The organism is Gordonia alkaliphila (assembly GCF_039542465.1).
Classification (GTDB): Bacteria; Actinomycetota; Actinomycetes; order Mycobacteriales; family Mycobacteriaceae; genus Gordonia; species Gordonia alkaliphila.
Window position 1 is genome coordinate 170213 of the sequence record NZ_BAABIE010000001.1, and the last position, 112064, is coordinate 282276.

The window sequence follows — 112064 nt, forward strand, 5'->3', positions numbered from 1 at the left end:
GAGCGCGATGCCCGGCAACGCGGTGTTCAGGGCCGCCATCGCAGCGACCACCAAGCTCACCGCCATGCAGGCGACCAGAATCAACCAGATGGTGCGGAAACTCCACCCGACACGCACACCGTTCATCACACGCAACCCCCATAACTCGTGTCACAGTGGTCACACGGAAATCTTCCGTCTCCCACTGAAAGTGATTCGTCATGGCATCTCACCACGTGGCACCCGCTCGAGTTTCGGTCACCGAACTGTCCCGCACCGGCGTCCACATCTGGCGCGTGCTGGCCCTGCTTGCAGTGCTGGCAGGCGTCCTGGCGCTGATTCTGATCATCCTGACCTCAGCCGCATGACGCCTGCCGCACCCGTCGCTCAGGCGGCGTAACGCTCGATGACGTCGCCGACCGGCACCAGTGCCTCGGCCACGTAGACCTTGGCCTTGCCGCGCAGGCTCGCGTAGGCCTTGGCCAACGGCTTCGGCGCGCTCTCGGCCTGGCGATCGGTCACCGCGAGCAGCGCTTCGGTTGCCGGGTCCTCGTTGGCGGCCAGGTGGGCGCCGAACGAGGTGCCTGCCGGACGCGAATCCCACAGCGGCGCAAGGCCGTCCAGGAAGTCCGGCAGCATCGACGAGGTGGCCTTGACCACGACTCCCGGCTTGAACTTGTTCGCCGCGGCGTAGGCCGCCTTCACCGCGGTCCCGGACAGCCCGGACTGCGCCTTCACCTGCTGCTCGATCACCTCCGCCAGATCGACGGCCAGCGCGTCGCGCTGAGTGAGCAGGGGAGCAAGGGAAGTCGCCATGGGGCAGCCTCTTTCTGAAAAGAACGCGGAACGGATCAGTGACTGCGGGTCAGGACCACGTTGCCCAGGGCGGGCGCGTCGTCGCGCTCGGCGACGACCGCGGTCACCAGCAGTCGGTCCTCATCTTCCCAGGCGCGGATCTTGAGCGTCTCGCCGGGGAAGACGACCCCCGCGAAGCTCGCGCCGTAGCCGGCCACCGCGGTGGTGTCCCCGCCCAGCACTTCGTCGACCAACGTGCGGCAGACGGTGCCGAAAGTGCACAGACCGTGCAGGATCGGCCGCGGGAAACCCGCGCCCGCGGCGAACGCCGGATCGGAGTGCAGTGGATTGCGGTCACCGCATAGGCGGTACAGCAGGGCCTGCTGCGGCAGCGTCGGTGCCAGCAGTTCGTGGTCGGGAGCGCGGTCGGGCAGCGCGAGGCGGGTCGACGATCCGCGCTCGCCGCCGAAGCCGCCCTCGCCCTTGGCGAAGATCGAACTGCGTGCGGTCCACAGCGGATTGCCGGCCTCGTCGACCGTCTCCGACTCCTGGATGATGACGGCGGCCGAACCCTTGTCCTGCACCTCGGCGATGCGGGTGCGGGTGGTGGCGGTGCCGGACGCCGGCAGCGGCCGGTGCACGGTCACCTCCTGGCTGCCGTGCACCACCTTCGCGAGGTCGATGTCGACGCCCGGGAACGACACCTTCGGGGCCTCGGTGGCCAGGAAGGTGGCCGCGACCGTGGCGAACGTCGGCAGCGTCTTGGGCGCGGCGTCGTCGATGTACTGCAGCCCGGTCGGATCCATCGGATCGTGGGCGGCGCCGACGGCGAGGTTGTACAGCGCCACCTCGCGCGGGGTCCAGGAGAAGGTCGTCGCGCCGAGGTCGGCGCCGACGGCGACAGTGGGATCGATCGGCATGGCTCAGACTCCTGCGGGCTGGTCGGTGGTCGACTTGGCCTTGGCGGCGGCGTCGAGGGCGGCGAGGTAACCGAAGACCATGGCCGGGCCGATGGTGGCGCCGGGGCCGGCGTAGGTGTGACCCATCACCGGGGCGCTGGTGTTGCCCGAGGCGTAGAGGCCGTCGATCACGCTGCCGTCGGCGCGCAGTGCGCGACCGGTGGCGTCGGTGGTGATGCCGCCCTTGGTGCCGAGGTCGCCGGGGACCATCTTGATGGCGTAGAACGGGGCCTTGTCGACCACGCCGAGGTTCGGGTTCGGCTTGTTGGTCGGGTCGCCGTAGTAGTTGTCGTAGCCGCTCTTGCCGCGGTGGAAGTCGGTGTCGTCACCGGTGCGGGCGAAGCCGTTGAAGCGCTCGGTGGTGGCCAGCAGCGCGTCGACCGGCAGTCCGGTCTGCTCGGCCAGCTCGGCGATGGTGTTCGCCTTGACCACGACGCCGGACTTGAGCCAGCTCTTCGGCAGCGGCTGGCGGGCCGGGATGCCGGCGAAGAGGTAGCGGTTGCGGCAGCGCTGATCCATGATCATCCACGCCGGGATGTTCTTGCCCGGGCCCTCGCCCTGACCGAAGTCGCCGCCGTACATCTGGTGCGCGGCCTCGACGTAGGGGAGCGACTCGTTCATGAAGCGCTCGCCGCGCTCGTTCACCATGAAGGTGCCCGGCACGTTGCGCTCGGACAGTGCGAACCACGGGCCCTTGGGCAGCGGGATGGTGGGACCCCACCAGGCGTCGTCCATCATCGCGACGCCGGCGCCGGCCTTCATACCGGCGACGATGCCGTCACCGGTGTTCGACGGCGCACCGGTGGTCCACTCGGTGCCGATCGGCGCGCGCTGGTACTCGGCGCGCATCTCGCCGTTGTGCTCGAAGCCGCCGCTGCCCAGGATCACGCCGTAGCGTGCGCGGATCTCGATCGGCTGGTCGTCGCGGGTGGCCTTGACGCCCACCACCTTGCCGTCTTCGATGATCAGGTCGGTCATCGGCGTGCTCAGGCGGATGTCGACGCCGGCCTGGCGGCAGCCGATCAGCAGTTCGGCGGCCAGCGCCGCGCCCATGGCGATCATCTTCTTGTTGCGCGACTTGGCCCAGGTGAAGCGGCCGGCGACCTTGGCCATCTTGGCGATGCCGCGCCAGTGGCGCATGCCGACGTTCATCCACTTGTAGTCGCTCTGCAGGACCACCATGTTCAGCGGCGCCTTGGTGTACTGCGGGTGCAGGGTGGCCAGGTCGTCGCCCAGGCGACGGGCGTCGAACGGCTTCGGCTCCACCGAACGGCCGCCGACGCGGCCGCCGGGGGCCTCCGGGTAGTAGTCCGAGTAGCCCTTGACCCATTCGAGCTCCAGCGGCGACTTGGACATCAGGTAGTCCAGCGCCTCGGGGCCGCGGTCGATGTAGGTGTCGATGTTCTCGGCGGGCGCGTGCGGACCGATGATCGAGTGCACGTACTTGCGTGCTTCCTCGACGGTGTCGGTCACGCCGTCGCGACGCAGCACCGAGTTGTTCGGGATCCACACACCGCCGCCGGAACGGGAGGTGGAGCCGCCCCAGTAGGGCGACTTCTCGATGAGGGCCGTCTCGAGGCCCTTGGTGGCCGCGGTGAGCGCGGCCGCGAGGCCGGCACCACCGGCGCCGACCACTACGACGTCGACGGTTTCGCTGGGAATAGCTGCTTGCGCCATCGGTTTCCCTCCTGGGAGCGGCGGAAGCGCCGCCACTGAAGAACTAGAACACGTTTCAGTAGAGAGAGTAAACGAGAACACGTTCCAGGGGTAGCCGGGGTGCGCCCGGACCGCCCGTCCCCCGCACTTCGCGACCCTGTTCACGGGTCGCCGCGCGGGCTCCGGGATCGACTCGGCGAGGGGGTCGCGACACGGGGGAGGGGCGGGTGGCGCGGGGTGGGGGTTACATGTCGGCGGGCGGGTGGCCGAGGCAGATCATCGCGCCGAGCGGGTCGGTGATGGTGGCGAGGGTGCCCCAGGGGGTGGTCTCCGGCTCCATCGCGCAGGCTCCGCCGAGTTCGACGGCCTTGGCGACGGTCGCGGCGACGTCGTCGACGGTGATGTACACCCGCCAGTGCGACGGGACGTCGGCGGGCAGCATGCCGGTCGCGTCCATCAGCGCCGCGTACGCGGTGTCGCCGTAGAAGAGCTGCGTGTAGTTGCCGGGCGCGCCGGGCACCAGTTCGGGCCGCGCGCCGAAGACCACCTCGTAGAACGCGGTGGCGGCGGGCTGATGCAGGCTCAGGCACTCGAACCAGTACGGCGCACCGTGCACGCCCCACTCGGCGAAGCCGGTGTGCGCGGCCGACTGCCAGTAGCCGATCATCGCGCCGGCCGGGTCGATCCCGTAGGCCATGGTGCCCAGGTCGCCGACGGGCATCGGCGGGAACACCTCGGTGCCGCCGTTCTCGACCAGCTTCGCCTGGGTGGCGAAGGCGTCGTCGGTCCGCAGGTAGATGGACCAGATGTCCGACGGCCCGCCGGCCTCGGCCATGTGCGGATGCATGCCCGCGACCCGTCGACCGCCGAGGGTGAAGTTCTGGTAGCCGGCGAATTCGGCGTTGGGCTCTTCGGCCTCCCAGCCGAAGAGGGCGCCGTAGAACTCCGCGGCGCGGGCGGGGTCGGAACTGACGAGGTCGAACCAGACGGGAGCGCCCAGCGGGGCGGAGTATTCGGTCATGCGTCGATTCTGCTCCGCGGTACCGACGAGCGGAACCGTTCGGGCCCGAAAACCCGGCCCCGAAAGCAACGACGACGCGCCCGGTTCGGGCGCGTCGTCGTTGTTGTCACTTCGCGGGGCTCACCAGTAGCCGTCCGGATCGACCTCGGGCGACTCGCGGGGCACCAGCCCCTCGGCGACGCCGTGTTCGATCGATGCCGACAGCCGCGGGCAGGTCGGCAGCAGTGCTGCGTTGCCGCCCTCGGCGCGGATCGCGGAGATCTCGTGGCAGGCCGCGAGCGCGTCGTCGTTCCACTGCACGCTCGTGTGGTGCGGACTGGTCTTCTTGACCAGCACGTTCGCGTGGCAGGTGCGGCATTCGATCGGCGACATGCCGCCGCGCAGGTAGTGCTTCCGATCCCGCGCGGTGGCTGCCGCGATCGCGGCCAGGCGCTCCGGATCATCGGTGTAATCCGGAGCCTTCGCCCAGCCCGTTCCGCTGACCGTCGACATCAGACCGACGTGTTCTCGGGCTGCTGCGCCGCCGCTGCTTCCTCGGCGGCCTTCTCTTCGGCCTGGATGCGCAGGTTCTCCTGCACCTCGATGTTCCAGTTCTCCAGCGCCTTGGCGGTGTCGATCTCGTACTCGAAGCGGTCGGTCATCTCGTCGGTGATGTCGTCGACGTCGACGTAGAACTGCTCGTACCAGCGACGCAGCTGGTAGACCGGGCCGTCCTCTTCCACCAGCAGCGGGTTGTCGATGCGGGTCTTGTGCTTCCAGATCTCGACGTCCTGCAGGAAGCCCACCTCGATGCCGCCGGAGATCTTCTTGGCCATCTTGTCGGCCTGCTCGGGGGTGAGGCCCTCGGGGATCTTGGCCATGACGCCGAACATGAGGACGAAGGAGTTCTCGTCGATCGGGTAGTGGCAGTTGGTGAGGATGGTCTCGACCGCGTAGCCGCCGTAGTACTGCACCATCGGGTTCAGCATGTACGAGGGGCCATAGTACGCGGCGATCGATTCCAGCCGGGTGTCACCGTAGGCCGACGAGATCGCGATGTCGGGGCGGCCGTGGCTGTTCATGTACTGCGCCGCGGTCTCGCCCTCGAAGACGTTCTTGAAGTAGTCCGGCAGGGCGTAGTGCACGTAGAAGAAGTGCGCCATGTCGACCACGTTGTCGATGATCTCGCGGCAATTGGAGCCCTCGATGACCAGCTTGTTCCAGGTCCACTCGGTCCACTGATCGGTGCCGAACTCCTCGAGCTCGGGGATGATCACCTGCTCCGGCGGCGGGTTGCCCTCCGGATCGTTGTAGATGAAGACCTGGCCGTTGCGCTGCATCGTGGGCCAGGTGCGGGTCTTGGCCAGCTTCGGGTTGCGCTTGGCGTACGGCACGCCGGCGCAGCGGCCCTTGCCGTTCCACTGCCACCCGTGGAACGGGCAGGCGATGTTGTCGCCGCGGACCTTGCCCTGGCCGAGGTCGGCGCCCATGTGGCGGCAGAAGGCGTCGAGTGCCTTCACCTCGCCCTTGGTGTCCGCCCAGACCACCAGCTTGGTGCCGAAGATCTCCAGGGAGTGGGGCTTGCCGTCGGTGTACTCGTCCACCAGGCCGATGCAGTGCCAACCGCGGGCAAAACGGCTCGGCGGAGTGCCGGTGTCAATTTCTCGTACTGCGGTATCGTTCGTCGTCATCGCAGGTCGCCTTCCTTTAACAGCTCTTGCTGACCCAATATTAGAACACGTTTCAAAACAGAATGAGAACGTGTTCTAATATTGGAGTCGAAGACCCAAGTAGCAACGAGATTGGAGCGGTCATGGCAGCACAGCGAAGCGAAGCCGGACAGCAAGTACTGGAGAATATCAACGCACTGCTGCCGGAGCTCGCGCAGCGCGCCCAGGCGACGGAGGATGCGCGACGCATCCCCGACGAAGTGGTCGAGATGCTGGTCGACGCCGGCTTCTTCAAGCTGATGCAGCCCGAGCAGTGGGGCGGCTACCAGGTCGACCCGGTGACCTTCTACGAGGCGGTCCGCCGCATCGGCACCGCCTGCGGTTCCACCGGCTGGGTGGCGGGCATCATCGGCATCCACAACTGGCACCTCGCGCTGTTCGATCAGCAGGCCCAGGAAGACGTCTGGGGCTCCGACCCCAACACCCGCATCTCGTCGTCGTACGCCCCGATGGGCGCCGGCGAGGTCGTCGAAGGCGGCTACAAGGTCAACGGTTCGTGGGCCTGGTCCTCCGGCTGCGACATCGCCGACTGGGCGGTCGTCGGTGGTCCGGTGTTCAAGGACGGCAAGCCGGTCGACTTCGTCAGCTTCCTGATCCCGCGCGAGGACTACACCATCCGCGACGTCTGGAACGTCGTCGGCCTGCGCGGCACCGGCTCGAACACCATCGACGTCAAGGACGTCTTCGTCCCGCGTCACCGCATGCTCAGCTTCCGCACGATGAGCACCGGCGAGGCGCCCGGCCTGGAGCGCAACACCGCTCCGGTCTACAAGATGCCGTGGGGCACCATCCATCCCAGCACCATCTCGACCCCGATCGTCGGCATGGCCTACGGCGCCTACGAGGCCCACGTCGAGCACCAGGGCAAGCGCGTGCGCGCGGCCTACGCCGGCGAGCAGTCCAAGGACGACCCGTTCGCCAAGGTTCGCATCGCCGAGGCCGCCAGCGACATCGACGCCGCATGGCGCCAGCTGTCGGGCAACCTGCAGGCCGAATACGACCTGATCTGCGCCGGCGAAGAGGTGCCGATGGACGTGCGTCTGGCCGCTCGCCGCGACCAGGTCCGCGCCACCGGCCGGGCCATCTCGGCCATCGATCGTCTCTTCGAGAACTCCGGCGCCCACGCGCTGGAGAACGGCACCCCGATCCAGCGCTTCTGGCGCGACGCGCACGCCGGCCGCGTGCACGCAGCCAACGATCCCGAGCGGGCCTACGTGGCCTTCGGCAACGGTGAGTTCGGGCTGCCCATCGGCGACACGATGGTCTAAGGAGAAGAATGAGCGAGCAGGATCTGGGTCCCATCCGTTCCCTCGGATACATGCGGATCGACGCCACCGACATGGACGCGTGGCGTGAATACGGTCTGAAGGTTCTCGGCATGGTGGAGGGCAAGGGGACCGTCCCCGGTGCGCTGTACCTGCGGATGGACGATTTCCCGGCACGTCTGGTGATCGTCCCCTCCGATCGCGATCACCTGGCCGTCTCCGGCTGGGAGTGCGCGAATGCGGCTGGGCTGCAAGAGGTTCGGGACCGGCTCACGGCCGGCGGCGTGGAGTTCCGCGAGGGCACTCCGGAGGAGAAGCGCGAGCGGGCCGTCGACGGTCTGATCGTCTTCGCCGACCCGGACGGAAACGCCCTGGAGGCCTTCCACGGCGTCGCACTGCAGCACCGTCGCGTCGTCAGCCCGTACGGTCACAAGTTCGTGACCGGCGAGCAGGGTCTGGGCCACGTGGTGCTCAGCAGCAACGACGACGCCGCGGCGCTCACCTTCTACCGGGATGTGCTCGGCTTCCGCCTGCGCGACTCCATGCGGCTGCCGCCGCAGGTGGTCGGCCGCGCCGAGGGCGACGAGCCGGCCTGGCTGCGGTTCTTCGGGTGCAACCCGCGGCACCACTCGCTGGCCTTCTCGCCGTTCTCCAACGGCACCGGCATCGTGCACCTCATGGTCGAGGTAGAGGAGACCGACGACGTCGGTCTGGCGCACGACCGTGCGCTGCGGAAGAAGGTGCCCATGTCGGCCACCCTCGGTCGCCACGTGAACGACCTCATGCTGAGCTTCTACATGAAGACCCCCGGCGGGTTCGACGTGGAATTCGGTTGCGAGGGAAGGCAAGTGGACGACGACGACTGGGTCGCCCGGGAGTCGACGGCCGTGAGCCTGTGGGGTCACGACTTCAGCGTCGGATTCAAGGGCTGAGTCGCCATGGCGCCGCTCTCGCCGTACGGCACGCAGGAGTTCGACACCCGGCAGTTCCGCACCGCCCTGGGGCAGTTCTGCTCCGGAATCACCATCATCACCTCGATGGGCGACGATGACCGGCCGGTGGGCTTCGCCTGCCAGTCGTTCACCGCGCTCTCGCTGGATCCGCCGCTGGTGATCTTCTGCCCGCAGAAGACGTCGCGGACCTGGCCTGCGATGGAGGCGCGGGGGTCGTTCTGCGTGAACGTCCTCGCCCACCGTCAGCAGGACGTGAGTGCGAAGTTCGGCGCTCCCGGCGACAACAAGTTCGCCGGGGTCGACTGGGACCCGTCTCCGCTCGGGCTGCCGGTGATCCGGCACAGCCTGACCTGGGTGGAGTGCACCGTGGAGAACGTGCTCGACGGCGGCGATCACTACATCGTCGTCGGACGGGCACAGACCCTCGGTGAGGTCCTGCAGGACAAGCCGCTGCTGTTCTACCGCGGCGGTTACCTGTCGACCGAACACCCGCGGGTCACCCCGGCCTCGAATCAGCTCGACGACCTGATCACGTGGTCCGGCGGCGACGAATGGCTCTAGACGATGTGACTGCTCCGCTGCGCGATGCCATCGCCGCAGCGGAGCGTCAGATCGCCGCGGCGGAGTTCATCGACTCCGACGCCGATCTGGCCGAAGGCTACGACTACCTGGCCGGCAGTATCGCGGCCGTCCTGCAACAGTCCCGCACGCACGACAAAGTGCATCCGGTGCTGCACACGTCCACCGGCCCGTACACCAAGATGGGCCTGGACAATCCGGACACCCTTTACTACCACGCGGATGTGGTGCCCGAAGGCACCTACCGGATCCGCGGCATCCGGGGAACCACCGTGGACCTGAGCTTTCAGGTGCTCCGCGGCGATTACACCCCCAGCGAAGTCCCCGGCGGGGACGACGCCTTCGACGACCGCCGGCTGACCATCGCCGACGACGGCTCGTACGAACTCACCTTCGGGCCGCCGATCGACGACGCGCCGTCGAACTACTTCGTGCTGGGCGACGGCGCCTCCATGCTCGCGATCCGCGAGGTCTACGGCGACTGGATCGCTGAGCACAAGGGCAGCGTCACCGTCGAACGCCTGGACACCCGTGACGAACCGGCTCGGCCGCTCGACAGTGCGCGCGCGGCACGCCAGTACGCGACCGCGGCCAAGCTGCTGACGTCGCGCATCCACACCTGGTTCAACTTCCCGAAGTGGTTCTACCTCGACGAGCCGGTCAACACGCTGACCGTGCCGCGGCCCACGCCCGGCGGCCTGAGCACCCAGTTCTCGTCGGTGGGGCACTACGACCTGGCGCCGGATCAGGCCATGCTCATCACGGTGCCGGTCTCGGACAGTCCGTACCAGGGCTTCCAGCTCGGCAGCCTCTGGTACATCTCGCTCGACTACGTGCACCACCAGACGAGCCTCAATACGGTGCAGGCGCAACATGATCCGGACGGGATGATCCGCATGGTGATCGCCCATCGGGATCCGGGCGTGACCAACTGGGTGGAGACCACCGGGCGACGGCGCGGCATCCTCCAGTTCCGTTGGCAGCGCAGCGATGCGCCGATCGACGGGAGCCTGGGGCCCACCTGCGAGGTGGTCGACCTCGCGCAGGTGCCCGGACTGCTGCCGTACTACGACCACAATCGGATCGACGCCGACGGTTGGGCCGAGCGGATCACCGCCCGGCGCCGCGGCTTTGCGGAGAGAATGCTCGGATGACGACCCAGACACCCCAGACTTCGATGCACGGCACGGGCCTGCTGGCCGATCGAGTGGTGGTGGTGTCCGGCGTCGGTCCCGGCCTGGGCCGGGCCATCTGCCTGCGCGCCGCCGCGGCCGGGGCGGACGTGGTGGTGGCCGCCCGCACCCGCGAACGACTCGAGTCGGTGGCCGCCGAGGTCACCGCGCTGGGCCGTCGCGCCCTGGTGGTGCCCACCGACATCACCGACCACGACGCCGTCGATGCCCTCGCCGAACGCGTGCTGGCCGAGTTCGGGCGGGTCGACGTGCTGGTGAACAACGCCTTCTCGGTGCCGTCGATGAAAGCCTTGGGGCGCACCGACTTCGGGCAGATCTCCGACAGCCTGGACCTGACGGTGCTGGGCACGCTGCGGGTGATCAAGGCCTTCACGCCCGCGCTCGCGGAGTCGGACGGGGCCATCGTCAACCTGAGTTCGATGGTGATCCGGCACAGCGAGCCGCGCTACGGCAGCTACAAGATCGCCAAATCGGCGTTGCTGGCGATGTCGCAGTCGCTCGCCACCGAACTGGGCGAGCAGGGCATCCGGATCAACAGCGTGGCGCCCGGGTACATCTGGGACGACCAGCTCAAGTGGTACTTCGGCGAGATCGCGAAGAAGTACGGCATCACCGTCGAGCAGGTCTACGAGCAGACCGCCTCGCGCAGCGACCTGAAGCGGCTGCCCGAACCCGACGAGATCGCCGACGTGATCGTCTTCCTCGCCTCGGACCTGGCCCGCTCGGTGACCGGGCAGACCCTCGACGTGAACTGCGGGGAATACCATGCCTGAGCCGCGCACCCTGGTCGGCACCGTCGAGGACCTGCACGCCTCGGCCGCGCGCACCGTGGGCCTCGACGACTTCGGCGACGACGGTTACCTCGAAGGCCTGACGGTGCTGCTGGAGTCGTACGCGAACGACGCCGCGCTCACCGAACGCGGCAGTAAGATGTTCCGCTACTTCCTCAAGGGCGCGCTCATCGCGCGGCTGCTCAGCGAGGCCGGATGGAAGGCGAACCCGGGCTACGCCCAGGTGCCGATCGAGCGGCCGATCTTCGTCACCGGCCTGCCGCGCACCGGCACCACCGCGCTGCACCGGCTACTCGCCGCCGACCCGGCCCACCAGGGGCTCCAGATGTGGCTGACCGAGTTCCCGCAGCCGCGCCCGCCGCGCGACACCTGGGCCACCAACCCCGTCTTCGCGCAGATCGACGCCGGACTGTCCCAGCATCACGTCGAGAATCCCGAGTTCATGGGCCTGCACTACATGAGTGCCGGCGAAGTGGAGGAGTGCTGGCAGTTGCTGCGGCAGTCACTGCAGTCGATCTCGTACGAGTCGCTCGCCGCTCTCCCGACGTACTCGGCGTGGCTGGCCGACCAGGACTGGACGCCCGCCTACGCGCGCCACAAGGCCAACCTGCAGCTGATCGGCCTCCACGATCAGGACAAGCGCTGGGTGCTCAAGAACCCGAGCCACCTGTTCGCGCTGGACGCACTGATGGCGGTGTATCCGGATGCGATCGTGGTGCAGACGCACCGTGAGCCGGAGACCATCATCGCGTCGATGTGCAGCCTCGCCGAGCACGCCACCGAGGGTTATTCAACGGTGTTCACCGGCGCGGCCATCGGGCAGGCGCAGCTCGAGCTGTGGTCGCGCGGCCTGCGCGAGTTCTCCGCGGCTCGTGCGCGCTATCCCGCGGCGCAATTCGTCGACGTCGCGTTCGACGACCTGCGGGCGGACCCGCGGGGCGTCGTCGATCAGGTCTACGCCGCCCTCGGCACCGCGCCGAGCGAGGCGGCCCGCGCGGCGATGACGGCGCTCGACGAGGAGTCCAAGTCCGGCGATCGCCGACCGCAGCACCGCTACTCGCTCGACGACTACGGGCTCACCGTGGACCAGGTGCGCGCCGCCTTCGCCTAGTTTCGACGCCGTCCGCAAAAAGTTCGGTTGACCGAAACTCTGTTTCGGGGTTAGCCTGGCTCGGTGCTGGAAACGACGAAGAAGCCGCGGGCGCCGCGGGCGATGCTGCTCGGGCCGGCCTTCGTGGCGGCGATCGCCTATGTGGATCCGGGCAATGTGGCGGCCAACCTCACCGCCGGCGCCAAGTACGGGTACCTGCTGGTGTGGGTGCTGGTGGTGGCCAACGTCATCGCCGTGCTGATCCAGTACCAGTCGGCCAAACTCGGCGTGGTGACCGGCCGGACGCTGCCGCAGACGGTGGCGACGTCGTTGCGCGGGCGTCGCGCGCGGCTGGCCTACTGGGGCCAGGCCGAGGTGGTGGCGGCCGCGACCGACCTCGCCGAAGTGGTCGGTGGCGCGATCGCCCTGAAGCTGCTGTTCGGTCTGCCGCTGTGGATCGGCGGCCTCATCGTCGGCGTGGTCTCCATGCTGGTGCTCACCCTGGCCGACCGGCAGCGGCAGCAGCGGTTCGAGACCGTGGTGATCGGCCTGCTGTGCATCATCGTGGTCGGCTTCCTCAGCGGACTGGCGGTGAATCCGCCGGACGTCGGTGGGCTGCTGAACGGCATGATCCCGCGCCTGGACGGCGGCGAGACCGTGCTGCTGGCCGCGTCCATGCTGGGCGCCACCGTGATGCCGCACGCCATCTATCTGCACTCGGGGCTGGTGATCGATCGCCACGGCCGCAGCGAGGATCCGGGCCGCATCGCCCGGCTCCTGCGGGTGACGCGGATCGACGTGGTGGTGGCCCTGGTCATCGCCGGCACTGTCAACATCGCACTGCTCGTGCTGGCCGCGACCAGCCTGATGGGCAAGGAGGGCACCGACACCATCGAGGGCGCGCACGCGGCGGTCGGGTCCGCGCTGGGCCCGGTGGTCGCGGCGCTGTTCGCGATCGGCCTGCTCGCCTCGGGCATCGCGTCGACGTCGGTGGGCTCCTACGCGGGCGGCATGATCATGGAGGGGTTGCTGAACATCCGCATCCCGATGGTGGTGCGGCGCTCGGCGACCCTGGTACCCGCCGTCGTGATCCTCGCGGTCGGCGTGGATCCGACATGGGCGCTCATCGTGTCCCAGGCGGTGCTGAGCTTCGGCATCCCGTTCGCCCTGATCCCGCTGCGCCGCTTCACCGCCGACCGTAGCCGGATGGGCGAGTTCGCCGACGGCCGCGCACTGCGACTGGCCTCGGCGGCGGCCGTCGCGCTGGTGGTGGCCTTGAACATCACCCTGCTGGTGCTGATGTTCGTCGGCGACACCTGATCAGTGCGCGCGAACGCCGCGCAGCCCGGGCTCGGCCGTCAGGGCCGCGAAGGCTTCGGCGAGGCAGGCGGTGAACTCGGCGGGGTCCTCCACCGCCGCGGGGTCGGAGTTGATGCCGACGAAGGCCGCGTCGTCGTAGGTGAGGAGGGCGACGTTGATCGCCGCCCCCGACTTCGGCGCGAACGGCACCAGGACGTCGACCTTGGCGCCGCACAGGTACACCGGCACCGGCGGGCCCGGCACATTGGTGGCGGCGACGTCCACGCCCTTCATCAGTCCGCCGGCCAGGCGCTCGGTGATCGGGTCGGGCAGTAGCGCGAGGGCCTTGTAGAGCATGTCGGACAGGCCCAGTGCGGGATCGGTCCGGGCCTCCTCGAGGAGGCGCTGCAGTCGGGTCAGTCGATCGGGCGCCGGGTGCTCGTCGCCGGCGGGCACCAGGAAGCGGGCCGGCGCCCAGTGGTTGCTCGTCGGCTCGTCGCCGGGACGACGCTGATTCACCGGCATGTTCACGCGGAGCTCGGGGAGGTCGTGGCCGTGCCTGCGATGGTAGGTGCCGACGGCGTCGGCGACGGCCGCCATGAAGACGACGTTGAGCGTCACCTCGGCCCGGTGTGCCGCCGCTTTCAGCTCGGCCAGCGGCACCTCGATCAGGGTGAACGTGCAGGTGAGCGACCGGTCGGCCATCCACCGCGATTTGGGTGCGCCCTGCGGGGCCAGCATGGCCGCCGCCGAGAGGGCGGTGCGGCCCGCGGCCACCGTGGTGTCCAGCGGGCTGGTCAGCAGGTCGCGTGCCGTGCGGAGCGCGAACTTGGCGCCGCCGACCACCACTTCCTCCACCGCGTCGAGCTCGAACCGGGTGGCGTGCACGAAACGCGCCAGCAGGTCGGAGGGCTCCTCCGGATCCGGCGCATCCGGCAGCGGGCCGAGGTCGCCGGGCTCGGCGGCGAGGTCGAACAGGGCGGCGCTCATCGCGAGACCGCCCATACCGTCGGCCACCGAATGATGGATCTTGAAGACCACCGCGGCCCGGCCGTCGACCAGACCCGTGACGATGGCGATCTCCCAGAGCGGCCGCGAATGATCGAAGTCGGACTCGCTGACGCGAGCCGCGTAGTCGAGTGCGTCCTGCATCGTGGCGTCGTCGTCGGGCAGTCGTCGCCACCGGACGTGATAGCTGGGATCGAAGTTCGGGTCTATCTCCCACCGCGGCGGGGCGGGGGAGATCGGGTTGCCCACCGCGCGCTCGCGCAGCCGCGGAAAGATTCGGGTGAGTCGCTCGACGCGGGCGGAGACCTGGGCGGGGTCAGGCGATCCGTCGAGCGCGATGAAGGCCACGATCCCCGTGCGCAACAGCGGGTCGCCCTCGATGCCGTACATGACGGCGTCGAAGGCGCCCATCCGCTGGTCTCTGGGCCGCTGGTCTCGGGGCGACGGTCCTCGGGAGGTCATTCCCCCGATTCTGGTGGAGCGGCACAGCGGTGTCCGCGGTATCGGTCCAGAGGTGATGAAGTCCCCCTCGGATCGACGCAGATTCGTACGATCGGAGGGGGACTTCGACGCGGGCGGCGACGGTCTACAGCGTGATGAGGCCCGCGGCGCGGTGCGGTGCACCGAAGAACTGGGCGTCGGCCTGCGCGCGCTTGAAGAACAGGCCGATGTCGTGCTCGGCGGTGATACCGATGCCGCCGTGCAGCTGGATGGCTTCGCCGGTCACCGCGACGTAGCCCTCCGAGCAGTAGACGTGGGCGGCGGCGGCCAGTTCGGCCGCGTTCTCCGCGCCCGACGCGACGGCGTCGACCGCGGCGGCCGACATCGACCGCATGGTCTCCACCAGCATGTACATGTCGGCCATGGCGTGCTTGAGGGCCTGGAAGCCGGCCAGCTCGCGACCGAACTGCTTCCGCGAGGTGGTGTGCTCCACGGTGAGTTCCAGCGCGCGGGCCGCGCCGCCGACCTGTTCGGCCGACAGCAGGGCCCACGCCAGGGTGCGCAGGCTGTCGACGAAGTCCTCGGGTGCGGGCACCATCTGCGACGGGGTCTGGTCGAAGCTCACCCGAGCGAGCGGGCGGGTCGGGTCCAGGACCGGCAGCGGGGTCACGGTGACGCCCGGCGCGGAGGCGGCGACCTCGTGCAGGGTTACCGTGTCCGGACCGGCCAGCACCAGGAAGGTGTCCGCGGTCTCGCCGTCGATCACATATTCGGCGGTGCCGGTGAGCAGTCCGGCCTCGGCGTGCACGCCGGGGGTGTCCCACCCGGCCGGACCGGCCCAGCACAGGGCGGCGGTCCTCTCACCGGCGGCGAGACCCGGGAGCAGGCGGGCGCTCGCGTCCTCGTCACCGGAGATCAGCAGGGCACCGGTGGCCAGGACCGCGGAGGAGAACATCGGCACCGGGGATAGGGTCTCGCCGAGGACGGTCAGCACCGCGGCGCTCTCGCGCACGGTGGCGTCGGCGCCGTCGTACCGCTCCGGAACGGCGAGGGCCGCCACGCCGATCTGGGTGGCCAGCGTCTCCCACAGCTCTGCGTCGTACCGGCCCTGCGCGGTGATCGCGGTGCGGACGGCGGCGGGGCCGCCGCCACGGCGGCAGACGTCGCGGACGGCGTCGATGAGGGCGTTCAGCTCGTCCATCAGCGGGCCTGCTCGGTGCGCAGGGAATCCAGCACGCGCTGCCGGTGCCAGGCCGGGGTGCCCCACGCGGAGCGGAGGGCGCGGGCCTTGGTCAGGTACAGCGAGAAGTCGTGCTCGGCGGTGTAGCCGATGGCGCCGAGTACCTGCAGTGCCCGACGGGCCGCGACGTCGGCGGCTTCCGCGGTGGCGACCTTGGCGGCCGAGACGTCCCGGGAGACGTCGGCGGTGTCCTGGCCGAAGCCGTCCAGACCCACGGCGGCGCCCCACACCAGCGGGCGAGCCATCTCGACGGCGATCGCGACGTCGGCGAGGTGGTGCTTCACCGCCTGGAACGAGCCGATCGCGCGGCCGAACTGGTTGCGCGACTTGGCGTAGTCGGCGGCCAGCTCCAGCATGGCCGCGGCTAGGCCGAGCGACAGCGCGGAGGTGGCCAGCGCACCCAGGTCGACGGCGGCCGTGGCGTCGAGGCCGGCGAGTCGATCACCGGCGCTCACCGCGGACACGGTCCGGGCCGGATCAACGGTGGCCTGTGCGCCGTCGGCGACGCCGCGGAACAGGCCGTCGTCGGTCACTAGGTAGACGGCGGCGCCCTCGGCGTCGGCGGCCCGCGGAGTGACCGGAGCGCACGCGACCGAGGCCAGGGCGTCACCGGCGAGCAGCGGCGCCAGGTCGTCGTTCGCGGCGGCGCCGCCCAGCAGGGCGGGCGCCACGGCGAGGGTCTCGGCGACGGGCCCGGGCAGTGCCACGCGGCCGAGCTGTTCGAGGGCCACCACCATTTCGACGGCGCCCGCGCCGCTGCCGCCGAGCGCATCGTCGACCAGCAGGCCGGTGATGCCGCTCTCGGCGAGCTGGCGGTACACGGTCAGGCCGGGCTCACGATCGCCCTCGGACCAGGCGCGCGCCACGGCGATGCCGCCCGCGCGGGCGGTCACGGCCTCGACGGTCGACGCGAGGTCGGTGTGCATTGAATCGAGAAGGAAGTCCACGGTTATCGGTCCCCACGGGGCAGGCCGAGCAGGCGCTCGGCGATCACGTTGCGTTGAATCTCGTTGGTACCGGCGTAGATCGGGCCGGAGAGCGAGAAGAGGTAGCCGTCCAGCCACGCCGAGTCGAGTTCGGCGTCGACGCCGAGCAGATCGAGTGCGGTCTCGTGGGCGGCGATGTCCCACTGCGACCAGAACACCTTGTTGATCGACGACTCCATGCCGAGTTGTCCGCCCGCGGCCAGGCGGCTGACCGTCTGGTAGGTCGACAGCTCGTAGGCGCGCGCCCCGATCCAGGCGTCGGCGACGCCGGTGTCGACGCCGGCGGTGGCCGGGACGTCGTCCCGGCGCTCGCGCCACAGGCGCAGCAGCCGGTCGGTGGCGGCGAGGAAGCGGCCGGGGGAGCGCAGCGACAGGCCGCGCTCGTTGGCGGCGGTGCTCATCGCCACCTTCCAGCCGTTGTTCACCTCGCCGATCACTCCGGAGGCACCGGGGTCGGCCGGGTCGTCGGGCACGAAGACGTCTTCGAGGAAGAGCTCGGCGAAACCGGCTTCGCCGTCGAGCTGGGCGATCGGCCGCACGGTCACGCCCGGTGCGCGCAGATCGAACATGAAGTAGGTGATGCCCTTGTGGCGGGCCTGGTCCGGGTCGGTGCGGAAGAGGCCGAAGCCCCAGTCGGCGAAGCTCGAGCGCGAGCTCCAGGTCTTCTGGCCGTTGAGCAGCCAGCCGCCCTCGGTGCGGGTGGCCGTCGAGCGCAGGGACGCCAGGTCGCTGCCGGCCTCCGGCTCGCTCCAGGCCTGGCCCCAGATTTCGTCGGCGCGCGCCATGCGCGGCATGATCCGTGCCAGCTGGGCGTCGTTGGCGTGCTCGAAGAGGGTCGGCGCCAGCAGGAAGATGCCGTTCTGACTCACGCGGCCGGGCGCGCCGGAGCGGTAGTACTCCTCTTCGAAGATGATCCAGTGCAGCAGCGGGGCGTCGCGGCCGCCGAACTCCACCGGCCAGCTGACCACCGACATGTTGTCGGCAGCCATCTCGGCCTCCCACTTGCGGTGTGCCTCAAAGCCTTCCGCGGTGTCCATGGACGGCAGCGGCTCGGCGGGCACGTGGGCCGCCAGCCATTCCCGGACCTCGGTGCGGAAGGCCTGGGCGGCGTCGTCGAACTGCAGATCCATCAGGCGTCACCCTTCTTTTGGGCGGCATCGCGCATGCTGCGCGCGTCCATGCCGCCGAGCGAGTCGCCGGAGTCGGCGTCGTTGGCCGCGTGCGCGAAGTGGTGCCATCCGAACACCGAGTCCATCGCGTTGCGCATTCCCATCTGGTCTTCGCAGATGTTGACGGCCTTCTTCGACAGGAACAGGCCCTGCATCGGCATCTCGACCATCTGCGCGCAGAGGTCGTCGACCTTGGCCTCGAGTTCCTCGCGCCCGGTCACGTGGTTCACCATGCCCCAGTCGAGGGCCTGCGCCGCGGTGAAGCGCTGGCCGGTGAACAGGATCTCCTTGGCCCGGCGGGCGCCCAGGACGTAGGCGTGGGCGAAGTACTCCACGCCCGGAATGCCCATGCGCGCAACGGGATCGGAGAAGAAGGCGTCGTCGGAGGCGACGATGAAGTCGGCCGACCACGCGAGCATCAGGCCGCCCGCGATGCAGGCGCCGTGCACCTGCGCGATGACCGGCTTGGGGATCTCCCGCCAGCGGCGGCACATCCCCATGTAGACCTCGATCTCCCGGGCCAGGCGCTGGTTGCTGTCCAGGGGTTGGCCGTCGCCGCGGGTGTGGTCCCAGTGCAGGGTCGCGGTGTTGGGGTAGAAGGTGTCGAAGTCGCGCTCGGGGGTGCCGATGTCGTGGCCGGCGGAGAAGTGCTTTCCGTTGGCGCGCAACACGATCACCTTGACGGCCGGGTCGTCGACGGCCTTGCCGAAGGCGGCGTCCAACGAGTAGGTCATCACCGAGTTCTGCGCGTTGCGGAACTCGGGTCGGTTCAGGGTCACGTAGGCGACCGCGTTGTCGGGACCGCCGGTTTCGTAGGCGATCGGACTGGACTCGGCGGTCAGATCGTCGCGGCCCAGGGGCGGCGGAATGACGGCTGCACTCATGCCTCCGACTCTAACCTAGCAAGTGCTTGGTTGGTAGCTCAGGGCGCGCGGAGTTCGGCGCGGTGCGCGGGTCGACGCACCCGCGCTACGCAGTGATCGCCGTCGACGAAGGCCTCCAGCGCGGCCAGCTGCCAGCCGGCGCCGCCGGTCGTGCCGGTGCGCGGCGCGTCGAGCACGCCCTGCATCAGGCCGCGGTGCACCGCGCAGGTGACCGCGGGGTGGGCGCGGGCAGCTTCGAGGAACGGGCAGCGGCGCAGCCGGATCCGGTCGCCGCCCGAAACAGCGGGGGAGAAGCCGGCCTCCATGAGCACGTCGAGGAGGTCGTCGAGCGGGTCGGCAGCGGGGTCCGCACGATCGGCACCGAGCACGGCACCGGCGGCGGTGGCCTTCCGTGGACCGTCCGGATCGTCGGCCAGCGCCGCGGCGAGGGCCTGCGCGAGCAGGTCGAAGTCGCGGGCGCCGGTGGGGTCCATCCGACCGTGCGCGGTGTAGGCCAGGCGGGGCCGCCCGGGCCCGGGACCCCCGACCGGCGCCGCGACGATCGCGTCGTCGCGCAGCAGGCGATCGAGGTGAAAGCGCACCGTGGTGGCCGGCCGCCCGGTGGCGGCCGCCAGTCGGTCCACGGTGAGCGGCTCCTCGGCGTCCTGCAGCACCGCGAGCAGGTCCTGGCGCAGCGTCATCAGCTTGTTCCGGCGGGCCGTGTCAGTCCGCGGACTGCGGCGGCAGCGAGGCCACGAGGGGCGCATCGCTACCCGTCGCACCGATCTTCGCGGCGCCGCCGGGCGAGCCGAGCGGCGCGTCCCGGCCGTCCAGCGTCGCAGTGAAGAAGTCGGCGTTGTCGGTGAGGTACGGCAGCCACTCGTCGGGCAGATCGTCCTCGTAGAAGATGGCGTCCACCGGACACACCGGCTCGCAGGCGCCGCAGTCGACGCACTCGTCGGGGTGGATGTACAGCGCGCGCCCGCCCTCGTAGATGCAGTCCACCGGGCATTCCTCGACGCAGGCGCGGTCGAGGACGTCGACGCACGGCTGCGCGATCACGTAGGTCACGGGATTCCTCCTAGCGCGGAGTGATGGCGAGCGTCGGCTCGCGATGGGTGTGGACGGTCAGATACGAGAGGCCGCCGTCGCCCGCGCGGAACGACCGGCGGGAATGCTTGGGCAGCCAGAGCAGGTCGCCGGCGGACACCGGCACCGGGCCGGTCTGGGTGCCGACGACGCCGGTGCCGTCGAGGACGTGGACGAGTACGTCCACCTCGCCGCCGACGTGCTCACCGATGCCGCCGCCGGGCGCGAGCGTGATGATGTTGGCGTCCAGCGGGCGGTCGTCGAGATCGAGCTTCCAGGCCACCCCGGCCTCGCCGCCGGCCACGGCGTCGGCGCTGTTGCCCAGGAGGCGCGGCGCCGGTGCGTCGAGCGTCTTGCTGATCCGGATGCGGAAGTCGCCGGGCTCGCGGACCAGGTAGTCCCACGCGAAGCCGCCGGGATGGCGTTCGGCGAACTGATTGTGCAGGGGGATCGGATCGTGGTCGTTCACCAGGATCACGGCGTCGCCCACCGCCAGGCCGTCGAAGGCCCCGAAGATCTGCGGATGCCGCTGCGGTTTGGGGATCTCGCGCACATCGATGATCACGTCGGACACTGCTGCCTCCCGAATTAAAATGATTAGTACTTATAAAAATACCGGGGGTCGGCGCGTCCGACAACCACCGCCACCTCCCGCGACCGAGGAGCGGGGCCCACTACCCTCATATCCGTATGCCGCGTGAGCGTCAGATGGGAGCGGGATGGACAAGCAGGGTTACGAGCTGTCGGACCTGGAGGAGTTGGAGGCCGAGTCGGTCCACATCTTCCGCGAGGTGGCGGCCACCTTCGAGCGACCCGGAATGCTGTTCTCCGGCGGCAAGGACTCGGTGGTGATGTTCCATTTGGCGCGCAAGGCGTTCTGGCCCGCGCCGATGCCGTTCCCGCTGATGCATGTCGACACCGGCCACAACTTCGACGAGGTGATCGAGTACCGCGACCGCGTCGTCGCCGAAACCGGCGTCAAACTGCTGGTCTCGCACGTGCAGGACGACATCGACGCCGGGCGCGTGGTGGAGCAGACCGGTGTCGGGAGCTCCCGCAACCGGCTGCAGACCGCGGCGCTGCTGCGCGGCATCACCGAGAACCGGTTCGACGCCGTGTTCGGCGGGGCCCGCCGCGACGAGGAGAAGGCGCGGGCCAAGGAGCGCGTGTTCAGCTTCCGCGACTCGTTCGGTACCTGGGATCCGCGCAACCAGCGACCCGAGCTGTGGAACCTGTACAACGGCCGCCACCACCGGGGCGAGCACATCCGCGTGTTCCCGCTGAGTAACTGGACCGAGCTCGACATCTGGCGCTACATCGAGGCCGAAGAGATCGACCTGCCGCCGATCTACTACGCGCATGAACGGGAGGTGGTCCCGCGCGACGGCATGCTCCTGGCCAAGACCCGCTTCCTGGAAGTGGCGCCCGGCGAGACCAGTCACCTGGCGCAGGTGCGGTTCCGCACCGTCGGCGACGCCACCTGCACCGGTTGCGTGGAAAGCGACGCCGCCACGCCCGCAGCGGTGATCGCCGAGGTCTCGTCGACCCGCATCACCGAGCGCGGCGCCACCCGCGCCGACGATCGGATCTCCGAAGCCGGCATGGAAGACCGCAAGAAGGAAGGGTACTTCTGATGGCCGGGGAACTGTTGCGCATCGCCACCGCGGGCAGCGTCGACGACGGCAAGTCCACGCTGATCGGACGCCTGCTCTACGACTCGAAGTCGATCTTCACCGATCAGCTGGAGGCCATCGAGCGCACCAGCGCGAGCCGCGGCGACGAGTTCGCCGACCTGTCGCTGCTGACCGACGGACTGCGCGCCGAACGCGAGCAGGGCATCACGATCGACGTCGCCTACCGCTACTTCTCCACCCCCGAGCGCAAGTTCATCATCGCGGACTCGCCGGGCCATGTGCAGTACACGCGCAACATGGTGACCGGAGCGTCGACGGCCGACCTGGCGATCATCCTGATCGACGCGCGCAAGGGCGTCCTGGAGCAGACGCGTCGGCACGCCTTCCTGTCGTCGCTGCTGGGGATCCCGCACCTGACCATCTGCGTCAACAAGATGGATCTGGTCGACTTCTCGCAGGAGCGCTTCGAAGAGATCCGCGACGAGTTCGTCGCCTTCTCGGCCAAGTTGGCGGTCGGCGACCTGACGTTCATTCCGATCTCGGCCCTGCAGGGCGACAACGTGGTCACCCGCAGCGCGGCGATGGACTGGTACGAGGGTCGCCCGCTGCTGGGGCACCTGGAGAACGTCTACATCTCGTCGGACCGTAACCTGATCGACGCGCGTTTCGGTGTGCAGTACGTGATCCGGCCGCAGCGCAGCGACGGGCTGGACCACCGCGGCTACGCGGGGACCATCGGCGGCGGCTCCTTCTCCGTGGGCGACAAGGTGGTGGTGCTGCCGAGCGGCTTCGGCACCACCATCAAGCGGCTGTGGGGTCCGGGCGGGCGCGAGCTCACCGAGGCCTTCGCGCCGATGGCCATGTCGATGGAACTGTCCGACGAGATCGACATCGTGCGCGGCGACATGATCGTGCGCCCCAACAACCGGCCGTACGTGGACCGGGACGTGGACGCGATGGTGTGCTGGTTCTCCGAGGCCGGCACGCTGACGCCGGGATCGTCGTACCTGATCCTGTGCGGCACCCGCCAGACGCGGGTCACCGTGTCCGGGCTCAACTATCGCCTCGACGTGAACACGCTGCACCGCGACGAGCAGGCGACGTCGTTGGCGCTCAACGAGATCGGCCGGCTCACGCTGCACGCGCAGCAGCCGCTGCTGTTCGACGAGTACCGCCGCAACCGGCAGACCGGCAGCTTCATCCTGATCGACGAGGCCACCAACGCCACCGTCGCCGCGGGCATGATCACCGGGCCCGTCGCGCGCGACACCAACGTCGTGTGGCAGGACACCAAGGTGACGCGCGAGCAGCGTGCCTACCGCGGCGCCACCATCTGGATGACCGGGCTGTCCGGCTCGGGCAAGTCGTCGCTCGCCATCGAACTCGAGCGCAGGTTGGTGGCCTCCGGGCAGCCGGCGTACCTGCTCGACGGCGACAACCTGCGCCACGGGCTCAACGCCGACCTCGGTTTCAGCGACGACGACCGCCGCGAGAACATCCGGCGCACCGCGGAAGTGGCGGCGCTGTTCGCCGATTCCGGTGCGGTGGTGCTCGTCTCGCTGATCAGTCCGTTCGAGCAGGAGCGCCAGCGCGCCCGGGAGATCCACGAGGCCAAGGGCCTGCCCTTCCACGAGGTCTTCCTGGACACCCCGCTGGCCGAGTGCGAGGCGCGCGACCCGAAGGGCCTGTACGCCAAGGCCCGCGCCGGCGAGATCACCCAGTTCACCGGCATCGACTCGCCGTACGAGCGCCCGGCGAACGCGGACATCGTGGTAACCCCGGCCGACGGCGCCCCCGCCGACACCGCCGCGGCGATCCTGCGCAACCTGGGCCTGTAGCCGCCGGTTCCCGGACCGGCCGGCGTGCCGCGACCCTGTTGCCGCGGCGCTCGCGGGGCTCCGCGAGCGACCCGTCGACAGGGTCGCGACACGGAGGTCAGGGGTGGGGTCAGGGGGCAGGGGGCAGCGGGCGCCGGTGGTCGACGCGGCGCAGGGCGGCGCGGAGGTCGGCGACGTCGACGGTCATCAGTTCGGCTTCGGTGAGGGCGGACAGGTCCGCGGACGTGGCGAGCCGATGCTCGCGCTCCTCCTCGGCCGCCTCCAGCAGGTTGCGGGCGTAGCGGCCGTTGCCCGCGGCGTCGGTGCCGCGGCGGGGGCCGACGGGGGTGTCGAGCACCGCGTCGTACAGCTCGGCGAAGGCCTCGCGCGCGGCGGCCGCGGCCGCCGGGGTCAGGCGCGCGTCGCGGCGGTCGGCCAGCACCTCGGTGATCCGGGTCAACTCGTCCGGGGTGTACGACGGGAATCGGATCCGCCGGGCGAAGCGGGAGGCCAGGCCCTCGTTGGCGGCCAACAGTCGGTCGATCTCGTCGTCGTAGCCGGCGATGATCACCACCAGCCGGTCGCGGTCGGACTCCATCCGGGCCAGCAGCATGTCGAGGGCTTCGCGGCCGAAGGCGTCGCCGCCGGACAAGCCCTCCTGAATCAGGGTGTACGCCTCGTCGAGGAACAGCACGCCGTCGAGCGCCGAGTCGATCACCCGCGCGGTCTTCGGTGCGGTGGATCCGAGATGTTCGCCCACCAGATCCCGGCGCGAGGCCTCCACGACGCGGTCGGTGGCGAGTAGACCCAGCGCGCAGTACAGCTTCGCGACGATCCGCGCGATGGTGGTCTTGCCGGTGCCGGGCGGACCGGTGAACGCCAGGTGCAGGCTGCGGTCGCCGGTGCGCAGCCCGCGGTCGGCCCGCAGCTTGGCCAGCGTCGCGGTGGACCGCAGCCGGGCCACCTCCTGCTTCACCGCGGCGAGCCCCACCTGCTCGTCGAGTTCGCGCTCGAGCTCGGCCAGGCGGACGTCCTCGGGCGGCGGTGCCGCGGAGTCGGGATCGACGGCCGGCTCGCTCGACGCCGCATCGGCGAGCACCAGCCGGTAGGCGGGGTCGGCGAGCGCGGTGGCGGCCTCGGTCAGTTCCGGGTCCAGAGCGTAGGCCTCCTGGAGCAGCGCGCGGGCGGCGGCTTCGTCGCCCTGGGCACGTCGCGCCATCGCGATGGTGAAGACCGCCTGCGCCCGGCAGTTGGTCAGCGGCCCGTGCTGGGCCTGCTCCAACCGCCGGACCCCTTCGTCGAACAGGCCCAGGTGCACGCAGGCCGTACCCGCCACGAGTTGCCCCGCGGCGGCCAGGCAGTCGTCGGTCCACGCGTCCAGGTGCGCGAGGGCGCCGAGTGCCTCGGCCCAGGCGCGGGAACGCAGATGTGTTGCGGCCCAAGAGAATTCGACGATCGGCAGCGACGCGTCCAGCGGCTCCAACACGCGGCGGGCACCGTCGGGATCGTCGCCGATCAGGAGGGACCCGGCGTAAGCCAGTGCGGCCTGGGTGGCGTCGGCGACCGGATAGTCGACGAACATGCCGGTCGGCGCCCGTCCGCACAGCAGGCCCACCGGCAGCCCGACGCGCCGCTGCTGCGCCCCGATGTGCTCGCGCGCCCGGTACAGCCCGAGCAGGGTCGCACCGCCGGTGTCGCCGGTCGCCAGGCGGCCGAGCCAGGCGTCGCCCATCGTCGGATCGGCTTCGGTGGCGCGGGTGAAGGCGAGTCGGGCCCCGGCCGGATCGGGCGGATGATCGTGGCCGTCGAGCCCGAGGCCGAGCCGGATCAGTCCGGCGTCGAAGAGTTGGCGCGCGATGCGTCGTCGATCAGTCATGGTCCCCCCGAACCTCGCTGGCGGCAGCCCCGAACTGCCCGATTTCGACTGTAGCGGCCGCCCGGGTTCCGCCGTGGGCGAAGCACTCTCGTCGCTGGCATAGACTGTCTGCTGTGAGCGCCCAGGTAGATACCGTTTCCCACGCCGCCGATACCCCGGACCTTCCGCAGCCCTTCGCTGAGCTCGGTATGAAGGACGACGAGTACGCGCGGGTGCGCGAGATCCTCGGTCGTCGACCCACCGACGCCGAACTGGCCATGTACTCGGTGATGTGGTCCGAGCACTGCAGCTACAAGTCGTCGAAGGTGCACCTGCGCTACTTCGGCGAGACCACCACCGACGAGATGCGGGCGGGCATGCTCGCCGGTATCGGTGAGAACGCGGGCGTGGTGGACGTCGGCGACGGCTGGGCGGTCACCTTCAAGGTGGAATCGCACAACAGCCCCAGCTACATCGAGCCCTACCAGGGTGCGGCCACCGGTGTCGGCGGCATCGTGCGCGACATCATGGCCATGGGCGCACGCCCGATCGCGGTGATGGACCAGCTGCGCTTCGGTGCGGTGGACCACCCGGACACCCGGCGCGTGCTCGACGGCGCGGTGCGCGGCATCGGCGGCTACGGCAACTCCCTCGGCCTGCCCAATGTCGGCGGCGAAACCGTCTTCGACCCCAGCTACCAGGGCAACCCGCTGGTCAACGCGCTGTGCGCGGGCCTGCTGCGCGCCGAGGACCTGCACCTGGCGTTCGCCTCCGGTGCGGGCAACAAGATCATCCTGTTCGGCGCGCGGACCGGCCTGGACGGCATCGGCGGCGTGTCGGTGCTGGCCTCGGAGACCTTCGAAGACGACGGTGGCCCGAGCCGCAAGAAGCTGCCGAGCGTCCAGGTGGGCGACCCGTTCACCGAGAAGGTCCTGATCGAGGCCTGCCTGGAGCTCTACCAGAACGAACTGGTGGTGGGCATTCAGGACCTCGGCGGCGCCGGACTGGCGTGCGCCACGTCCGAGTTGGCTGCGGCCGGTGACGGCGGCATGGCGATTCAGCTCGAGAAGGTGCCCACGCGCGCCGAGGGCATGTCCCCGGCCGAGGTGCTCTCCAGCGAATCGCAGGAGCGCATGTGCGCGGTGGTCAAGCCCGAAGACGTGGACGCCTTCATGGACGTCTGCCGCAAGTGGGATGTCCTGGCGACCGTGATCGGCGAGGTGACCGATGGCGAGCGCCTGGAGATCACCTGGCACGGCGAGACCGTCGTCGACGTGCCGCCGCGCACCGTGGCGCACGACGGCCCCGTGTACGAGCGCCCCGTGGTGCGTCCGGACACCCAGGATGCGGTGGTCGCCTCGACCACCGCGGGCCTGCAGCGCCCGGTGACCGGCGACGAACTCCGCGCCACCTTCCTCAAGCTGCTGGCCAGCCCGGCCCTGTGCAGCCGGAAGTTCATCACCGAGCAGTACGACCGCTACGTCCGCGGCAACACCGTGCTGGCCGAGCACGCCGACTCCGGTGTGATCCGGATCGACGAGGAGACCCGCCGCGGCATCGCCCTGGCCACCGACGCCTCCGGCCGCTACACCTTCCTGGACCCGTACCGCGGCGCGCAGCTGGCCTTGGCCGAGGCCTACCGCAACGTGTCGGCGTCCGGTTCGACGCCGCTGGCCGTGAGCAACTGCCTCAACTTCGGTTCGCCGGAGGACCCGGGCGTGATGTGGCAGTTCAGCCAGGCCGTCCGCGGCCTCGCCGACGGCTGCGCGCAGCTGGGCATCCCGGTGACCGGCGGCAACGTCAGCTTCTACAACCAGACCGGCAGCACCGCCATCCTGCCGACCCCGGTGGTCGCGGTGCTCGGTGTGATCGACGACGTGGACCGTCGTCTGCCGACCGGCTTCGGTACCGAACCCGGCGAGTCGCTGATCCTGATCGGCGACACCCGTGACGAGTTCGACGGCTCGATCTGGGCGCAGGTGGAGCACGATCACCTCGGCGGCGTGCCGCCGCAGGTGGACCTCGAGCGCGAGCGCATCCTCGGCGAGGTGCTGGTGGCCGGATCGCGCGACGGCATGATCTCGGCCGCGCACGACCTGTCCGAGGGCGGCCTCATCCAGGCCGTGACCGAGTCGGCACTGGCCGGTGAGACCGGTTGCCGACTGGTCCTGCCCGAGGGCGCCGACCCGTTCGTCACCCTGTTCTCCGAGTCCGCCGGCCGCGTGCTGGTGGCCGTACCGCGCACCGAGGAGTCGCGGTTCACCGCGATGCTCGGCGCCCGCGAGTTGCCGTGGGTGCGGATCGGCGTGGTGGATCAGGGCAGCGACAGCGTCGAGGTGCAGGGGCAGTTCTCGGTGACCCTCGACGACCTCCGTGAGGTGCACGAGGGCACGCTGCCCCGGTACTTCGGCTGAGCACGAGAGGGCGCATGGGATGACGAACCCGAACGACAACAACGGGAATGCCGGCGGGGACCAGCCGTACGAGCCGAACCCGTATGACGCGACCCAGTTGGGTCAGCCCCAATACGGTCAGACGCCCCAGTACGGGCAGGCACCCCAGTACGGGCAGGCACCCCAGTACGGGCAGGCACCCCAGTACGGTGAGACACCCCAGTTCGGGCAGCCCGATTACGGTCAGCAGCCGCAGTACGGTGCCCAGTTCGCGCAGCCCCAGTACGGGCAAGCGCAGTACGGGCAGCCGTCGCAGTTCGGTGGTGCGCCCGGGATGCCGCCGGACGACAACCTGGTCTGGGCCATCCTGAGCACCGTGCTGTGCTGCCTGCCGCTGGGCGTGGTGTCGATCATCAAGTCGACGTCGGTGAGCAAGCTGTGGGCGATGGGCGATCACGCCGGCGCTCAGCAGGCCGCCGAGGACGCGAAGAAGTTCGCGATCTGGTCGGCTGTCGCTGCGGTGGCGTCCTGGGTGATCTTCGGGCTCATCTACGTCGTGATCATCGTGGCCGCGGTGAACAACGCCTGACATGACCACCGCCGTGGGAACCGGGGATCGGGTGGTCGCTGCCGTCTACGCGGTGGCGCGGCACCGGATCGCCGGTCCCGCGGTGATCGTGGCCGGTGCGGTCGCGACGGGCGCGCTGGTGTGGTTCGCCGATCCGACGACGCCCGGCGGGATCATTCCGCCCTGCCCGACCAATGCGCTGCTGCACCTCAACTGCCCGGGGTGCGGCACCTCGCGGATGCTGTACAGCCTGATGCACGGTGACCTCGGTGCGGCGGTGAGTTATAACGCCTTCGGCCTGGTCGCGCTGGTGCTGCTGGCCGCGTCGTTCGTGACGTACACGCTCGGCCTGTGGAAGGGGCGGCGCGTGCGCGGATGGCAGCACCTGCGATACGCGCCGATGGCGCTGCTCGTCGCGACCCTGGCGTGGGCCGTGGTGCGGAACCTGCCGTTCCCGCCGTTCGATGCGTGGAAGGTGTGACGATGACCGGGCCCGCCGAACCGGAGGATCGGGGCGAGCAGTGGTCGGCGTACGAGCCGACACAGCACGCGACCCCGAATCCGTACGCCCCGAACCCGTACCAACAGGATCCGTACCAACAGGATCCGCACCAGCAGGACCCCTACTCGCAGGCCGCGCCGCCTCCGGTCCCGTATTCGATCGCCCCGTATCCGGGTGCGGCCTACCCGGCCCATCCCGCCTCGCCGCAATCGGTCTTCGCGGCGCAGGGACCGGCTCCGGCAACCGGGCAGTCGTCGTCGATCGGCGCGATGGTGGTCGGCGGTATCCTCCTGGTGACCTGCTTCGCCACGCCGGCCGGCCTGGCGCCGTTGGTGCTCGGCATCCTCGGTTTCACCAAGGCCAACTCGGTGAACCGACTGTGGATGGCCGGGCAACGGCAGGAAGCAGAGGCCGCCGCCGACTCGTCCAGGACGCTCGCTCTGTGGGCATGGATCAGCTGCGCGGTCGGAATCGCGGTGATGATCCTCGCGGTGGTGTTCTTCTTCGTGTGGGCCCTGAACGTGGACCCGAACACGTCGAACCAGCCCGGCACCTACGGCACCTGACCGGCGACGACCGGCGTCAGTCCGCGTCGGTCAGGAGCGCGAGCAGGCCCTCCGGATCGTCGACGGTGAGCTGATCGACACCCAGCTCCAGCAGCCCGGCCACGATCGGCACCATGCCGACGTTCGCCGCACCGCCGAGCGTGTACGCGTCCACCGCGCGTCCGCGCGCACCGAAGGCGCCGATCAGGTCGAAGCCGGCGTCCGCGGCACCGAGCACCAGCGGGATCTCCAGATAGATCGTCGTCGCGCGCGGCGACGCCAGGCAGGCACGGTCGACGAACCCCGCGAAGTCGCCGGAGGCCAGCGCGCGACCGGCCGCCCCGCGGTGGCAGGGGTCGAAGCCGACCGCGACGCCCGGGGCGGCGTCGGTGAGGATGCGGACGGCGTCGGCGTCGCCGCACGACAGGATCAGGTGCTCGTCGATCGGCGCCGTGGCCGCGGCGAAAGCCGCCACCGACCGCGCGTCCAGATCGCGCGCCTCCTGCTTGTAGTCCAGCTGCAGCAGTGCCGAGCGGGGGAGGGGCGCGTCGGCCAGCAGATCGGCGAGATCCTCGAGCAGCAGGACGCCGTGCCCACTGGGTTTCCCGGTGCCGTCGCGCAACGCCATGGTGCGCAGGCGGGCCGCCGGAGTGGCGGCCACCGCGCCGCGGCCGGTGGTCTCCCGGTCGAGACGGTGGTCGTGCAGCACGGCAAAACCGCGGTCGGCGTGGATCCGCAGGTCCACTTCCACACTGGCGCCGGCGCGCAGGCCTTCGACGATCCGCTGCGCCGTGAACGGCGGATCGGTGGCGGTCCGCCGGGCCCGGTGCCATTTGAGCAGGGTGGTGCCGCGCGCGTGCGTCACTGCCACCGGGGGAACCACCCCCGCGACGTTACCGGCGCCGCGAGATCGACGCGCTTGATGGTCACAGCACACCGACCGCAACAGTTTCGCGACGCCTCCGCGGTGGATGCCCGAGACACTGAAGGCCCGGAGCCACTACGGTCGAGAAATGACTGTGCGCGTAGTGGAGTGGTCCACCGGGACCGTCGGACGGCATGCGATCGCCGGGATCGACGCCCATTCGGAGCTGGAACTGGTCGGCGTGTGGGTGTCCGACCCGGCCAAGGTGGGCCGCGACGCCGGCGAGCTGGCCGGACTCGGCCGCGACCTGGGTGTGCTCGCCACCGGCGATGCCGACGCCCTGATCGCGCTGGCACCGGACGCCATCGTGCACACGGCGATGACCGACGACCGCGTGATGGAGTCGATCCAGGATCTCCAGCGCTTCCTGCGCGCGGGTATCAACGTGGTCTCCTCCGGCCCGGTGATCCTGCAGTTCCCCTACGGCGTGCTGCCCGACTCCATCATCGACCAGGTGGCCGCCGCGGCGCGCGAGGGCGGGGCCAGCCTGCACGTCAACGGGATCGACCCCGGCTTCGCCAACGACGTGCTGCCGTTGTCGATGACCAGCCTGTCGCAGTCCATCGACGAGGTGCGCTGCCTGGAGATCGCCGACTACTCCACCTACAACCAGCCGGTGGCGATGGGCCAGCTGTTCGGGTTCGGACAGCCGATGGACTTCCCGTCGGTGCTGGCGTCGCCGGGCGTGCTGTCGTTGGCGTGGGGGTCGGTGGTGCGACAGCTGGCGGCCGGGCTCGGCGTGACCCTCGACGAACCGCTGATCGAGCGGACCGAACGCGTGCCCGCCGACCGCGACTACTCCACCGTGTCCGTCGAGATCCCGACGGGCACGCTCGCGGCGTTGCGCTTCGAGATCGTCGGCCAGGTCGACGGCGTGGACCGGGTGGTCCTCGAACACGTCACCCGTACCCACCCCGACCAGTGCCCGCAGTGGCCGCGGCCCGATCGCGGCGACGGCTGCTATCGGATCATGGTGCACGGGGAGCCGGAGATGACCGTGGAGTTCGGTCATCACGGGCGCGACGGCGACCACAACGTCTCGGGCATGATCGTCACCGCCATGCGCCTGGTGAACTCGGTACCCGCCGTGGTCGCCGCCGCACCCGGGATCCTGACCGCGCTGGACATGCCGTTGGTGACCGGCCGCGGGCTCGTTGCCGGCTGACCGGAACGGATCAGGGGGTCGGCCAGGTGTGGACCGGCTCGCCCTCGTGCATGAGCACGGTGTAGTCGGTCAGCATGCCGTGCAGGGCCTGCGCGCGTGAATCGCCGGCGCGCTCGCGGGCGGCCACCGCCCGGCGCTGCCACACCGATCCGGTCTGCTGGGTCAGGCACCGGCCGCGGATCACCTCCAGGTACCGGCGACGGGTCTTCTCGGAGACGCCGAACGAGGTGAGACCGCGCTCGGCGATGGGGAGCAGTTTGCGCAGCGTCAGCTCGTCCGGCCGCACCCAGCCGATGTCGGGCCAGTACAGCTGCGCCCGCATGCCCCAGTGCGCGCCGGCCGCCAGGTTCTCCCGCGCGGCGTCGAACGACATCTGCGACCAGACCGGCTGCTCGGATTCGACGAGCCCGCGCACCACCCCGTAGTAGAAGGCGGCGTTGGCCATGATGTCGATCACGGTGGGCCCGGCGGGCAGCACCCGGTTCTCCACGCGCAGATGCGCCCGCCCGTCCACCACGTCGTACACCGGGCGGTTCCAGCGGTACACGGTCCCGTTGTGCAGCCGCAGCTCGTCGAGCTCGGGGATGCCGCCGGCGTCCAGGACGGCCAGCGGATCGACGTCGGTGGAGACCGGCAGCAGGGCGGGGAAGTAGCGGGTGTTCTCCTCGAACAGGTCGAAGATGGTGTTGATCCAGCGTTCGCCGAACCAGACGCGCGGCCGCACCCCCTGATTCTTCAACTCCAGCGGACGTGTGTCGGTGGCCTGCTCGAACACCGGGATCCGGGTCTCGTGCCAGAGCGCCTTCCCGGCCAGGAACGGAGAGTTCCCGGCGATCGCGACCTGCACGCCGGAGACCGCCTGCGCCGCATTCCAGTGCGCGGCGAAGTCTTCCGGCGCCACCCGCAGGTGCAGTTGCAGCGAGGTGCAGGCCGCTTCGGGGAGGATCGAATCGGTGGTGATTTGCAGGTGTTCGCGGTCGCGGTCGTCGGCCAGTTCGACGCCGGTGATGTCCAGTTCCAGATCCTCGCCGCGGGCGGCGAAGATCTGCTCGTTGAGCAGGTCGTAGCGTGGATTGGCCGAGATCCAGTGGTGGCGGAAGTGCTCGTCGCGCAGGGTCGGCAGCATGCCGATCATCACCAGGTGGTTCCCGGTGGTCGCGGCCGCCGCCTCGGCCCGATTGAGCGAACCCCGCAGCGCCTGCTCCAGACCGATGGTGTCGGCGCCGACGAACGGCCGCGGCGCCACGTTGATCTCGACGTTGAACTGGCCCAGTTCGGTCTGATAATCCGGATCGGCGATCACGTCCAGCACGGCGGCGTTGGCCATGGCCGGATTGCCCGCGGCGTCGATCAGGTTCAGCTCCACCTCCATGCCCAGCAGCGGTTCCGGCGGCCGACCGTGATCGGTGAACAGGCCCTCGACCAGCATGCGCGCGATGGCCTCGGTGCCGCGCGAGACCTGCGATCGGAAGCGCACGCGATCGGCGCCGGTGAACTGCTGACGGCTGACGTCTTCGCCCATGCACCCCATGGTGCCGGACTGGGACTCAGGCGAACGGCGTTTGGGCCCCGAGCTCGATGATCTGCTCGACGACCTCGTCGGCGGTCCGCTCCTGGCCGATCCGGATCGGCTTGTTGTCGCCGTGGTAGTCGCTGGAGCCGGTGGCCAGCAGACCGAGATCGGCGGCGACGCCGCGCAGCTCGGTGCGGGCGGCCTCGTCGTGGTCCGGGTGATCGACCTCCAGGCCGCGCAGCCCCAGCGGAACCAGGGTGGCCAGGACGTCGGGGGTCAGGACGGCCGCGGCCGCGCGCGCCCGGGGGTGGGCGAGGACCGGGACACCGCCGGCCGCGGTGACCAACTCGATCGCCTCGGTGAGCTCGAGGGCGCGCAACGCGGCATAGTACGGGCTGTGATCGTCCAGTAGATCGGCGAAGGCGTCGCTGACCGAGGCCACCACGCCGGCCTCCATCAGAGCGCGCGCGATGTGCGGACGGCTGATGGCGCTGTGCCCGGCGATCTCCCTTACCCGTTCGAGGGAGATGGGGAAGCCCGCGGCGATGAGGTTCTCCACGATCCGACCGCCCCGCCCGGCTCGTTCGGCGCGCATCCGGTCCCACTCGGCGACGATCGCCGCGTTCTCGCGGTCGAACAGGTAACCGAGCAGGTGCACCGACACCAGCGTGCCGTCGGGCGCGGGATGCTTGGTGGAGAACTCGGTGCCCGGCAGCACGCGCAGACCCGCCGGACGAAGATCGCGGGCCTGATCCCAGTGGTTCGCGGTGTCGTGATCGGTGATGCCGAGCGTGGTCAGACCGGCCGACTGCGCGGCGGCGAAGAGTTCGGCCACCGAATCGGTGCCGTCGGACCAGCTGGTGTGCACGTGCAGATCGGCGGAGTGGCTCACGGACTCAGGCTACGCTTGAGCGCCGTGCCTCCCGCCAAGAAGGTTGACCCCGCCGAACTGCGCGCCGCGATGCTCGCGGTGACCGACTGGCTCCGCGACGAGACCCTTCCGACGCCGCCGCGCGCGGCACTGGCCGCCGCCGTGCGGCTGTCGGCGCGGGCGCTGGCCCAGGACGCGCCGGGCAACGCGGTGGAGGTGCGCGTGCCGCCGTTCGTGGCGGTCCAGTGCCTGGAAGGCGTGCGGCACACGCGGGGCACCCCGCCGAATGTGGTCGAGACGTCGCCGCGGACCTGGCTGCTGCTGGCGACCGGCCTGGACCGGCTCGACGCGGCGATCGACGACCATCGGGTGAGTGCCTCCGGGCACCGCGCCGCCGACATCGCGGACCTGCTGCCCATCGTTCGCGTCACACCTTCCAACTGAAACTGTGCTCAGCGCGAGCGGCCACGTAAACTCTGCATTACGTACGCCCGTCCCAGCCCTTCCTGAAACACAGCCCTCCCCGAAATCGGAGCGTCCAGGTGTCTGATCCTGCTGTCCCCTCGTCCGACCTGAGCACGCCTGTGGTCCCCGACCTCGACGAACCGGAGAACGAACCGCGCGAAGAATGCGGTGTCTTCGGTGTGTGGGCGCCCGGCGAGGACGTCGCCAAACTGACCTATTACGGCCTGTACGCGCTGCAGCATCGCGGCCAGGAAGCCGCGGGCATCTCGGTGGGCGACGGCTCCCAGGTGCTCGTCTTCAAGGACCTCGGTCTGGTGAGCCAGGTGTTCGACGAGCAGACGCTCGCCTCGATGCACGGCCACATCGCGGTGGGCCATTGCCGGTACTCCACCACCGGCTCCACCAGCTGGGAGAACTCCCAGCCGATCTTCCGGCACACGGCCGCGGGCAACGGTGTCGCACTGGGGCACAACGGCAATCTGGTGAACACCGCCGAGCTCGCGCAGCGCGCCCGTGACCTGGGCATCTACGGTCGCAACGAGGGTGCGACGTCGGACTCGGACGTGGTGGGCGCACTGCTCGCGCACGGTGCCGCCGACAAGACGCTGGAGCAGGCGGCCCTCGAACTGCTGCCCACGCTGCGCGGCGCCTTCTGCCTCACCTTCCAGGACGAGAACACGCTGTACGCCGCGCGCGATCCGTACGGGATCCGGCCGCTGAGCCTGGGCCGGCTGGACCGCGGCTGGGTGGTCGCCTCGGAGACCGCGGCGCTGGACATCGTCGGCGCCTCGTTCGTGCGCGACATCGAACCCGGTGAACTGCTCGCCATCGACGCCGACGGCGTCCGCAGCAGCCGCTTCGCCGAGCCCACCCCGAAGGGCTGCATCTTCGAATACGTGTACCTGGCCCGCCCGGACAGCGTGATCCACGGCCGCTCGGTGCATTCGACGCGCGTGGACATCGGCCGCCGCCTAGCCCGCGAGGCGCCCGCCGAGGGCGACCTGGTGATCCCGGTGCCCGAATCGGGCACCCCGGCGGCGGTGGGCTACGCCCAGGAGTCGGGCATCCCCTACGGCCAGGGCCTGATGAAGAACGCCTACGTGGGCCGCACCTTCATCCAGCCCAGCCAGACCATCCGTCAGCTCGGTATCCGCCTCAAGCTCAATCCGCTCAAGGAAGTGATCCGCGGCAAGAAGCTGGTGGTGGTCGACGACTCCATCGTCCGCGGCAACACCCAGCGCGCCCTGATCCGGATGCTGCGGGAGGCGGGTGCGGCCGAGGTGCACGTGCGCATCGCCTCGGCGCCGGTCCGCTGGCCCTGCTTCTACGGCATCGACTTCGCCTCGCCCGCCGAACTCATCGCCAACGGCATGGAGTCGGAGGAGGCGATGGTCGACGGCGTGCGCCAGGCCATCGGCGCCGATTCGCTGGCCTACCTCGGCGTCGACGAGATGGTCGCGGCCACCCAGCAACCCGCTGAGGCACTGTGCGCGGCATGCTTCGACGGGCACTACCCGATCGAGCTCCCCAAGGAGACCTCGATGGGCAAGGCGGTCCTCGAGACGATGCGTAAGAACGCGTCGGGCGACGTGCTCGATCCGCTTGTCGCCGAGAACGACAATGTCAGCGCGGTCATGCGGCCGTGAGCGCCGCCGGGCCGCTCCGGTAGCCTGATCTCCGCATGAACTTCACCGACCCAGGAGTGCTTGGACCATGAACGACGGCCCCGCCAACCCCCTCGACAGCGGAGCCGCAGCGTCGTACGCGGCCGCCGGTGTGGACATCGATGCCGGTGAACGCGCCATCGAGTTGTTCGCTCCGCACGCCAAGCGCGCCACGCGGCCCGAGGTCGTCGGCGGGCTCGGCGGCTTCGCCGGGCTCTTCGCGCTCAAGGGCGACTACCGCGAGCCGATCCTGGCCGCCTCCAGCGACGGCGTGGGCACCAAGCTGGCCGTCGCCCAGGCGATGGACATCCACCACACGGTGGGTCGCGACCTGGTCGCGATGGTGGTGGACGACCTCGTGGTCTGCGGCGCCGAGCCGCTGTTCCTGCAGGACTACATCGCCATCGGCAAGGTGATCCCGGAGAAGGTCGCCGACATCGTCCGCGGCATCGCCGACGGCTGCTTCGACGCCGGCTGTGCACTGCTGGGCGGCGAGACTGCCGAGCACCCCGGCCTGATGGAGGACGGTCACTACGACATCTCCGCGACCGGCGTCGGCGTGGTCGAGGCGGAGAACATCCTGGGCCCGGACCGCGTGCGTCCCGGCGACGTGGTGATCGCGATGGGTTCGTCCGGTCTGCATTCGAACGGTTACTCGCTGGCCCGCAAGGTCCTGCTGGAGTGGGGTCGGATGGACCTGAACGGCCACGTGGAGGAGTTCGGCCGCTCGCTCGGCGAGGAGATGCTCGAGCCCACCCGCATCTACGCGAAGGACTGCCTGGCACTGGCCGCGGAGACCGAGGTGCGCACCTTCGCGCACGTGACCGGTGGCGGCCTGGCCGAGAACCTGGCACGCGTGCTGCCGACCGGCCTGAGCGCGGAACTGGCCCGCGACACGTGGACCCCGGCGCCGATCTTCTCGATGATCGCGCAGCGCGGACGCGTCGAGCGCGCCGAGATGGAGCGCACCTTCAACATGGGCGTCGGCATGGTCGCCATCGTCGCGCCGGAAGACACCGACCGGGCGCAGGCCATCCTGACCGCCCGCCACGTGGACAACTGGGTCCTGGGCTCGGTGAGCCGTGGCGACGAGGCCGGTGCGCCGGGCAGCGCCCAGCTGGTGGGGGATTACTCCCGCTTCTGATCGGGCAGCCGCAGAGCTGAGCCGGAGGCCGGCGTCGGAGAATCCCTCCGCCTTCGGCCTTCGGCCTTTCGGTACCTCGGGGGGAGAGGACGACGACATCGGGACGACATCGGGTCCCGTTCAGTGGGTAGCAGAAAACCCTGCATCACGCGGATCCGCGGTGATGCAGGGTTCGTCTGCTTGGTGGAGCAGGCGCGTCAGGCGCGCCGCCACTCCTCTTCGGTCCAGTCGTCTACTGGGTTGCGGGACTGACCTTGGTGGCCCGACAGCTCGCGTTGCAGGCTGTCTAGGTCTGTGTTCGGAGTCGAGTACTTCAGCTGACGAGCGACCTTCGTCTGCTTTGCTTTTGCCCGGCCACGGCCCATTAGGGACCCCCTCGCACAATGACGGGGCGGCCACTTTGTGGCGGCCCCGTTCTTCTCGTTAGTTGTATTCCTGCTGCACAGTCTACCCTGCTTCTGGCGAATGTGTAGTCGAGCCACTGTGATGCGCGCGGCAGGCATTGTGACCTGCGGTTTTATCCCGCGGGGGTCAGTCGCGTCCGCGCAGGCGGTTCACCGCGGCACGGCCGGCGGGCACCGAGTCGTCGGAGGTGTAGTAGTCGGCCTCGATACGGGCGGCGGTTCCGTCGCCCACGGTGAGTTCGGCGTCGACGGGCACCGCCCGGCGCACCAGTGCCAGCGCGACGGGGCCCAACTCGTAGTGGTCGATCACGGTCCCGACCCGACCCACGGCGCGCCCGTCCGCGTTGACCGGGTCTCCGGTGGCCGGTCGGGTGTCGGCGCTGCCGTCCAGGTGCAGGAGCACGAGGCGGCGCGGGGGCCGGCCCAGGTTGTGCACCCGGGCTACCGTCTCCTGGCCGCGATAGCAGCCCTTGTCCAGATGGACCGCGCCGAACTCGGCGGGGCCGCCGATCCAATCGGCTTCGTGCGCGATGGTGCGGTCGTCGGTGTCGGCGCCCAGGCGGGGCCGCATCGCGGCCACGCGCAGCGCTTCGGCGGCCCACATGCCGGCTTCGGTCGCGCCGGCCGCGGTCAACGCTTGCCACCACTGCGTCAGTTCGGTCTCGGGAACCACCACGTCCACCACCGGCAGGGTGCGGCCCTCGCCGGTGGGCGGCATGATCCGCCAGAAGCCGAGCGGTTCGTCCTCGTGGTGCCGTTCGGGCAGATCACCCGCGCTGTACACGGCGGCGTCGGCGGGGATCTCCAGCAACTCGGCGAGAGCGCCGGTGCGCACGGCCGGACCGATGAGTGTCAGGACGGCCATGTCAGGGCGGGCGGTGACGGTCACGTCGGACCGGAACACCATCCGCGTCAGGTAGGCGGCCAGGGCTTCGCCGCGGGCGTGCTCGGTGTCGAGCCAGGTCACCAGGTCCAGATCGGCGAGCACGAAATGGTCCTCGACGCGTCCGTTGCCGTCCAGGGACAGGCTCTCGGCACCGGTGCGGTCGGGGAGCCCGGCCACGTCCTGGCTGACGATGGTGTGCAGCCAGGTCAGGCGGTCGGGGCCGGCCAGTTCCAGCACCGCGCGATCGCTACGGTCGACCACCACGGCGCCGCGTTCGGCGGCGCGTTGCTCGCCCAGCGGATCGCCGTAGTGCCAGGCGACACCCGGGCTGAGATCGTCGTCCGGGGTCGGGACCGCGGAGGGGTGGCTGAGGAGGATCGGAGAACGGGCGACACTGCCAGCACTAGCCATGCCTGCAGTCTACGAGGAAGGTTCGATGTCCGGCACGGGCCCGCGGCGCGATGGCCTAGTCTCGGTCGGATGAGTGTGCTGGTGAGCGGGGACGGGCGGGTGTTGGACCCGGACCGTCCGTTGCTGTTCGCCGACGACCTGGCCGCGCTGCGCGGGGACGGCGTCTTCGAGACGCTGCTGGTGCGCGCGGGTCGCGCCCGGCTGATCGACGCGCACCTGGACCGGCTGGTCGACGGTGCCGCCGCCCTCGCGCTGCCGGCGCCCGATCGGGCGGGTCTGCGCCGGGCCGTCGAGGTGGCCGCGGGGGCGTGGGCCGCGCGGGAGGGCCGGGCCGAGGGGCTGTTGCGGATCAGTCATTCGCGGGGACGCGAGTCGCGGCCCGCCGCGGGGCCCACCTGCTACGTGACGGTGGGGCCGGTGGCCGACCGGGTCGCCGCCGCGCGGCGCGACGGGATCTCGGTGCTCACCCTCGACCGCGGGTGGGGAACTCGGGCGCAGGAGTCGCCGTGGCTGCTGGCCGGCACCAAGGCGTTGGCGTACGCGAGCAACATGGCGGCCCTGCGGTACGCGGCCGACCGCGGCGCCGACGACGCCGTCTTCACCGGGCCCGGCGGCCGCGTGTGGGAGGGGCCGCGCTCGACCGTGGTGCTCGAGGTCGGCGGTGAGCTCCGGACGCCGCCCCGGTCGGGACCGATCCTGCCGGGCACCACGCAGGCGGCGCTGTTCGAGTTGGCGCGCACCCGGGGGATCGTCGCCCGGGAGGTCGAGATGACCGTCGACGATCTGCACGGCGCCGCGGGAGTCTGGCTGCTGTCGTCGATCACGCTGGCCGCGCGCGTGCACACCCTGGACGGGCGGACGCTGCCCGCTTCCGCGCCGGACGGACTGCCCGTCGCCGAATTGGTCGACGCCGCCGTTTCCGCGGATTAGTCATCGATTGCCCAAAACTCCTGCGCAGCATGGGTTCCGAGGTGATGATGTGAGGACCTGTGAATCGCCCCACAAGCCTGGGACCTAGGTCCCGTTGCTGTTGGACCGCACGCTCAGGTGGTCGTAACCTGGCCTCGATGTACTACCGCAGGTAGTACGACGGACGGCAGTCCCGTCCGCAGACGTTGAAGGGAGAGCCGCGCGTGGACGTGGTCGACATATCACGGTGGCAGTTCGGTATCACCACCGTGTACCACTTCATCCTGGTGCCGCTGACCATCGGTCTCGCGCCGATGATCGCCATCATGCAGACGGTCTGGCTCAAGACCGGCAACGAGGCGTGGCTGCGCGCGACGAAGTTCTTCGGGAAGCTGTTCCTGATCAACTTCGCCCTCGGTGTCGCGACCGGCATCGTGCAGGAATTCCAGTTCGGCATGAACTGGAGCCAGTACAGCCGCTTCGTCGCGGACGTCTTCGGCGCCCCGCTGGCACTGGAGGGTCTGGTCGCGTTCTTCCTCGAATCGACCTTCCTGGGCCTGTGGTTCTTCGGCTGGGGTCGTCTGAGCAAGGGTGTGCACCTGGCCTGCATCTGGCTGGTCGCCATCGGCGTGACCGCCTCGGGCTACTTCATCATCGCCGCCAACTCGTTCATGCAGCATCCGGTGGGCGTGGAGTGGAATGAGCAGCTCCAGCGTCCGCAGATGAACGATTTCTGGGCGGTGATGACCAACAACACGACGCTGCTGGCCTTCCCGCACGTCATCGTCGGTGCGTGGCTCACCGCCGCTACCGTGGTCGCGATCATCTGCCTGTACTGGATGGCCCGCAACACCGTCCGCGCCAAGAAGCTCACCGCAGGCACCGCGCCGGTGACCACCGCGCCGAGCCAGTTGGGCGCCACCGGCGAGGAACTGCTCGAGGAGAACCGGACCATGTGGCGTCCGGTGGCTCTGTTCGCCCTGTGGTTGACGATCGCCTCCGGTATCGGACTGTTCCTCACCGGCGACGCGCAGGCGCAGCTGATGTTCAAGCAGCAGCCGATGAAGATGGCCGCGGCCGAGTCGCTGTGCCAGACCGAGGAGGGCGCCGGCTTCTCGGTGCTCAGTATCGGCACGCAGAACAACTGCGACCACATCAACCACGTCATCGTGATCCCGAACATGCTCTCGTTCCTGGCCGATCACACCTTCGACAGCACCGTTCAGGGTGTGGAGGACCTGCAGAAGCAGTACACCGAGGCCTTCCAGAAGGCCCGTGACGAAGGCAAGCTGCCGCGGTCGGTGACCGAGAACAGCAACTTCCCCGAGGGACAGAACTTCGCACCCAACCTGTTCATCACCTACTGGAGCTTCCGCGCCATGATCACCTGGGCGCTGGGCTCGGTGGTGGTCGCGTTCGGCGGCCTGTGGCTGCTGCGGCGCAAGCGCTTCGAGGTGCCGCAGAAGTTCGGTCGTCTCGCCCTGTGGATGCTCCCGACGCCGTTCCTGGCGAACGCCTCGGGCTGGATCTTCACGGAGATGGGTCGTCAGCCGTGGGTCGTCGTGCCGAACTGGGCCAACCCGGAGGACGCCGATCCGTTCAAGGTGATGATGACCGTCCAAGACGGTGTGTCGTTCAACTCGCCGGGTATGGTGCTGAGCTCGCTCATCATCTTCACGCTGCTCTACGGCGCGCTGGGTGTGGTCTGGTTCTACCTCCAACGCCGATACGTGCTGGAAGGGCCGACGGCACCCGTCGACCCGGACGCCCCGACCGAGGACGAAGAGAGCGAAGACAAGCTCTCCTTCGTGTACTAAGGAGAAGTCCGAATGAGTTTGGAAGCATTCTGGTTCTGCGTCATCGCGGTTCTGTTCGTCGGCTACTTCGTCCTTGAAGGATTCGACTTCGGCGTGGGCATGCTGATGCCCTTCCTGGGTCGGCACTCCACCGGCGACCTCACGCCCGAGCAGGCTCGCGCCGAGGGCGACAAGCGTCGCCGTCTGATCATCAACACCATCGGGCCGGTGTGGGACGGCAACGAGGTGTGGCTGCTCACCGCAGGCGGCGCGCTGTTCGCCGCGTTCGGCGGCTGGTACGCCACCATGTTCTCGGGCTTCTACATCCCGCTGTTCCTGATCCTGCTGGCGCTGATCGTCCGCGTGTGCGCCATCGAGTGGCGTCCCAAGATCAACGACGTGAAGTGGCGTCGCTGGTGCGACGTCGGCATCGGGATCGGCTCGTGGGTGCCCGCACTGCTGTGGGGTGTGGCCTTCGCCAACCTGCTGCGCGGTGTGCCGGTGGAGTTCCGCGACCCCAACCACGTGTACACCGGCGGGTTCTGGAACCTGCTCAACCCGTACTCGCTGGTCGGCGGTCTGACCACCCTGTCCATCTTCCTGACGCACGGCGCCATCTTCATCGCGCTCAAGACCAAGGGACAGATGCGCGAGGACGCGACCAAGATGGCCGCCGCGTTGGCGATCGCCACGCTGGTCATCGGCGGCACCTTCCTGGTGTGGACGCAGCTGTCCTACGGCAAGGACTGGACCTGGGCGCTGGTCGTCGTCGCCGCGCTGGGCGTGTTGGTGGCCGTGATCGCGACGCAACTGCGCCGCGAGGGCATCGCGTTCCTGGGTACCGCGATCGGTATCGCGGGCACGGTGGCGCTGCTGTTCAGCTGCCTGTTCCCGAACGTGATGATCTCCACGCTGGGCGGGGAGAACACGCTGACCATCTACAACACGTCGTCGAGCCACTACACCCTGGTCGTGATGACCTGGGCGGCTGCCTTCATGACGCCGGTTGTGATCGCATATCAGGCATGGAGCTACTGGGTCTTCCGCAAGCGGATGTCCATCGACGACGTTCCCGACAAGGCGGCAGGTCTGCCGTTGTCGACGGACGTCGTGGCGGCCGAGCACAAGTGAGGGCGCGGCGTGGCTGACACTGCAGCGGCGCCCGACCAGACCGATCCAGCGGGGGCCCGACGGCCCCCGCTGGATCCGCGTCTGCTCAAATACTCGCCGTCGGCGCGGTGGTACGTGATCGTCACCGCCGTCTTCCAGGCGGCGACGGTGGTCGCCATGCTGGTGGCCGCGGTGGCCCTGGCCGGGCTGCTGGCCGAACTCATTACCGATCCGAGCAAGCGGACGTTCGCGGCGCAGGCCACCCACCTGTGGGTGCTGGCGGCGGCGCTCGCCGTGCGGGTCGCGCTCGACTACGTCGCCGGACGCTACGCGCACCGTGCCGCACTGGGCGCGATCGCTGAACTGCGCGCGCAGGCGCTGGACCGGCTCACCGACCCGGTGCACACCTCCCCGCGCACCCTGCTGACCGTGCGCGAGCGCGCGGTGACCGTCGCGCTGCGCGGCCTGGACAGCCTGGTCGACTACTTCGCCGGTTACCTGCCCGCGCTGCTCGCGACGATCATCATCACTCCGGTGATCGTGGTGGTGATCGCCTGGGTCGACTTCACCTCCGCCGTGATCATCTTCATCACCATCCCGCTGATCCCGGTGTTCATGGTGCTGATCGGGCTGCTGACCCGCGACCGCACCGAACGCAAGCTCGAGTCGATGAGCGCGCTCACCAGCCAGCTGATGGATCTGCTGACCGGGCTGCCCACCCTGCGGGCGCTCGGGCGGGCGCAGTCGCCGGCGGAGCGGGTGGACCGACTCGGTCAGAACTTGCGCAAGACCACCATGGGCTCGCTGCGCGTGGCCTTCCTGTCCGGCACCGCGCTGGAACTGATCGCCACGCTCAGCGTCGCCCTGGTCGCGGTGAGCATCGGTCTGCGCCTGGTCTTCGGCGACATGAGCCTGTACGCGGGCGTGCTGGCGCTGATCCTGGCGCCGGAGGCCTACCTGCCGCTGCGCCGCGTGGGCGCGCAGTTCCACAACTCCGAAGACGGCATGACCGCCTCCCGGGAGATCCTCGCCTTCATCGAGGCGCCCGACGACGACGCCGCGCAGCGTCGCGACGGACGGTCCGGTGCCGTCGTCGACCTCGCCGGTGCGGCCATCGAGATCGACGGCGTCGGCGTGCACGACCGCGACGGCTGGGCCCCGCGGGCGCTCACCGCGCGGGTGCAGCCGGGCGCGGTGAACGTCCTCACCGGACCCAACGGCAGCGGCAAGTCGTCCGTGCTCGCCGTGGTGCTCGGTCTGCTGCGGCCGGATGCCGGCGCGGTCACGGTGGCCGGGGTGCCGCTGGACGAGGTGGACCTGGACGCCTACCGCGCGCAGATCGCCTGGCTGCCGCAGCAGCCGGTGGTGGTGCCCGGCACGGTGCGCGACAACCTCGCCCTGTTCGGCGCCGCGGACGACGAGAACCTGGCCGCGGCCTGCCGCGCCAGCGGCTTCGACGCAGTGCTGGCGGAGCTGCCGGACGGCTACGACACCCTGCTCGGCGCCGGCGGCGCAGGCCTCTCGGCGGGCCAGCGACAGCGGCTGGCCCTGGCCCGCGTGCTGGCGGCGCCCGCGCCGCTGCTGCTGCTCGACGAGCCCACCGCGCACCTGGACGCCGACAGCGAGGACGCCGTGTTGGCGGCCATCGCGCAGCGGGCGCGCGACGGCGCGACCGTCGTGATGGTGGCCCACCACGCCGTCGCCCTGGGCGCGGCCGATCAGATCGTGGAACTGGAAGGAGTCAGCGGTGTCGCGTGATCCGCTGCTGCGGGCACTCCGCTTCGTGGGCCTGGGGGCCCGACCGGTCGCGGTCTCGGTGTTCTTCGGCGTCGCCGGTGCGCTCGCCGCGCTCGGGCTGGCAGCGCTGTCGGCCTGGCTGATCACCCGCGCCTGGCAGATGCCGCCGGTGCTGTACTTGTCGGTCGCGGTGACCGGCGTGCGTGCGCTGGGTATCTCCCGCGCCCTGTTCCGCTACCTGGAGCGGCTCGCCACCCACGACACCGCGCTCGGCGCGATGGCCTCGGCGCGCACCACGATCTACCGCGCGCTGGCCGGCGGCGCCCCCGCTTACTCGGTGAGCATGCGGCAGTCGCAGCTGCTGGCCCGCACCGCCGACGACGTCGACGACATCGGCAACGCCGTGATCCGCGGCCTCATCCCGATGGCCGTCGGTGCCGTGACGTCGGTGGCCGCGGTCGCCATCATGGCGATGGTCTCGCCGCTGGCCGCCCTGATCCTGGCGATCGCGTTGATCGTCAGCGGCGTGGTGGCGCCGTGGCTCGCCGCCCGCGGCTCGGCGCTGGTCCTGCATCGCAGCGCCCGCGCCCGCGAGGACGTGGCCGCCGAGTCCACGACCCTGCTGTGGCACGGACCGGAGCTCGCCGTCGCCGGCCGACGACAGGCCGTGCTCGACGACCTGCGCGCGGCCGACCGGCGCGCGGCGAAGGCGACCGACTCCGGCGCGGCCTGGCAGGTGGCCGGTACCTCGGCCACGCCGCTGGCACTGGGCGTGAGCGTGGTGGCGGCCGCGCTGATCGCCGTCGACCTCGCCACCGGGCTGAGCGGTTCGCTGATGAACGTCTCGTCGGAGGACACCGCGTTCACCCCCATGCTGTTCGGCATCCTGGTGCTGCTGCCGCTGTCCTCGTTCGAGATGACCGGCCCGCTCACCGAGGCCGCCGTCGCGTGGCAGCGCGGACGACAGGCCGCGGCCCGGGTGATGGGTCTGATCGACGGCGCCGCGACCGCCGGGGCCGAGGAGACCGTCGACCCGGTGATCGATTCGGCGCCGGCGGCGCTGCACGTCCGGGACCTGCAGTGGGGTTGGGACCGCCCGCTCGGCCCGGACGACGGCCTGCGCCTGGACCTGCAGCCGGGCGAGCGCCTCGTGGTGGTGGGCCCGAGCGGCATCGGCAAGTCGTCGCTGTTGCTGACGGTGGCCGGACTGCTGGAGCCGCTCGGCGGCACCGTGGCGGCCGACCATCCCGGCGGTGCACCGGTCGGCCTGCGCGAGAGCACCTGCTACTTCGCCGAGGAGGCGCACCTGTTCTCCACCTCGGTGCGGGAGAACCTGCTGGTGGCCCGCGGCGATGCGACCGACGCGCAGGTGCGCGCCGCGCTGGAGGACGTCGGGCTGTGGGCGTGGGTCGAGGGTCTGCCCGAGGGCCTCGACACCGATCTCACCGGCGGCGGTTCGGCCCTGTCCGGCGGTCAGCGTCGTCGACTGCTGGTGGCGCGCGCGCTGCTGCATCCGGCGCCGATCGTGCTGCTCGACGAGCCCGCCGAGCACCTCGACATCGAGGACGCCCGGGTGATGGTGGAACGGATCTGCTCCACCGGCGACGACGCCCTCTTCGGCCCGGAGCGGGTGGTGGTGATGGTGACCCACCAGCACGCCGTCGCCGCCGGAGCGGCCGGCGCACGCCTGCTCAGCCTCACCGCGGCGGCCGCCGAGTAGCCCGTCGCCCGGGGGGGGGCGGGGCGGATTACCGCGGCGTGTCCGCGGGTTGCGCGCCGATCACCGGGTGCGCACGCCGCGGAGCCGCCGCGCTGTGCGATCGCGGCAGGGTTCAGCATGGGTGCAGTCGACTCAGGAGGTTCCCCGTGCCCATCACCGATCGCCAGATCACCCTGCGTTTCCTGGCCGCCCCCACCGACGTCGCCACCCTCGGCGGCGGCGTCCGGGGCGGCCGCATCCTGGAGTGGGTCGACAAGGCCGCCTACGCGTGTGCGGCGGCCTGGTCGGGCGGCTACAGCGTGACGGCGTACGTCGGCAACATCAGCTTCGGGCGGGACATCTCCTCGGGCGACCTGGTGGAGGTCACCGCGACGCTGATCTACACCGGCACCAGTTCCATGCACATCGAGTGCACCGTGTCCTCGGCCGATCCGCGGGTGGGTACCTTCGCGCCGGCCAGTTCCTGTCTGCTGGTGTTCGTGGCCGTCGACGCCGACGGCGCGCCCACCCCGGTACGACAGTGGGCACCCATGCGGGCCGCCGACGTGGCCCGCAGCGAGTACGCGCAGCAGCGGTCGCAGGTGCGCTCGGCGATCGCCGCGGCGATGGAGCAGGCCGACTACGCGGCGCCGACGGCGGCGCTGGAGACCGGCACCCGGTTCCTGGCCGCGCCCACGGACGTGAACTGGGGCGGGAAGGCGCACGGCGGCCGGGTGATGAATTGGATCGACGACGCCGCCTACCTGTGCGGGGTGCGCTGGTGCGCGGGGGAGGTGGCCACCGCGTACATGGGCGGGGTGCGCTTCTACCGGCCCATTCAGATCGGCCAAGTGGTGGAGTTGTCGGCGCGGCTGATCCACACCGGCCTGCAGACCCTGCACATCGCCGTCGACGTCCGCGCGTTCTGGCCGCGGGAGGGCGCCCAGGCCGCGCGCCTGGCCGCGCACAGCCTCACCGTGCTGGCCGCGCTGGACGAGAACGGGGATGCGACGACGGTGCGTCCGTGGGTGCCGCAGCTGCCCGGCGATGTGGCGCTAGATCGGCATGCGCGCGAGTTGATCGCCATCCGCGGTCGACGCGCCCCGGCGCAGACCCACCGCATGGTGACCATCTGACGCAACACGGGGCGCTAGCGCAGAACGAACCCGGCGCAGGACGAGCAGAGAAAGAGAAGGGGCGGCTCAGCCGATGACGCGGCTGAGCTTCGCCGACAGGCGGGGGGTCAGTTCACCCTCGCCGTCGAGGCGTTCCTCGACATAGGCCAGATCGCCGTCGGGCACCAGGCCGTACAGGCGCTTCGCGGCGCCGGTGTGCTGGCCGGTCTCGGTGCGGATGGTGACGTCGGTGGTCAGATTCCACGACGTCTGGTTGAGCGGCCGGCCGTAGTACAGCTCGATGGAGCCCTCGGCGTGCGTCAGCATCAGTTCGATGGTGTCGTCTTCGCCGATGCGCCAGAAGCCGGTCTCGCGCAGATCCGGACGGACGTAGGCGCCGTCTTCATCGATCACCCAGGACCGCGACTGCCAGCACAGGTAGTTGCCGCCGTCGTGGCTGACGATGATCTGCTGCCCGAAGCGGTAGTCGTCGTGGGTCAGCGGGTGATGGCCCTCGCCCTCGCCCTCCCAGACGCCCACCATCGGCAGCAGGGCCAGCAGGCCCGGGTGCAGGTCGGGACCGAGGCGCAGGTTCGCCGTGTCGATCGGCAGCGGAAGGTCGCCGACGGCGGGGACGTTCTTGTCCCCGGTCTCGGCGGCGCGCTGCTCGGCGTCGGCGATGGCCTCGTTACCCGAGCGAGTCATGACTCGTCGTTGACCAGACGGTAGAGGGTGTACAGCGCGAACCAGATGATCAGCACGGAGGCTGCCCACAGAAGAACCTCGAAGAAGATAACCACGCGCTCATGATACCCCGCGCGCGTGGATCAACCGACCCGACCGGGTGCGTTATGGCGCACACCACCCTCGGTGTGCGGGGTCCGGGATGCACCGAATCCCGCCTGCGGAAGGCAGACGGGATCCGGGTCTTCGAGATCCGCTCGAGGAGCGGGAGTCTGTGACGCGAGATTACCGCGCGACGGCGACATCCTGGCTGTGGATGCCCGGCGCGTCGGGGGCGATGGTCACGTCGCCGTTGCCCTGGGCACTGAGCGCGCGGAGCGTCCAGGTGCCGGGGGCGGCGAAGAACCGGAAGTCGCCGGTGGCCGAGGCCACCACTTCGGCGGTGAACTCGCCGGTCGAGTCGAGCAGTCGGACGAAGGCGCCGGACACCGGGGTGCCGCCGCCGTCGACGACCTGTCCGGTCAGGACGGTCTCCTTCTCCACGTCGACGCCGGCCGGGATGTTCTGGCCCTGCTTGGGTGCTGCACACATATCAGTTGGTTCCTTTGCTCAGATCTCGACCGGGACGCCGACGAGGGAGCCGTACTCGACCCAGCTGCCGTCGTAGTTCTTGACGTTCTTCTTGCCCAGCAGTTCCTGCAGGACGAACCAGGTGTGGCTGGAGCGCTCGCCGATACGGCAGTAGGCGATGGTCTCCTTGGCGTCGTCGAAGCCCTTGGCCGCGTAGAGAGCGGTCAGCTCGTCGTCGCTCTTGAAGGTGCCGTCCTCGTTCGCGGTGGTCGACCACGGGATGTTGATGGCGGTGGGGACGTGGCCGCGCTGCTGCGCCTGTTCCTGCGGCAGGTGCGCCGGAGCGGCGATCTTGCCGGAGAACTCGTCCGGGCTGCGGACGTCGACCAGGTTCTTCACGCCGATCGACTCGACGACCTCGTCGCGGAAGGCGCGGATCGAGGAGTCGGCCGGGGCCGCGGTGTAGGTGGTGGCCGGGCGGCTCACGGTCTCGCCGTCGAGCGGGCGGCCGTCGAGCTCCCACTTCTTGCGGCCGCCGTCGAGCAGGCGGACGTCGCGGTGGCCGTAGATCTTGAAGTACCAGTAGGCGTACGCGGCGAACCAGTTGTTGTTGCCGCCGTAGAGCACCACGATGTCGTCGTTGCCGATACCGCGCTCGCCCAGGAGCTTGCCGAAGGCCTCGGCGTCGAGGAAGTCGCGGCGCACCGGATCCTGCAGATCCTGGCGCCAGTCGAGGCGCACGGCGCCCGGAATGTGGTTGAGGTCGTAGATGGAGGTGTCCTCGTCGACCTCGACGAACACGACGTCGGGGTTGGTCAGGTTCTCCTGCGCCCACTCGGCGCTGACCAGCACATCTGAACGTGCCATGTGCACAATCCTTTCGGTATTCCTGCGGTATTCGGGTACGACGAAGTACCCATCGGGTCTAGGGGGAGGAGCGCAGAGAAGGCGGTGTGGATCACGGCTCTCTGTGCATGTTGTCGAAACTACAACAGCTCCGGCCGATCGCCGGTTCGACGATTCAGAAGCCGCGGGGCTCGACGGTCCCGGCGGACCGCTCGCCGGCCAGAATCAGGTCACTTCCGCGGGAGAAAGTGCTGGTCGGCGGCGTGTCCCAGGCGAGGGGCAGAATCGGGAGCGTCGTGGAAAAGAGTTTAAGTACGTGTGAGCCAAACTCCGCCGGAACGTCGGCGGCGAAGTGCTCTTCGGGTCCGGTGTAGAAGTCGGTCGCCTCGATGCGGATCCGGCCGTCGACCAGTTCCACGCGCGCGGAGACGCTCACCTTGACCTTGGGGAAGCGGTATTCGTCGGCCGACGGCGGGTACTTGCCGTCCCGGGCGGGCGAACCGGGCAGCGGCACCGTCCCGCTCACCAGGATGCCGTCGGTGCGCTCGGCCAGGGTGCCGCCGGGACCGCCGCCGCCCACCTCGCCTTCCGGGGCGGGGGTGTTGAGGTAGAGGTCGACGATGTTCATCAGCCGACCCAGGTTCACCGAGTCGATGCGGGTCTCGGCGGTGAGCCGATCGAAGGAGATCGGCGAGGTCGCCGACATCTCCCACACGTCGCCGAGTACCGCGTCGTGCAGGTCGGCGTCGAGGGTCGCCGTGCAGTGACCGCGGTCGGCGCAGCCCTCGATCGGCGCGCCGCCGGCGCTGATGTGCACCAGCGAGTACTCGCCGCCGGCGGCCGACGGGAGGAACGGGAAACCGCTGAACATGACGTTCGGCTCGTAGTCGAGGGTCGGGGAGGCCAGCAGTGCGCGCGCCAGCCGGTGCTCGGCGCGGGAGGCGGCCAGCAGGTCGCCGAGAACGGCGATCACCAGCAGTGCGACGACGGCCACCACGGTCCACGCCGCCGTGCGCCGACCGCGCACGGACCCGGGGATGCGAGACGAGGAAGCCATTGCCGCTATTGTGTCATTGGTAAGAACCAGGTGCTGCGGCCAGCGTCGATCGACAGCCCACAACGAAGACCACCTCGCGATCGGAGTGGTAGTGGACTTGTTATTGCTGACCCCAGAGGCCTCCGCGGAAGCGGTGCTGCCCTCCCTTTCTCTCCTCCCGCACCGCGTGCGCATCCTGCCGGCGGACACGTCGTCGCTGGTCGACGTCGACGACGCCGAAGTGGTGCTGGTCGATGCCCGGCGCGATCTGGCGGCGGCCCGCGGCCTGTGTCGACTGCTGCACGGCGGTCGCGCACTGCTGGGCGCGGTCGTCACCGAAGGCGGACTGGTCGCGGTGACCGCGGAGTGGGGGATCGACGACTTCCTGCTGCCGGAGACCGGTCCGGCCGAACTCGACGCGCGACTGCGGCTGCTGGCCGCACGGGGCGGCGGCGGCGACGAGCAGACCAATCTGGTGACCCTCGGTGAACTGGTGATCGACGAGGCCACCTACACCGCCCGGCTGCGCGGGCGGCCCATCGACCTGACCTACAAGGAGTTCGAGCTCCTCAAGTATCTGGCGCAGAACGCGGGGCGGGTGTTCACCCGGGCGCAGCTGCTGCACGAGGTGTGGGGCTACGACTTCTTCGGTGGCACCCGAACCGTCGACGTGCACGTCCGACGGTTGCGCGCGAAGCTCGGCAGCGACCACGAGGCGCTCATCGGCACCGTTCGCAACGTCGGCTACAAGGCGGTGCGGCCGGCCCGCAGCCGCGACGGCGACCCGGACTCGGGCGACGTCGACGACGTGGGGTGACCTGCCGGAGAGGCGTCCGCGGGTTACGGTGAAACGATGACCGACCACGCCGCACCTCGCCTCCTGCACGGCGCGCTGAGCGCCGCCGACCGCTCGGCCGTCGACGACCTGCTACGCCGGGCCGCCGCCCACGACGGGGTGGAGCCGCTCTCCGAACAGTTCCGGCTGGCGCTCGACGCCGCCGACGCCCTCCACATGCGCTCCGAACACGGCTACGCCGGCATCGTGCTGCCGCCCGCGGGCGGGGGCGCGGTGGAGGCCGTGGTGGATCCGGAGTTCCGGGGCAACGGCGAGGGCGCGCTGCTGGTGGCGGCGGCCCTCGGAGAGGCCCGCCACGCGGCAGGCGGCGTCGCCCCGCAGATGTGGGCGCACGGGGACCTGCCGGCTGCCTCCGGGCTGGCTCGCAACCTGGGCTTGGAGCGGGTGCGCGAACTGCTGCAGCTGCGCCGCGGTCTGCCGCCCGCTGATGCGTCGGCGGTGCCGCTGCCGCCGGTACCCGAGCGCGACGACGTCGCGGTGCGTACCTACGCCGGACCCGCCGACGACGCCGAACTGCTGCGCGTGAACAACGCCGCCTTCAGCTGGCATCCGGAGCAGGGCGGCTGGGGGCAGCAGCAGATCGACGATCGGACGTCGGCGGACTGGTTCGATCCGGCCGGGCTGTTCCTGGCCTTCGACGTCGCCGACCCGAGCCGCCTGCTGGGCTTCCACTGGACCAAGATCGCCGACCCGGCCACCGGCCTGGGCGAGGTCTACGTGGTGGGCGTCGACCCTGATCAGCAGGGCCGCGGGCTCGGCTCGCTGCTCACCCTGGTGGGCCTGCATCACCTGGCTCACCAGGGCATGAGCGAGGTGGAACTGTACGTCGAGGGCGACAACGTCGCCGCGCTCGCCACCTACCGTGGACTCGGCTTCCGCTCGCACGCGATCGACGTCGCCTACCGCTGAGGTCTGCTTAGCAGGTTCGCCTGCCCGGTGTCAGCTGTTTGGATGCGCTTCACCTTCGCGACGGCTCGATCTCACCGAGCGTCGATAGCTTCGCCTTGTTGACGAAGCAATCGAAAGGTCTGCCCTCGCATGTCTGCGATTTTTAAGCCCGCCGCTCGTACCACCGCCGTCGTGTCCGCGGCCCTGGCCGCCGGCCTCGTGCTGACCGCCTGTGGCGGTGGCTCCGACTCCACCACCATCACCGGGGAAGGTTCCACCGCGCAGCAGAAGGCGATGACGCACTTCGCCGACGTCCTCACCGACGAAGGCGGGTCCATCCTCGACTACACCGGCTCCGGCTCCGGCGCCGGTGTGAAGAAGTTCCTCGCCGGCGACGTCGACTTCGCCGGTACCGACTCGCCGCTGAAGGGCGACGAGATCGCCCAGGCCAAGGAGCGCTGCGGCGGCAACGACGCCTGGCACCTGCCGATGGTCGTCGGCCCGGTCGCGATCGCCTACAACCTGCCCGGCGTGGACAAGCTGAACCTCAACGCCGCCGTGCTGGCGCAGATCTTCGACTCCAAGATCGCCAAGTGGAACGACCCGAAGGTCGCCGCCCTCAACCCGGGCATCGCGCTGCCGGACCTGGCGATCGTGCCGGTGCACCGCTCGGACAGCTCGGGCACCACCGACAACTTCACCCGCTACCTGCAAGACGCGGCGCCGCAGGACTGGCCGTACGAGCACTCCAAGGAGTGGGCGGGCAAGGGCGGCTCGGGCGCGGCCAAGTCGACCGGCGTCGGTGACACCGTGAAGAAGACCGCGGGCAGCGTCACCTACGTCGAGTGGGGCTTCGCCACCGAGAACGACCTGGGGGTGGCGGCCATCGACTTCGGCGCCGGACCCACCGAGCTCACCGCGCGTTCGGCGGCCAGCGCCCTCGACGGCGTCACCTTCGCCGAGCCGGGCAGCAAGAACCTCGTGGTGAACACCGACGCCCTGTACTCGATGTCCAAGGAAGGCGCCTACCCGCTGCTGCTCACCCCGTACTCGGTGGTGTGCTCGGCCGGCTACGACAACGCCGACCTCGGACCCGCGATGAAGGCGGCCTTCACCACCATCCTCGAGAAGGGTCAGACCGGCCTCGAGGAACTGGGCTTCGTGCCGCTGCCGCAGGCCTACTCGGCCACCCTGCGCGGCACGATCGACGCGCTGTGACCGCCCCGGAGACCACCGTGAACCCGCCGGTCACCACCGCATCGATCGGCGGGCGGCCCGAGCCGTCGGCGCCGACGCCTCCGTCGAACGGATCGTCGGGCGCGTTGACCGCGGTCTCGCGGTTCGGCGATCGGATCATGGCGACGCTGGCCACCGGTGCCGGACTGCTCGTGTCGGCCGCCATCGGCCTGATCGCGCTGTTCCTGCTTCTGCAGGCCGTGCCCGCACTGTCGAAGAACACCGAGAACTTCTTCACCTACACCGGGCCGTGGGTGGTCTCCGGTAGCGACCTGAAGTTCGGCATCGCGCCGCAGTTCTACGCCACCGTGCTGGTCTCGGTGATCGCGCTGGCGATCGCCATGCCGGTGGCGTTGGGCATCGCGCTGTTCGTCACCGAGTACGCCCCGCGGCGGATCGCCGGACCGGTCGCGTACATCGTCGACCTGCTCGCCGCCGTGCCGTCGATCGTGTACGGCCTGTGGGGCATCCTGGTGCTCGGGCCGGCGATGGTCGGCCCCAACCAGTGGTTGGTCGACAACCTCGGCTTTCTGCCGTTCTTCGCCGAACCGTCGAACGCGGCCAATATGTCCACCGGCGGCACTCTGCTCACCGCGGGCATCGTGCTGGCCGTGATGATCCTGCCGGTGATCACCGCGGTGACCCGCGAGGTCTTCGTGCAGACCCCGCGCGCACACCGCGAGGCGGCGCTGGCCCTCGGCGCCACCAAGTGGGAAGTGGTGCGGACCGCGGTGCTGCCCTTCGGTTTCTCCGGCTACCTCTCGGGCTCCATGCTGGGCCTGGGGCGTGCGCTCGGCGAGACGATGGCCCTGATGCTCATCATCTCGACGGTCGGGCCGATCAACTTCAACCTGCTCGAGAGCGGGCAGACCTTCGCCACGACGATCGCCAACAACGCCGCCGAGTTTGATTCGCCGGTGAAGACCGGCGCCTTCATCTCGGCGGGTCTGGTGCTCTTCGTGCTGACCTTCATCGTGAACGCCGCCGCGCGCAGCGTCATCACCCGGAAGTCCTGACATGAACAGTGAATCCACGGGCTCGGTACTCGACCGCCCCGCGCCGCCGACCGACCTCCGCCTCACCCGCACCTCCAAGCGGCGCAGCGCGACCGACAGTGTGGCCCGGGTCGCGGTCACGCTGTCGGTGGTGCTGGCGCTGCTGCCGCTCGGGTGGCTGGTGTACACCCTCGTCTCCCGCGGCATCGGCCCGATCCTCGACCCGGACTGGTGGCTGCGGTCCGAGCGCTACGGCGGTGCGGCCAATGCCATCGTCGGCACCCTGATGCAGACGGCGCTGGCCGCGGTCATCGCCATCCCGCTCGGCATCCTCGTCGCCATCTACCTGGTGGAGTACGCCGACGCGGGCGGCCGACTGGTGAAGGTCACCACCTTCATGGTCGACGTCCTGGCCGGCGTGCCGTCGATCGTGGCGGCCCTCTTCGTCTACGCGGTCTGGCGCACCACGCTGGATCTGCCGCGGTCGGGCTTCGTCGTCGCCCTCGCCCTGGTCCTGCTGATGATTCCGCTGGTGGTGCGGGCCACCGAGGAGATGCTCAAGATCGTCCCGCGCGAACTGCGGGAAGCGTCGTACGCGCTCGGCGTGCCCAAGTGGAAGACCATCCTGCGGGTGGTCCTGCCGACCGCGATGAGCGGCATCATCACCGGCATCATGCTGGCGGTGGCCCGCGTGATGGGCGAATCGGCACCCGTCCTGATCCTGGTCGGTGCCACCCGCGCGATGAATGTCAATCCGTTCGACGGTAACCAGCAGTCGCTGCCCCTGCAGATGCTGCAGGAGTACAACAGCGGGCCGAGCGGCTACGAAACCGTCTGGGGCTCCGCACTCACCCTCGTCATCGCGGTCGCGATCGTCTACGTGGCGGCCCGTCTGCTGGCCGCCTTCACCGGCCCGCGCACAGAAAGAAGCTGATCATGGCCAAGAGCCTCACCCTGGAAGACCTGAACATCTACTACGGCGACTTCCACGCCGTCAAAGACGTCTCGCTGAAGATCGCGCCCAAGTCGGTGACCGCCTTCATCGGGCCGTCCGGCTGCGGCAAGTCTACGGTGCTGCGCACCCTCAACCGCATGCACGAGGTGACCCCGCGGGCCTACGCCACCGGTTCGGTCATGCTCGACGACCTGGACCTGTACGGCAAGGACGTCGACCCGGTGGGCGTACGCACCACGGTCGGCATGGTCTTTCAGCGTGCCAACCCGTTCCCGACCATGTCGATCCGCGACAACGTGGTGGCCGGTCTCAAGCTGGCCGGCGTGCGCGACCGCAAGCGCCTGGACGAGGTGGCCGAGCAGAGCCTGCGCGGCGCCAATCTGTGGAACGAGGTGAAGGACCGCCTCAACAAGCCCGGCGGCGCGCTGTCCGGCGGCCAGCAGCAGCGGCTGTGCATCGCCCGGGCCATCGCGGTGTCCCCGCAGGTGCTGCTCATGGACGAGCCCTGCTCGGCGCTGGACCCCATCTCCACGCTGGCGATCGAGGACCTCATCGCCGAGCTGAAGAAGGACTACACGATCGTCATCGTGACCCACAACATGCAGCAGGCCGCCCGCGTCAGCGACCAGACGGCCTTCTTCAACCTGGAGGACGTCGGACAGCCCGGTCAGCTGGTGGAGGTCGGCGCCACCGTCGACATCTTCTCCAACCCGCAGCGCAAGGAGACCGAGGACTACATCTCCGGCCGCTTCGGCTGAACCCCCGAGATAAGCGAAAGACCCCGGCGTGCGCGCCGGGGTCTTTCCTATTGGTGTCTGTGGTGGGGTAGCAGCCGGTCAGCTGGCTTCCTTGAGCTGCTCCGGGGTCTTGCCGGTGGCCTGGAACACGACGCGGCGGGCGATGGAGACGGCGTGGTCGGCGAAGCGCTCGTAGTAGCGGCCGAGCAGCGTCACATCGACCGCGGAGGTGACGCCGTGCTGCCAGTCGCGGTCCATCATCACGGTGAACAGGTGACGGTGCAGGTCGTCCATCGCGTCGTCGTCCTCCAGGAGCGTCAACGCGTCTTCGGGGTTCTGACTCTGCAGCACGTGGTGGGCGCTGTGCGCCAGTTCGACGGCCAGCCGACCCATCTCCACGAAGTAGCCGGCCACCTCCTCGGGCAGCACCCGGGCCGGGTGGCGGCGGCGGGCGACCTTCGCCACGTGCAGGGCCAGCGCGCCCATCCGGTCGATCTCGGCGACGAGCTGGAAGCCGCCGACGATGTTGCGCAGGTCGCCGGCCACCGGCGCCTGCAGGGCGAGGAGTTCGAAGGCCATCTCCTCGGCCTCGGCCGAACGCGCGGCGAAACCGTCGTGGTCGCTGATCACCTGTTCGGCTCGTTCGAGGTCGGCGTCGAGCAGCGCTTGCGTCGCGCTCTCCATCTCGCGGCCGACAGTGTCACACATCTCGCCGAGCAGCGCGTTGAGCGCGACCATCTGCTCCTGATAGGCATCCCGCATGCGGCCAATGGTACGTCTGCGGCTCGGAGGGTCGCGGACGTGCGGGTGAAGGCGGCGTGAACAGTCGCTGACGCCTGACCGGTCAGCTGCAGGTGGTGTCGCCGGCGTTGGTCACCGAGAGGTCGTTCGGCAGCTCGGACACCGAGTCGGACTTCGGGAGCTGCGCGGCCGAGATGGTGCTGCCCGGGGTGGGGGCTTCGGTCATCGTGGTGGTGCCGCCGAAGTCCTCGCCCAGGATGATCTCGACGCCCACCTTCACGGTGGCGTCCTCCTGGATCCGGGCACCCGGGAACATCTGGGCGATGGTGACCGCCGAGTCGCGCTCACCGGCGCCGTAGCGCACCACGGTGTCGGAGCGGTTGCTCGACGCGTCGGCGACGCCCGGAACGTTGAATCCCTGGGCGATCAGTAGATTCATCACCGCGGTGGCCACGCCGGTCTGGCCGGAGCCGTTGAGCACGCGGACCGAGACGTTGCCCGGGTACTGCGCGGTGGCCTCGGCCGGGCTGCTGGTGCTCGGCGCCTTGGTCGGGGCGGGCTTCGGGGCGGCCGACGACGACGTGGACTTCGACTCCTTTTTCTCGCCCGGGAGGGGCTTGTCGTTGATGATCGCGTTGAAGATCGCGTCGATGTCCTCGGTCCGCGGAATCTCGTTGTTCTCGCCGTCGACGCTGGTACCCGACGTCGGGATGGTGAGGAAGGTGACCCGGCCGGCTTCGACGCCCTGCATCGAGTCGGCGAGCTGAATCAGCGAGTCGGTGTCGACGCCGTCGACCGTGGAGTACTCGATGAACGTCTTGACGATCTTGTTCAGCTTGCTGGGGTTCGAGAGCACGTCCGAGGACAGCGTGGATCGCAGCAGGGACGACAGGAACAGCTGCTGGCGCTTGATGCGGCCGTAGTCGCCGTTGCCCTCGGCCGAGATGTTGCGGGCGCGCACGTAGTTGAGGGCGCGCCGGCCCGTGAGCTTCTTGGTGCCGGCCTTGCGGAGGATGTAGCCGAGCTCGTAGTCGTACAGGGGGACGGTGGAGCACACGTTGACCCCGCCGATCACGTTGACGACCTTCTCGAAGCCCTCGAAGTCCATCGCGATGAAGTGGTTGATGTGCAGGCCGCTCATCTGAGTGAGCGTCTTGACCATGCACGACGGTCCGCCGTCGGCGTACACGCTGTTGAGCTTCACGTTGGTCGCCGGATAGAGGTCGCCGGCGTACTCGCCGGTCGCCGGATTCCACGACTGGCATTCGGGGCGATCCACCTGCAGGTCGCGCGGCCACGACACGGCGACCACCCGACTGCGGTCGGCGGGGATGTTCACCAGCAGGATGGTGTCGGCGCGACTGCCCTCGATGGAGGTCTCGTCACCGCCGCCGATCTTGGCGTTCTTGCCGGAACGCGAGTCGGTGCCGACGATCAGGTAGGTCTCGTCGCCGTACTGCGCATCCTTGTCCCGGATGTTCGGGTCGTTGCCGTCGACGGCGGCGACGTTGTTCCAGCTGCCGTTCCACCCGCGCTTGAGGTTCCACATGTAGCCGGTGCCGACCAGGGTCAGGACACAGACGAGGGCCACCAGCACGCGGCCGCTCTGCTGGGCGAGCCGGCGTCCGCTGACCGGTGCCTTCGCGGCGGTGGAGGACTTGCGGCGACGCGACCGGAGGCGCGTGACGACGTCGGTGAGGTCGGGGGTCGGCTCCAACGGGCGGCTGCGGCGCTTGCGCGCACGGGGCGCGGAGGCCTCGGCGTCGTCGTCGGCGGGCTCGGCGTCGGCGGGGCCGGACGCATGCTCGGGACCGCTCGGGGTCTCGGGGTTTCTCGGGGTCTCGGGTCCGCTCGGAGGAGCGGGCGGAGTCGGCGTCGCCGGGCTGCGAGATTCGGCCTGATTGCGAGATTCGGCCTGGGAGCGCTCAGCGGTGGCGGCCTCGGACAGATCCACCGGCGGCTGCGGGCGACGGAACGTCGGCAGCGCCTGGGTCACGGTGTCGTCCCCGGGGATCGGGTCGGCGGGCGACCCGGGGGTCGCCGGAGGGCTCTGCATGCCCATCTCGTCCATCAGTTGACGGACGGTCAGGCGGCCCCGGCCGGGGACCGAGCGTTCCCGGTGCGCCGGTTCGCGCAGGCCGGAGATCTCCGACGAGTCGTCGGCGGTCGGATCGCCGAAGCGGCTCTGGAAATCGTACGACTGCGACGTCCGACTCGCCCGCCGGGAACGCCGCGCAGGCCCCGCGGGGGGCTCCGGCGGCGTGCCGGGTGGTTCGTTCGAAGTCACAGGTGGTCCTTACTGGCTGGTTCAGAGGCTGGGCACATCGTAATGGGCGCAACTGAGAGGAATCTGTAGGCGGGCCGGTCAGCCGCCGGAGTGCATGATCTCCGCGCCTTCGGGAACGATGTCCTCTTCGGGATCGTCGAGCCAGCCCTCGGGCAGGTGCACGCTCGCCGGGGTGCCCTGACGGCCGCGCGGACCGTGCCCGTCGTCGGGGAACGGGGCGTCGGCGTCCAGTCCGTCGATCAGCTTCTGCAGGTCAGCGAGGCTGCTGACCAAGGACAGCTGGGAGCGGACGTCCGAGCCGGCCGGGAACCCGCGCAGGTACCAGGCGATGTGCTTGCGGATCTCGCGCATGCCCTTGTCCTCGCCGTGGTGCGCGCTGAGCAGCTCGCCGTGGCGGTACATGATCTGGCCCACTTCGCCCAGATTCGGGGCCGCGGGGGCCGGTTCGCCGCGCAGTCGTGCGGACAGTTCGGCGAACAGCCACGGGCGACCGAGGCAGCCGCGGCCGATCACGACGCCGTCGCATCCGGTCTGCGCCATCATGCGCACCGCATCCTCGGGTTCGAAGATGTCGCCGTTGCCGAGCACCGGAATCGAGGTGACGTGCTCCTTGAGGCGCGCGATCTGATCCCAGTGGGCCGTGCCGGAATAGCGCTGCGCGGCGGTACGCGCATGCAGGGCGACGGCGGCCGCGCCCTCCTCCCCGGCGATGCGTCCCGCATCGAGGTGGGTGTGGTGGTCGTCGTCGATACCGATGCGGAACTTCACGGTCACCGGGATGTCGGTGCCCTCGGTGGCCTTGACCGCGGCCGCGACGATCCGGCGGAACAGGCGGCGCTTGTACGGGATGGCCGAGCCTCCGCCGCGCTTGGTCACCTTGGGGACCGGGCAGCCGAAGTTCATGTCGATGTGATCGGCCAGGCCTTCGTCGACGATCATCTTCGCGGCGCGGTAGGTGTACTCCGGATCCACCGTGTACAGCTGCATCGAGCGCGGCGATTCGGACGGGTCGAAGGTGGTCATGTGCATGGTGACCGAGTGGCGCTCGTAGAGGGCGCGGGCGGTGACCATCTCGCAGACGTAGAGGCCCGAGACGGTGCCGGTGCGGGCGAGTTCGAGTTCGCGGCACAGCATGCGGAAGGCGACGTTGGTGACGCCGGCCATCGGCGCGAGGACCACCGGGCTGTTCAGTTCGATCGAGCCGATCCGCAGTTTGTCGGTGCTCGGGAGCGCCGCGCCGTCTGCCGGAAACAGCACGGAACCGGCGCCCTCGGTGGTCGAGGGCGCCGGTGCCAGGGTGTTGCTACTCAGGGTTCGCGTCCTTGCTGATCAGGAAGCGGCCTTGGCGGCCTTGGCCGCTTCGCGGGCGAGGGAACGGTCGCGCATCTCCTCGAAGCGGGAGGCGTCGGCCTCCAGCTGCTCCAGGAAGGCGGCCAGCTCGTCGCGGGTCTTCTCACCCTCGGCGCCGAAGTCGTTGCGCTCGAAGACGTTCCACTTCCGCAGGACCGGCATGATGACCTCTTCGAGGTGCTGACGCAGGTCGTAGATGCCGTGCTTGGCCATCAGGACGCCGTGGCGACGGAAGTTCGGCATGCCGGCACCGGGCATCTGGAAGTTGGTGACGATGTCGGTGACCGCGCGCAGCGTCTGGTCCGGCGACAGGTCCATGCCCGCGCCGCAGATGTTGCGGTAGAAGATCATGTGCAGGTTCTCGTCGGCGGCCACGCGCTGCAGCATGCGGTCGGCGATCGGGTCGTTGCAGGCCTTGCCGGTGTTGCGGTGGCTCACCCGGGTGGCGAGCTCCTGGAAGGTCACGTAGGCGACCGAGTGGAGCAGGCCCACACCGTCGATGTCCTGACCCTCGAGCTCCTCGGTCCGGCCGGCGGCGGCGAGCATCGGGTCGTAGCCGTTGGTCATGTGGATCATCCGGGCCTCTTCGAGGGCCACGGGATCCACGCCGCGGGTCACCACGAGGTAGTCGCGCATCACGATGGAGTGGCGGTTCTCCTCAGCGGTCCAGCGGCCCACCCAGTGGCCCCAGGCGGAGTCCATGGAGAAGTTGTCGGCGATCACCCGGTGGTACGAGGGCAGGTTGTCCTCGGTCAGTAGGTTGGTGATCATCGCGGCCTTGGCGACCTCGTCGAGCTTGCTGTCCGCGGGGTCGTAGTCGACGCCGCCGTTGGCGGCGAAATCCTTGCCGTCGGACCACGGCACGTAGTCGTGCGGGTTCCAGTCGCGGGCCACCTTGAGGTGCCGGTTGACGTTGTCTTCGGCCGTCGACTCGAGCTCCCGGAGAAGCTCGAGTTGCGTGAGTTCACGTGCCATCGGTGAATCCTCTGGGTCGGGGGCGTTCGGCGTCGACAAGCGGACTTGTCGACGAAAGATCTCTCTTCAGGCTACGGCACTTGCGAGGTCGTCCCAAGTCTGTCGGGGTGTTCGGCGCCGTATCCGGGTCCATGGACTCAGTCGTCGGCGCGCTTGCGGCGCGGGGCGAATGCGGCGCCGTAGGTCTCCATCCAACGACGCGCCGGTTCGTCGAGCGTGCCGCACTCGGCGGCCCGCACGCACCAGTCGTAGGTCATCTTCCCGAACTCCATCGGGTTGTAGACGTCCTCCTCGCTGCTCCACAGGCCGTCGCCGGCGTAGGTGAGGATGGTGATGTTGGTGGCGCCCCATCTGCTGCCGTCGCCCGGATCGCGCATCGGGTTGTCGATCTCGCAGATCACCCGGCCGGTCTTCGGGTCGCTGACATGCCACAGCGAGGGGTACTCGGTCATGTGGCTGCCCGGGAACGACGTCATCGTCTTGGTGACCCAGGCGCGGATGGCTTCCCGTCCGTCGAACGTGCCGTAGGCGTGTTCCACGTAATGGGCGTCTTCGGTGAACTGGTCGGTCCAGCGGTCCCAGTCACGGCTCACCGCGACTTCGGCGACGGTCTGTTGGAACACGGCGAAAGCGGCATCGAGTTCTGCTGCGGAGAATCTGTCGGTCACGCAAGAACTGTAACGTGTTCTAATATTGCAGGGGGCGGGTATGAATTCGGCCTCCTTCAAGGCCGGGCCCGCGGGTGGTCGCGAGTCTACTGTGGACTTGAGGCCCGCACCGGGGTCGGCCCCGATGAATTTCGACGAGCAGGGGAGCAACCTGAATGGAACGGCTCAGTGGTCTGGACGCCTCCTTTCTGTACTTGGAGACGCCGTCGCAGGTGATGAGCGTCGCGGCGATCCTGCAGATCGATCCGTCGACCATTCCGGGCGGATACTCCTTCGGGAAGCTGCGGACCGAGATGGCGCGCCGCGTCAAGGGTCTGCCGATCTTCCGCCGCAAGCTGGCCGATTCGGTGACCAACATCGACCATCCGGTGTGGGTGGAAGACGAGGACTTCGACATCGAGCGGCACGTGGTCCGTATCGCGATCCCGTCGCCGGGGCGCGTGCGCGAGGTGGCGCAGATGTGCAGTCATCTCGTCGGTCAGCAGCTCGACCGTAAGAAGCCGCTCTGGGACCTCTGGGTGATGGAGGGCATGGAGAACGACCGCGTCGCGCTGCTGCTCCGCATGCACCACGCCTCGGTCGACGGCGCCACGGTCGCCGACATCCTCGGTCAACTGGCCACCGTGTCGCCGGATCCGCCCGAGCTCGATCCCGAGCAGGTCGCGATCACCGCGGGGGAAGCGCCGCGCGTGGAGCTGGCCGTCGGCGGCGCCCTCAACTACTTCTGGCAGCGTCCGATCGCCGCCGTGAAACTGATCCCGAAGAGCCTGCCGGTGCCGGTGGAGTGGATCAAGCGCGTGCGCTCGGGCGACGGCATGCCCGCACCCTTCCTCGCACCGCGCACCCGCTTCAACGCGCCGCTCACGCCGCGCCGCTCGATCGCGCTGACGCAGTTGCCGATGGCCGAGGTGAAGCGGATCAAGGACCACTTCGGCGTCAAGGTGAACGACGTGGTGCTGGCCATGACCGGTGGCGCGCTGCGCGACTACCTGGACGAGCGCGCCGAGCTGCCCGACGACCCGCTGGTCGGTCTGGTGCCGGTGTCTGTGCGCGGCGCCGAAGAGAAGGACCTCGTGGTGGCCGGCACCAACAAGGTGACCGGCATGTTCACCCGACTGCCCACCACGGTGGCCGACCCGATCGAGCGGCTGCGCGTGGCCGGCATCTACGCCAACCAGGCCAAGGCGCACCACAGCGACGTCGACCCGAACATGTTGCGCGCGTTCGCCGAGTTCGCGCCCGGCAACACGCTCGGGGCGTTCATGCGGCTCTACGCCGACCGTCGACTGTCGGCCCTGCACCCGCCGATCTTCAACACCGTGATCTCCAACGTCGCCGGGCCGCCGTACGACATGTACCTGCTGGGCGGCCGCGTGGAGTCGGTCTACCCGCTGGCGCCGATCTTCCACGGCCTCGGGCTGAACATCACCGTGTTCTCGGCGGGCGGCGTGCTCAACATCGGTCTGCTCACCTGCCCGGACATCACCCCGGACATCTGGGACCTCTGCGACGGCTTCGAGAAGCAGCTCGACGAGCTGACCGCCGCGGTCGACGCCGAGGTGGCGGCGACCGAGGTGGCCGAGGCCATGGATGAGGAAGTGCGCGCCGCGGCCGAGGCGGCCGTTGTCGACGAGATCAAGGTGCTGCACGTCGAAGGCGAGTAACCCCGATACGCCGCTGCCCCTCCGGATCGGAGGGGGCAGCGGTGTATCGGGGGTGCGTCTTCGGGTGCGTCGCGCGGGCGCTAGCGCAGGCCGTCGAGCCAGACGGTGGCCGGAGCGTCCGACGGGGCCCGCCAGTCGCCGCGCGGCGACAGCGAGCCGCCGGACCCGATCTTCGGGCCGTTCGGCATGGCCGTACGCTTGAACTGGTTGGCCATGAAGCGGCGGAGGAACACCTCCAGCCACCGGGCGATGGTGGCGGCGTCGTACTCGTTCCGCTCGTCGTCGGCCATCATCGACGGCCAGTGGCCGGTGTTCTTGTCCCGCCAGGCCTGCTCGGCGAGGTAGGCGATCTTGGCCGGCCGGTACCCGTAGCGGGTCAGGTAGTAGAGGAAGAAGTCGTGCAGCTCGTACGGGCCGACGGTGTCCTCGGTGCTCTGCACCGCGCCGTCCTCGCCCGGCGGGATCAGCTCCGGGGTGATGACGTCGGCGAGGATCTCGCGCAGCGCGGCGGTGGTCTCCGGCAGGTACGACCCGGCGTCGATCATGGCGCGGATCTGGTGCTGGATCAGCGACTTCGGCACCGAACCGTTCACGTTGTAGTGCGACATCTGGTCGCCGACACCGTAGGTGCACCAGCCCAGGGCCAGTTCGGACAGGTCGCCGGTGCCCAGGACGATGCCGCCGAGGTGGTTGGCCAGGCGGAACAGATGCGACGTCCGTTCTCCGGCCTGCACGTTCTCGAAGGTGACGTCGTAGACCGGCTCACCCTCGGCGAACGGGTGCCCCAGATCGGCCAGCATCTGCAGGCACGACGGCCGGATGTCGAGTTCGGTGCCGCTGACGCCCAGCGAATCCATCAGCACGTGGCTGCGCGCCAGCGTGTGCGAGGCCGTCGCGAAGCCCGGCATCGTGTACGCGTGGATGTCGGTGCGGTCCAACCCGAGGCGGTCGAAGGTCTCCACCGCGGCCAGCAGCGCGAGCGTGGAGTCCAGGCCGCCGGAGACGCCGATCAGCACGCGGGTCAGCCCGGTGGCGCGCAGGCGCTGGGCCAGACCCTGGACCTGAATGTTCATCACGTCGCGGCACCGCTGCTGGCGGTCGGCCTCGGAGGTCGGCACGAACGGGTAGCGGGGCACGCGCCGGCGCAGGTCCGGGTCGGCGTCGTCGAGGTCGCCGAGCGTGAAAACGATGCGGCGGAAGTCGCGCGCCGCGGCGGCGTAGTCGCCGACCTGGTCGCGCAGGCTGATCATCCGGGCGCGTTCCTGCCGCAGCCGATCGAGGTCGACGTCGGTGACGATGAGCTGCTCGTCCATCGCGAAGGCTTCGCTGCGGGCCAGGAGGGTGCCGTTCTCGGCGATCAGGGCGTCGCCGTCCCAGGCCAGGTCGGTGGTCGACTCGCCGAAGCCGGACGCCACGTACACCTGCGCGGCCACGCAGCGGGCCGACTGACCGGTGACCAGAGCCTCCCGGTAGGCCTCCTTGCCGACGGTCACCGGGCTGCCGGACAGGTTCACCAGCACCGTCGCTCCGGCGAGGGACGCCAGGGTGCTCGGCGGGATCGGCACCCAGCTGTCCTCGCAGACCTCGGCGTGCACGCGGAAGCCGGGCAGGTCCGCGGCCTCGAAGATCAGGTCGGTGCCGAACGGGACCTCCTGGCCGCCGAACACCACCGAGTCGACCACGGCGTCGCGGGCGGCGGCGAAGTAGCGTTGCTCGTAGAACTCGCGGTAGTTCGGCAGATACGACTTGGGGGTCACCCCGAGGATCTGGCCGTCTTGGATAAGGATCGCGCAGTTGAACAGGGCGTCGTCCACGCGCAGCGGGGCGCCGACGGCCACCAGGGGACGAAGCCCGAGCGTCGCCTCGACGATCTCGTCGAGGGCCGCCATCACCGCGTCACCGAGCGCGTCCTGCTGGACGAGGTCGTCCACGCTGTACCCGCACAGGCCCAGCTCGGGGAAGACCACCAGCGCGGCGTCCGCGGTGTGGGCCTGCTGAATCAGGGCGATGGTGCGTTCGGCGTTGCGCTGCGGATCGGCCAGTGCCACGAGCGGCACGGCGGCGGCGATGCGGGCGAAGCCGTGAGAATAGACCGACACCGCTCTACGTTATCCCGCCTGGCATCATGGGGCGCATGAAGCTCACCTCGATCGTTCCCGTCCCCGTGTCCGGTTCGACCTCCGCTGCCGCGCGGCCCGCGCGTCGCCCCGCCGCGGTGGTGATCACGTCGGTGGTGGCGCTGCTCGTCGGGTTCTTCGGAGTCGGGCTCGCGGCCGCGGGGCCGGCCGCCGCGCACTCGGGTGTGATCAGCTCGTCGCCGGCCAGCGGTGCCGAGCTCGACCGTTCCCCGGGCGAGGTGTCGGTCACCTTCAACGAGGAGCTGCGCGCCGAGTACGCGACGCTGCTGGTGATCGGCCCGGACGGCCACTTCTGGCAGCAGGGCGACCCGGTGGTGAGCGGCCGCACGGTGTCGGTGCCGGTCAACGCGCTCGGCCCGGTGGGCGAGTACAAGGTCAACTTCCGCGTCACCTCGGCCGACGGCCACCCCGTGCAGGGGCAGCAGACCTTCACGCTCACCGTCGCCGGTGACGGACAGCCCGGTGCGCTCGCCGACGCGGAAGAGCTGGCCGTGACCGACGAGGGCAGCGGCTTCCCGGTGTGGGCGATCGTGCTGATCGTCGTGGTGGTGCTCCTGGTGATCGCCGGGGCTGTGGTGCTGGTGCTGCGTCGCCGGGAAGAGTGAGTCTCCCGCAACTCACCGTCGCCGGGCCCCGTCGCGCGGGCCTGGTCCTGATCGGCGGTCTCCTCGGCGTCCTCGTCGGGCTGGCGCTGTGCGTGGCCCTGGCCGGGGCGGCCGGTCCGCTCTCCTCGGCCTGGCCCGCCGGGATCGCGCTGGCCGCAGGCAGCCTGCTGGTCGGGCTCGGGGCGCTGCCCCTGATCGGCGCCGACCCGGCGCCCGCGCTCATCGCCGGGACCGCCGGCTGCTGGGGCGCGGCCTCGCTGATCGTGGCCTGGCTCCAGGTGGCCGAGCGGGCCGGTCGGCCACCGCTGCAGGTGCGCCTGGACGACATGGTGCTCGGCGTGCAGACCGGATTGGCCGCGCTGGTCTGCGTCGCCGGCGCGATCGTGGTGCTGGCCTGGGCGTACCGGCCGTTCGCACCGTCGACCCTGGTGGCCGTCGTCGCCGGGACCGGCGTGCTCGCGGTGGCGGTCACCGGGCACGCCGCGGTGACCGGCTGGGGACCGCTGCTGGTCGGGGTGCACGCGGTGCTGGCGGCCTGGTGGGCCGGCACCCTCGCCGCGCTGGCGCTGACCGTGCGCGGGCGGGGCGGGTGGGCGCGCTCGCTCCCGGAGTTCTCCCGGTGGGCGTTGCCCGCGGTGGGCGTGCTCGTCGTCGCCGGGGTGGCCGCCGCCCTCACCGAGTTGGGGTGGAGTGCGGACTGGTGGCAGACGGGTTACGGGCGGGTGGTCCTGGCCAAGGCCGCGGGCCTGGTCGCCGCGCTGGCGCTGGCCGCTCATGCGCGTCGAACGTGGGTACCCGCGGCCGCCCGGCATCGCACCGACGAGGCCGTCTCCCTGCGGCGTGCCGTGGCGGAGACGCTCGTGCTCGCGGTACTGCTGGGCTTGGCCGCCGGACTGGCGACCACCGCACCCGCGGGTTAGTCGCCGATTAAGCCAGGGCCGACAGCGGGGTGCGGTCGTGGCGCAGCGACTCGTCCGGCCACGTCGCCAGCACCTGGTCGATGATCTCCACCGACATGCCGAGCGTGCTCAGGTGGCTCTGACCGGGCACCGTGACCAGCTCGGCGTTGGGCAGCAGCGTGACCATGTGCTGACCGTGCGCGTACGGAATGATGTTGTCGCGGTCGCCGTGCCACCAGGTCACCGGGACGGTGACGTCGCCGACTCGGAAACCCCAGTCCCGCACGAAGAGCGCGAGATCGGCGAACGGCGCCTCCATGCGGCGGCTGCCGCCGTGCAGGAGGTCGTCGAGGAACATGGCCTTGAACTCGGGACGCGACAGCAGTTCGCGGTCGGCGTCGGGGGAGAGACGGCCGTAGGTGGCGATGGCCGGCTCGGCGATCGGACGGGCGACGGACAGCACCGCGCTGACCGCCTTGCCGATCGGGCCGCCGGCCTTGGTCAGGAGCGGCTCCACACTGCGGATGTTGTCGACGGCGCCGCCGGCGATCCCGTCCGGGCCGGTCACCGGTGCCACGCCGCCGACGATGCCGACGGAGACCACGCGGTCGGGCAGGAAACGGGCGCACGCCAGGGTGTAGGGGCCGCCGCCGGACATGCCGATCACCGAGCAGCGATCGACGCCGAGGGTGCTGAGCACGATCTGGAAGTCGGAGGTGAACTCACTGATCGACGCGTAGCGGTGGGCGGTCGACGAGCCCACGCCGGGCCGGTCGAGTCCGATCAGCCGGAAGCCGCGCTCCTCGGCGTACTCGCGGGCCTCGCACGGGATCTGACGTCGTGCGCCCGGCGTGCCGTGCAACCAGATGACGACGGGGCCGGTGGGGGAACCGAACTCGGAAAAACCGATGCGGCGTCGTCGCTTGTCGCCGACAGCCACGGAGCCCTCGAGTTTGGGGCGGTCAATCGCAATCACCGGCGCAGTATTGCAGGTATTCATCCGGACTGTGAAACGATTCTCAGGATTTGTCTCGGTTCGGCGCGTAAAGTCGAGTCCGTGGGTAACAATTTGGCGAAGTTCGGTGCCGTCAAGCGCGCGATCGGACATGTGGTGAGTCCGTATCCCGTCCGTGACCTGCCGACCGGTGAATACCTCGATCTGCCGGGGCGTGGCACCACGTTCATCACCGATTCCGGGCCGCGTGAGGCCCCGGTGCTGTTCCTGCTCCACTCGGTCGCGACCACCGGCCTGCTCTGCTGGTACCCGGTGATTCCGGAGATGTCCAAGGACTTCCGGGTCATCACCATCGACCACCGCTGGCACGGCCGCGGCATCCGCTCGGCCGACTTCACGCTCGAGGACTGCGCCGACGACGCGGTCGCGGTGGCCGACGTCCTCGGCATCAACCACTTCACGGCGGCCGGCTTCTCGATGGGCGGCGGCATCGCGCAGCTCGCGTGGAGGCGGCACGCGGATCGGATCGACGGCATGGTGCTGTGCTCCACCGGACCGTTCTTCTCCAGCCTCGATCCGGAGGAGTTGGCCCGCGACGAGAAGATGGCGTCGATCGCGCGCCGCTTCGATCGCTACCTGCCCATCCCGTCGGATGCGCGCCTGAACGACTGGTCGCAGCATCCGGCCAAGTGGGGGATCAGCCAGTTCCTGGCCACGCCGATCAGCAAGCTCGGCGCCTTCAGCGAGGCGATGGCGACCTTCGACTCGCGCGACTGGCTCGGGGAGATCGACGTGCCGACCTCGGTGGTGATCTCCACGCGCGACAAGACGGTGCCGCCGCAGCGGCAGGCCCTGCTGTCCGAGGGCATCGCCGACACGCTCGACTTCCCGGTCGACGGCGGACACGCCTGCTGCGTGATCGGTGCCGACCAGTTCGTTCCGGCCTTCGGTGACGCCGTGCGGTCGGTGCTCGCTCGGCGCCGGGCCCCTGCGGTGCTGCTGCCCTGAGGCCGCGCGGTAAGCTCTCTTCGCACTCGACGTCGTGCCCCGAGCACCTCGCCGAGTAGCGGGCCCCTATAGCTCAGTTGGTAGAGCTACGGACTTTTAATCCGCAGGTCGCAGGTTCGAGCCCTGCTGGGGGCACTCTCAATCCCCGCCAGGCATCTCCGAGTCGGCGGGGATTTCTTCGTCAGGGCAATCCCACGATCAGGGTTAGAGGCCGGCGGCCCTCTGCCGTCTGCTGCAGTCGCCTGCTGACTGCACCAGACGGCAGCGCTGTTTGGGCGGGGTCGGTTCGGGTGAAACAGGCAGTCGCGGTCCACGCCATCGGCTACCGGGGGCAGTAGTCGACGATCTTGGCATCGACTCCATGCGGCTACGTGAGCCAGTCATGACAGTGGGACGCTTCGCGCCGGGCAGCAAGTCGAGTCGGACGGGTCGTTGTGCGAAGCGATCTTCCGGATGAGTCGGCGGCGTCGATGGCGAGCGACCATTCCAGCCATCAGGCGGCATCCGCTACTGAAGGAGAGAAGGGGGGCGTTCGTACGGACTTTTAATCCGCAGGTCGCAGGTTCGAGCCCTGCTGGGGGCACGTCTCTTCGTCGGACGGCCGCGCGTACAGCGTCAGGAACATGTCAACGGCGAAGCCGGCGCGCTGACTGACCGTTTTCGTGTCCATCGGGTGCTCGCCGAGCAGGATCAGCAGATGGTCGTCCTGCAGCAATAGGCCCACCAACACCTTGGCGGCGACGACGGGATCGTCGATCCGCAGGTGGCCGTTGCGGTGCAGCTGGGCCAGGAAGTCGGTGAGCAGCGGGCGTTCCCCGGCGTCGGTGGCCAATAGCGTCGCACGCAGCTGCCGATTCGACAGCGCCGCCCGCGCCAGCGCGAGCGAGACGTCGCTCTGCATCGACGGGATCAGGCGTTCGGTGAACGCGACGAGCACGTCGCGGGGACTCTCGTCCGTCGACAGCGGCAGCGGCGGCGGGAACTGCGAGGTGTGCGCCTCGAGCGATCGGCTGATGACCGACTGGAGTAGTCCGTCGCGGCTGCCGAACCAGGAGTAGACCGTGCTCTTGGAGGTGCCGGCCCGGTCGGCGACGGCACTGACCGTGAAACCGTCGTAACCGTCCTCGACGAGCACGGTCACCGCAGCGTCGAGCATCGCGGCCTGGCGGGCGGCGAGCTCGTCCTGCCGGGGCCGACCGCGACGACGGCTGGGTGCAGCGGAGGCGTTCATGGCTACAGACCGTACTTTGTTCTTCCCATTGCAAGTATCAAGCGGCATGCGTGTCGTAGCGTGAAATTGCGGCGACATCGCGTCTGAACTGGCGATTTGTGATTCTCGGAGGTTGTGCCATACGCTGATCAAGCTCCCAGGTACGGGGACGCGGGCCCCCTTCGTCTAGCGGCCTAGGACGCCGCCCTTTCAAGGCGGTAGCGCGGGTTCGAATCCCGTAGGGGGTACGCTTTGCGGTGCAAGTCGTGAAGATAATTGAAGATGGCCCTGTGGCGCAGTTGGTTAGCGCGCCGCCCTGTCACGGCGGAGGTCGCGGGTTCGAGTCCCGTCAGGGTCGCCAGGTGTGGCGTCGGAATTTTTCCTGTCCGACAACCGCCCGGCCAGGTAGCTCAGTTGGTACGAGCGTCCGCCTGAAAAGCGGAAGGTCGTCGGTTCGATCCCGACTCTGGCCACGCAAGACCCCGTTTCGACGGGTAGTAGTAACCCCGGTGACGCGGGGACAACTCGTGCGAACGAGAGAATAATTTCATGGCCCTGTGGCGCAGTTGGTTAGCGCGCCGCCCTGTCACGGCGGAGGTCGCGGGTTCGAGTCCCGTCAGGGTCGCCATGGAAAACGAATAATCCCCCGGTCAATGCGCCGGGGGATTGTTCGTCTATGGGCCCGCTCACGTAGTCTTGCCTGGCAGGAACTCTCTCGAACCGGGAGCACCTCGCACCACACTGTGCGCAGCATTCGGCGTTTCGCCGCGGCGGCGTGATTCACGTGTACGACAGCCAGCACTAGGGAGGCACTGTGGCTAAGAATGACCGCATCGAATCGGACTCGAGCCCCAAGGTCGTCGACAACGTAGTGGATCGGGAATTCACCGTCGAGCGCCTCGTGGAGAACCCGGTCGAGCGGATCGTCGACAAGCCCGTCACCCTCGAGCGGATCGTCGAACGCCTCGTGGTCGACACCGTGGACATGGTGGTCGACAAGCCCACCACCGTCAGCCGCCTGGTGGAGCGGCCGGTGGTGACCATCGTCGACTCTGTCGAGGACAAGGCCGTCGAGGTCAGCCGGCTGGTGGAGCGCCCCGTCGTCAGCGTGCGCGACGACGTGCAGGACGTCCCGGTCGACATCTCCCGACTGGTCGAGAAGCCGATCGTGAACATCGTCGACGACGTGGTCGACAAGCCCGTCGACGTCACGCGGATGGTGGAGCGGCCGATCGTCACCGTCGTCGACGACGTGGTGGAGAAGCCCGTCGAGGTCAGCCGGCTCGTGGAGAAGCTGATCGTCACCGTCCTCGACGACGTGGTGGAGAAGCCCAAGCCGGTCTCCCGCATGGTGGAGAAGCCGATCGTCACCGTCGTCGACGAAGTGGTCGAGAAGCCCGTCGACGTCCCGCGCCTGGTGGAGCGTCCGGTCGTGTCGATCGTCGACGACGTCACCGAGAAGCCGATCAACATCCAGCGGATGGTGGAGAAGCCGGTCGTCTCGATCGTCGACCAGGTCACCGAGAAGCCGGTCGATGTGTCCCGCGCTGTGGAGCAGCCGGTGGTGACCTTCGTCGACGACGTGGTGGACACCCCGGTGGACGTGCCGCGCCTGGTGGAGAAGCTCGTGGTGTCGTTCGTCGACGAGATCGTCGAACGCGAAGTGGACGTGCCGCGTCTGGTGGAGAAGCTGGTGGTCTCCATCGTCGACGAAGTGGTCGACGCCCCGGTCGAGGTCGATCGCCTCGTGGAGAAGCTGATCGTCGACATCCGCGACCAGATCGTGGAGAAGGAAGTCACGATCGAGCGTGTCGTGGAGAAGCCGCTGGTCACCATCGTCGAACGCGAAGTCGAGATGCCGGTGGAACAGATCGTCGAGAAGATCGTCGAAGTGCCGGTGGAGAAGATCGTCGAGGTCCTCGTCGAGAAGCCGGTGGAGCGAATCGTCGAGAAGATCGTCGAAGTCCCCGTCGAGAAGATCGTCTACAAGATGGTCGAAAAAGAGGTCGAGAAGGTCGTCGAGCTCGTCGTGGAGAAGCCGGTGATCAAACTCGTCGAGACCCCGCGCGAGGTGATCGTCGAGCAGATCGTCGAGAAGCCGGTCGAGAAGGTCGTCGACCACATCGTCGAGCGCATCGTCGAGAAGCCCAACGTGGTGGAGAAGGTCGTCGAGCAGTCGGTGGACCGGGTCGTCGAACGCGTGGTGGAGAAGCCCAACATCATCGAGCAGGTGGTGGAGAAGCCGGTCGACCGCATCGTCGAGCGCATGGTCGAGACGCCGAACGTCGTCGAGGAACTCGTCGAGAAGTCGGTGGACCGAGAGGTCGAGCGCGTGGTCGAGACGCCGAACATCGTGGAGAAGGTCGTCGAGAAGCCGGTCGACCGCGAGGTGGAACGCGTCGTCGAGATGCCGAACATCGTGGAGAAGGTGATCGAGAAGCCGGTCGACCACGTGGTCGAGCGCGTCGTCGAGACGCCGAACGTGGTGGAGAAGGTGATCGAGAAGGCCGTCGACCGCGAGGTGGAGCGCATCGTCGAGGTCCCCAATATCGTGGAGAAGGTTGTCGACCAGCCGGTCGACCGCGAGGTGGAGAAGATCGTCGAGAAGCTCAACATCATCGAGAAGGTGATCGAGGAGCCCGTCGACCGCATCGTGGAGCGGGTCGTCGAGACGCCGAACGTGGTGGAGAAGATCGTCGAGAAGTCGGTCGACCGCGAGGTGGAGCGGATCGTCGAGACGCCGAACGTGGTGGAGAAGGTCGTCGAGCAGCCGGTGGAACGGTTCGTCGAACGCATCGTGGAGAAGCCCAACGTGGTGGAGAAGATCGTCGAGAAGCCGGTCGACCGCGTGGTGGAACGCATCGTCGAGAAGCCCACCGTGGTCGAGAAGGTCATCGACAAGCCGGTGCAGCACGTCGTCGAGAAGGTCGTCGAGCGCCCGGAGATCACCGAGAAGCTGGTGGAGAAGCCGGTGACCCGCGAGTTCGAGAAGGTCGTCGAGAACCCCGTGCTGGTGGAGAAGCTGGTGGAGCGGGAGATCAACCAGGTTGTCGAGCGCGTGGTGGAGAAGCCCGTGTTCATCGATGTGGAGAAGGTCGTCGAGCGCCCCGTCTACGTCGAGGTCGAGAAGATCGTCGAGAAGCCGGTCGAGAAGATCGTCGAGGTGGTGGTCGAGAAGCCGGTCTTCGTGCGCAAGGTGGTGGAGCGCGAAGTGGAGCGGGTCATCGAGGATTCGACGGCGCAGCGCACCGTGACCCACCAGGCGCGCGGTGGCGTGGACCCGGAGGCGCAGTACCTCGAACGCGGGGACCTGGCCGACAGCAAGTGGCTCGACGCGCACACCGGCGCACACCCGGAGGACGGTGTCGCCGGGTCCTCCTCGCCCGAACTCGAGGTCCAGGGTCCGCTCGACCCGAAGTGGGCCGTTCCGAGCAACGACGACGATGACGACACTCCGCGGGGTCGGCACTCCTAATGCGGGGGATTCGGGGGCGGCGCGGCCGCCTGGGAATCGTGCTGGCCGCCTTCGTCCTGGTGTGGACGGCGCTCGCGGCACCGTCGGCGCACGCCGACCTGCGGTCGGACGGCCAGGCGGCGATCGACGCCTACGTCGCGGACGGGGCACGCAGCGCCGCTCTCGGAGCGCCACGCGGATCGCTGCGGACGGTGCGTCCGGGCGGTGTGGCGCAGGCCTACGCCAACGGGACCGTCTACTACTCGCCGGAGACGGGCGCGCACGCCGTCCTCGGCGCCATCCTCGCGCGGTACCGGGCGGTGGGCGGACCGGCCGCCATCGGATTTCCGACGCAGGACGAGCAGCAGGCCGGGGAAGGACGGTTCAGTGTCTTCGGGGAACCGGGGACCGCGGCCATCTACTGGAGCCCGAGCACCCGCGCCTCGCTGGTGACCGGCGGAGTGCTGCGTGCCTGGCAGGCGTCCGGTGGGGTCGACGGCCCCTTCGGCTACCCGACGTCGGACACCGCCTACACCGGGCGGGCCGACGAGTCGGAGTTCGCCGGGCCCGACGGCACCGCGATCGCCTGGTCGTCGACCAGCGGACTGACCACGGTGCCGGCCGAACTCGCCGCCGCCCACCCGGACATGGTGCTCGCTGCGCAGACGACCGAGGCGGAGCCGGCGAGCAGCGCGGCTGCGGCCGCTCCGGCCGCCGAGCAGTCGTGGTGGCAGAAGTGGTGGCCGTGGGTGGCGATCGCCGCGGGCGTGCTGCTCGCGCTGATCCTGCTTGGACTGCTGATCCGATGGCTGCGTCGCCGGAAGGCCGCGCCCGAGGTGCCGGCACCGGTGGTCGAGAAGAAGGCCGCCGACAAGAAGGCTGCCGAGAAGAAGAAAGCTGCTGAGAAGAAGGCCTCGCCGGAGAAGCCACCGAAGAACAAGGCCTCGAAGAAGAAGGCCCCGAAGGTGGAGGCCGCCGGGGTGCCCGCGGCGCTCGTCGCTCAGGAGGCGGTCGCTGCGGAGCCCGCGTCGGCCCCCGAACCGGAGGCGGAAGCCGAACCGGAGATCGTCCTCAGCGACGAGACGGCGCTCGCGTCGGCGCTGGTGGTGGCCTACCCGGACGAAGACGCTTCGGCGCTGACCGTCGCCTATGTCAACAACGCGCTCGGCAGCGACCGCGGCGGCGACAGCGATGCGACCCACGCGTGGCTGCATCGCTCCGAGGCGGTCCCAGAAGAGTCGGGCGCAGAAGAGTCGGGCGCAGAAGAGTCGGGCGCAGACGAGCTGAATGCGGAAGAGCCGGACGCGGCGGCGTCGAATGTAGGAGAGTCGGACGCGGAAGAAGCTGACTCGGCAGATCCGGATGCAGAAGCATCGGACCCCGCTGCGCGGGAAGCCGCCGAACCGGATTCGGACGTGCCCGACACGGACCTCGACGACGGGGCCGAACACCAGGAGTAGTGCATGAAAGCAGCAGTCTGCCGCCAGGGCGAGTTCGCCGTTCAGGAGATCGAGCGGCCCGTTCCCGGGCCCGGGCAGGTGCTGCTGAAGGTGCTGCGGGCCGGTATCTGCGGATCCGACCTGCATGCGCGGGTGCACGCCGACGACACCGCCGAGTTGGTCACCGAGATCGGCTACGACCACTTCATGCGCACCGATCAGGACGTGGTCCTCGGCCACGAGTTCGTCGGCGAGGTGGTCGCGTACGGCCCCAAGTGCCGCGAGCGCTGGCGGGTCGGAACGCGGGTGGTCTCGCTGCCCTTCCGTCGCGACGAGGCCGACGACGTGCAGCTGACCGGACTCTCGGCCAAGGCGCCGGGGGCCTTCGCCGAATACCTGCTGGTCGACGAGGCCGTGACCATGCCCGTCCCGGAGGAGCTCGACTCCGATCTGGCCGCCCTCACCGAACCGCTGGCCGTCGGCTATCACGCCGTGGCGCGCAGCGAGATCGGTCGCGGCGAGGTGGCCGTCGTGGTCGGGTGCGGCCCCATCGGGCTCGCGGTGATCCTCATGCTCAAGGCGCGTGGGGTGCGCCGAGTGGTGGCCAGCGACCTGTCGCCGGCCCGTCGTCGTCTCGCCGAGCAGTGCGGCGCCGACGTGGTGATCGATCCGGCCGCGCAGGACTTGGCCGCGGCGCTGGGGGAGCACAGCATGCACTTCCAGACCGGTCCGGCGCTCATCGACTTCGCGCTGGAGTCGATGCGCAAGCTCCAGGTGATCCCCGGTCTGCCGTGGTGGCGGCTGATGGCTCTCGGTGCGCGCCTGGGGCAGGTGCCGAAGGGGCCGGTGGTCTTCGAGTGCGTGGGCGTGCCCGGCATGATCGACCGTCTCTGCACCGACATGCCCTATCGCTCGCGGATCGTGGTGGTCGGCGTCTGCATGGAACCGGACGTGATCCGCCCGGCACTGGTCTCCAACAAGGAGATGGATCTGCGGTTCGTCTTCGCCTACGACCCGGACGAGTTCCGAGCGACGCTGCACCTGATGGCCGACGGCAAGATCGACGCGCGGCCGTTGCTGACCGGCACCGTCGGGCTCGGCGGGGTCACCGCGGCCTTCGCCGCGCTCGGCGACCCCGAGGTGCACGCGAAGATCCTCATCGACCCGGAGTCGTCGTCGAGCAGCGTCTGAACCCGCATGGAGTGTGAGGTGCGCCTCAAAACAGGTCCGGGGGGAATCAATCGGACCGGGGTCCGGTTATCCTTGCTGTGGGTCGCAAGAGGCCCCCCGGAACCAAACGCCTTCCCGGCGTTGGTCACCGCACAAACACCTAGCTTCAACAGGAGACCTCATGGCCGCCACGCTGAACGCCCTGCCCCTGATCGCCGCCGGCACCTGGAACATCGACCAGGCCCACTCGACCGTCGGTTTCTCGGTCCGCCACCTGATGGTGTCGAAGGTCCGCGGCGAGTTCACCGAATTCTCCGGCGCCATCCAGATCGCCGAGGACGGCACCCCCTCGGTGGAGGCCGTGATCGACGTCGCGTCCATCACCACCAAGAACGACCAGCGTGACGCCCATATCCGCTCGGCCGACTTCTTCCACGCCGACGAGTTCCCGAAGGCCACCTTCGTGTCGAAGTCGGTCACCCCGAAGGGCGACGACTTCATCCTCACCGGTGACTTCACCCTCAAGGGCGTCACCCGCACCGTCGACCTCAAGCTGGAGTTCAACGGCACCAACCCGGGCATGGGCGCGGGCCAGGTGGCCGGCTTCGAGGCCAGCACCGTGATCAACCGTCGCGACTTCGGTATCGACATCGAGATGCCGCTGGAGACCGGTGGCAGCGTCGTCGGTGACAAGATCACCATCACGCTCGAGATCGAGGCCGTGCTCGCCGGCGCCTGATCGTCCGCGGCACAAACGCCATAGCCTGAGCCCTCAGGCACCCTGCACCTCCCGCGCTTTGGGTAGTCTCACTCTGTTGCCCAAGTCGCGGGAGGTGTTGTGCCCATACAGCGTTCGCGCGTGGCACTGCACGCCGTCGCCGACCGGCTGGAAAGTCTGGGGCCGCGGCACTGGGTGACGTCGATCCTGGGCGCCGCCGGTTCGCCCGCCGAGCGCGAACAGTGGCTGGCCGCGGACTGGCAGGCGCTCGACACCGACCTGCGCCGCCGGCTCGTGGACCGGGCCGCGTTCGTCGCCTTCCTCTTCGGAGTCTTCTCCAAGCTGCTCATCGGCTTGGAGACTTTTGCATTGGTACTCCTGGCCTTCAACGGTGGGCGGATCTCGCTGCACGCCGACATCAGCCACCCGGCGTTCTTCGACATGCTGATCTCGGCCGTCGTCGGCACCGCCGCCAGCACCGTGGTCGCGGTGCTGCTGATGCGGCCCCAGTTCGCCTGGTTCATCGCCGGCGCACCCGCCGACCCGGCGCAGCGCCGGGCCGTGGCCCGCATTCCGATCCGGCAGGTCGGGGCCGACCTGGTCGGCTGGGCCGTCAGCTTCGTCACCTACGCCCTGATCGCCGACGTCAGTGACTTCTTTCTGGCCATCGTCGGCGGCGCGTTCGCGCTAGCCGCGATCACCTCCTGCAGCCTCACCTACCTGATCGCGGAGACGGCGACGCGGCCGTTAGCCATTCTCGCGCTCAGCGGCACCTCCGAGGCGCGGGTGGTGCACGGCGTGCGCGAACGCATGGTGGTGGTCTGGGGCGTGTCCTCGGCGGTGCCGATGGTCGGCCTCATCACCATCAACGCCGGCCGCTGGGCCGAGTGGTTGCCGCCCGCGGCCGGACCGCTCGACTGGGCCTCGGTGGCCCTCGCGCTGGTCGCCCTCACCTCCGGCCTGAGCATCGTGATGCTGGTGGGTCGGGCCATCACCGACCCGCTCACCGAGATGCGCAAGGTGATCGAGGGTGCGGCGGAAGGTGACTTCAGTCGTCGGGTCGCCGTCTACGACTCCTCCGAACTGGGCATCCTGCAGACCGGACTCAACGACCTGCTCGACGGTCTCAGCGAGCGCGAGCGCATTCGGACGCTGTTCTCCAAGCACGTCGGCGACCGCGTCGCCGAGCTCGCCATCGCGCAGGGCGAAGAGATGGTCGGCACCAACACCGACGTCGCGGTGATCTTCGTGGACCTGACCGGCTCGACGGCGTTCGCGGCCGAAGGCGATCCGCGGGAGACGGCGGCCGTGCTCAACGTCTTCTTCTCGGTGGTGGCCGAGGTCGTCGCCGAGTACGACGGCCTGATCAACAAGTTCGAGGGCGACGCGGCGCTCGTGGTGTTCGGCGCGCCCACCGCCCTGGCCGACCCGGCGGGCGCCGCGCTGGCCGCCGCCCGCGAGCTGGGCGACCGACTCGGCGAGAAGGTTCCGCTCGAGTGGGGGATGGGCGTCGGCTACGGCCGCGTCTTCGCCGGTAACATCGGCGCGGAGAACCGCTACGAGTACACGGTGATCGGCGACTCGGTGAACGAGGCCGCGCGGCTGTCCGATCGGGCCAAACTGGGCGGCTCCCCGGTCTACGCCAGTGACGCCGCGGTCGCCGCCGCCGACCCGGACGAGGCCCGCCACTGGCAGCCGCTGGAGCGCGTCCTGCTGCGGGGGCGCAAAGAGTACACCGAGATCTACGTGCCGATGGAGTTGGCGAAACGGGCCGAACCGCCCACATTGGGTAGCGTGCTCTCGGAGTTGATGAAGCTGCCGGCCCGTCGGGCGCGGTGGCCGCACGTTGTGGATTCACCGAGGAAACAGGAGAAGAACTGATGGGTGATTGGTCGACCGCGGACATGCCGGATCAGCGCGGGCGACGCATCGTCGTCACCGGCGCGAACAGCGGGCTGGGGGAACAGACGGCGCGGGCGCTGGGACGCGCCGGCGCCGAGGTGGTCCTGGCCTGCCGCAATGTGGCGAAGGCGCAGCGCGTGGCCGATGAGATCGGCGAGAACGCGACGGTGGCGGCGCTCGACCTCGCCGACCTGACGTCGGTGCGGGCCTTCGCCGACGGCTTCGAGGGCGCGGATGTGCTGATCAACAACGCCGGAGTGATGGCGCTGCCGCTCGGGCGTACCGCCGACGGCTTCGAGATGCAGATCGGTACCAACTTCCTCGGCCACTTCGCCCTCACCGGACTGGTCCTGGACCGGATCGGCGAGCGCGTGGTGACCCTGTCGTCGCTGGCGCACAACGTTGCGCGTCTGGACATCGACGACCTGAACTGGGACCGCCGCAAGTACAACCGCTGGGTGGCGTACGGCGATTCGAAGATCGCCGACCTGATGATGGCGCTGGAACTGGCCGAGCGGCTGGAGAAGGCGGGCTCGTCGACGATCTCGGTGGCCGCGCATCCCGGCTACGCCGCGACCGAACTGCAGACCCGCACCGAATCGCTGGTGGACTGGGTGATGAAGCTCGGCAACGCCACGCCGCTGGCGCAGTCGGCCGCCGACGGCGCCCTGCCGACGCTGTACGCGGCCGCCGCGCCGGAGGCGGTCAACGGCAAATTCTACGGGCCTGCCCAATTCGGCGGTCTGCGCGGTGCGCCCACCGAGGCCGGCTACCGCAGCGTGGCCGACGACGCCGCCGTCCGCGGTCGCCTCTGGTCGACCGCCGAGGAACTCACCGGCGTCAGCTTCGACATCTGAGCCGCCGGAGAAGTTTCATGTCCTGGTAGGTACCTCTGCGGTACCTACCAGGACATAAAACTTTTCGCAGGCGGCAGCGGTGGTACTGAACAGCGCTCAGAGCACGCCCGGCGGGCGGAACTGCACGGACATCCGCGGCCCGGCACCGGGCGCTTTGGGGACCGCGTGGTCCCAGGTGCGCTGGCAGCTGCCGCCCATCACCAGCAGGTCGCCGCTGCCCAGGGTGAAGCGCAGGGAGCGGCCGCCACCGCGCGGGCGCAGCGCCAGTACGCGCGGTGCGCCGAGGGAGACGATCGCGACCAGGGTGTCCCGGTAGGCGCCGCGGCCGATCCGGTCGCCGTGCCAGGCGACGCTGTCGCGGCCGTCGCGGTACAGGCACAGGCCCGCGCTGGCGAAGCCCTCGGGCAGCGCCGACCGGTAGTGGTCGGTCAGCGCGGCGCGGAGCTCGCCCAACAGCGGATCGGGCAGGCGAGTGTCGGCCGGGTAGGCGGCGGTCAACCGCGGTACCGGCAGCGTGGCGTCGTACATGCGGACCTGCTCGGCGCGCCACGGCACGGACCGGCGCAGTCGGTCGAACAGGCCGACGGTGCCGGTGAGCCAGCCGGGCCGCAGATCCACCCACGCGTCGGCGGCGAGCGCCCGACGGGTGATGCCGGTCGCCAGCGGGTGCACGGTCGGCGCATCGTCGGCCGTCGCGGGGGTGTCGAAGAGCGAGTCCTGGATGCCGGTGCTCATGGCGCCAGCATACGCCAGGTATCGAACGGACGTTCTACTATCTCGCCAGGGTGCGCAGCCGGCGGGCGGCTTCGACGATCACGTCGTCCTGTTTGCAGAAGGCGAAGCGGACCAGGTGGTCCCACTGCGGATTGGCGCGGTCGTGCCCCGGGGCCGGATCGACGAAGGCGCTCGCGGGCACCGCGGCCACCCCGACGCGGGCGGGCAGTGCCCGGCAGAGGGCGGCGCCGTCGGTGTAGCCGAGCGGCCGCGGATCGGCCAGCACGAAGTAGGTGCCGTCGGTGGAGTGCACGCCGAAACCGGCGTCGGCCAGCGCCGCGGACAGGGCCACCTGCCGTCGGGCAAGGTCTCGCGTCTGGTCGGCGACCCACGCCGATTCGGTGCGCAGGGCCAGGGCCACCGCAGGCTGGAACGGCCCGCTGCCCACGTAGCTCAGATACTGCTTGGCGCCGCGGGCGGCGGCGACCAGGTCGGCGGGCCCGCTGATCCAACCGACCTTCCAACCGGTCACGTGGAAGGTCTTGGCGGCGCTCGAGATGCGCAGGGTGCGCTCGGCCATGCCGTCGAAGGTCGCCAGCGACCGATGGGTGCGCTCGCCGAAGACCAGATGCTCGTAGACCTCGTCGGTGATCGCGACGACGTCGTGCGCGATGCACAGGCGCGCGATCTCGGCGAGTTCGTCGTCGGTCAGCACCGTGCCGGTCGGGTTGTGCGGCGAGTTCACGATCACCGCGGCCGTGTTCGAGGTGAACGCGGCGCGCAGGGCATCCAGATCGAGGCGGAAACCGTCGCCGTCGGGCACCAGGCCGGCGGTGCGTCGCACGGCCCCGGCCAGCGCCACGGTCGCAGCGTAGGCGTCGTAGTACGGCTCGATCATGATCACCTCGCGGCCCGGCTCCACCAGTCCCAGGACGGCCCCGGCGATGGCCTCGGTGGCGCCGACGGTGATCAGCACCTGCGTGTCCGGGTCGTACTGCAGGCCGTAGTCGCGGGCCTGCTGCTCACTGACCGCCTCCCGCAGCGCCGCCACGCCGATGCCCGGCGGGTACTGATTGTGGCCGGTGGCGATGGCCTCCTGGGCCGCGGACAGCATCGAGGCGGGCCCGTCGGTGTCCGGAAAGCCCTGGCCGAGGTTGATGGCGTCGTGCCGGGCGGCCAGCGCCGACATCTCGGCGAAGATGGTCTCGGCGAACGGCTGCAGGCGCCCGACGAGGGGCGCCGACTGCTCCTGGGTCATGGGTGCTCCCGTCTCAGACCAGCGGCAGATCGCCGGCGTCGATGATCCGGTAGGCGTAGCCCTGCTCGGCCAGGAAACGCTGGCGGTGCGCCGCGTAGTCGGCGTCGAGGCTGTCCCGGGAGACCACCGAGTAGAAGTGCGCCTGGCCGCCGTCGGCCTTGGGGCGCAGCAGGCGGCCGAGGCGCTGGGCCTCCTCCTGTCGGGACCCGAAGGTGCCCGAGACCTGGATCGCCACCGAGGCCTCCGGGAGGTCGATGGAGAAGTTGGCCACCTTGGAGACCACCAGCGTGTCGATCTCGCCGCGCCGGAACGCGTCGAAGAGCTTCTCCCGCTCGGCGTTGCGGGTGGACCCCTGGATCACCGGGGCGTCGAGCTCGCGCCCCAACTCCTCCAGCTGGTCGATGTAGGCGCCGATCACCAGGGTCGGCGCACCGCGGTGCTGCTCCAGGATCGAGCGGACCACGCGCAGCTTCGAGTGGGCGGAGGAGCAGAGCTTGTACTTGGCGTCGGCCTCGGCCACCGCGTACTGCAGGCGCTCGTCGTCGGACATGGTCACCCGGACCTCGACGCAGTCGGCGGGGGCGATCCAGCCCTGCGCCTCGATGTCCTTCCACGGGGCGTCGTAGCGCTTGGGGCCGATGAGGCTGAAGACGTCGCCCTCGCGGCCGTCCTCGCGGACCAGCGTCGCGGTCAGGCCGAGACGACGGCGCGACTGCAGATCGGCGGTCATCCGGAAGACGGGGGCGGGCAGCAGATGCACCTCGTCGTAGATGATCAGGCCCCAGTCGCGGGAGTCGAACAGATCCAGATTCTTGTACTCGCCCTTGGATTTACGCGTCATCACCTGGTAGGTCGCGATGGTGACCGGGCGGATCTCCTTGCGCTCGCCCGAGTACTCGCCGATCTCGTCCTCGGTCAGCGTGGTGCGCGCGATCAGCTCGCGCTTCCACTGCCGTCCGGCGACGGTGTTGGTCACCAGGATCAGCGTGGTGGCGCCGGCCTTGGCCATGGCGGCCGCGCCGACCATGGTCTTGCCCGCGCCGCAGGGGAGCACCACCACGCCCGAGCCGCCCGCCCAGAACGAGTCGGCGGCCATCTGCTGGTAGTCGCGCAGCTCCCAGTCGTCCTGCGCCAGGTCGATGTCGTGCGCTTCGCCGTCGACGTAGCCGGCGAGGTCCTCGGCGGGCCAGCCGATCTTGAGCAGCACCTGCTTGAGGCGGCCGCGCTCGGACGGGTGCACCACCACGGTGTCGTCGTCGATGCGTGCGCCGAGCATGGGGGCGACCTTCTTGTTGCGCAGCACCTCCTCGAGGACCGCGCGGTCCAGGGAGATCAGCACCAGACCGTGCGCCGGGTGCTTGGCCAGCTGCAGGCGACCGAACCGGCCCATGGTGTCGACGATGTCGACCAGCAGCGGCTGCGGCACCGGGTACCGCGAGTAGGTGACCAGGGCGTCGACCACCTGCTCGGCGTCGTGGCCGGCCGCCCGCGCGTTCCACAGCGCCAGCGGGGTGACCCGATAGGTGTGCACGTGCTCGGGCGCGCGCTCGAGTTCGGCGAACGGAGCGATCGCGGCGCGCGCGGCACCGGCCTGCGGATGGTCGATCTCCAGCAGTACCGTCTTGTCCGATTGAACGATGAGGGGTCCGTCAGTCACATGCCCATTGTCCAGGTTCGACGCGCCGCGGCCACCCGGGGTGCGTCACAGCAGTTCGAGGCCGGTGATCCGGTGCAGGAGGAAACTCGCATCGTCGGCTTCGTCGGAGGCGCCGATGAGCTGGCCGGCCTGCAGGGCCTTCGGCTTCACCAGATGTCGGCTGGCCGCGCCCTGGGCGTCGACGTAGCCCAGCCGCACCGACCGCCCGGTGCGCAGCGCCAGCTGGATCAGGGCCGTCGTGTTCTCGTCGCCGCTGGTCGTGATGGACGAGCGCGGCACCTGCTCGGCGCGGTCGGCGGCGCGCAGCCGGCCGACGATGGTCTCGGCCTGCCCGAGGCCGAGTTTGCTGCGACGCCGCGGCAGTCGGGCACTGCGCGCGCGGGCGGCTACGCGGACGCCGCGGCTGCGCAGATCCACCAGGGCGCCGCTGGAGTCCTCGCCGGCCGGCACGAAACCGCCGCGCCGCAGGGCGTCGACCACCTCGCGCACCGGAGCCGGGGACACGGCGACGGTCGCGGCGAGGGCGCGCAGGGCCACCTCCGCGGCCGCGTCGCTGCGCAGCACCTCGGCCAGCAGCGCCGGATCCTCGCACCGTACGAAGGCGGCGGCGACCCCGACGCGCAGGCTGCCGTGACTGCGCGCCACGTCGTCGACGAGGAAGGTCAGCGACTGCGGCACCGGCGTGCGGGAGCGGGCCTCGAGCAGGGCCTTGATCTCCGCGCCGGACCGCCCCGCGTCGAACGCGCGACGCAGGCTGCTCTCGCTGATGCGATACACCGAGGCCGCGCCACCCGATTCGAGGTCGGCGATGGCCTCCACCTGGTCGGCCAGCTCGGCCGTCATCGGTCCGGGGACCATGAGGGTCAGATCGGCCTGGACCAGGAAGTGCTCCACCGGCGTCGGTAGCGCGGTGAGCATGGCCGCCAGGATCGCGGCGGCCGCGTCGTCCTCGTCGTCGCTTCCGGCCAGCAGGAGGCGAGCGGGCGCGGTCAGGGCGCCGTGCGCCACCAGTCCGAGATCGCGGGCCTCGGCGAGGGTCTCGCCGACGAATCGCCGCGTCCACCGGCGCAGGTGCCGCGGGTGTCGCCAGGCCAGGTTCGCGACGAGGGCGTCGACCTCCACGGGGGCGGCCTCCGGTGCCTCCGCCAGCAACTCGAGGACCTGGCGTCGGGTGACGGGTGCGGTGGCGTCGAACAACTCGCTCGACAGGGCCGCGAGGGTGGTGCCGTCGCGGTCGGTGTCGCCGATCTGCCAGGGCCGACGATTCAGGTCCAGCCAGGCTTGGGCCAGACCGTGCCACTTCCGTTCGGCCGTGCTGTGCAGCCACGCGTCGACGCCGACGGTCGGCGCGAAGACCGGTTCGCCGGTGGCCTCGGCCGGTTCGGGTTCGGGGTGGCCGGAGTCCAGGAGGCGGTGTGCGGCCAGGATCTCCACCAGAAGACCGACTCGCGCCACCGGCAGCCCGGTGGCCTTGGCCAGCCGCCGCAGTTCCCGGATGCCGAGGCCGCCGGACTTCAGAATGGCGGCCGGGTGCTGGCCGAGCACCTCGAGCAGGGTGGCGCTGTGGCGGATCAGTTCCAGGGCCTCGCCGGCGCCTGCGGCATCCACGTCGGCCGGGCCGAAGCGGCCGGGGCCGCCGCTCATCGGCGGGGGTGCCAGCACGGCGGTCGGCAGCGGGGGCTCGCCGCGGAGCAAGCGGCCGACCATCGGGACCAGTTCCACGGTCTGCTCGTCGATCCGGGCCAGCAGGCCGGCGCGGATCAGCCGGGGGACGGGGGCGTCGGCATCGGCGTCGGGGGCCGCGTCGCGGCTGCGGCCCAGCGGGGAGCCGACGGTGAGCGTCGCCAGCAGTTCACGCGGCCGTTCGTCGAGGCCGTCGATCACGTCCTGAATCTGCTCGGGTGTGGCGGTGGCGAGCGGGCCCACCAGGTGGTGTCCGCGCCAGGGGAGTGCGGCCGGGAGATGGATGCCGGCGATCCACGCCGGTTTGCGTGCGGTACCCGCTCCCGAATCCCAGATCAGGCCCTGGGCAACCAGATCGGCCAGGCGGGCGTCCAGGGCCGGTCGTTTGAGTCGGCGGCCGAGGGCGGCGACGAGTTGATCGCGGGTCACCGGTCCGATCACGTCGTTGCGCGCGGTGTCCGAGCCGCACTCGAGGAAGGCTTCGATCACCGCCACCGTCGCCAGGTCCAGACTCTCCCCGGCCTGTGCGATCGACGACGCCGACAGGGCACGCTGCGCCAAGACCGCCGTGCCGCGCGGCGGGGGCGAGGCGAGGTCGCCGCGCCGCGTCAACAGGGCGGCGAGGTCGGCATCGGAGCGGTCGGCCAGCGCCTCGGCCAGGCCGCGCAGGGAGCTGTCCGTTCTCATCCGGACAATCCTACCGACGTGGTCTTCGCCACCGACCCCGGCTTTCCCGGTCCCTGCGCCGGTGCCTCGGGACGCATGGCACAATGAGGCCGTGGCTAAGAAGAATACTTACGTGGACAATGGCTGGCCGGATGTGGCGGTAGAGGATCACGCCGTCACCGAGTTCACCGCGCATCTCGCCGGTGCACTGTCGCCGTTCGGCAACGAGAACCCGTTCCCGGTGCCGGCGAGCGAGCTGCCCTTCATTCAATCGCACACCGTCATCAACCGCTGATCCGGAACTGACGAGCGAAACCCCGTGCCTGAGTAGGCACGGGGTTTCGGCGTGTCCAGAGTCGGTCCGGCGCGGAATCGATCGGTCTGGGCGCCGTCGCCCGAGGGCTGCAGTCCGCTCGACCGATACCGCCGCCCGGCAGATGCACAGGAACCCCGCACCGATGGTGCGGGGTTCCTTGGTCTGTGCGCCGGTGTCCGGCGCGGCCGACTCGGATCAGAGACCGAGCAGGCCCTTGTTGTCGTTGAACAGGTCCAGCTGGCCCTGATCGAGCTTGTAGCCCGACTTCGCGAGGGCATCGGCGGCCGAGCGCAGTTCGGGGCTGCCGGCGCGTGCCTGCGAGATGGCGTCGTTGGTGTCCTTGGCGTCGTCGGCCTTCGGTGCGTCCGCGCGGTCCTTCAGCTTCGGCAGCGACGGGGTCGACGGCGTGGCCGGGGCCTGGCGGGGGGTGTGGCCGGACAGGCCGACACCGCACGACGGCCAAGCGCCCTTGCCCTGGCTGGCGAGGACGCGCTCGGCGACCACGATCTGCTCGGCCTTGCTGGCCTGGTGGGCGCTCGGGGCGAACTGGCCGCCGCCGTGGCCGGTCCAGGTGCTCGGGCTGAACTGCAGGCCGCCGTAGTAGCCGTTACCGGTGTTGATGGCCCAGTTACCGCCGGACTCGCACTGTGCGACGCGGTCCCACTCGGCGTCGGTCGCGGCCGAGGCGTTGCCGCCACCGAGGAGCGCGGCGCCGCCGCCGAGGACTGCGGAGGTCAGAGCGACCTTCGCGACGGTCTTGCTGGACATGAACGACTGCTTAGCGTGACGTGCCATTGCTGTTTGAGTTTCCTCTCTCCACGCGCCTGCGAAGTGAGCTGTCGGGTTCGAGCTGAGAGGTGCTCGGTCCGGTCCGGGAGGCCCGGTCTGGACTTAACCCCAAGGCGATCCGTCGGTGACGGTCCGCCGGTATCCGGAGGGATGGTGGGTCCCCCGCCCTCGTTCCTGAACTGAATTGTTCGGTGTACCCGGTGGCGGAACGAGGTTGGGCGCGACCGCCGGGTGATGTGTATTTGTCGGTGCCCGAGGGCGACCGGAATGAACACTACGTAATCCATTCGGGGGAAGTCACCTAGTCGGAAGGAGGGGTTTTTCCCCTACCTACTGGCCGGTTTCGGCCTGTTTCGGTATCTCCGCAGTTCACGGTGCTGATGGTCGTCCCGTAGCCGGTTCGTTATCTCCCCGTGATGTGACTAAGGTCACAACCAGATTGAGGCCCGGGCCACTCGCCTCACGCGCCGTCGAGGGCGCGGCGGGCTTCCAGTGCTCGGAACGTGCTCGCGTGGAAGACCAGCGGCTCCACCGTCGGATCGCTGCGCAGCGACTGGATCTCCAGCAGTACTACGGTGTGGTCGCCGGCCGGCAGCTCGCCGGCGGCCGTGCAGAGCAGGTGAGCGGTGCCGCCCGGGATGAACAGTGCACCGCTGGAGAGGGCCACCGGGCGCACCCGGGCGAACCGTCGGTCCGGGTGTCCGGCCAACTGGCGGGCCAGGTCGCCCTGGTGCTCGGCGAACACGCTGACACCGAGTTCGTCCGCGTCGCGCAGCAGCGGCCAGGTGGCCGACTCGTGGCGTACCGCCACCGACACCAGGGGCGGATCGAGGGAGACGGTGGTGAACGAACTCGCCGCCATGCCGATGTCGGTGCCCGCCGGGAAATCGGGACCGTCGACCGTCGTCCGACGGCACACGGCCACGACGCCGGACGGGAAGCAGCTGTACGCGCGTTTGAGCGCGCCGGGGTCGCCGACCGGCACCAGCGGCGACGGTCCGTCGGTCATCGGCTGCGACGCCCGGAGATCAGGGCGAAGACGAGAGCCAGCAGCAAGCCGATGGGTGCGCCCATCGCGAGGATGTAGGTGAGGGTCACGATCGCCTGATTCGACTCGCGCACCGCGGGGAACAGCAGGGCGATGCTGGCGACGAATCCGATGACGACCAGGATCACGGCCGTGGGCAACAGCGCCGAGGACTTCTGGGTCTGCATGAGATCCACGGTAGTCCGACGCGTACCATCGGTCGAAAGTGCGCCTCGAGCTCGCCCCGCGGACATCTGCAGTGGCGGGCGGGGCGCATTCTGATGAGTTGGTCCGAGCAGTTTGAAGGTGAGCACTGTGCCGAGCGGTCACGTGAAGTGGTACGACCCCGCCAAGGGGTTCGGTTTCCTGTCGCAGGAGGGCGGGGAGGACGTGTACGTCCGTTCCTCGGCGCTGCCCGCGGACGTCGACGCGCTCAAAGCCGGCCAACGGGTCGAGTTCGACATGGCGGCCGGCCGCCAGGGACCGCAGGCGCTGCGGGTCACCGTGCTCGACGCGGCGCCCAGCGTGGCGCGCAATGTGCGGGAGAACCAGCGGGCGGCCACCAAGAAGCACACGCCCGACGAACTGCACGGCCTGATCGCCGACCTCATCACCCTGCTCGAGGGCAAGGTGCAGCCCGACCTGCGCAACGGTCGCTACCCGGACCGCAAGACCGCTCGGCGTATCTCCGAGGTGGTCCGCGCGGTGACCCGCGAGCTCGACCGCTAACCGGTCACGAGCTTTCGCTACGCGGTGCCGCGGATCTCGCCCAGCACCGTCTCGTTCGTCACCGAGAAGCCCTTCGGCCGGGTGTCCACCGCGTAATGGCCGCGGAACGGGATGGTGCCCTGCCCGGATTCGAGACCGTCGGGCGCATCCTCGACCACGGCGGAGAACGGCTTCACCTCGATGCCCAGGAGCACGCGGTGCTGCGTGGACGGCAGGATCTCGGTGTACGCGTCGCCGGTGGTCTTGATCCAGGTCACCGGCTGGATGCCGCGGGAGGTGGCGTAGAGCGCGGTAAGCGTCCACGGCTTGGTCGCGATCTCCGACGGCACCGACAGCACCAAGCTCTCGTCGATCGGCACCGGGAACACGGTGACCGGCAGTGCGGCGAGTTGTTCGAGACTCAGGTACGCAGGCCGGCAGGCGTCCATCTGCAGAGTGCACCAGTACGACGGTGACACCTGCTGATACTCGGTGCCCGCCGCCACCGAGATCTTCGGATCGGTCTCGGGCATCGCCCGCACCAGGAGGGCGGTGGCGACGGCGATGACGATCACCATGACCGCGCCGACCGCGGCCAGAATGGTCAGCGCCTTCTTATCTGCGGGCTGCAGGGACACCGGGGGACCTCACTGTCGTAGTTGCCGGGACGTTCTCTGGGTGGGACGTATCTGGATAGGACGTTCTCGGGGGTGCCCGGACTAGTCGGGCCGGTGCCGACGCTGCGGTCGGGTGACGGGCGGGCGGGCGGTATTCGGGGCGGGAGAAGGACGCGCCGACCGCTGCGCGGCGGTGGGCCGCTCGGACGGAGCGTCGTCGATCGGGAAGGGACGCGTGGATGCGGGGCCCGGGGGAGTGGGCACCGTGGCGAAGCCCGCGGTGGGGGCGGGCTCGGTGGGACGTCGTCCACCGACGCCCGGCACCAGGGTGGCGCCGCGACTGGTCATGACGGTCTGGGCGAAACCGGCCGCCATCAGGACCGCGACCACGGTGAAGCCGATCCACAGGGTGGTGGGCAGCACCACGCCGAGACTGGCGCCGAGCACCCAGCACAGCTGGAGGACGGTCTCGGAACGACCGAAGGCCGACGCGCGGGAGGCCTCGGGCAGGTCGTCCTGAATGGTGGAGTCCAAGCAGACCTTGGCGATCGCGCTCACGCCCGAGGCGATCAACGCCGCGATGACCACCATCAGCAATGAGCCGAAGATCGCGGTGAGCACGGCGGCACCGGCCGCCGCGCCGGTGCTGGCGACGATGATGCGCGGCGGGTGCTTGAGTTCCAGGCGGGTGCCGATGCCGTTGCCGATGCCGTTGCCGATACCGGCGGCGGCGCCGACGGCGCCGAGCATCATCAGCTGTGCCCAGCCGCTGGAGCCGGACTGCGCCTTGGCGTAGAACGCGATGTAGAGGGTCAGGAAGCCGGTGAGGATGCGGATGGTGCCGTTGCCCCACAGGCTGGTCACCACGGTGCGGCCGAGCGGCTGGCGCATGGTGGCCGCGAGGCGGGCGGACAGGCGGCCGCGGCCACCGGTCGCGGCGTCGGCCGTGGCCGACGCCTGCTCGCCGTCGCGGTAGGTGAGCGTGGTGGGGACTTCGCCCTCGGTCACCTCCACCCAGGCCGGGATCTTCATGCAGAAGTACGCGCCCACGATCGCGAGCAGGCACAGGAAGACCATCGCGCCGGGGATGTGCAGGGGTAGCCAGGTGCCCAGGATCAGGTCGATCGCGGCGGCCAGACCGCCAGCGACGATGGTGCCGAAGATCAGCCCGAACATGGTGAGCCGGGAGTTGACGCGCACCAGGTCGATCGTCGGCGGGAGTACCCGCGGCGCGACGGCGGATTTGAGAACGCCGAACGATTTCGACAGCACCATCAGTCCCAGCGCGCACGGATAGAGGATCCACGGCTTGTACTGCATCTGATGGGTCACCGGATCCCACGACGAGTTCACGATGATCAGCAGCGCCAGCACGGCGCGCAGCCCGAAGGTGGTCGCCATCGCGATCCGGCGCCCGTGCTGCAACTTGTCGAGCAGTGGGCCGATGAGCGGTGCTATCACCGCGAAGGGCGCGATGGTCAGGGCCAGGTACAGGCCCACGTTGACCTTCGACTCACCGGTCGCGGCGGCGAAGAACAGGGTGTTGGCGAGCGCGACGGCCATCGCCGCGTCGACGGCGTTGTTGGCGATCACCGGCATGGTGAGGGCGGTGAGCCCGGAGCGGTCGGCCCCGTCGGCGGTGGCGGCGCGGTGCACGATGTCCACGCCGCGACCGGCGAAGTACTTGGACCGGCGCGCCATCACGCGCACCACGGTCACCTTCTCCGGCGGCACGTAGTCGGTGCGGCGTCCGTTGGCGTGCGGCGCCGCCGCGGTCGCGGGATCGTCGATGACCTGGGTGTCCGGATCGTCGAGCGGCGGCAGATGCCGATTCTGGGTGCGCGGGGGCGGCGGCGTCGCGCCGGGCGGCGGATAGCGCCGGGTGCGGGGGTCGGCGGGATAGTTGTGCCGACCCGGGTGATCGCCGCTGAATCGGGGTTCGGGTCGGCGGGCGCGCGAAGGATCCCCGGATGGTCCGGGGTTCTCGCGTGCTGATCGGGAAGCCACGACTCGATTGTTCCCTATCGTGCCGACGACTCGTCGCATGGGCGTTCCGGGGCGTCGCGGATACGCCCTCAACGTGCATTTCGCTACCGCGCTGAGGCACACTGAGGGGGTGAGTGTGGCAGCACAGGCGACCCTATTGGAGCAATCCGAGCAGATCGCACGACAGGTACTGGTGGCCGACGGGGAGCAGCCCGGCGAACACCTGGGGGCACGACCGGAAGGCGAGTGGGCTGTGGCCCACAGTTTTGCGGCGCAGGTTCCCGGGTACGGCGGCTGGCACTGGTGCGTGGTCTTGGCCGCAGCCCCGGGCTCGGACGAGGTGACCGTGTCCGAGGTGGTCCTCCTTCCGGGCGACGGCGCGCTGCTGGCCCCGAACTGGGTGCCGTGGGCCGAGCGCATCTCCGCGGGCGACCTGGGTCCCGGCGACCTGCTGGCGTCGCCGCCGGACGATCCGCGCCTGGTGCCCGGCCAGACCGACACGCTCGACGTGGACCCGGTCGACGCCGACCAGGTGGGCCAGGTGGCCGCCGAGATCGGCCTGGGTCGTAAGCGCCTGCTGTCGTACGAGGGCCGTGCCGAGGCCGCGCAGCGCTGGCACGACGGCGACTTCGGCCCGGAATCGGCGATGGCGCGCAACGCCCGCTACTCCTGCAGCACCTGCGGATTCTTCCTGCCGCTCGCCGGTGCGCTGCGCGCCGAGTTCGGCGTATGCGCCAACGAGTTCGGCGCCGACGGCCACGCCGTCCCGCTCGACTACGGCTGCGGTGCGCATTCGGACACCCCGATGCCGGCCGGCGGCCAGGGCAGCCCGGCCTTCGAGGCCTACGACGACGGTGCAGTGGAGATCGTCGAATCTCGATGACGCCGTCGGCGGCGCGACCGGACCCGGCCGATCCGTTCGGTACGGCCGCGCTGCGTGCGGCGACCCTGTCTGCGTGGCGCGATTCGCCGACGCGGCTCGCCGAGGACGTCGCCGCCGAGGCTGAACTCCGGCACATCGGGTACCGCGACCGCTGGTTCACCGAACTGGCCGCGAACGCCGCCGATGCGGCGCTCGCCGCACCGGTGCCCGGCCGAATGCGGCTGACCGTCGACGGCGCGCAGATCCGCATCGCGAACACCGGCGCCCCGCTGACCCGCGCGGGCGTGCAGGCCCTCACCGCGCTGCGCGTGTCCCCCAAAGGCGTCGAGCCGGCCGCGATCGGCCGTTTCGGGGTCGGATTCCGCGCCACGAGCTTCGTCGACCGCGTCGATCTGCTGTCCACCTCGGGGTCGATCACCTTCGACCGGCAGGCGACCGCGGCGGCGGTGGTGGAGCTGCCCGTCGACGCTCCCGAGGTACCCGCTCAACGCCTGGCGTGGCCGCTGACCGCGGCGCCGAGCCACGGCTATGCGACCGAGGTGGTGCTGCACTGCGCCGACGAGACCCAAGCGCAGACGCTCGCGGCGCACGCTGCGGCGGAGGCTGAGGACCTGTTGCTGGCGTTGTCGGCGCTGGTCGAGATCGTCGTCGACGGCACCGCGATCACCCGCCGGGTGGACGGCGACCAGGTGGTGATCGACGTCGAGGGCCGTCCGCACCGCCGGTGGCTGCGCAGCAGTGCGGGCGGGACGCACTGGCTGGTGCCGGTGGTCGACGGACGACTGCAGCCGCTGACCGACGACGTGGTGCGCAGTCCCACGCCGACGCAGATCCCGCTGTCGTTGCCGGCCCGGCTCGTCACCGACCTGCCGTTGACCCCGGATCGCCGCGGCCTGCACCCGGACGCCGATCTGGCATCGGCCGCGGTCGGCTACACCGCGCTGGTGGCGGCCGCGCCGGACGACCAGAAGCACCTGCTGGTGCCCGCCCCGGCGTTCGCCGCCGGCGCCGAGGACGCGCGGCTGCGCGCCGCGGTGCTGGCGGCGCTGGCCGCCGACCGCTGGGTGCCCGGCGTCGACGGCCGCCGACTCGCGCCCGAACGGACGCTGGCGCTGCGCGGGCTCACCCCCGACCTGGCCGATCTGCTCGGCGAGGTGCTCGAACCGCTCGCCCATCCGCTGGTCAGCGACGGCCCGGCGGCGGCGGCCGTGCTGCGCCTGGGCGCGGCGGAACTCGGGTTGGCGCAGCTGGCCGATGTGCTGTCCGGTGTGGACCGCCCGCCGTCGTGGTGGGGTCGGCTGTATGCGGCGCTCGACCCGCTGGTGACGGGCCCCGACGCCGTCGCCGAACTGGGGGCGCTCCCGATTCCGCGCGCCGACGGACGCAGTCACCGCGGCGTGCGGGGCGTGTTCGACGTCGACCTGCCCGCCGACGACGAACTGGTGCTCGACTGGGTGCCGACGGTGCACCCGGCCGCCGCGCACCCGCTGTTGGAGCGGCTGGGCCTGGAACGCTTGACCGTCTCGCAGGTGCTGGCGCATCCGGGACTGGAGCAGCGGGTGGCCGACGCGGACGAGCTGTCGGACACCGAGCACGAGGAACTCGTCGACGCGGTCCTGCGTCTGCTCGACGCGAGCGACGCGGAACCGACGGTGCCGACCTGGCTGGGCGCGCTGGACGTCCCCGACTCCGAGGGTGAACTGCGCCCGGCCGACGAACTGCTGCTGCCGGGCAGCCCGCTGGCGTCGGTGCTGGCCGACGACGCGCCGCTGGGCGTGATCGACGCGGACTTCGTCGCGGCCTATGGCGCGCGCCCGCTCCGTCGACTCGGCGCGGGGTGGGGCTTCACCACGGTGCACGACGACCTGCCCACCGCCCCCGACCACGACCTCGACGGCGAGGCCGACTGGTGGGACGGGCTCGAGGTGCCGCCGGAGGCCCTGCGTGCGGTCCGCGACCTGGACTTGGTGGCCCCGGACCGCTGGGGCCGGGCCCTCACGCTGCTGGCGCAGGACCCGGACATCGCCGCGGACCTGGCCGACCCGGACGGCTACACCGTCTGGTGGCTGCGGCGGCACGCCGAACCGATCGCGGGGACGCCGTTGCGCCGGTGCGCCGCCCCGGACACCGACAGCTGGCGCGGCCTGTTCGACCCGCTGGACCATCCGTCGGCGGCGGCCCTCACCGCGCTGCTGGTCGGCGCGGAGCCCGACGACACCGACGACGCCGACGGATGGCTGGCTGCGCTCGCCGACCCGGCCCGCACCGTGCCGCCCGGTGTCGCCGCCCGAGCGCACGCCGCCGTGGTGCAGGCCTACCGGGCCGGCCGCGTCAGGCTGGACCGACTCGACCCGCCGCTCGGGCTGCGCACCCTGGCCGGATCGGTCAGCTCCGACGCCGTGGTGCTCGACGCGCCGTGGTGGGTGGCGGTGGTGCCGCCGGCGGACGCCGTGCTGGTCGGCGCGCACCCGGAAGCGCGCTCGGCGGCCGACTTCGCCGCGTTGGTCGACGCCCCGCTGGCCTCGGAGACGCTGTCGGTGCACGTGGTCTCCGTCGGACGCTTCCTGGATCCGGAGTCCGGTCCGGCGCTGCGGCTGGCGGCCGCCACCGGCTGGGGCCTGTCGGGGCCGCTGGTGGCGCACGACGCGCTCGTCGTCGCGGTTTTCGACGACGACGCCGAACGGCGCGTCCGCGTGCCACGCTGGCGGGACACCGCGGGCACACTGCACGTGGAGCACTGCGTACCGTGGGATCCCACCGGACCCGATCCCCGTCGACCGCGAGAGGAAACGCCGTGAGCTTGTCGCCCTTCGGTTTCGACCACAGCACTCTCGACTGGGTCCTGTCGGTGCGCGCCGAGCCGTGGAATTCGCTGTGGCAGATGGTCACCGTCTTCGGCGACACCCTCACCCTCACGCTGGTGGCGATCGGCGTGTTCGTCCTCGCCTGGGTGGGCGAACGGATCGACCTCGCCGCCCTCATCGCGTTCGGCGGCGTCTCCGGCTACCTGGTGATGGTGCTGCTCAAGAGCGTGTTCGGCCGGGCGCGACCGCCGGTCGCGGACCGGCTGATCGACATCGGCTCGCTGTCGTTCCCCTCCGGTCACGCCATGATGTCGACGGTGATCTTCGGGTTGACCGCGGTGATCGTCTACCGGCTCTACGTGTGGGTGCGACTGCACCCGGGCGTGCTGCTGCTGGCGCCCGGAGCGGCGTTGATCATCGGCGCCTCCCGGGTCTACCTCGGCGCGCACTGGGCGTCGGACGTGCTGGCGGGCTGGGCGCTCGGGCTCGTCTGGCTCGCGCTGTGCCTGCTGGCGCACAAGCAGATCGTGCGTTGGGTGCAGTTGCGCACCGAGCCGCCGGTCCGCGTCTCCCGGAACTGACGCCCGCAGAAAGCGGACGCGCGCCGCGCTGCCGCGTCAGTCGAGTCCTTCTTGCGCGCCCTTGCTGCCGCGGCGCACGGCCGTCCGCTGGACCAGTACGATCACGGTGCCGACCAGGCCGACGGCCAACCCCACCCAGCACACCGTCAGCGCACGATCCGGCCCGATGTCGGTGACGGCGACGACGATGGTCGCGATCAACCAGGCGAGCATGCCGCCGACGATGACCGGCTCGGGTGCGCGCAGTCGCGCGGGCAACTCGGGGACTGCAGTCGGTTCGGCCATGCCATTACGGTAGCTTCTCCCGGGTAGGCACCCGATTTCCGTCGGGAATTTCCAGTCCACGAGCGGCAAGGATGGTCGGCGCATGAGCGAGACGACGGACGAGGCGAGCCCGGCGCAGAAGCCGCCGGCGTCGGACCGAATCGCCGCGTACTTCAAGATCGCCGAGCGCGGCTCCACGTACGGCCGCGAGGTGCGGGGCGGTCTGGTCACCTTCTTCACGATGGCCTACATCGTGGTGCTGAATCCGATCATCATCGGCGGCATCGCGGGCGACGGCCGCAATGCCGACATCAACGGTGACGTGTTGCCGATGGTGCAGGTGGCGGCGGTGACGGCGCTGGTCGCGGGCATCATGACCATGCTGATGGGCCTGGTGGCCAACTTCCCGTTCGCCATCGCCGCCGGCCTGGGCATCAACAGTCTGCTCGCGGTGACGATCGCCCCGGAGATGAGCTGGCCGGCCGCCATGGGGCTGGTGGTGATCGACGGCATCATCATCGTGATCCTCGGTCTCACCGGTTTCCGGACCGCGGTGTTCAACGCGGTGCCGCCGGAACTCAAATCGGCGATCGCCGCCGGCATCGGCGCGTTCATCGCGTTCATCGGCCTGGTCGACTCCGGCTTCGTGTCCCGCACCGAGGGGGGACCTCCGGTGCAGCTGGGCGTGGACGGTTCGGTGGCGACGGTGCCGACCCTGCTGTTCGCCGTCGGTGTGCTGCTCATGGGCGTGCTGACCGTTCGCAAGGTGCCCGGCGCGCTGCTGATCGGCATCGTCGTGATGACCATCGTGTCGCTCATCGTCGAGGCGATCTGGAACGTCGGCGGTCGGTCCGACGACAACCCCGGCGGCTGGGCCATGAACACCCCCGGGTCTCCGGACAGCTTCTTCGGTCTACCCGACCTCACCCTGGTGGGCCAGGTGGACCTCTTCGGCGCCCTCGAGCACGTCAGCGTGCTGATCGCCGGCATCTTCGTCTTCACCCTGGTGCTGTCGAACTTCTTCGACGCCATGGGCACCATGACCGGTATCGGCAAGGAAGGCGGCCTGACCGATGAGAAGGGCAACCTGCCGGGCATCGGTAAGGGCCTGGTGGTCGAGGGTGCGGGCGCCATCGTCGGCGGCGGCGCGTCGGCGTCGTCGAACACCGTCTTCGTCGAATCGGCCGCGGGCGTGGCCGAAGGTGCGCGCACCGGCCTGGCCAACGTGGTGACCGGTCTGCTGTTCCTGGTCGCCATGTTCTTCACGCCGCTGTACGAGATCGTGCCGATGGAAGCGGTCACCCCGGCGCTCGTCGTGGTGGGCGCGCTGATGATGGCGCAGGTCCGCGACATCGACTTCAGTCGGTTCGAGTACGCGCTCCCGGCGTTCCTCACCATCGTCGTGATGCCTTTCACCTACTCGATCGCCAACGGCATCGGCGTCGGCTTCATCGCCTGGGTGGTGCTGGCCTCGGCGCGCGGCAAGTGGCGCACGGTGCACCCGCTGCTGTGGGTGGTCGCGATCCTGTTCGTGCTCTACTTCGCCCGCGGACCCATCTCCGACCTGGTCGGTTAGCGCCAGCCCCCGCGCACGCCGACCGCTCGCGCGACAGCCGTCCGTTCCCGCGAGACGATGCCGGTCCCGCGGGCCTCGCGCGGGCCCGCGGGACCGGCATGCTCTCGCGGGAGTCGACCTAGAAGTAGGTGCCCGCGAACGGGGCCCGGTCGACGGCGAACATCGCGTCGAGCAGGTCGGCGGTGGCCGGGGAGTCGCACTCGATGCGCCCGGCGGTCACCAGTTCCCGGGCGGGCGTCCCACCGGTGTACAGCGAGCTCAGCGTGGCAACGCTGAGCGCCGCGCGCGGCAGCCCGTCGGTCGACGAGGACACCCGCTCGGCGACGCCGCGACCGTCCACCACGTCCAGGCGGTACGTGCCGCCGCGCCCGTCCCAGCCGTCGGACACCTCCAGGAGGACCGCGCCGTCGGTGCCGTAGGTGCGCGCGGACAGCGCCGCCGCCACGTCGAGCAGCGAGACCCACAGTTCGTCGGTGCGTCCGGTGACCCGGACGGCGCGCGCATTGTGCAGCTGCAGGCCGAGCGTGTCGTCGACCGGGACCTTGGCGCTGATCGAGGTGACCAGATCCAGGCCGGTGAGGACCCGCCACAGATCGGTGTGCGCCTGGTCGGTCACCGCGACGAACTCCTCGACGGTGGCCGACGCCTCGCGGGCATCGATCCGATAGGCGGCGTACCCGTCGGCGTGCAGCAGGTAGTACAGGTCCGTGGTCTGCGAGTTCCGGCGGAAGCCGCGGTCGGCCAGGATCGACGGCCACCACGAGTCCGGGCGGTGCACCGCGCCCGGCCGCGTCGCGGCCCAGCGCGCATGCAGCTCGGGGATACGCGCGGCGATCTGGTCCGCGGTGCCGTACCGGACGCGGGAGTCGGCGGGCGCCTCGGTGCGCCACGCCACGGCGCTCGGATCCACGGTGACGGTCTCGGCGAAGCACGCCGGACCGAAGCCGAAGCGCTCGTAGATGCCGCCCTCGGAGGCGGTGAGGATGGCCAGCGGCAGCCCGGCGGCGCGCCACGCGGCGAACTGCTCGGTCAGCATGCGGCGCAGCAGTCCGCGCCGCCGGTGCGTACCCGCGACCGACACCCACGACAGGCCGCCGGTCTCCAGGCACGCCCCGCCGGGCACGGTCAGCGGCAGCTGGAAGTACAGGGAGACGGCGACCAGCGGGGCGCCGTCGCTGCCCTCGTCGCGCACCACCAGCGAGTCGGTGACCCGCCCGCGGAACTCGGCGACCTCGGCGTCCGGCAAGGGCGCGGGGAGGGCGAAGGTCCGCGCATCGAGCGCGATGATCTCCGGCCAGTCGGCGCTGCGGGCGCGGCGCATGGACAGGGGCGACGGTTCACTGGTCACTCTGCCGAGTCTGCCAAACGGCTTTGGAGCGCGTACAGGCGATGTGGAACGGTGGTCTGGTGCAGCACGCTCTCGCCGTCGACGTGATCGATGTGACCGATCCCGACGACCCGCGCGTCGACGACTTCCGGGACCTCAGCGCGGTGGATCGACGACCCGATCTGGCGGTCCTGCCCGGCGGGGAGGCGGGCAAGGGCCTGGTGATCGCCGAGGGCGTGACCGTGACCCAGCGGATGATCGCCTCCCGCTTCACGCCGCACGCCTTCCTCGGCGTGCCCAATCGGTTGGCGCAGCTCTCGAACGACCTGTCGCACCCGTCGCTCGCGGGCGTTCCGTTCTATCGCGTGAGCGCCGACGTGATGGCCGCGATCGTCGGCTTCCACCTCAACCGCGGCGTGCTGGCGGCGGCGCATCGCCCGGCCCCGCTGACGGTGGCCGAGGTGCTCGCGGACGCGCGCACCGTGGTGGTCCTGGAAGGGGTCAACGACCACGAGAACATCGGCAGCATCTTCCGCAACGCCGCGGGTCTGCACGTAGACGCACTGATCTTCGGCGCCGGATGCTCAGATCCCTTGTACCGCAGGAGCGTTCGCGTCTCGATGGGACACGCGCTGCTGGTGCCGTTCGCACGTGCCGACGCCTGGCCCGACGACCTCGACACGGCGGCGCGGGCCGGCTTCTCGCTCGTCGCGCTCACCCCGGGGGAGGGTTCGGTACCGCTCGACGCCGCCGTCGACGCCGACCGGATCGCCTTCCTGGTCGGTGCCGAAGGGCCGGGGCTGACCGCGGAGACCATGGCGCGGTGCGACGTCCGGGCGCGCATCCCGATGAGCCGCGGCACCGATTCGCTGAACGTGGCCACGGCCGCGGCCATCGCCTTCTACGAGCGGACCCGTCGACTGCAGGCCTGACGGACGACTAGTGCCCCGTGGCACTAGTCGTCGTGACTGCGCACGCCGAGGAGCACGTCCTCCCAGGCGGGGACGGCCGGCTTGGCGCGCTTGGCGCGGTGACGGCTCGCTCCGGAACGCTCATCGGCCGTGGCGCCGTCGCCCGACTGGTGCTCCTCGTCGGCAGTGCGGAGGTTGTCGTAGGCCTCGGCGGCCGGTGCCGTCGAGTACTGCAGGTCCAGAATGTCGGCCAGCGGCGGCCGCGGACGCTCCGGCGGGCGGGACTGCTGGGCGTCGATCAGCGAGTCCGCGTCGACGGTCACCTCCTGGTGTCCGTCGGGCCGGAACTCGCGCCGCGGCTCGGCAGGCACCGCGGCCAGTCGGGTGCGGCGCGCGGCGCGGGAGAGTGCGGGGTCGGTCAGCTCCACCGCGAGCTCGTCGATCGGATCGGTGGTGCCGCCGTAGGAACCGGGCAGGAAGCGCCAATGGGCGAACTGCTCGTCCGGGCCCTCGTAGAAGGACACCTGGACCACCCAGTCGCCGTCGTCGGCCTTCCAGGAGTCCCAGCGGGCGTCGGCGGGGACTTCGCCGCGCAGCACGAGGCATTCGGCGACGAGTTCGCCGAGGGTGGCCGGATTCGGGCCGTCCATGTCCATCGGGTGCGAGGCCCGGGCCAGTTCGGCGGCGCGGGCGCGTTCGAGCAGCACCGGGTGGGCGTACCGCTCGATCTTGCTGACCGAGACGCCGGCGATCTGCGCGAGTTCGTCCACCGACGCGCCGGCCCGAATCCGCGACTGGATCTCGCGCGGACGCAGTGCGGCGTCGCCGCTCACCGGGATCTGGCCGAGCTCGGTGGTGTCGGCACGAGCGGCGGCCCGCAGGTCGTCGTCCGCGCGGATACGGAAGTGTTCGTCGGTCTCCCGATCGATGCAGACGACGTACTGTCCGTCGGACTCGACGCGCAGCACCTCCAGTTCACGCATTCGATCCTCCTCCGGTGGCCGGTCCGCATAGGCGACGGTTGAGGACCAGCCTAGCCGACCTCGGTCGCCCTGACCGGCGGACACGACGAGCAAGCGCAGGTCGCCCCCCGTGCGGGGCGACCTGCGCTTGTGTCCATCGTGGGTCCGCGTCAGAGGCGTTCGACGAGGTAGTCGATCGCCGCGGTGAGGGTGGAGACGTCCTCCGGCTCGATGGCGGGGAACATGCCGATGCGGAGCTGGTTGCGGCCCAGCTTGCGGTACGGCTCGGTGTCGAGGATGCCGTTGGCACGCAAGGTCTTTGCGATGACCGCGGCGTCGACGTCGTCGTTGAAGTCGATGGTGCCGACCACCTGGCTGCGGTGCGCCGGATCGGCGAACGGGGTGGCGAAGGAGCTGGCGTCGGCCCAGTCGTAGAGGCGCGAGCTGGAGTCCGCGGTCCGCGCGACGCACCAGTCGAGGCCGCCGTTGGCGTTCATCCACTTGATCTGGTCGGCGAACATGATCAGCGAGGCCACGGCCGGAGTGTTGTAGGTCTGGTTCTTGCTGCTGTTGTCGACGGCGGTCGGCAGCGACAGGAACTCCGGGCACCAGCGGTCCGAGGCGCCGATCTCGGCGACCCGCTCGAGCGCGGCCGGGCTCATGATGGCGACCCACAGGCCGCCGTCGGAGGCGAAGCTCTTCTGCGGGGCGAAGTAGTAGACGTCGGTGGCGCTGATGTCGACGGGCAGACCGCCGGCACCGGAGGTGGCGTCGATGGCCACGAGGGCGTCACCGGCGGCGGCCGGGCGCACCACGGGCACGGCCACACCGGTGGAGGTCTCGTTCTGCGCCCAGCCCACGAGGTCGATGCCCTCGAAGTCGGCGGCGGTCAGCGCGGCCGGATCCGGCGCGGTGCCCGGATCGGTGGAGATCACCTTCGGGTCGGCCAGGAAGGGGGCCTTCTTGGAGACGGTGGCGAACTTCGACGAGAACTCGCCGTAGGTCAGGTTCAGGGCGCGCTCGCGGATCAGGCCGAACGCGGCGGCATCCCAGAAAGCGGTGGTGCCGCCGTTGGAGAGGACCACCTCGTAGCCGTCGGGCAGCGAGAAAAGGTCGGTGAGGCCGGACCGGATGTCGCCGACCACGTTCTTCACCGCGGCCTGACGGTGACTGGTGCCCATGATCGAGGCGCCGCCGTCGACGATCGCCTGCAACTGTGCCGGGCGGACCTTGGAGGGGCCGCAGCCGAAACGGCCGTCGGTGGGCAGGAGTTCGGCGGGCAGCGTGATCTGCGAATCGGTCATGGACAGTAGTTTACGGCGTGATCGAGGCGACAGCAGGTCGGGGATCGGCGACGACCGTTCGCCTGCCTCCGCCCGCCGGGCGGCGTCCACGGCGGGAGCGGGATCCGTCCACTCCTCGGAGCATCCGGGGGAGTCGGGTGATCGGAGGTGGGGGCGTCAGTACTGCGCGGGCGGCGTACCGATCGGAGCGTCGGCGAACCACGACTTCGCCGAGTCGGTGGCCCACAGCAGGATCGGCACCGCGATGGTCGCCACGAGACCGATGCAGGTCACGGCGAGCAGCGCGGCGATCACCGTCGCGAGGATGCGCACGTTGTTGGAACGTTGAGTCAAGAGTGCGATACCGGCGCCCAGGGCGGCCACCACGATGACGAGCGAGATGATCGTGCCGATGATCGAGCCGAGGACGTAGGCCCCGTCACCGACCGTGATGCCGGTGTCCATCAGACGACTGGAGAGGGTGCCCAGCAGACCCAGTGCGCCGAGGACGATCAGGATGGCGCCGGCGCTCACCACGGAGCCGGGTCGACTCGTCGGCCCCTGCGGTGCGGGCGGGTAGGCGCCACCCGGGAAAGGCTGACCGCCGAACTGCTGACTCCCGTACGGCTGACCCGGATAGGGCTGGGCCGCGTACGGCTGGCCTGCATACGGCTGACCCCCGAACTGCTCACTCCCGAACTGCTGCGCCTCCGGCGCCGGGCCGCCATAGGACTGGGTGCCGTCGGGCTGGGAATCGTACGGCTGGCCGGGAAGGGCCGTGTTGCCGATCTGGGTGCCGGCGTACGGGTCCACCGGCGGGGTCGGGTCCGAGGACTCGGGCGTGCGGTCGTCCGGGTAGGTCATGGTGCCTGCTCCTCGCATGCCCGGGCCAGGCGCTGTGTCGACGGTTCGGTCAGCAGTATGCCGGATCACCGAAGAAATGCGCCCGGTAGGACGCGCAGTAGGATTCGGGCGGTGAGCGAGCATCTGGACCTGCCGAGCATGCGGGTCGGTTACGGCGCGGCCGATTCGACCGGCGCGGACGGCGTCGTCGAACATCTCGATACGACGTGGCTGACCGGCGATCCGCCGTGGCCGGCGCTGTTCCAGCGTTGGCTCGGCGAGGCGGTGGCCGCGCAGATTCCCGAACCCAACGCGATGGTGCTGGGCACCGTTGACGCCGACGGCCGCCCGGCCACCCGCACCGTTCTGTGCAAGGGCGCCGATGCCGACGGCGTGGTCTTCTTCACCGGCTACGACTCCCGCAAGGGACGGGCACTGGCCGCGAATCCCGTTGCGTCGGTGACCTTTCCGTGGATCGCGATGGAACGACAGGTCCACTTCCGGGGCCGCGTGGTGAAGGTCGATCCGGCCGAGACACTCGCCTACTGGCAGGCGCGTCCGCGTGGTTCGCAGCTCTCGGCGTACGCCTCGCAGCAGTCCGAGCCGATCGGCTCGCGCGCCGACCTCGTCGCCGCGGCCGCGGCCGTGGCCGCCGAGTTCGGCGGCGTCGACGGCCAGACCCCGGTGCCGGTGCCGCCGCACTGGGGCGGCTACCGACTGGAGCCGGTGAGCGTCGAGTTCTGGCAGGGGCGCGCCGATCGCCTGCACAACCGGGTGCTCACCGAGGACACGGGCACCGGCTGGACCGTGCAGCGCCTGCAGCCCTGACCATGGCGCGGATTTTCGCCGACACTCGACCGCTCGCGGTCGCCAACTTCCGGCGTCTCTGGTGGGCCAACATCGTCACCGTCATCGGTGCGCAACTCACCGTCGTCGCGGTCCCCGCGCAGATCTACGCGATCACCGGCAGCTCCGCGTACGTCGGACTGACCGGACTGTTCGGGCTGGTGCCGCTGGTGGTCTTCGGGCTGTGGGGCGGCTCGCTCGCCGACGTCTTCGACCGCCGGAAGATCCTCATCGTCACCACACTCGGGTTGATCGGCACGGCCGTGCTGTTCTGGCTGCAGGCCTTCGCCGACTGGAACAACGTGTGGTTCCTGCTGGGACTGTTCGCCGTGCAGCAGGCGTTCTTCGCGGTCAATCAGCCCACCCGGACCGCGGTGCTGCCGCGCATCCTCGACGACGAGCTGCTGCCGGCCGCGAACTCGCTGAACATGACGGTGATGCAGGCCGGTGCCATCGCCGGACCGCTGGTGGGCGCGTCGCTGATCCCGGTCCTCGGCTTCTCCCTGCTGTATCTCGTGGACGCCGTCTCGCTGCTGGCCACCCTGTGGGCGGTGCTGGCGCTGCCGTCGCTGGTGCCCGAGCGGGCCGACGGCGCGAAACCGACCACTCCCGGACTGAAGTCGGTGATCGACGGCCTCGCCTACCTGCGCCACCACCCGGTACTGCTGGCCTCGTTCGTGGTGGACCTGATCGCGATGATCTTCGGCATGCCGCGCGCGCTGTTCCCGCAGGTGGCGCACGAGAGCTTCGGCGGCCCCACCGACGGCGGCATCGCGTTCGCGTTGCTGTTCATCGCGATCCCGCTCGGCGCGGTGCTCGGCGGCGTGTTCTCCGGCTGGGTGTCGCGGGTGCAGCGGCAGGGCCGGGCGGTGGTGATCGCCATCCTGATCTGGGGCGTGTCCATCGCGGTGGCCGGTGGCGCGCTGTTCTTCGCGAACGGCAGCATGCTGCCGGTGCTCCCGATCGTGGTGGTGGCGCTGATGGTCGGCGGCGCCGCGGACATGGCGTCGGCGGCGTTCCGGCAGACCATGCTGCAAGCCGCCGCCAACGACGACGTCCGCGGCCGACTGCAGGGCGTGTTCATCGTGGTGGTGGCCGGCGGCCCGCGCATCGCGGACGTCACCCACGGTGCGTCGGCGGCGATGGTCGGCACGGCGGTCACCTTCGCCGGCGGCGGCGTGCTCACCGTGGTGTTGACGGTGCTCGCCGCGCTGGCCTTCCCGCTGTTCTGGCGCTACCGGGTCACCACGCGGGGCGAGCCGGTCGTCGAACGCTGACCGCGGTACTGCTCGACGCTCAGTCGTCGACGTCGTTGCTCTGCCACGGCAGCTGGGCACGACGCTGGGCGTGCACCGGGCAGTAGTGGATCGGCTTGTCCCGTTCCGCCGGCGACGGCAGGTTCCGCGCGGGCGTCTCCAGGCGCGGGGCGTCTTCGGGGACGCGACCGCTGATGCGGTCGTAGGCGTCGCGCAGGCGCGGGTGCAGCCGGTACCGCGACGGCAGCAGCCGCATGGCGACGTTGACGCCGCGGCCGAACAGGCGGAAACGGCGTTGATCGGCCGCCGTCCAGGTGAGGCCGAGCAGTTCGCGGACCGGCTCGTCGTACAGCCCGGTGGTGATCCACAGGAACATCCGCTGGATCACCTGCACCTGGCGGCGCCACAGCCACAGCGGCATCCACCCGCGCATCCACGGGGGCGGCGGGAGCACCGTGATGTCCAGGACCGTCCGCACCGCATCGTGGTCGCGCAGGACGTGGCGGCACATGTGGTCCCAGTACTCGAGGAACTCCTCGTAGGTGTCCGGGCAGGGCCGCATGCTGACGCCGTACATCGAGTACCAGGTGCGCGACTCGGCGAACATCTGCCGCTTGTCGGCCTCGCTGATCGGCGTGCCGAAGGCTTCGGCGCAGCGGATGTTGCCGTACCAGAACGTGGCGTGCGCCCAGTAGAAGACATCCGGGTCCAGGGCGTGGTAGCGCGAGCCGTCGGGCATGGTGCCCTTGATGGTGAGGTGGTAGTCGCGCACCTGTCTGCCGGTCTCGGGTGTGCGGTCGAAGACCACGCCGCTGATCGGGTAGAGCGAGCGGTGCAGTCGTTCCCACCGCTCGTCGAAGAAGTCCGAGTACTCCCAGACGCCGGCCGCGAGCTTGGGGTGCATGTTCTGCATCGACCCCGACCACAGGCCGATCAGCATGCCGCGCCAGTCGACGTAGTTGCGCCAGGTCGCCGAGTCCGGGCCGAGGAGTTCCCGGGGTGCCTCTTCGTGCGCTGCATCGTCGGGCGGCACGTCGACGGAGGGTGCTGCGGAGAGGGGCGCCACTTCAGTCATGACACAGAAGCTACCATTTGTGTCAATCGTGCCGCGGCTGGAGCGACTAGCGGATGAAGAGGAAGCTGAGGACGACGAAGGCCGGGGACGCGCAGACGACGGTGAACACGATCAGCGCGGTGCTCCACGCCGGGCGGTGGCGATGGTGCCGGGCCGCCGAGAAGGAGGTGAGGCCGATGCCGATCAAGATCAGCAGCGGGCACACGAGTCCAGCCGCCACGGCCCAGAAGAAGGTGTCGTTGTCGATGTCCGATTCGGTCAGCGCGGCGTTGAGTGCGTAGAAGAACAGGATCACCGTCGCGATCTGCGCGAGCAGGGCGAGGGCGTTGACCAGCCAGGCCGCGGCGAACACGGTGGTGCCGGGCGGGGTCGACGGGGGCGGGGCGGCCAGCAACCGGGTGGGCTGTGACGGGCCGGGTGGGAACGGGGCGGGTGGGAACGGGGCGGGTACCTCGTCCGCGGGGAACGGCGACGGCAGCGGCTCGAAGCCGGGTGGCAGCGTGGTCATCGGGGGTCCTTCCGCAGGGGTGCCTCCCACGCTGCCCGGTGCGCCGGGTGCGGACATCGGTAGATCTACCCGAGGGCCCCTGAGTGATCAGTGCAGCGTGATCGGTGCGGCGTGATCAGCGCAGCCGCAACCGGACGACGTCGCCGGCCACCAGTTGGGCGGCCCGATCGAGCGACGCGGCGGTCAGCACGGCGGCGACCGGGTAGCCGCCGGTGACCGGATGGTCGGCCAGGAACAGCACCGGCTGCCCGCTCGGCGGCACCTGGACCGCGCCCAGCGGCACGCCTTCGGACGGCTGTGGGTCGAGCCCGGGGCGCAGGGCCAGCGTGTGCTCGCCGTCGGGGTCCAGGCGTACCCCGATCCGATTGCTCGCCGGGTTGACGATCCACCGCAGACGACCGAGGGCGGTCGGGTCCGCCAGGTCCGCGAGTCGAGGGCCGGGGCGCACGTCGAGTTCGTGCCGGCGCGGCGAGGGCGGCGGGCCGGGGGCGAAGGTGATCGGCGGCCAGTCGTCGGCGGCGGCGTCGACCACGAGCTCGTCGCCGATCCGCAGCGGCGGCGGTCCGATCTCGGACAGCGTGTCGGTGGACGACGAGCCCAGCATCCGGGGTGCCGCGAACCCGCCGCGGACGGCGACGTAGTTCCGGCAACCGTGCCGGGGCGGCGCGACGGCGATCGTCTGTCCGGGGCGCACTCCGTGCACCGCGTGGCTGCCGACGCGGCGGTCGTCGATCGTCACGTCGGTCGGCGGGCCGGTCACCGTGATCACCACGAAGCCGGTGGCGCGGGCCGCCCAGCCGCCCATCGTCGTCTCGACGGTCACCGCGGAGGCGCGGTTGCCGACGAGGCGGTTGGCCTGGGTCAGGGCGCCGCGGTCGGCGGCCCCGGATCGGGGCACGCCGAGGTGTGCGTAGCCGGGGCGGCCGAGGTCTTGGAACGTCGCCAGCGGCCCGGTGGCGAGAACGGTCAGTCCGCGCATTCGAACCTCACGGTGGTCCCCGCGGCGAGCAGCGCGGGCGGATCGCTCGCCACGTCCCACAGGTGAATGTCGGTGCGGCCCAAGAGGAACCAGCCGCCCGGGCTGGTGCGCGGATACACGGCGCTGTACCCGGCCGCCACCGCCACCGCGCCGGCGGGCACGGCCGGGCGGGACTGTGTGCGACGGGTCAGGTCGGCGAAGACCGCGCGCGCGGCGGCGGGTCCGGTGGCGGGGACGAGATAGCCGAAACCGGGTGCGAAGCCCATGAACTGCACGCGCCATCCGATGGCGGTGTGTGCGGCGATCACCTCGTCGGCCGCAAGGCCCACGGCGGCGGCCACGTCGTTGAGATCGGCGCCGTCGTACCGCACCGGGATGTGCACGACGGGGGCGTCGGCCGCGCGTGCCGCCGACGACGCGGGGAGGGGCGCCGCGTGCAGGATCCGGCGTACCGCCAGGACGTCCAAGCCGGTCCCCGGTTCGGCCTGTACCAGTACGGCGGTCGCGGTCGGGACCGCATCGCTGATATTCAGGGTCCCGGCTGCCATGGCTGCTCGGAGGGTGTGCGCCGCCCGGCTCGCGGCCGTCGGATCGGCGGTGGTGGAGAAGTCGAGCACCACTGCGTCGTCGCCCGCGGGAAGCTCTCGCATGACATCACGCTACCGGCTGGGGGTAGGCTGTGCGCGAAACGGGAACCGCCTGTGATCCTGCCTGAGGGACCCTCAGTTGGGCCGAAGCGGCGCCAGCAGACTAGCTTGTAACCCAGACAACTGGTCAGACCGCGAGTTAAAGGGGTATGTGTGTCCGCGGATAAAGCAACGACCGACGATCAGGTGACCGGGACCTTCACGTACCCCGGTGGTTCGATCGATCTGCCGATCCTGAAGGCGTCCGAAGGCAGCGACTCGGTCGCGCTCGGTCCCTTCCTGTCGAAGACCGGTCTGACGACGTTCGACGGCGGTTTCGTGAACACCGCCGCCTGCAAGTCGGACATCACCTACATCGACGGTGACGCCGGAATCCTGCGTTACCGCGGCATTCCGATCGACCAGCTCGCGGGCAAGTCGACCTTCATCGAGGTCAGCTACCTGCTGATTTACGGCGAGCTGCCGAACGCCACCGAGCTGGAGGCGTTCACCAACAAGATCCGTCGGCACACGCTGCTGCACGAGGATCTCAAGCGCTTCTTCGACGGCTTCCCGCGCAACGCCCATCCGATGCCGGTGGTCTCCAGCGCGGCGAACGCCCTGTCGGCGTACTACCCGGACTCGCTCGATCCCAAGGATCCCGAGCAGGTCGAGCTCTCCACCATCCGCATGCTGGCCAAGCTGCCGACCATCGCGGCCTACGCCTACAAGAAGTCCGTGGGACAGCCGTTCCTGTACCCGGACAACTCGCTGAGCCTGGTGGAGAACTTCCTGCGACTCACCTTCGGTTTCCCGGCCGAGCCCTACGAGGTGAACCCGGAGATCGCCAAGGCGCTGGACATGCTGTTCATCCTGCACGCCGATCACGAGCAGAACTGCTCCACGTCGACCGTGCGCCTGGTCGGTTCGTCGCAGGCCAACCTGTTCACCTCGGTCTCGGCCGGCATCAACGCACTGTGGGGCCCGCTGCACGGCGGCGCCAACCAGGCCGTCCTGGAGATGCTCGAGGAGATCCAGGCCTCCGGCGGCGACACCGCGGCCTTCATGCGCAAGGTCAAGAACAAGGAAGACGGCGTGAAGCTCATGGGCTTCGGGCACCGCGTCTACAAGAACTACGATCCGCGTGCGGCCATCGTCAAGCAGACGGCCGATCAGATCCTCACCTCGCTGGGCGTGCAGGATCCGCTGCTCGACATCGCCAAGGGCCTCGAGGAAGTCGCGCTCAGCGACGACTACTTCGTGGAGCGTCGCCTGTACCCGAACGTCGACTTCTACACCGGCGTGATCTACCGGGCGATGGGCTTCCCGACCCGCATGTTCACCGTGCTCTTCGCACTGGGCCGCCTGCCGGGCTGGATCGCCCACTGGCGCGAGATGCACGCGGACCCGGCCACCAAGATCGGCCGCCCGCGCCAGCTGTACACCGGCTACACCGAGCGGGACTACGTCCCGATGGAGGATCGCTGACATGACGTCCAAGCCTGAAGTCGAATTCCCCGAAGGCCCGGCCCCGGCCGGCCTGGAGATCACCGATCTGATCGTCGGCGACGGCCCCGAGGCCGTCCCGGGCGGCGTGGTCGACGTTCACTACGTCGGCGTCGAGTACGACACCGGCGAAGAGTTCGACTCCTCCTGGGACCGCGGCCAGAGCGCCAACTTCCCGCTGGGCGCCCTCATCCAGGGCTGGCAGGAAGGCATCCCGGGCATGAAGGTCGGCGGTCGCCGTCGCCTCGTGGTCCCGCCGGAGCTGGCCTACGGCCCCGCCGGTGGCGGACACCGCCTCTCGGGCAAGACGCTGATCTTCGTCATCGACCTGATCGGCGCCTGACGCTTCACGCACTTCAACGACTGCGGCGCACCGGAATCCCGGTGCGCCGCAGTCGTTTTCTGTTCCCGTCGTTTTCTGTTCCCGTCGTTTTCTGTTCCCGCCGATTCCTGTGCTTTAGCGTCCGGCGACCATGCCGGCCACTTCCGACCAGCTCGTCCGACTGCCCGTGCGCAGCACCGAGCGGCTGTAGATCCGCGAGGACACCCAGATCACGACGGCGCACACCGCGATCATCACGAGGAAGCTCAGGCCCATCGTCATCGCCGAGGCGTCGCCCACTGCCAGGCGCATCGGCATCAGGATGGCGCTGAACGGAGGAATCCAGCTGAGCACCTGGATCCAGGTGCTGTCGAGCGCCTGAATGCCGAAGATCCCGGAGTAGAGCACCAGGATCGCGAGCATGGTGAGCGGGCTCGCTGCGCCGTTGAGCTCCTCCTGTCGACTGACCATCGCGCCGACAGCGGCGTAGAGGGCGGCGAAGAACAGGAAACCCAGCAGGAACCAGGCGATGACGGCCACGAACATGGACACGGCCGTCCCGGCGACGGTGAGCAGGCCGGTCGCGGTACTCGCGATCAACGCGGTGGCACCGAGCACCACCACCTGGCCCAGCGAGATCACGCCGATCCCGAGGATCTTGCCCCACAGCAGATGGAGCGGGCGCACCGTCGACAGCAGGATCTCGACGATCCGGGAGGTCTTCTCCTCCACCACGCCCACGGCCACCATCAGTCCGCCGGTCATGATCGCCATCATCAGCAGCATCGAGCCGATCAGTGCCACCGAGAGGCGTTGCTCCGTGTCTGCTTCCACCTGTTCCAGGTAGGTCGTGTCGATGGCGGGAGCGGTCAGGTCGGCGACGTCGACGCCGCGTTCGGCCAGCGACGTGGCCAGCTGGTACTGCGCGAGACCGCTGCGGAGGACGCCGTCGAGCGTGCTGCCCAGTTCCTTCTCTGAGAGCAGCGTGTAGCGCGGGCCGTCGGCCACCAGGACGGCGGCGTCGACGTCGCCGTCGCGGACCTGCTGCTGCGCGGCTGCCGTATCGGGGAGCAGCTTCACGCGGACGGTGGTCCCGGTGGCTTCGCCGGTCTGCTCGAGGACGGCGGACAGGGCGGGGTCGCCGCCCACCATGCCGATGGTCTCCGAGCTCTCCTTGCCGGCGAAGATCGACCAGACGATGGTGCCGGCCACGATCACGACCATCAGCACCGCGGTGCTGATCAGGAATGACTTCTCCCGCACGCGGGTGGTGATCTCGCGTCCGGCGATCAAGCCGATGGTGGTCACAGTGGGATTCATGGTGGTCACACCAGCTCTCGGAACAGATCGGTCAGGGACGGCGGGTTCGCGGCGAACCGGTGGACCGGTCCGTGGGCCAGGGCGGCGGCCAGGATCGCCTGATCGTCGACGTCGTCGTGCACCCGCAGCCGGGTGGCGTCGGAGGCGTAGTCGGCGGCGAGCACACCGGGCAGGCCGTCGGCCCACCGGGAGTCCGGATGTGGGCCGACGATCTCCAGGATCTGGCCGTCCCGGGTGCGCAGCTCGTCGACGCTGCCCTGCGCGGTGATGCTGCCCGCCGAGATGATGCCGACCCGGTCGCACAGCCGCTCCACCAGATCGAGCTGGTGCGACGAGAAGAGGATCGGGACGCCTTGCGCCGCTTTGTCTTTCAGTACATCGCTCATCACGTCGACGGCCACCGGGTCCAGTCCGGAGAACGGTTCGTCGAGGACCAGGACGTCGGGATCGTGGACCAGTGCGGCGGCCAACTGGACACGCTGCTGGTTGCCGAGGGACAAGTCGGCCACGTCGTCGTCGAAGCGGGCCGCCACGCCGAGGCGCTCGGTCCAGGTCCGTGCCGAGGTCTCGGCCGCGGCGGCGCTCATGCCGTGCAGGCGGGCCAGGTAGGTCAGCTGCGGACCCACCTTCATCTTCGGATACAGGCCGCGTTCCTCGGGCATGTATCCGATGCGGCGTCGTCGTTCGAGGTCGATGAGGTCGGCGCCGAGGCGGA

At 69.9% G+C, this 112064-nt stretch carries 104 protein-coding genes, 5 tRNA genes and 1 riboswitch (2 of these 110 running past the window's edge); of the genes, 56 read left to right on the forward strand and 53 right to left on the reverse strand.

Annotated features, from left to right (window positions below; translation table 11 throughout):
* Positions 1-126: the 5' end (the start) of an MFS transporter gene (locus ABD989_RS00785; protein ID WP_345312079.1), read on the reverse strand. It extends 1461 nt beyond the left edge of the window; the window shows 126 of its 1587 coding nt (coding positions 1-126); it begins with the start codon at positions 124-126; its stop codon lies beyond the left edge, outside the window.
* Between the two features lie 74 nt (positions 127-200).
* Here ABD989_RS00785 and ABD989_RS00790 point away from each other — a divergent pair, with 74 nt between their 5' ends.
* Positions 201-347 (forward strand): hypothetical protein, encoded by a 147-nt coding sequence (locus tag ABD989_RS00790; protein ID WP_345312080.1) that lies wholly within the window; start codon positions 201-203, stop codon positions 345-347.
* A 19-nt stretch (positions 348-366) separates the two neighbouring features.
* Here ABD989_RS00790 and ABD989_RS00795 read toward each other — a convergent pair whose 3' ends face one another.
* From ABD989_RS00795 to ABD989_RS00820, 6 genes are all read right to left on the reverse strand, one after another.
* Positions 367-795, reverse strand: a complete 429-nt coding sequence (locus ABD989_RS00795; protein ID WP_345312081.1) for a DUF6918 family protein — start codon at positions 793-795, stop codon at positions 367-369.
* A gap of 35 nt (positions 796-830) precedes the next feature.
* Positions 831-1694 carry a MaoC/PaaZ C-terminal domain-containing protein gene (locus ABD989_RS00800; protein ID WP_246993937.1) on the reverse strand — a complete coding sequence of 288 codons (864 nt, stop codon included), beginning with the start codon at positions 1692-1694 and terminating at the stop codon, positions 831-833.
* Positions 1695-1697: 3 nt separating this feature from the next.
* The gene (kstD, locus tag ABD989_RS00805) at positions 1698-3410 is read right to left on the reverse strand and encodes a 3-oxosteroid 1-dehydrogenase (RefSeq protein WP_345312082.1); all 1713 of its coding nucleotides are present in this window, start codon (positions 3408-3410) and stop codon (positions 1698-1700) included.
* 223 nt (positions 3411-3633) lie between these two features.
* On the reverse strand, positions 3634-4410 hold the full coding sequence (locus ABD989_RS00810; protein WP_345312083.1) for a VOC family protein: 777 nt from the start codon (positions 4408-4410) through the stop codon (positions 3634-3636).
* A 120-nt stretch (positions 4411-4530) separates the two neighbouring features.
* Complete coding sequence (locus ABD989_RS00815) at positions 4531-4902, reverse strand: hypothetical protein (RefSeq protein ID WP_345312084.1); 372 nt, start codon at positions 4900-4902, stop codon at positions 4531-4533.
* Positions 4902-6080, reverse strand: a complete 1179-nt coding sequence (locus ABD989_RS00820; protein ID WP_345312085.1) for a 3-ketosteroid-9-alpha-monooxygenase, oxygenase component — start codon at positions 6078-6080, stop codon at positions 4902-4904. Before ABD989_RS00820 ends, ABD989_RS00815 begins: the two co-directional genes overlap by 1 nt.
* Positions 6081-6202: 122 nt before the next feature.
* Between ABD989_RS00820 and hsaA the strand changes: the two genes are divergently transcribed.
* The 7 genes from hsaA to ABD989_RS00855 all read left to right on the forward strand — a co-directional run bounded on the left by hsaA (position 6203) and on the right by ABD989_RS00855 (position 13310).
* A complete protein-coding gene (gene hsaA, locus ABD989_RS00825) occupies positions 6203-7387 on the forward strand; it encodes a 3-hydroxy-9,10-secoandrosta-1,3,5(10)-triene-9,17-dione monooxygenase oxygenase subunit (protein ID WP_246993947.1) in 1185 nt (394 codons plus the stop codon).
* A gap of 8 nt (positions 7388-7395) precedes the next feature.
* The gene (hsaC, locus tag ABD989_RS00830; RefSeq protein ID WP_246993949.1) at positions 7396-8316 is read left to right on the forward strand and encodes an iron-dependent extradiol dioxygenase HsaC; all 921 of its coding nucleotides are present in this window, start codon (positions 7396-7398) and stop codon (positions 8314-8316) included.
* A 6-nt stretch (positions 8317-8322) separates the two neighbouring features.
* Entirely contained in the window at positions 8323-8898 is a 576-nt protein-coding gene (hsaB, locus tag ABD989_RS00835) for a 3-hydroxy-9,10-secoandrosta-1,3,5(10)-triene-9,17-dione monooxygenase reductase subunit (protein ID WP_345312086.1), read from the forward strand.
* Positions 8889-10070, forward strand: a complete 1182-nt coding sequence (locus ABD989_RS00840) for a hypothetical protein (RefSeq protein WP_345312087.1) — start codon at positions 8889-8891, stop codon at positions 10068-10070. Before hsaB ends, ABD989_RS00840 begins: the two co-directional genes overlap by 10 nt.
* Positions 10067-10882 (forward strand): SDR family oxidoreductase, encoded by an 816-nt coding sequence (locus ABD989_RS00845; protein WP_246993952.1) that lies wholly within the window; start codon positions 10067-10069, stop codon positions 10880-10882. The genes ABD989_RS00840 and ABD989_RS00845 overlap by 4 nt, the downstream gene beginning before the upstream one ends.
* Positions 10875-12011: a sulfotransferase family protein gene (locus ABD989_RS00850; RefSeq protein WP_345312088.1), complete on the forward strand. Its 1137-nt coding sequence runs from the start codon at positions 10875-10877 to the stop codon at positions 12009-12011. The genes ABD989_RS00845 and ABD989_RS00850 overlap by 8 nt, the downstream gene beginning before the upstream one ends.
* 63 nt (positions 12012-12074) lie before the next feature.
* Positions 12075-13310 (forward strand): Nramp family divalent metal transporter, encoded by a 1236-nt coding sequence (locus tag ABD989_RS00855; protein WP_345312089.1) that lies wholly within the window; start codon positions 12075-12077, stop codon positions 13308-13310.
* Here ABD989_RS00855 and ABD989_RS00860 read toward each other — a convergent pair whose 3' ends face one another.
* The 8 genes from ABD989_RS00860 to ABD989_RS00895 all read right to left on the reverse strand — a co-directional run bounded on the left by ABD989_RS00860 (position 13311) and on the right by ABD989_RS00895 (position 20659).
* Entirely contained in the window at positions 13311-14759 is a 1449-nt protein-coding gene (locus ABD989_RS00860; RefSeq protein WP_345312090.1) for a wax ester/triacylglycerol synthase domain-containing protein, read from the reverse strand.
* A gap of 124 nt (positions 14760-14883) precedes the next feature.
* Positions 14884-15939, reverse strand: a complete 1056-nt coding sequence (locus ABD989_RS00865; RefSeq protein ID WP_345312091.1) for an acyl-CoA dehydrogenase family protein — start codon at positions 15937-15939, stop codon at positions 14884-14886.
* Positions 15939-16925: an acyl-CoA dehydrogenase family protein gene (locus ABD989_RS00870; RefSeq protein WP_345312092.1), complete on the reverse strand. Its 987-nt coding sequence runs from the start codon at positions 16923-16925 to the stop codon at positions 15939-15941. The genes ABD989_RS00865 and ABD989_RS00870 overlap by 1 nt, the downstream gene beginning before the upstream one ends.
* 2 nt (positions 16926-16927) lie before the next feature.
* Positions 16928-18094 (reverse strand): acyl-CoA dehydrogenase family protein, encoded by a 1167-nt coding sequence (locus ABD989_RS00875; RefSeq protein WP_345312093.1) that lies wholly within the window; start codon positions 18092-18094, stop codon positions 16928-16930.
* Positions 18094-19017: an enoyl-CoA hydratase gene (locus ABD989_RS00880; RefSeq protein WP_246993957.1), complete on the reverse strand. Its 924-nt coding sequence runs from the start codon at positions 19015-19017 to the stop codon at positions 18094-18096. Before ABD989_RS00880 ends, ABD989_RS00875 begins: the two co-directional genes overlap by 1 nt.
* Before the next feature lie 38 nt (positions 19018-19055).
* The gene (locus ABD989_RS00885) at positions 19056-19697 is read right to left on the reverse strand and encodes a helix-turn-helix domain-containing protein (RefSeq protein WP_345312094.1); all 642 of its coding nucleotides are present in this window, start codon (positions 19695-19697) and stop codon (positions 19056-19058) included.
* A 22-nt stretch (positions 19698-19719) separates the two neighbouring features.
* Entirely contained in the window at positions 19720-20067 is a 348-nt protein-coding gene (fdxA, locus tag ABD989_RS00890; RefSeq protein WP_246993959.1) for a ferredoxin, read from the reverse strand.
* 10 nt (positions 20068-20077) lie between these two features.
* Positions 20078-20659, reverse strand: coding sequence for a DUF2249 domain-containing protein (locus ABD989_RS00895; protein ID WP_345312095.1), 582 nt, complete (start codon positions 20657-20659; stop codon positions 20078-20080).
* Between the two features lie 145 nt (positions 20660-20804).
* On the opposite strand from ABD989_RS00895, the gene cysD reads away from it, so the two are divergent.
* Entirely contained in the window at positions 20805-21719 is a 915-nt protein-coding gene (gene cysD, locus ABD989_RS00900; RefSeq protein WP_246993961.1) for a sulfate adenylyltransferase subunit CysD, read from the forward strand.
* Entirely contained in the window at positions 21719-23557 is a 1839-nt protein-coding gene (gene cysC, locus ABD989_RS00905) for an adenylyl-sulfate kinase (protein WP_345312096.1), read from the forward strand. The genes cysD and cysC overlap by 1 nt, the downstream gene beginning before the upstream one ends.
* A 109-nt stretch (positions 23558-23666) precedes the next feature.
* Here cysC and eccA read toward each other — a convergent pair whose 3' ends face one another.
* Positions 23667-25412: a type VII secretion AAA-ATPase EccA gene (eccA, locus tag ABD989_RS00910; RefSeq protein ID WP_345312097.1), complete on the reverse strand. Its 1746-nt coding sequence runs from the start codon at positions 25410-25412 to the stop codon at positions 23667-23669.
* A 113-nt stretch (positions 25413-25525) separates the two neighbouring features.
* On the opposite strand from eccA, the gene purL reads away from it, so the two are divergent.
* Genes purL through ABD989_RS00930 form a run of 4 tightly spaced genes read left to right on the forward strand, consistent with a single transcriptional unit; the run spans position 25526 to position 29420 of the window.
* Positions 25526-27805: a phosphoribosylformylglycinamidine synthase subunit PurL gene (gene purL / locus ABD989_RS00915; protein WP_345312098.1), complete on the forward strand. Its 2280-nt coding sequence runs from the start codon at positions 25526-25528 to the stop codon at positions 27803-27805.
* 19 nt (positions 27806-27824) lie between these two features.
* Positions 27825-28373, forward strand: a complete 549-nt coding sequence (locus tag ABD989_RS00920; RefSeq protein ID WP_425556455.1) for a CD225/dispanin family protein — start codon at positions 27825-27827, stop codon at positions 28371-28373.
* Position 28374: 1 nt separating this feature from the next.
* Positions 28375-28833, forward strand: coding sequence for a DUF2752 domain-containing protein (locus ABD989_RS00925; RefSeq protein ID WP_246993964.1), 459 nt, complete (start codon positions 28375-28377; stop codon positions 28831-28833).
* A 2-nt stretch (positions 28834-28835) separates the two neighbouring features.
* On the forward strand, positions 28836-29420 hold the full coding sequence (locus tag ABD989_RS00930; RefSeq protein ID WP_246993965.1) for a CD225/dispanin family protein: 585 nt from the start codon (positions 28836-28838) through the stop codon (positions 29418-29420).
* A gap of 16 nt (positions 29421-29436) precedes the next feature.
* Here the strand turns inward: ABD989_RS00930 and ABD989_RS00935 are convergent, their stop codons facing one another.
* The gene (locus ABD989_RS00935; protein ID WP_345312099.1) at positions 29437-30270 is read right to left on the reverse strand and encodes a glycerophosphodiester phosphodiesterase family protein; all 834 of its coding nucleotides are present in this window, start codon (positions 30268-30270) and stop codon (positions 29437-29439) included.
* A gap of 142 nt (positions 30271-30412) precedes the next feature.
* Between ABD989_RS00935 and ABD989_RS00940 the strand changes: the two genes are divergently transcribed.
* Positions 30413-31489 carry an NAD(P)H-dependent amine dehydrogenase family protein gene (locus ABD989_RS00940; RefSeq protein WP_345312100.1) on the forward strand — a complete coding sequence of 359 codons (1077 nt, stop codon included), beginning with the start codon at positions 30413-30415 and terminating at the stop codon, positions 31487-31489.
* 10 nt (positions 31490-31499) lie between these two features.
* On the opposite strand, the gene ABD989_RS00945 is transcribed toward ABD989_RS00940, so the two are convergent.
* Positions 31500-33011, reverse strand: coding sequence for a glutamate-cysteine ligase family protein (locus ABD989_RS00945; RefSeq protein ID WP_345312101.1), 1512 nt, complete (start codon positions 33009-33011; stop codon positions 31500-31502).
* 25 nt (positions 33012-33036) lie between these two features.
* The gene (locus ABD989_RS00950; protein ID WP_345312102.1) at positions 33037-33894 is read right to left on the reverse strand and encodes a PHP domain-containing protein; all 858 of its coding nucleotides are present in this window, start codon (positions 33892-33894) and stop codon (positions 33037-33039) included.
* A gap of 15 nt (positions 33895-33909) precedes the next feature.
* On the opposite strand from ABD989_RS00950, the gene ABD989_RS00955 reads away from it, so the two are divergent.
* From ABD989_RS00955 to purM, 3 genes are all read left to right on the forward strand, one after another.
* Complete coding sequence (locus ABD989_RS00955; protein ID WP_382362435.1) at positions 33910-34317, forward strand: sterol carrier family protein; 408 nt, start codon at positions 33910-33912, stop codon at positions 34315-34317.
* A gap of 98 nt (positions 34318-34415) precedes the next feature.
* Positions 34416-35984: an amidophosphoribosyltransferase gene (purF, locus tag ABD989_RS00960; protein WP_345312103.1), complete on the forward strand. Its 1569-nt coding sequence runs from the start codon at positions 34416-34418 to the stop codon at positions 35982-35984.
* Between the two features lie 67 nt (positions 35985-36051).
* Complete coding sequence (purM, locus tag ABD989_RS00965) at positions 36052-37146, forward strand: phosphoribosylformylglycinamidine cyclo-ligase (RefSeq protein ID WP_246993981.1); 1095 nt, start codon at positions 36052-36054, stop codon at positions 37144-37146.
* Between the two features lie 197 nt (positions 37147-37343).
* Here the strand turns inward: purM and ABD989_RS00970 are convergent, their stop codons facing one another.
* Both ABD989_RS00970 and ygfZ read right to left on the reverse strand, forming a co-directional pair.
* Positions 37344-37511, reverse strand: coding sequence for a DUF3073 domain-containing protein (locus ABD989_RS00970; RefSeq protein WP_246993983.1), 168 nt, complete (start codon positions 37509-37511; stop codon positions 37344-37346).
* Positions 37512-37677: 166 nt separating this feature from the next.
* On the reverse strand, positions 37678-38847 hold the full coding sequence (gene ygfZ, locus ABD989_RS00975; protein ID WP_246993985.1) for a CAF17-like 4Fe-4S cluster assembly/insertion protein YgfZ: 1170 nt from the start codon (positions 38845-38847) through the stop codon (positions 37678-37680).
* Positions 38848-38916: 69 nt separating this feature from the next.
* Here ygfZ and ABD989_RS00980 point away from each other — a divergent pair, with 69 nt between their 5' ends.
* From ABD989_RS00980 to ABD989_RS01005, 6 genes are all read left to right on the forward strand, one after another.
* Entirely contained in the window at positions 38917-39777 is an 861-nt protein-coding gene (locus ABD989_RS00980) for an aminodeoxychorismate lyase (RefSeq protein ID WP_246993987.1), read from the forward strand.
* A 203-nt stretch (positions 39778-39980) separates the two neighbouring features.
* Positions 39981-41573 (forward strand): cytochrome ubiquinol oxidase subunit I, encoded by a 1593-nt coding sequence (locus ABD989_RS00985; protein WP_246993989.1) that lies wholly within the window; start codon positions 39981-39983, stop codon positions 41571-41573.
* Between the two features lie 12 nt (positions 41574-41585).
* The gene (gene cydB, locus ABD989_RS00990) at positions 41586-42683 is read left to right on the forward strand and encodes a cytochrome d ubiquinol oxidase subunit II (RefSeq protein ID WP_246993991.1); all 1098 of its coding nucleotides are present in this window, start codon (positions 41586-41588) and stop codon (positions 42681-42683) included.
* Between the two features lie 9 nt (positions 42684-42692).
* Positions 42693-44420, forward strand: a complete 1728-nt coding sequence (gene cydD / locus ABD989_RS00995) for a thiol reductant ABC exporter subunit CydD (protein ID WP_246993993.1) — start codon at positions 42693-42695, stop codon at positions 44418-44420.
* Positions 44410-46119: a thiol reductant ABC exporter subunit CydC gene (gene cydC / locus ABD989_RS01000; protein WP_345312104.1), complete on the forward strand. Its 1710-nt coding sequence runs from the start codon at positions 44410-44412 to the stop codon at positions 46117-46119. The genes cydD and cydC overlap by 11 nt, the downstream gene beginning before the upstream one ends.
* A 146-nt stretch (positions 46120-46265) precedes the next feature.
* Complete coding sequence (locus tag ABD989_RS01005; protein WP_345312105.1) at positions 46266-47234, forward strand: acyl-CoA thioesterase; 969 nt, start codon at positions 46266-46268, stop codon at positions 47232-47234.
* A gap of 66 nt (positions 47235-47300) precedes the next feature.
* Here the strand turns inward: ABD989_RS01005 and ABD989_RS01010 are convergent, their stop codons facing one another.
* The 4 genes from ABD989_RS01010 to ABD989_RS01025 all read right to left on the reverse strand — a co-directional run bounded on the left by ABD989_RS01010 (position 47301) and on the right by ABD989_RS01025 (position 50370).
* Positions 47301-47918: a heme-binding beta-barrel domain-containing protein gene (locus ABD989_RS01010; RefSeq protein WP_246993997.1), complete on the reverse strand. Its 618-nt coding sequence runs from the start codon at positions 47916-47918 to the stop codon at positions 47301-47303.
* Positions 47919-48182: 264 nt separating this feature from the next.
* Positions 48183-48488: a DUF1416 domain-containing protein gene (locus ABD989_RS01015; RefSeq protein ID WP_246993999.1), complete on the reverse strand. Its 306-nt coding sequence runs from the start codon at positions 48486-48488 to the stop codon at positions 48183-48185.
* Between the two features lie 18 nt (positions 48489-48506).
* Positions 48507-49334: a sulfurtransferase gene (locus ABD989_RS01020; protein ID WP_345312106.1), complete on the reverse strand. Its 828-nt coding sequence runs from the start codon at positions 49332-49334 to the stop codon at positions 48507-48509.
* Positions 49335-49488: 154 nt separating this feature from the next.
* Positions 49489-50370: an LmeA family phospholipid-binding protein gene (locus ABD989_RS01025; protein ID WP_246994003.1), complete on the reverse strand. Its 882-nt coding sequence runs from the start codon at positions 50368-50370 to the stop codon at positions 49489-49491.
* A 91-nt stretch (positions 50371-50461) separates the two neighbouring features.
* Here ABD989_RS01025 and ABD989_RS01030 point away from each other — a divergent pair, with 91 nt between their 5' ends.
* From ABD989_RS01030 to pstB, 6 genes are all read left to right on the forward strand, one after another.
* On the forward strand, positions 50462-51166 hold the full coding sequence (locus ABD989_RS01030; RefSeq protein ID WP_345312107.1) for a winged helix-turn-helix domain-containing protein: 705 nt from the start codon (positions 50462-50464) through the stop codon (positions 51164-51166).
* Positions 51167-51202: 36 nt separating this feature from the next.
* A complete protein-coding gene (mshD, locus tag ABD989_RS01035) occupies positions 51203-52114 on the forward strand; it encodes a mycothiol synthase (protein ID WP_246994006.1) in 912 nt (303 codons plus the stop codon).
* 129 nt (positions 52115-52243) lie between these two features.
* The gene (gene pstS, locus ABD989_RS01040) at positions 52244-53311 is read left to right on the forward strand and encodes a phosphate ABC transporter substrate-binding protein PstS (RefSeq protein ID WP_345312108.1); all 1068 of its coding nucleotides are present in this window, start codon (positions 52244-52246) and stop codon (positions 53309-53311) included.
* Between the two features lie 44 nt (positions 53312-53355).
* Positions 53356-54345 carry a phosphate ABC transporter permease subunit PstC gene (gene pstC, locus ABD989_RS01045; protein ID WP_345312212.1) on the forward strand — a complete coding sequence of 330 codons (990 nt, stop codon included), beginning with the start codon at positions 53356-53358 and terminating at the stop codon, positions 54343-54345.
* A gap of 1 nt (position 54346) precedes the next feature.
* Positions 54347-55258 (forward strand): phosphate ABC transporter permease PstA, encoded by a 912-nt coding sequence (pstA, locus tag ABD989_RS01050; RefSeq protein WP_345312109.1) that lies wholly within the window; start codon positions 54347-54349, stop codon positions 55256-55258.
* Between the two features lie 2 nt (positions 55259-55260).
* Positions 55261-56037 (forward strand): phosphate ABC transporter ATP-binding protein PstB, encoded by a 777-nt coding sequence (gene pstB, locus ABD989_RS01055; protein ID WP_246994015.1) that lies wholly within the window; start codon positions 55261-55263, stop codon positions 56035-56037.
* A gap of 78 nt (positions 56038-56115) precedes the next feature.
* Here the strand turns inward: pstB and phoU are convergent, their stop codons facing one another.
* From phoU to ABD989_RS01080, 5 genes are all read right to left on the reverse strand, one after another.
* Entirely contained in the window at positions 56116-56778 is a 663-nt protein-coding gene (phoU, locus tag ABD989_RS01060; RefSeq protein ID WP_345312110.1) for a phosphate signaling complex protein PhoU, read from the reverse strand.
* Between the two features lie 82 nt (positions 56779-56860).
* Complete coding sequence (locus ABD989_RS01065) at positions 56861-59044, reverse strand: LCP family protein (protein ID WP_246994019.1); 2184 nt, start codon at positions 59042-59044, stop codon at positions 56861-56863.
* A gap of 78 nt (positions 59045-59122) precedes the next feature.
* Complete coding sequence (gene dusB, locus ABD989_RS01070; RefSeq protein ID WP_345312111.1) at positions 59123-60301, reverse strand: tRNA dihydrouridine synthase DusB; 1179 nt, start codon at positions 60299-60301, stop codon at positions 59123-59125.
* A 72-nt stretch (positions 60302-60373) separates the two neighbouring features.
* Entirely contained in the window at positions 60374-61369 is a 996-nt protein-coding gene (locus ABD989_RS01075) for an acyl-ACP desaturase (RefSeq protein WP_246994021.1), read from the reverse strand.
* 137 nt (positions 61370-61506) lie between these two features.
* Complete coding sequence (locus ABD989_RS01080) at positions 61507-62037, reverse strand: nuclear transport factor 2 family protein (RefSeq protein ID WP_246994023.1); 531 nt, start codon at positions 62035-62037, stop codon at positions 61507-61509.
* A 155-nt stretch (positions 62038-62192) separates the two neighbouring features.
* Here ABD989_RS01080 and ABD989_RS01085 point away from each other — a divergent pair, with 155 nt between their 5' ends.
* Positions 62193-63701, forward strand: a complete 1509-nt coding sequence (locus tag ABD989_RS01085) for a WS/DGAT/MGAT family O-acyltransferase (RefSeq protein WP_345312112.1) — start codon at positions 62193-62195, stop codon at positions 63699-63701.
* 80 nt (positions 63702-63781) lie between these two features.
* Here ABD989_RS01085 and ABD989_RS01090 read toward each other — a convergent pair whose 3' ends face one another.
* Positions 63782-65800, reverse strand: a complete 2019-nt coding sequence (locus tag ABD989_RS01090) for an NAD(+) synthase (RefSeq protein WP_345312113.1) — start codon at positions 65798-65800, stop codon at positions 63782-63784.
* A gap of 35 nt (positions 65801-65835) precedes the next feature.
* Here ABD989_RS01090 and ABD989_RS01095 point away from each other — a divergent pair, with 35 nt between their 5' ends.
* Entirely contained in the window at positions 65836-66444 is a 609-nt protein-coding gene (locus tag ABD989_RS01095; protein ID WP_345312114.1) for a copper resistance CopC family protein, read from the forward strand.
* Entirely contained in the window at positions 66441-67364 is a 924-nt protein-coding gene (locus ABD989_RS01100; RefSeq protein ID WP_345312115.1) for a CopD family protein, read from the forward strand. Before ABD989_RS01095 ends, ABD989_RS01100 begins: the two co-directional genes overlap by 4 nt.
* A 7-nt stretch (positions 67365-67371) precedes the next feature.
* On the opposite strand, the gene ABD989_RS01105 is transcribed toward ABD989_RS01100, so the two are convergent.
* Positions 67372-68319, reverse strand: a complete 948-nt coding sequence (locus tag ABD989_RS01105) for an alpha/beta fold hydrolase (RefSeq protein ID WP_345312116.1) — start codon at positions 68317-68319, stop codon at positions 67372-67374.
* An 81-nt stretch (positions 68320-68400) separates the two neighbouring features.
* Between ABD989_RS01105 and ABD989_RS01110 the strand changes: the two genes are divergently transcribed.
* On the forward strand, positions 68401-69306 hold the full coding sequence (locus tag ABD989_RS01110) for an alpha/beta fold hydrolase (RefSeq protein ID WP_345312117.1): 906 nt from the start codon (positions 68401-68403) through the stop codon (positions 69304-69306).
* A 62-nt stretch (positions 69307-69368) separates the two neighbouring features.
* Positions 69369-69441, forward strand: a tRNA-Lys gene (locus ABD989_RS01115).
* Between the two features lie 409 nt (positions 69442-69850).
* Here ABD989_RS01115 and ABD989_RS01120 read toward each other — a convergent pair.
* Complete coding sequence (locus ABD989_RS01120) at positions 69851-70537, reverse strand: TetR/AcrR family transcriptional regulator (protein ID WP_345312118.1); 687 nt, start codon at positions 70535-70537, stop codon at positions 69851-69853.
* Between the two features lie 154 nt (positions 70538-70691).
* Here ABD989_RS01120 and ABD989_RS01125 point away from each other — a divergent pair.
* From ABD989_RS01125 to ABD989_RS01170, 10 genes are all read left to right on the forward strand, one after another.
* Positions 70692-70764 (forward strand) — tRNA-Glu (locus ABD989_RS01125).
* 36 nt (positions 70765-70800) lie between these two features.
* Positions 70801-70877 (forward strand) — tRNA-Asp (locus tag ABD989_RS01130).
* Between the two features lie 38 nt (positions 70878-70915).
* Positions 70916-70989, forward strand: a tRNA-Phe gene (locus ABD989_RS01135).
* Positions 70990-71067: 78 nt separating this feature from the next.
* Positions 71068-71144 (forward strand) — tRNA-Asp (locus ABD989_RS01140).
* Between the two features lie 186 nt (positions 71145-71330).
* Entirely contained in the window at positions 71331-73991 is a 2661-nt protein-coding gene (locus ABD989_RS01145; RefSeq protein WP_345312119.1) for a hypothetical protein, read from the forward strand.
* Positions 73991-75430 (forward strand): hypothetical protein, encoded by a 1440-nt coding sequence (locus ABD989_RS01150; protein WP_345312120.1) that lies wholly within the window; start codon positions 73991-73993, stop codon positions 75428-75430. Before ABD989_RS01145 ends, ABD989_RS01150 begins: the two co-directional genes overlap by 1 nt.
* Before the next feature lie 3 nt (positions 75431-75433).
* Positions 75434-76600 (forward strand): zinc-binding dehydrogenase, encoded by a 1167-nt coding sequence (locus ABD989_RS01155; RefSeq protein ID WP_345312121.1) that lies wholly within the window; start codon positions 75434-75436, stop codon positions 76598-76600.
* 160 nt (positions 76601-76760) lie between these two features.
* On the forward strand, positions 76761-77318 hold the full coding sequence (locus ABD989_RS01160) for a YceI family protein (RefSeq protein ID WP_345312122.1): 558 nt from the start codon (positions 76761-76763) through the stop codon (positions 77316-77318).
* A 120-nt stretch (positions 77319-77438) separates the two neighbouring features.
* Positions 77439-79178 (forward strand): adenylate/guanylate cyclase domain-containing protein, encoded by a 1740-nt coding sequence (locus ABD989_RS01165; RefSeq protein WP_345312123.1) that lies wholly within the window; start codon positions 77439-77441, stop codon positions 79176-79178.
* Positions 79178-80056: an oxidoreductase gene (locus ABD989_RS01170; protein ID WP_345312124.1), complete on the forward strand. Its 879-nt coding sequence runs from the start codon at positions 79178-79180 to the stop codon at positions 80054-80056. The genes ABD989_RS01165 and ABD989_RS01170 overlap by 1 nt, the downstream gene beginning before the upstream one ends.
* Positions 80057-80152: 96 nt before the next feature.
* On the opposite strand, the gene ABD989_RS01175 is transcribed toward ABD989_RS01170, so the two are convergent.
* The 4 genes from ABD989_RS01175 to ABD989_RS01190 are packed head-to-tail and all read right to left on the reverse strand — an operon-like array spanning position 80153 to position 86055.
* Positions 80153-80791 carry an alpha-ketoglutarate-dependent dioxygenase AlkB gene (locus ABD989_RS01175; protein WP_345312125.1) on the reverse strand — a complete coding sequence of 213 codons (639 nt, stop codon included), beginning with the start codon at positions 80789-80791 and terminating at the stop codon, positions 80153-80155.
* 37 nt (positions 80792-80828) lie between these two features.
* Positions 80829-82028 carry a pyridoxal phosphate-dependent aminotransferase gene (locus ABD989_RS01180; RefSeq protein WP_345312126.1) on the reverse strand — a complete coding sequence of 400 codons (1200 nt, stop codon included), beginning with the start codon at positions 82026-82028 and terminating at the stop codon, positions 80829-80831.
* Positions 82029-82041: 13 nt separating this feature from the next.
* On the reverse strand, positions 82042-83685 hold the full coding sequence (locus ABD989_RS01185) for a DNA repair helicase XPB (RefSeq protein ID WP_345312127.1): 1644 nt from the start codon (positions 83683-83685) through the stop codon (positions 82042-82044).
* A 45-nt stretch (positions 83686-83730) separates the two neighbouring features.
* Complete coding sequence (locus ABD989_RS01190) at positions 83731-86055, reverse strand: helicase-associated domain-containing protein (RefSeq protein WP_345312128.1); 2325 nt, start codon at positions 86053-86055, stop codon at positions 83731-83733.
* A 91-nt stretch (positions 86056-86146) separates the two neighbouring features.
* Between ABD989_RS01190 and ABD989_RS01195 the strand changes: the two genes are divergently transcribed.
* Positions 86147-86329 (forward strand): hypothetical protein, encoded by a 183-nt coding sequence (locus ABD989_RS01195; protein ID WP_246994062.1) that lies wholly within the window; start codon positions 86147-86149, stop codon positions 86327-86329.
* 216 nt (positions 86330-86545) lie between these two features.
* On the opposite strand, the gene ABD989_RS01200 is transcribed toward ABD989_RS01195, so the two are convergent.
* The 3 genes from ABD989_RS01200 to ABD989_RS01210 form a co-directional block, all read right to left on the reverse strand.
* Positions 86546-87118: a transglycosylase family protein gene (locus ABD989_RS01200; protein ID WP_345312129.1), complete on the reverse strand. Its 573-nt coding sequence runs from the start codon at positions 87116-87118 to the stop codon at positions 86546-86548.
* A 37-nt stretch (positions 87119-87155) separates the two neighbouring features.
* Positions 87156-87343: riboswitch (cyclic di-AMP (ydaO/yuaA leader) on the reverse strand.
* Positions 87344-87599: 256 nt separating this feature from the next.
* A complete protein-coding gene (locus tag ABD989_RS01205; protein WP_345312130.1) occupies positions 87600-88148 on the reverse strand; it encodes a flavin reductase family protein in 549 nt (182 codons plus the stop codon).
* A complete protein-coding gene (locus ABD989_RS01210; protein WP_246994067.1) occupies positions 88145-88354 on the reverse strand; it encodes a hypothetical protein in 210 nt (69 codons plus the stop codon). Before ABD989_RS01210 ends, ABD989_RS01205 begins: the two co-directional genes overlap by 4 nt.
* A 127-nt stretch (positions 88355-88481) precedes the next feature.
* Here ABD989_RS01210 and ABD989_RS01215 point away from each other — a divergent pair, with 127 nt between their 5' ends.
* Positions 88482-88895: a cold-shock protein gene (locus ABD989_RS01215; protein WP_246996943.1), complete on the forward strand. Its 414-nt coding sequence runs from the start codon at positions 88482-88484 to the stop codon at positions 88893-88895.
* Positions 88896-88912: 17 nt separating this feature from the next.
* On the opposite strand, the gene ABD989_RS01220 is transcribed toward ABD989_RS01215, so the two are convergent.
* Together ABD989_RS01220 and ABD989_RS01225 are read right to left on the reverse strand one after the other, a co-directional pair.
* Positions 88913-89512, reverse strand: coding sequence for a DUF2771 family protein (locus tag ABD989_RS01220; protein ID WP_246994069.1), 600 nt, complete (start codon positions 89510-89512; stop codon positions 88913-88915).
* A gap of 81 nt (positions 89513-89593) precedes the next feature.
* Positions 89594-91537, reverse strand: coding sequence for an MFS transporter (locus tag ABD989_RS01225; protein ID WP_425556457.1), 1944 nt, complete (start codon positions 91535-91537; stop codon positions 89594-89596).
* A gap of 70 nt (positions 91538-91607) precedes the next feature.
* Between ABD989_RS01225 and ABD989_RS01230 the strand changes: the two genes are divergently transcribed.
* The 3 genes from ABD989_RS01230 to ABD989_RS01240 are packed head-to-tail and all read left to right on the forward strand — an operon-like array spanning position 91608 to position 95745.
* Positions 91608-92360, forward strand: a complete 753-nt coding sequence (locus ABD989_RS01230) for a DUF3027 domain-containing protein (RefSeq protein WP_345312132.1) — start codon at positions 91608-91610, stop codon at positions 92358-92360.
* Complete coding sequence (locus tag ABD989_RS01235) at positions 92357-95158, forward strand: sacsin N-terminal ATP-binding-like domain-containing protein (protein WP_345312133.1); 2802 nt, start codon at positions 92357-92359, stop codon at positions 95156-95158. The genes ABD989_RS01230 and ABD989_RS01235 overlap by 4 nt, the downstream gene beginning before the upstream one ends.
* On the forward strand, positions 95155-95745 hold the full coding sequence (locus ABD989_RS01240; RefSeq protein WP_246994078.1) for a phosphatase PAP2 family protein: 591 nt from the start codon (positions 95155-95157) through the stop codon (positions 95743-95745). Before ABD989_RS01235 ends, ABD989_RS01240 begins: the two co-directional genes overlap by 4 nt.
* A 36-nt stretch (positions 95746-95781) precedes the next feature.
* On the opposite strand, the gene ABD989_RS01245 is transcribed toward ABD989_RS01240, so the two are convergent.
* On the reverse strand, positions 95782-96030 hold the full coding sequence (locus tag ABD989_RS01245) for a DUF2530 domain-containing protein (protein WP_345312134.1): 249 nt from the start codon (positions 96028-96030) through the stop codon (positions 95782-95784).
* Positions 96031-96112: 82 nt separating this feature from the next.
* On the opposite strand from ABD989_RS01245, the gene ABD989_RS01250 reads away from it, so the two are divergent.
* On the forward strand, positions 96113-97585 hold the full coding sequence (locus tag ABD989_RS01250; protein ID WP_246994088.1) for an NCS2 family permease: 1473 nt from the start codon (positions 96113-96115) through the stop codon (positions 97583-97585).
* A gap of 118 nt (positions 97586-97703) precedes the next feature.
* On the opposite strand, the gene ABD989_RS01255 is transcribed toward ABD989_RS01250, so the two are convergent.
* The gene (locus tag ABD989_RS01255; protein ID WP_246994090.1) at positions 97704-98933 is read right to left on the reverse strand and encodes a GNAT family N-acetyltransferase; all 1230 of its coding nucleotides are present in this window, start codon (positions 98931-98933) and stop codon (positions 97704-97706) included.
* A 59-nt stretch (positions 98934-98992) separates the two neighbouring features.
* Between ABD989_RS01255 and ABD989_RS01260 the strand changes: the two genes are divergently transcribed.
* Positions 98993-99844 carry a TrmH family RNA methyltransferase gene (locus ABD989_RS01260; RefSeq protein ID WP_246994092.1) on the forward strand — a complete coding sequence of 284 codons (852 nt, stop codon included), beginning with the start codon at positions 98993-98995 and terminating at the stop codon, positions 99842-99844.
* A 23-nt stretch (positions 99845-99867) separates the two neighbouring features.
* Here the strand turns inward: ABD989_RS01260 and sepH are convergent, their stop codons facing one another.
* The 3 genes from sepH to ABD989_RS01275 all read right to left on the reverse strand — a co-directional run bounded on the left by sepH (position 99868) and on the right by ABD989_RS01275 (position 102932).
* Positions 99868-100806: a septation protein SepH gene (gene sepH, locus ABD989_RS01265; RefSeq protein ID WP_246994094.1), complete on the reverse strand. Its 939-nt coding sequence runs from the start codon at positions 100804-100806 to the stop codon at positions 99868-99870.
* Positions 100807-100955: 149 nt separating this feature from the next.
* Entirely contained in the window at positions 100956-102089 is a 1134-nt protein-coding gene (gene serC / locus ABD989_RS01270; protein WP_345312135.1) for a phosphoserine transaminase, read from the reverse strand.
* A 156-nt stretch (positions 102090-102245) separates the two neighbouring features.
* Positions 102246-102932 (reverse strand): SLC41A family transporter, encoded by a 687-nt coding sequence (locus ABD989_RS01275; RefSeq protein WP_246994101.1) that lies wholly within the window; start codon positions 102930-102932, stop codon positions 102246-102248.
* A gap of 138 nt (positions 102933-103070) precedes the next feature.
* Here ABD989_RS01275 and pdxH point away from each other — a divergent pair, with 138 nt between their 5' ends.
* Together pdxH and ABD989_RS01285 are read left to right on the forward strand one after the other, a co-directional pair.
* Positions 103071-103739: a pyridoxamine 5'-phosphate oxidase gene (gene pdxH, locus ABD989_RS01280; RefSeq protein ID WP_246996945.1), complete on the forward strand. Its 669-nt coding sequence runs from the start codon at positions 103071-103073 to the stop codon at positions 103737-103739.
* 2 nt (positions 103740-103741) lie between these two features.
* Complete coding sequence (locus ABD989_RS01285; protein ID WP_345312136.1) at positions 103742-105034, forward strand: MFS transporter; 1293 nt, start codon at positions 103742-103744, stop codon at positions 105032-105034.
* Between the two features lie 19 nt (positions 105035-105053).
* Here the strand turns inward: ABD989_RS01285 and ABD989_RS01290 are convergent, their stop codons facing one another.
* The 4 genes from ABD989_RS01290 to ABD989_RS01305 form a co-directional block, all read right to left on the reverse strand.
* Positions 105054-106088, reverse strand: coding sequence for an oxygenase MpaB family protein (locus ABD989_RS01290; RefSeq protein WP_246994105.1), 1035 nt, complete (start codon positions 106086-106088; stop codon positions 105054-105056).
* 46 nt (positions 106089-106134) lie between these two features.
* Entirely contained in the window at positions 106135-106596 is a 462-nt protein-coding gene (locus ABD989_RS01295) for a hypothetical protein (protein WP_345312137.1), read from the reverse strand.
* Positions 106597-106711: 115 nt separating this feature from the next.
* Complete coding sequence (locus ABD989_RS01300) at positions 106712-107575, reverse strand: 5-oxoprolinase subunit C family protein (RefSeq protein ID WP_246994110.1); 864 nt, start codon at positions 107573-107575, stop codon at positions 106712-106714.
* Positions 107563-108225: a 5-oxoprolinase subunit B family protein gene (locus tag ABD989_RS01305; RefSeq protein ID WP_246994112.1), complete on the reverse strand. Its 663-nt coding sequence runs from the start codon at positions 108223-108225 to the stop codon at positions 107563-107565. The genes ABD989_RS01300 and ABD989_RS01305 overlap by 13 nt, the downstream gene beginning before the upstream one ends.
* Before the next feature lie 150 nt (positions 108226-108375).
* On the opposite strand from ABD989_RS01305, the gene ABD989_RS01310 reads away from it, so the two are divergent.
* Both ABD989_RS01310 and ABD989_RS01315 read left to right on the forward strand, forming a co-directional pair.
* The gene (locus ABD989_RS01310; RefSeq protein WP_246994114.1) at positions 108376-109689 is read left to right on the forward strand and encodes a citrate synthase; all 1314 of its coding nucleotides are present in this window, start codon (positions 108376-108378) and stop codon (positions 109687-109689) included.
* A 1-nt stretch (position 109690) separates the two neighbouring features.
* Positions 109691-110050, forward strand: a complete 360-nt coding sequence (locus tag ABD989_RS01315; protein WP_246994116.1) for an FKBP-type peptidyl-prolyl cis-trans isomerase — start codon at positions 109691-109693, stop codon at positions 110048-110050.
* Positions 110051-110164: 114 nt separating this feature from the next.
* On the opposite strand, the gene ABD989_RS01320 is transcribed toward ABD989_RS01315, so the two are convergent.
* Together ABD989_RS01320 and ABD989_RS01325 are read right to left on the reverse strand one after the other, a co-directional pair.
* Positions 110165-111349, reverse strand: a complete 1185-nt coding sequence (locus ABD989_RS01320; protein ID WP_246994118.1) for an ABC transporter permease — start codon at positions 111347-111349, stop codon at positions 110165-110167.
* Positions 111350-111354: 5 nt separating this feature from the next.
* Positions 111355-112064, reverse strand: partial view of an ABC transporter ATP-binding protein gene (locus tag ABD989_RS01325; protein WP_246994120.1) — the 3' portion only. 181 nt of this gene lie beyond the right edge of the window; 710 of the gene's 891 nt are visible here — the last part of the coding sequence; its start codon lies off the right edge, out of view; the stop codon is at positions 111355-111357.

What these genes read in the sequence shown, in the direction of transcription:
- ABD989_RS00850 (WP_345312088.1), top strand. Translation starts at nt 10,875, where the DNA reads ATGCCTGAGCCGCGCACCCTGGTCGGCACCGTCGAGGACCTGCACGCC.
- ABD989_RS00790 (WP_345312080.1), top strand. Translation starts at nt 201, where the DNA reads ATGGCATCTCACCACGTGGCACCCGCTCGAGTTTCGGTCACCGAACTG.
- kstD (WP_345312082.1), bottom strand. Translation starts at nt 3,410, where the DNA reads ATGGCGCAAGCAGCTATTCCCAGCGAAACCGTCGACGTCGTAGTGGTC.
- serC (WP_345312135.1), bottom strand. Translation starts at nt 102,089, where the DNA reads ATGACCGATTCGCAGATCACGCTGCCCGCCGAACTCCTGCCCACCGAC.
- pstS (WP_345312108.1), top strand. Translation starts at nt 52,244, where the DNA reads ATGTCTGCGATTTTTAAGCCCGCCGCTCGTACCACCGCCGTCGTGTCC.
- ABD989_RS01085 (WP_345312112.1), top strand. Translation starts at nt 62,193, where the DNA reads ATGGAACGGCTCAGTGGTCTGGACGCCTCCTTTCTGTACTTGGAGACG.
- ABD989_RS00865 (WP_345312091.1), bottom strand. Translation starts at nt 15,939, where the DNA reads ATGGACGAGCTGAACGCCCTCATCGACGCCGTCCGCGACGTCTGCCGC.
- ABD989_RS01190 (WP_345312128.1), bottom strand. Translation starts at nt 86,055, where the DNA reads ATGAGAACGGACAGCTCCCTGCGCGGCCTGGCCGAGGCGCTGGCCGAC.
- ABD989_RS01300 (WP_246994110.1), bottom strand. Translation starts at nt 107,575, where the DNA reads ATGCGCGGACTGACCGTTCTCGCCACCGGGCCGCTGGCGACGTTCCAA.
- ABD989_RS01175 (WP_345312125.1), bottom strand. Translation starts at nt 80,791, where the DNA reads ATGAGCACCGGCATCCAGGACTCGCTCTTCGACACCCCCGCGACGGCC.
- cydB (WP_246993991.1), top strand. Translation starts at nt 41,586, where the DNA reads ATGAGTTTGGAAGCATTCTGGTTCTGCGTCATCGCGGTTCTGTTCGTC.
- ABD989_RS01025 (WP_246994003.1), bottom strand. Translation starts at nt 50,370, where the DNA reads ATGGCTTCCTCGTCTCGCATCCCCGGGTCCGTGCGCGGTCGGCGCACG.
- hsaB (WP_345312086.1), top strand. Translation starts at nt 8,323, where the DNA reads ATGGCGCCGCTCTCGCCGTACGGCACGCAGGAGTTCGACACCCGGCAG.
- ABD989_RS00930 (WP_246993965.1), top strand. Translation starts at nt 28,836, where the DNA reads ATGACCGGGCCCGCCGAACCGGAGGATCGGGGCGAGCAGTGGTCGGCG.
- ABD989_RS01275 (WP_246994101.1), bottom strand. Translation starts at nt 102,932, where the DNA reads ATGACCTACCCGGACGACCGCACGCCCGAGTCCTCGGACCCGACCCCG.
- ABD989_RS00945 (WP_345312101.1), bottom strand. Translation starts at nt 33,011, where the DNA reads ATGGGCGAAGACGTCAGCCGTCAGCAGTTCACCGGCGCCGATCGCGTG.
- ABD989_RS01075 (WP_246994021.1), bottom strand. Translation starts at nt 61,369, where the DNA reads ATGGCACGTGAACTCACGCAACTCGAGCTTCTCCGGGAGCTCGAGTCG.
- ABD989_RS01205 (WP_345312130.1), bottom strand. Translation starts at nt 88,148, where the DNA reads ATGACCGACGGACCGTCGCCGCTGGTGCCGGTCGGCGACCCCGGCGCG.
- ABD989_RS01305 (WP_246994112.1), bottom strand. Translation starts at nt 108,225, where the DNA reads ATGCGAGAGCTTCCCGCGGGCGACGACGCAGTGGTGCTCGACTTCTCC.
- mshD (WP_246994006.1), top strand. Translation starts at nt 51,203, where the DNA reads ATGACCGACCACGCCGCACCTCGCCTCCTGCACGGCGCGCTGAGCGCC.
- ABD989_RS00820 (WP_345312085.1), bottom strand. Translation starts at nt 6,080, where the DNA reads ATGACGACGAACGATACCGCAGTACGAGAAATTGACACCGGCACTCCG.
- ABD989_RS00860 (WP_345312090.1), bottom strand. Translation starts at nt 14,759, where the DNA reads ATGACCTCCCGAGGACCGTCGCCCCGAGACCAGCGGCCCAGAGACCAG.
- ygfZ (WP_246993985.1), bottom strand. Translation starts at nt 38,847, where the DNA reads ATGGCTAGTGCTGGCAGTGTCGCCCGTTCTCCGATCCTCCTCAGCCAC.
- ABD989_RS01180 (WP_345312126.1), bottom strand. Translation starts at nt 82,028, where the DNA reads ATGACCCAGGAGCAGTCGGCGCCCCTCGTCGGGCGCCTGCAGCCGTTC.
- ABD989_RS01150 (WP_345312120.1), top strand. Translation starts at nt 73,991, where the DNA reads ATGCGGGGGATTCGGGGGCGGCGCGGCCGCCTGGGAATCGTGCTGGCC.
- eccA (WP_345312097.1), bottom strand. Translation starts at nt 25,412, where the DNA reads ATGACTGATCGACGACGCATCGCGCGCCAACTCTTCGACGCCGGACTG.
- ABD989_RS01290 (WP_246994105.1), bottom strand. Translation starts at nt 106,088, where the DNA reads ATGACTGAAGTGGCGCCCCTCTCCGCAGCACCCTCCGTCGACGTGCCG.
- ABD989_RS00875 (WP_345312093.1), bottom strand. Translation starts at nt 18,094, where the DNA reads ATGGATCTGCAGTTCGACGACGCCGCCCAGGCCTTCCGCACCGAGGTC.
- ABD989_RS01235 (WP_345312133.1), top strand. Translation starts at nt 92,357, where the DNA reads ATGACGCCGTCGGCGGCGCGACCGGACCCGGCCGATCCGTTCGGTACG.
- ABD989_RS01250 (WP_246994088.1), top strand. Translation starts at nt 96,113, where the DNA reads ATGAGCGAGACGACGGACGAGGCGAGCCCGGCGCAGAAGCCGCCGGCG.
- ABD989_RS00940 (WP_345312100.1), top strand. Translation starts at nt 30,413, where the DNA reads ATGACTGTGCGCGTAGTGGAGTGGTCCACCGGGACCGTCGGACGGCAT.
- ABD989_RS01160 (WP_345312122.1), top strand. Translation starts at nt 76,761, where the DNA reads ATGGCCGCCACGCTGAACGCCCTGCCCCTGATCGCCGCCGGCACCTGG.
- phoU (WP_345312110.1), bottom strand. Translation starts at nt 56,778, where the DNA reads ATGCGGGATGCCTATCAGGAGCAGATGGTCGCGCTCAACGCGCTGCTC.
- ABD989_RS00810 (WP_345312083.1), bottom strand. Translation starts at nt 4,410, where the DNA reads ATGACCGAATACTCCGCCCCGCTGGGCGCTCCCGTCTGGTTCGACCTC.
- pstA (WP_345312109.1), top strand. Translation starts at nt 54,347, where the DNA reads ATGAACAGTGAATCCACGGGCTCGGTACTCGACCGCCCCGCGCCGCCG.
- ABD989_RS01010 (WP_246993997.1), bottom strand. Translation starts at nt 47,918, where the DNA reads ATGACTCGCTCGGGTAACGAGGCCATCGCCGACGCCGAGCAGCGCGCC.
- ABD989_RS01095 (WP_345312114.1), top strand. Translation starts at nt 65,836, where the DNA reads ATGAAGCTCACCTCGATCGTTCCCGTCCCCGTGTCCGGTTCGACCTCC.
- ABD989_RS01200 (WP_345312129.1), bottom strand. Translation starts at nt 87,118, where the DNA reads ATGTCCAGCAAGACCGTCGCGAAGGTCGCTCTGACCTCCGCAGTCCTC.
- ABD989_RS00880 (WP_246993957.1), bottom strand. Translation starts at nt 19,017, where the DNA reads ATGAGTGCAGCCGTCATTCCGCCGCCCCTGGGCCGCGACGATCTGACC.
- ABD989_RS00980 (WP_246993987.1), top strand. Translation starts at nt 38,917, where the DNA reads ATGAGTGTGCTGGTGAGCGGGGACGGGCGGGTGTTGGACCCGGACCGT.
- ABD989_RS00925 (WP_246993964.1), top strand. Translation starts at nt 28,375, where the DNA reads ATGACCACCGCCGTGGGAACCGGGGATCGGGTGGTCGCTGCCGTCTAC.
- ABD989_RS00845 (WP_246993952.1), top strand. Translation starts at nt 10,067, where the DNA reads ATGACGACCCAGACACCCCAGACTTCGATGCACGGCACGGGCCTGCTG.
- ABD989_RS00795 (WP_345312081.1), bottom strand. Translation starts at nt 795, where the DNA reads ATGGCGACTTCCCTTGCTCCCCTGCTCACTCAGCGCGACGCGCTGGCC.
- ABD989_RS01320 (WP_246994118.1), bottom strand. Translation starts at nt 111,349, where the DNA reads ATGAATCCCACTGTGACCACCATCGGCTTGATCGCCGGACGCGAGATC.
- sepH (WP_246994094.1), bottom strand. Translation starts at nt 100,806, where the DNA reads ATGCGTGAACTGGAGGTGCTGCGCGTCGAGTCCGACGGACAGTACGTC.
- pdxH (WP_246996945.1), top strand. Translation starts at nt 103,071, where the DNA reads ATGCGGGTCGGTTACGGCGCGGCCGATTCGACCGGCGCGGACGGCGTC.
- ABD989_RS00840 (WP_345312087.1), top strand. Translation starts at nt 8,889, where the DNA reads ATGGCTCTAGACGATGTGACTGCTCCGCTGCGCGATGCCATCGCCGCA.
- ABD989_RS01020 (WP_345312106.1), bottom strand. Translation starts at nt 49,334, where the DNA reads ATGGCACGTTCAGATGTGCTGGTCAGCGCCGAGTGGGCGCAGGAGAAC.
- ABD989_RS00815 (WP_345312084.1), bottom strand. Translation starts at nt 4,902, where the DNA reads ATGTCGACGGTCAGCGGAACGGGCTGGGCGAAGGCTCCGGATTACACC.
- ABD989_RS01015 (WP_246993999.1), bottom strand. Translation starts at nt 48,488, where the DNA reads ATGTGTGCAGCACCCAAGCAGGGCCAGAACATCCCGGCCGGCGTCGAC.
- purM (WP_246993981.1), top strand. Translation starts at nt 36,052, where the DNA reads ATGAACGACGGCCCCGCCAACCCCCTCGACAGCGGAGCCGCAGCGTCG.
- cysC (WP_345312096.1), top strand. Translation starts at nt 21,719, where the DNA reads ATGGCCGGGGAACTGTTGCGCATCGCCACCGCGGGCAGCGTCGACGAC.
- ABD989_RS01285 (WP_345312136.1), top strand. Translation starts at nt 103,742, where the DNA reads ATGGCGCGGATTTTCGCCGACACTCGACCGCTCGCGGTCGCCAACTTC.
- ABD989_RS01155 (WP_345312121.1), top strand. Translation starts at nt 75,434, where the DNA reads ATGAAAGCAGCAGTCTGCCGCCAGGGCGAGTTCGCCGTTCAGGAGATC.
- ABD989_RS00800 (WP_246993937.1), bottom strand. Translation starts at nt 1,694, where the DNA reads ATGCCGATCGATCCCACTGTCGCCGTCGGCGCCGACCTCGGCGCGACG.
- hsaC (WP_246993949.1), top strand. Translation starts at nt 7,396, where the DNA reads ATGAGCGAGCAGGATCTGGGTCCCATCCGTTCCCTCGGATACATGCGG.
- ABD989_RS01245 (WP_345312134.1), bottom strand. Translation starts at nt 96,030, where the DNA reads ATGGCCGAACCGACTGCAGTCCCCGAGTTGCCCGCGCGACTGCGCGCA.
- ABD989_RS00970 (WP_246993983.1), bottom strand. Translation starts at nt 37,511, where the DNA reads ATGGGCCGTGGCCGGGCAAAAGCAAAGCAGACGAAGGTCGCTCGTCAG.
- ABD989_RS01295 (WP_345312137.1), bottom strand. Translation starts at nt 106,596, where the DNA reads ATGACCACGCTGCCACCCGGCTTCGAGCCGCTGCCGTCGCCGTTCCCC.
- ABD989_RS01120 (WP_345312118.1), bottom strand. Translation starts at nt 70,537, where the DNA reads ATGAACGCCTCCGCTGCACCCAGCCGTCGTCGCGGTCGGCCCCGGCAG.
- ABD989_RS00885 (WP_345312094.1), bottom strand. Translation starts at nt 19,697, where the DNA reads ATGACGCTGCGCCAGGACCTGCTCGCGGTGCTGCAGGACGCCGAGGAG.
- ABD989_RS01225 (WP_425556457.1), bottom strand. Translation starts at nt 91,537, where the DNA reads ATGCGACGAGTCGTCGGCACGATAGGGAACAATCGAGTCGTGGCTTCC.
- ABD989_RS01315 (WP_246994116.1), top strand. Translation starts at nt 109,691, where the DNA reads ATGACGTCCAAGCCTGAAGTCGAATTCCCCGAAGGCCCGGCCCCGGCC.
- pstB (WP_246994015.1), top strand. Translation starts at nt 55,261, where the DNA reads ATGGCCAAGAGCCTCACCCTGGAAGACCTGAACATCTACTACGGCGAC.
- hsaA (WP_246993947.1), top strand. Translation starts at nt 6,203, where the DNA reads ATGGCAGCACAGCGAAGCGAAGCCGGACAGCAAGTACTGGAGAATATC.
- cysD (WP_246993961.1), top strand. Translation starts at nt 20,805, where the DNA reads ATGGACAAGCAGGGTTACGAGCTGTCGGACCTGGAGGAGTTGGAGGCC.
- ABD989_RS00920 (WP_425556455.1), top strand. Translation starts at nt 27,825, where the DNA reads ATGACGAACCCGAACGACAACAACGGGAATGCCGGCGGGGACCAGCCG.
- ABD989_RS01170 (WP_345312124.1), top strand. Translation starts at nt 79,178, where the DNA reads ATGGGTGATTGGTCGACCGCGGACATGCCGGATCAGCGCGGGCGACGC.
- ABD989_RS01210 (WP_246994067.1), bottom strand. Translation starts at nt 88,354, where the DNA reads ATGCAGACCCAGAAGTCCTCGGCGCTGTTGCCCACGGCCGTGATCCTG.